The organism is Reichenbachiella versicolor, assembly GCF_003171675.1.
In the GTDB taxonomy this organism is placed as follows: domain Bacteria; phylum Bacteroidota; class Bacteroidia; order Cytophagales; family Cyclobacteriaceae; genus Reichenbachiella; species Reichenbachiella versicolor.
In genome coordinates, this window is the sequence record NZ_QFZQ01000012.1 from 1 (window position 1) to 115,343 (window position 115,343).

83 protein-coding genes and 1 tRNA gene (1 of these 84 running past the window's edge) are annotated in these 115,343 nt (G+C 36.9%); 45 read left to right on the forward strand and 39 right to left on the reverse strand.

The window, feature by feature from the left end; genetic code table 11:
• The 14 genes from DKG80_RS19305 to DKG80_RS19375 form a co-directional block, all read left to right on the forward strand.
• Window positions 1-9,665: Tc toxin subunit A-related protein (locus DKG80_RS19305; RefSeq protein ID WP_221409163.1), on the forward strand; the 9,665-nt coding region annotated here is incomplete at its 5' end.
• Between the two features lie 24 nt (window positions 9,666-9,689).
• Window positions 9,690-11,795 (forward strand): hypothetical protein, encoded by a 2,106-nt coding sequence (locus tag DKG80_RS19310; protein WP_109833029.1) that lies wholly within the window; start codon window positions 9,690-9,692, stop codon window positions 11,793-11,795.
• Window positions 11,796-11,801: 6 nt separating this feature from the next.
• Window positions 11,802-14,393 (forward strand): BspA family leucine-rich repeat surface protein, encoded by a 2,592-nt coding sequence (locus DKG80_RS19315; RefSeq protein WP_109833030.1) that lies wholly within the window; start codon window positions 11,802-11,804, stop codon window positions 14,391-14,393.
• A 60-nt stretch (window positions 14,394-14,453) separates the two neighbouring features.
• Window positions 14,454-14,789 carry a hypothetical protein gene (locus DKG80_RS19320; protein WP_221409164.1) on the forward strand — a complete coding sequence of 112 codons (336 nt, stop codon included), beginning with the start codon at window positions 14,454-14,456 and terminating at the stop codon, window positions 14,787-14,789.
• A gap of 97 nt (window positions 14,790-14,886) precedes the next feature.
• The gene (locus tag DKG80_RS19325; protein WP_162555999.1) at window positions 14,887-15,162 is read left to right on the forward strand and encodes a hypothetical protein; all 276 of its coding nucleotides are present in this window, start codon (window positions 14,887-14,889) and stop codon (window positions 15,160-15,162) included.
• Window positions 15,143-15,721 (forward strand): hypothetical protein, encoded by a 579-nt coding sequence (locus tag DKG80_RS19330; protein WP_109833033.1) that lies wholly within the window; start codon window positions 15,143-15,145, stop codon window positions 15,719-15,721. Before DKG80_RS19325 ends, DKG80_RS19330 begins: the two co-directional genes overlap by 20 nt.
• 439 nt (window positions 15,722-16,160) lie before the next feature.
• Complete coding sequence (locus DKG80_RS19340) at window positions 16,161-17,072, forward strand: sterol desaturase family protein (protein WP_109833035.1); 912 nt, start codon at window positions 16,161-16,163, stop codon at window positions 17,070-17,072.
• A gap of 157 nt (window positions 17,073-17,229) precedes the next feature.
• The gene (locus DKG80_RS19345) at window positions 17,230-18,747 is read left to right on the forward strand and encodes a pyridoxal phosphate-dependent decarboxylase family protein (protein WP_109833036.1); all 1,518 of its coding nucleotides are present in this window, start codon (window positions 17,230-17,232) and stop codon (window positions 18,745-18,747) included.
• 4 nt (window positions 18,748-18,751) lie between these two features.
• Window positions 18,752-20,086: a lysine N(6)-hydroxylase/L-ornithine N(5)-oxygenase family protein gene (locus DKG80_RS19350; protein WP_109833037.1), complete on the forward strand. Its 1,335-nt coding sequence runs from the start codon at window positions 18,752-18,754 to the stop codon at window positions 20,084-20,086.
• Window positions 20,086-21,270 carry an MFS transporter gene (locus DKG80_RS19355; protein WP_245907046.1) on the forward strand — a complete coding sequence of 395 codons (1,185 nt, stop codon included), beginning with the start codon at window positions 20,086-20,088 and terminating at the stop codon, window positions 21,268-21,270. Before DKG80_RS19350 ends, DKG80_RS19355 begins: the two co-directional genes overlap by 1 nt.
• A gap of 4 nt (window positions 21,271-21,274) precedes the next feature.
• Window positions 21,275-23,686: a GNAT family N-acetyltransferase gene (locus DKG80_RS19360; RefSeq protein ID WP_109833038.1), complete on the forward strand. Its 2,412-nt coding sequence runs from the start codon at window positions 21,275-21,277 to the stop codon at window positions 23,684-23,686.
• 3 nt (window positions 23,687-23,689) lie between these two features.
• Window positions 23,690-26,047: a GNAT family N-acetyltransferase gene (locus tag DKG80_RS19365; protein ID WP_109833039.1), complete on the forward strand. Its 2,358-nt coding sequence runs from the start codon at window positions 23,690-23,692 to the stop codon at window positions 26,045-26,047.
• A gap of 2 nt (window positions 26,048-26,049) precedes the next feature.
• Complete coding sequence (locus DKG80_RS19370; protein ID WP_109833040.1) at window positions 26,050-27,144, forward strand: heparan-alpha-glucosaminide N-acetyltransferase domain-containing protein; 1,095 nt, start codon at window positions 26,050-26,052, stop codon at window positions 27,142-27,144.
• A 1-nt stretch (window position 27,145) separates the two neighbouring features.
• Window positions 27,146-28,159, forward strand: a complete 1,014-nt coding sequence (locus DKG80_RS19375) for an alpha/beta hydrolase (RefSeq protein ID WP_109833041.1) — start codon at window positions 27,146-27,148, stop codon at window positions 28,157-28,159.
• Between the two features lie 67 nt (window positions 28,160-28,226).
• Here DKG80_RS19375 and DKG80_RS19380 read toward each other — a convergent pair whose 3' ends face one another.
• The 6 genes from DKG80_RS19380 to DKG80_RS19405 all read right to left on the reverse strand — a co-directional run bounded on the left by DKG80_RS19380 (window position 28,227) and on the right by DKG80_RS19405 (window position 36,563).
• Window positions 28,227-29,156 (reverse strand): helix-turn-helix domain-containing protein, encoded by a 930-nt coding sequence (locus tag DKG80_RS19380; protein ID WP_109833042.1) that lies wholly within the window; start codon window positions 29,154-29,156, stop codon window positions 28,227-28,229.
• 122 nt (window positions 29,157-29,278) lie between these two features.
• Window positions 29,279-30,526, reverse strand: coding sequence for a DUF4374 domain-containing protein (locus DKG80_RS19385; RefSeq protein WP_109833043.1), 1,248 nt, complete (start codon window positions 30,524-30,526; stop codon window positions 29,279-29,281).
• A gap of 13 nt (window positions 30,527-30,539) precedes the next feature.
• The gene (locus tag DKG80_RS19390; protein ID WP_109833044.1) at window positions 30,540-32,873 is read right to left on the reverse strand and encodes a TonB-dependent receptor; all 2,334 of its coding nucleotides are present in this window, start codon (window positions 32,871-32,873) and stop codon (window positions 30,540-30,542) included.
• Window positions 32,870-33,997, reverse strand: a complete 1,128-nt coding sequence (locus DKG80_RS19395) for a PepSY-associated TM helix domain-containing protein (RefSeq protein ID WP_109833045.1) — start codon at window positions 33,995-33,997, stop codon at window positions 32,870-32,872. Before DKG80_RS19395 ends, DKG80_RS19390 begins: the two co-directional genes overlap by 4 nt.
• 273 nt (window positions 33,998-34,270) lie before the next feature.
• Entirely contained in the window at window positions 34,271-34,618 is a 348-nt protein-coding gene (locus DKG80_RS21475) for a DUF6686 family protein (protein ID WP_394342257.1), read from the reverse strand.
• 1,009 nt (window positions 34,619-35,627) lie between these two features.
• On the reverse strand, window positions 35,628-36,563 hold the full coding sequence (locus DKG80_RS19405) for a LysR substrate-binding domain-containing protein (protein ID WP_109833047.1): 936 nt from the start codon (window positions 36,561-36,563) through the stop codon (window positions 35,628-35,630).
• A gap of 92 nt (window positions 36,564-36,655) precedes the next feature.
• Here DKG80_RS19405 and DKG80_RS19410 point away from each other — a divergent pair, with 92 nt between their 5' ends.
• From DKG80_RS19410 to DKG80_RS19420, 3 genes are read left to right on the forward strand one after another with little or no spacing between them, the layout of a single operon-like run.
• Window positions 36,656-36,922, forward strand: coding sequence for a hypothetical protein (locus tag DKG80_RS19410; protein WP_109833048.1), 267 nt, complete (start codon window positions 36,656-36,658; stop codon window positions 36,920-36,922).
• Between the two features lie 29 nt (window positions 36,923-36,951).
• The gene (locus tag DKG80_RS19415; protein ID WP_109833049.1) at window positions 36,952-37,254 is read left to right on the forward strand and encodes a hypothetical protein; all 303 of its coding nucleotides are present in this window, start codon (window positions 36,952-36,954) and stop codon (window positions 37,252-37,254) included.
• Window positions 37,255-37,263: 9 nt separating this feature from the next.
• The gene (locus DKG80_RS19420; protein WP_109833050.1) at window positions 37,264-37,752 is read left to right on the forward strand and encodes a Fic family protein; all 489 of its coding nucleotides are present in this window, start codon (window positions 37,264-37,266) and stop codon (window positions 37,750-37,752) included.
• A 23-nt stretch (window positions 37,753-37,775) separates the two neighbouring features.
• On the opposite strand, the gene DKG80_RS19425 is transcribed toward DKG80_RS19420, so the two are convergent.
• The 4 genes from DKG80_RS19425 to DKG80_RS19440 form a co-directional block, all read right to left on the reverse strand.
• Window positions 37,776-38,255, reverse strand: a complete 480-nt coding sequence (locus DKG80_RS19425; RefSeq protein ID WP_109833051.1) for a hypothetical protein — start codon at window positions 38,253-38,255, stop codon at window positions 37,776-37,778.
• A 233-nt stretch (window positions 38,256-38,488) separates the two neighbouring features.
• Window positions 38,489-39,664, reverse strand: a complete 1,176-nt coding sequence (locus DKG80_RS19430; protein ID WP_109833052.1) for a thiolase family protein — start codon at window positions 39,662-39,664, stop codon at window positions 38,489-38,491.
• A gap of 224 nt (window positions 39,665-39,888) precedes the next feature.
• Window positions 39,889-42,294, reverse strand: coding sequence for a 3-hydroxyacyl-CoA dehydrogenase/enoyl-CoA hydratase family protein (locus tag DKG80_RS19435; RefSeq protein ID WP_109833053.1), 2,406 nt, complete (start codon window positions 42,292-42,294; stop codon window positions 39,889-39,891).
• A complete protein-coding gene (locus DKG80_RS19440) occupies window positions 42,287-42,751 on the reverse strand; it encodes a MarR family winged helix-turn-helix transcriptional regulator (protein ID WP_109833054.1) in 465 nt (154 codons plus the stop codon). The genes DKG80_RS19435 and DKG80_RS19440 overlap by 8 nt, the downstream gene beginning before the upstream one ends.
• 303 nt (window positions 42,752-43,054) lie before the next feature.
• Between DKG80_RS19440 and DKG80_RS19445 the strand changes: the two genes are divergently transcribed.
• Window positions 43,055-43,438 (forward strand): hypothetical protein, encoded by a 384-nt coding sequence (locus DKG80_RS19445; RefSeq protein ID WP_109833055.1) that lies wholly within the window; start codon window positions 43,055-43,057, stop codon window positions 43,436-43,438.
• Window positions 43,439-43,681: 243 nt separating this feature from the next.
• On the opposite strand, the gene DKG80_RS19450 is transcribed toward DKG80_RS19445, so the two are convergent.
• The 9 genes from DKG80_RS19450 to DKG80_RS19490 form a co-directional block, all read right to left on the reverse strand.
• Window positions 43,682-45,508: a tetratricopeptide repeat protein gene (locus tag DKG80_RS19450; protein ID WP_109833056.1), complete on the reverse strand. Its 1,827-nt coding sequence runs from the start codon at window positions 45,506-45,508 to the stop codon at window positions 43,682-43,684.
• A 541-nt stretch (window positions 45,509-46,049) separates the two neighbouring features.
• Complete coding sequence (locus DKG80_RS19455; protein WP_109833057.1) at window positions 46,050-47,768, reverse strand: Ig-like domain-containing domain; 1,719 nt, start codon at window positions 47,766-47,768, stop codon at window positions 46,050-46,052.
• Window positions 47,765-48,643, reverse strand: coding sequence for a class I SAM-dependent methyltransferase (locus DKG80_RS19460; protein ID WP_109833058.1), 879 nt, complete (start codon window positions 48,641-48,643; stop codon window positions 47,765-47,767). Before DKG80_RS19460 ends, DKG80_RS19455 begins: the two co-directional genes overlap by 4 nt.
• 3 nt (window positions 48,644-48,646) lie before the next feature.
• The gene (gene mnmG, locus DKG80_RS19465) at window positions 48,647-50,509 is read right to left on the reverse strand and encodes a tRNA uridine-5-carboxymethylaminomethyl(34) synthesis enzyme MnmG (protein ID WP_109833124.1); all 1,863 of its coding nucleotides are present in this window, start codon (window positions 50,507-50,509) and stop codon (window positions 48,647-48,649) included.
• Between the two features lie 1,201 nt (window positions 50,510-51,710).
• The gene (gene ybeY, locus DKG80_RS19470) at window positions 51,711-52,154 is read right to left on the reverse strand and encodes an rRNA maturation RNase YbeY (RefSeq protein WP_109833059.1); all 444 of its coding nucleotides are present in this window, start codon (window positions 52,152-52,154) and stop codon (window positions 51,711-51,713) included.
• A complete protein-coding gene (locus DKG80_RS19475; protein ID WP_109833060.1) occupies window positions 52,154-52,555 on the reverse strand; it encodes an ATP-binding protein in 402 nt (133 codons plus the stop codon). The genes ybeY and DKG80_RS19475 overlap by 1 nt, the downstream gene beginning before the upstream one ends.
• 27 nt (window positions 52,556-52,582) lie before the next feature.
• The gene (locus DKG80_RS19480) at window positions 52,583-55,903 is read right to left on the reverse strand and encodes a DUF4175 family protein (protein WP_109833061.1); all 3,321 of its coding nucleotides are present in this window, start codon (window positions 55,901-55,903) and stop codon (window positions 52,583-52,585) included.
• Window positions 55,872-57,152 (reverse strand): hypothetical protein, encoded by a 1,281-nt coding sequence (locus tag DKG80_RS19485; protein ID WP_109833062.1) that lies wholly within the window; start codon window positions 57,150-57,152, stop codon window positions 55,872-55,874. Before DKG80_RS19485 ends, DKG80_RS19480 begins: the two co-directional genes overlap by 32 nt.
• On the reverse strand, window positions 57,153-57,506 hold the full coding sequence (locus tag DKG80_RS19490; RefSeq protein WP_109833063.1) for a hypothetical protein: 354 nt from the start codon (window positions 57,504-57,506) through the stop codon (window positions 57,153-57,155).
• A gap of 85 nt (window positions 57,507-57,591) precedes the next feature.
• Here DKG80_RS19490 and DKG80_RS19495 point away from each other — a divergent pair, with 85 nt between their 5' ends.
• The gene (locus DKG80_RS19495; RefSeq protein WP_109833064.1) at window positions 57,592-58,287 is read left to right on the forward strand and encodes a ComF family protein; all 696 of its coding nucleotides are present in this window, start codon (window positions 57,592-57,594) and stop codon (window positions 58,285-58,287) included.
• Between the two features lie 273 nt (window positions 58,288-58,560).
• Here DKG80_RS19495 and DKG80_RS19500 read toward each other — a convergent pair whose 3' ends face one another.
• From DKG80_RS19500 to DKG80_RS19520, 5 genes are all read right to left on the reverse strand, one after another.
• The gene (locus DKG80_RS19500) at window positions 58,561-59,418 is read right to left on the reverse strand and encodes a nucleoside phosphorylase (protein WP_109833065.1); all 858 of its coding nucleotides are present in this window, start codon (window positions 59,416-59,418) and stop codon (window positions 58,561-58,563) included.
• A 111-nt stretch (window positions 59,419-59,529) separates the two neighbouring features.
• A complete protein-coding gene (locus tag DKG80_RS19505; protein ID WP_109833066.1) occupies window positions 59,530-60,168 on the reverse strand; it encodes an acetyltransferase in 639 nt (212 codons plus the stop codon).
• A 12-nt stretch (window positions 60,169-60,180) separates the two neighbouring features.
• Window positions 60,181-61,419, reverse strand: coding sequence for a hypothetical protein (locus tag DKG80_RS19510; RefSeq protein ID WP_162556000.1), 1,239 nt, complete (start codon window positions 61,417-61,419; stop codon window positions 60,181-60,183).
• Window positions 61,420-61,421: 2 nt separating this feature from the next.
• Window positions 61,422-62,699, reverse strand: a complete 1,278-nt coding sequence (locus tag DKG80_RS19515; RefSeq protein WP_109833068.1) for a DUF2851 family protein — start codon at window positions 62,697-62,699, stop codon at window positions 61,422-61,424.
• A gap of 27 nt (window positions 62,700-62,726) precedes the next feature.
• Window positions 62,727-63,311 carry an LOG family protein gene (locus DKG80_RS19520; RefSeq protein ID WP_109833069.1) on the reverse strand — a complete coding sequence of 195 codons (585 nt, stop codon included), beginning with the start codon at window positions 63,309-63,311 and terminating at the stop codon, window positions 62,727-62,729.
• A 158-nt stretch (window positions 63,312-63,469) separates the two neighbouring features.
• On the opposite strand from DKG80_RS19520, the gene DKG80_RS19525 reads away from it, so the two are divergent.
• Complete coding sequence (locus tag DKG80_RS19525; RefSeq protein ID WP_109833070.1) at window positions 63,470-65,257, forward strand: ABC transporter ATP-binding protein; 1,788 nt, start codon at window positions 63,470-63,472, stop codon at window positions 65,255-65,257.
• Window positions 65,258-65,316: 59 nt separating this feature from the next.
• Here the strand turns inward: DKG80_RS19525 and DKG80_RS19530 are convergent, their stop codons facing one another.
• On the reverse strand, window positions 65,317-67,398 hold the full coding sequence (locus DKG80_RS19530; RefSeq protein ID WP_109833071.1) for a T9SS type A sorting domain-containing protein: 2,082 nt from the start codon (window positions 67,396-67,398) through the stop codon (window positions 65,317-65,319).
• Window positions 67,399-67,500: 102 nt separating this feature from the next.
• Here DKG80_RS19530 and DKG80_RS19535 point away from each other — a divergent pair, with 102 nt between their 5' ends.
• From DKG80_RS19535 to DKG80_RS19550, 4 genes are all read left to right on the forward strand, one after another.
• The gene (locus DKG80_RS19535) at window positions 67,501-68,775 is read left to right on the forward strand and encodes a UDP-N-acetylmuramoyl-tripeptide--D-alanyl-D-alanine ligase (protein WP_245907047.1); all 1,275 of its coding nucleotides are present in this window, start codon (window positions 67,501-67,503) and stop codon (window positions 68,773-68,775) included.
• Entirely contained in the window at window positions 68,766-69,422 is a 657-nt protein-coding gene (locus tag DKG80_RS19540; protein WP_109833073.1) for a DUF2461 domain-containing protein, read from the forward strand. The genes DKG80_RS19535 and DKG80_RS19540 overlap by 10 nt, the downstream gene beginning before the upstream one ends.
• Window positions 69,423-69,547: 125 nt before the next feature.
• Window positions 69,548-69,622: transfer RNA gene (locus DKG80_RS19545), tRNA-Val, on the forward strand.
• A 178-nt stretch (window positions 69,623-69,800) separates the two neighbouring features.
• Window positions 69,801-70,964 carry a serine hydrolase domain-containing protein gene (locus DKG80_RS19550; protein ID WP_109833074.1) on the forward strand — a complete coding sequence of 388 codons (1,164 nt, stop codon included), beginning with the start codon at window positions 69,801-69,803 and terminating at the stop codon, window positions 70,962-70,964.
• Window positions 70,965-70,971: 7 nt separating this feature from the next.
• On the opposite strand, the gene DKG80_RS19555 is transcribed toward DKG80_RS19550, so the two are convergent.
• The gene (locus DKG80_RS19555; RefSeq protein ID WP_109833075.1) at window positions 70,972-71,367 is read right to left on the reverse strand and encodes a tellurite resistance TerB family protein; all 396 of its coding nucleotides are present in this window, start codon (window positions 71,365-71,367) and stop codon (window positions 70,972-70,974) included.
• Window positions 71,368-71,464: 97 nt separating this feature from the next.
• Complete coding sequence (locus DKG80_RS19560) at window positions 71,465-71,884, reverse strand: hypothetical protein (protein ID WP_109833076.1); 420 nt, start codon at window positions 71,882-71,884, stop codon at window positions 71,465-71,467.
• A 177-nt stretch (window positions 71,885-72,061) separates the two neighbouring features.
• Here DKG80_RS19560 and carB point away from each other — a divergent pair, with 177 nt between their 5' ends.
• Both carB and DKG80_RS19570 read left to right on the forward strand, forming a co-directional pair.
• A complete protein-coding gene (gene carB, locus DKG80_RS19565; protein WP_109833077.1) occupies window positions 72,062-74,875 on the forward strand; it encodes a carbamoyl-phosphate synthase large subunit in 2,814 nt (937 codons plus the stop codon).
• Between the two features lie 13 nt (window positions 74,876-74,888).
• The gene (locus DKG80_RS19570) at window positions 74,889-75,170 is read left to right on the forward strand and encodes a DUF4834 family protein (RefSeq protein ID WP_109833078.1); all 282 of its coding nucleotides are present in this window, start codon (window positions 74,889-74,891) and stop codon (window positions 75,168-75,170) included.
• A gap of 100 nt (window positions 75,171-75,270) precedes the next feature.
• Here the strand turns inward: DKG80_RS19570 and DKG80_RS19575 are convergent, their stop codons facing one another.
• The 4 genes from DKG80_RS19575 to DKG80_RS19590 form a co-directional block, all read right to left on the reverse strand.
• Window positions 75,271-75,693, reverse strand: a complete 423-nt coding sequence (locus DKG80_RS19575) for a DUF1987 domain-containing protein (RefSeq protein WP_109833079.1) — start codon at window positions 75,691-75,693, stop codon at window positions 75,271-75,273.
• Window positions 75,694-75,902: 209 nt separating this feature from the next.
• Window positions 75,903-77,891, reverse strand: a complete 1,989-nt coding sequence (locus tag DKG80_RS19580) for an OmpA family protein (protein ID WP_109833080.1) — start codon at window positions 77,889-77,891, stop codon at window positions 75,903-75,905.
• 4 nt (window positions 77,892-77,895) lie between these two features.
• Entirely contained in the window at window positions 77,896-78,378 is a 483-nt protein-coding gene (locus DKG80_RS19585; protein WP_109833081.1) for a hypothetical protein, read from the reverse strand.
• Between the two features lie 105 nt (window positions 78,379-78,483).
• Window positions 78,484-79,329, reverse strand: a complete 846-nt coding sequence (locus tag DKG80_RS19590) for a DUF1571 domain-containing protein (protein ID WP_109833082.1) — start codon at window positions 79,327-79,329, stop codon at window positions 78,484-78,486.
• A gap of 778 nt (window positions 79,330-80,107) precedes the next feature.
• On the opposite strand from DKG80_RS19590, the gene DKG80_RS19595 reads away from it, so the two are divergent.
• Both DKG80_RS19595 and DKG80_RS19600 read left to right on the forward strand, forming a co-directional pair.
• Entirely contained in the window at window positions 80,108-81,259 is a 1,152-nt protein-coding gene (locus DKG80_RS19595; protein ID WP_109833083.1) for an aminotransferase class V-fold PLP-dependent enzyme, read from the forward strand.
• Between the two features lie 92 nt (window positions 81,260-81,351).
• On the forward strand, window positions 81,352-84,210 hold the full coding sequence (locus DKG80_RS19600) for a WD40 repeat domain-containing protein (RefSeq protein WP_162556001.1): 2,859 nt from the start codon (window positions 81,352-81,354) through the stop codon (window positions 84,208-84,210).
• Here DKG80_RS19600 and DKG80_RS19605 read toward each other — a convergent pair.
• Window positions 84,200-85,798, reverse strand: a complete 1,599-nt coding sequence (locus DKG80_RS19605; protein ID WP_109833085.1) for a SulP family inorganic anion transporter — start codon at window positions 85,796-85,798, stop codon at window positions 84,200-84,202. The two genes, DKG80_RS19600 and DKG80_RS19605, sit on opposite strands and share 11 nt — an antisense overlap.
• Window positions 85,799-85,961: 163 nt before the next feature.
• The gene (locus tag DKG80_RS19610; protein WP_109833086.1) at window positions 85,962-86,234 is read right to left on the reverse strand and encodes a hypothetical protein; all 273 of its coding nucleotides are present in this window, start codon (window positions 86,232-86,234) and stop codon (window positions 85,962-85,964) included.
• 210 nt (window positions 86,235-86,444) lie between these two features.
• Here DKG80_RS19610 and DKG80_RS19615 point away from each other — a divergent pair, with 210 nt between their 5' ends.
• From DKG80_RS19615 to DKG80_RS19625, 3 genes are all read left to right on the forward strand, one after another.
• Window positions 86,445-87,623, forward strand: coding sequence for an exo-beta-N-acetylmuramidase NamZ family protein (locus tag DKG80_RS19615; protein WP_109833087.1), 1,179 nt, complete (start codon window positions 86,445-86,447; stop codon window positions 87,621-87,623).
• A 66-nt stretch (window positions 87,624-87,689) separates the two neighbouring features.
• Window positions 87,690-89,879: a bifunctional alpha,alpha-trehalose-phosphate synthase (UDP-forming)/trehalose-phosphatase gene (locus DKG80_RS19620; protein ID WP_109833088.1), complete on the forward strand. Its 2,190-nt coding sequence runs from the start codon at window positions 87,690-87,692 to the stop codon at window positions 89,877-89,879.
• Window positions 89,880-89,938: 59 nt separating this feature from the next.
• Window positions 89,939-91,264 (forward strand): MFS transporter, encoded by a 1,326-nt coding sequence (locus tag DKG80_RS19625; RefSeq protein ID WP_109833089.1) that lies wholly within the window; start codon window positions 89,939-89,941, stop codon window positions 91,262-91,264.
• A 20-nt stretch (window positions 91,265-91,284) separates the two neighbouring features.
• Here the strand turns inward: DKG80_RS19625 and sov are convergent, their stop codons facing one another.
• From sov to DKG80_RS19650, 5 genes are all read right to left on the reverse strand, one after another.
• Entirely contained in the window at window positions 91,285-98,505 is a 7,221-nt protein-coding gene (sov, locus tag DKG80_RS19630; protein ID WP_162556003.1) for a T9SS outer membrane translocon Sov/SprA, read from the reverse strand.
• A 22-nt stretch (window positions 98,506-98,527) separates the two neighbouring features.
• Complete coding sequence (ruvA, locus tag DKG80_RS19635; RefSeq protein ID WP_109833091.1) at window positions 98,528-99,121, reverse strand: Holliday junction branch migration protein RuvA; 594 nt, start codon at window positions 99,119-99,121, stop codon at window positions 98,528-98,530.
• A 6-nt stretch (window positions 99,122-99,127) separates the two neighbouring features.
• A complete protein-coding gene (locus tag DKG80_RS19640; protein ID WP_109833092.1) occupies window positions 99,128-100,225 on the reverse strand; it encodes a DUF4837 family protein in 1,098 nt (365 codons plus the stop codon).
• Between the two features lie 524 nt (window positions 100,226-100,749).
• A complete protein-coding gene (locus DKG80_RS19645) occupies window positions 100,750-101,469 on the reverse strand; it encodes a LytR/AlgR family response regulator transcription factor (RefSeq protein WP_109833093.1) in 720 nt (239 codons plus the stop codon).
• Window positions 101,447-103,654 (reverse strand): tetratricopeptide repeat protein, encoded by a 2,208-nt coding sequence (locus tag DKG80_RS19650; protein WP_162556004.1) that lies wholly within the window; start codon window positions 103,652-103,654, stop codon window positions 101,447-101,449. The genes DKG80_RS19645 and DKG80_RS19650 overlap by 23 nt, the downstream gene beginning before the upstream one ends.
• Window positions 103,655-103,938: 284 nt before the next feature.
• On the opposite strand from DKG80_RS19650, the gene DKG80_RS19655 reads away from it, so the two are divergent.
• From DKG80_RS19655 to DKG80_RS19720, 14 genes are all read left to right on the forward strand, one after another.
• Window positions 103,939-104,361 carry a hypothetical protein gene (locus DKG80_RS19655; protein ID WP_109833095.1) on the forward strand — a complete coding sequence of 141 codons (423 nt, stop codon included), beginning with the start codon at window positions 103,939-103,941 and terminating at the stop codon, window positions 104,359-104,361.
• 95 nt (window positions 104,362-104,456) lie between these two features.
• Entirely contained in the window at window positions 104,457-104,813 is a 357-nt protein-coding gene (locus DKG80_RS19660) for a hypothetical protein (RefSeq protein WP_162556005.1), read from the forward strand.
• A complete protein-coding gene (locus DKG80_RS19665) occupies window positions 104,810-105,310 on the forward strand; it encodes a hypothetical protein (RefSeq protein ID WP_221409165.1) in 501 nt (166 codons plus the stop codon). The genes DKG80_RS19660 and DKG80_RS19665 overlap by 4 nt, the downstream gene beginning before the upstream one ends.
• A gap of 40 nt (window positions 105,311-105,350) precedes the next feature.
• Window positions 105,351-106,391: a DUF6438 domain-containing protein gene (locus tag DKG80_RS19670; protein WP_162556006.1), complete on the forward strand. Its 1,041-nt coding sequence runs from the start codon at window positions 105,351-105,353 to the stop codon at window positions 106,389-106,391.
• The gene (locus DKG80_RS19675; protein ID WP_109833099.1) at window positions 106,384-106,833 is read left to right on the forward strand and encodes a hypothetical protein; all 450 of its coding nucleotides are present in this window, start codon (window positions 106,384-106,386) and stop codon (window positions 106,831-106,833) included. The genes DKG80_RS19670 and DKG80_RS19675 overlap by 8 nt, the downstream gene beginning before the upstream one ends.
• A gap of 61 nt (window positions 106,834-106,894) precedes the next feature.
• A complete protein-coding gene (locus tag DKG80_RS19680) occupies window positions 106,895-107,308 on the forward strand; it encodes a DUF2262 domain-containing protein (protein WP_109833100.1) in 414 nt (137 codons plus the stop codon).
• 36 nt (window positions 107,309-107,344) lie between these two features.
• A complete protein-coding gene (locus tag DKG80_RS19685; RefSeq protein ID WP_109833101.1) occupies window positions 107,345-107,710 on the forward strand; it encodes a hypothetical protein in 366 nt (121 codons plus the stop codon).
• Window positions 107,710-108,450 carry a hypothetical protein gene (locus DKG80_RS19690; protein WP_109833102.1) on the forward strand — a complete coding sequence of 247 codons (741 nt, stop codon included), beginning with the start codon at window positions 107,710-107,712 and terminating at the stop codon, window positions 108,448-108,450. Before DKG80_RS19685 ends, DKG80_RS19690 begins: the two co-directional genes overlap by 1 nt.
• Before the next feature lie 4 nt (window positions 108,451-108,454).
• Window positions 108,455-110,059 (forward strand): hypothetical protein, encoded by a 1,605-nt coding sequence (locus DKG80_RS19695; RefSeq protein ID WP_162556007.1) that lies wholly within the window; start codon window positions 108,455-108,457, stop codon window positions 110,057-110,059.
• Between the two features lie 32 nt (window positions 110,060-110,091).
• On the forward strand, window positions 110,092-111,243 hold the full coding sequence (locus DKG80_RS19700; protein WP_109833104.1) for a leucine-rich repeat domain-containing protein: 1,152 nt from the start codon (window positions 110,092-110,094) through the stop codon (window positions 111,241-111,243).
• A 154-nt stretch (window positions 111,244-111,397) separates the two neighbouring features.
• Window positions 111,398-112,063, forward strand: a complete 666-nt coding sequence (locus tag DKG80_RS19705) for a hypothetical protein (protein ID WP_109833105.1) — start codon at window positions 111,398-111,400, stop codon at window positions 112,061-112,063.
• Window positions 112,064-112,072: 9 nt separating this feature from the next.
• Window positions 112,073-112,819: a PA3715 family protein gene (locus DKG80_RS19710; protein ID WP_162556008.1), complete on the forward strand. Its 747-nt coding sequence runs from the start codon at window positions 112,073-112,075 to the stop codon at window positions 112,817-112,819.
• Window positions 112,820-112,840: 21 nt separating this feature from the next.
• A complete protein-coding gene (locus tag DKG80_RS19715) occupies window positions 112,841-113,578 on the forward strand; it encodes a PA3715 family protein (RefSeq protein ID WP_109833107.1) in 738 nt (245 codons plus the stop codon).
• A 51-nt stretch (window positions 113,579-113,629) separates the two neighbouring features.
• Window positions 113,630-113,974 (forward strand): hypothetical protein, encoded by a 345-nt coding sequence (locus tag DKG80_RS19720; protein WP_109833108.1) that lies wholly within the window; start codon window positions 113,630-113,632, stop codon window positions 113,972-113,974.
• Between the two features lie 119 nt (window positions 113,975-114,093).
• Here DKG80_RS19720 and DKG80_RS19725 read toward each other — a convergent pair whose 3' ends face one another.
• Window positions 114,094-115,343: the 3' portion of a glutamate synthase subunit beta gene (locus DKG80_RS19725; protein ID WP_109833109.1), read on the reverse strand. Its footprint extends 163 nt past the window's final position; only the last 1,250 of its 1,413 coding nucleotides appear in the window; the start codon falls outside the window, past its right edge — the gene reads right to left on this strand; it ends in the stop codon at window positions 114,094-114,096.

Sequence of the window (115,343 nt, forward strand, 5' to 3'; positions counted from 1 at the left end):
CTGTCGAAGCTCGTGATTATGAAATCGATGGGTCTTCAACCGTTCTGGGAAATGCTAGCCCTAAACAAACAGTCACTAACGACAACGGAGAATACCTTATATACTACTCCGCTAGCCAACTAGTAGGTAATAAGAATCTAGCTGACCTTAAAATACATGCTTACAATATCAACCCGCCTGCTACTCCCCTAGATCCCGTTCCAGATGATACACTAGACTCTAACCTCGGTATACCTGTCGTTAGCTCAGCAATTTTGTACAATGCGCCTGAACACGCCGAGGTAAACCTTATCATATCTCCTAAGCGTTTTGTAGGAGAAACTGAATATTCTAGAATCACTGTAGCCATGACAGCTGCATTTGACAGTTCTAGTTTGTCTGTCAATTTGAATAACATTCAATCTGCAGATATTTCAAATATCCGTCGATTGTTATTGAATCAGGAGGGTATTCAAATGCTCTCAAACAAGACAGGTTTTGATAATCAGACCATTCGAAGGTTCCTAACAAGTATCATTCTTAACGAAGACTTAACAAAAGATCGACCCAACGGAGCACCTCCTTTTCTTACTGTATCGCTCGATCCTACGAACAGTGAACCAATTTATGATTTAACTGAAGTCATCTACGGTTTACTATTTTCTGAACTTCCAACAGATCTAAAAAGACTGGTAAGTTCAGCCACTGAAGAAGACACCACTTTGGAAAGCCTTCTCAATGCAATCAAGTACAACAAAATCGATGACGAAATAGTCATTCAGATAGAAGATGAATCTAGGCCAGTCGTAGATGCCCTAGTAGCAGACTTTACGAAGGCCTTGACTTCGCTAGGCCTTGTTGATTTGAATAGCAATGAAAACGGAGAACTAGAAGAAATAGCAACGCCTATCAAATCATTGATGGATCACGTAGGGCTTTCAAGTGCTAAGCAAGTTCCATTGCTTCAATTCTATGCAGATAATGCTAGTAACCCTTCATTAGACTTATGGACAGAAGCAGTAGACGAAGGAATATTATCCGCTACAGAGAGTGAAGATATGAGACGTATCTTTCAGTATTATGCTGTTAGTGGCAACCATATTCCTATTACCAAGTATTTCTACACCAACTATGACCAGCTTAGTGCTATGGATTTGCTGACCAAAGCAGAATTAGAATCAATTATTCGATTGGATCTAAGTATAGTAGATGGAGGAGATCCTGTAAACAAAGTCATCGGAGTCCCAGGTATTGAAACACCATCAGATGAAAATATTGCTGATTATGCCGCAGGTATAGAGCAAACGATAGATGGTTTATTTTCTACTTCTAGATTTGCTAACGCCATCAATCAAAGTACCCCTGATGAATTAGATCAAAAGATCTCGGACTTTCTATCTGCCAATACCTACAGTGATGCTCCTCAAAAAACCTTTGACCTTTCAAAAAGTGTCACCTCTTATCTGAAAGAATACCCCGAAGCGCTAGATGGTTTTGCAACTGAAGAAGAAAAAGGACTAGTCAGAAGTACACTTTACATGTACAAAAGCCTTTATCAATTGCTCTTGGGTGAAAGTGATTCCAAATTCTTACAAATAAAAGAACTGATTTCTTTGGGATATAGGTCAGGTGCCGATATTCTCAAAAAAAGTGAAGGCGCTTTCATCGCATCGATAGAGAGTTCTTTTGCACAGTTCAAAAGCCCTATAGATATTCTTCAAGAACAATACGCATTCACTAAAATAGTACCAATTATAGAAACTGTTTTAGTAACTGAGCCTCCAAAATACCCAGGAGACATTCCCTCTAGGAGATATGAACAAAAAAGAACTTATAAAAGAGAAAAAGCATTTTCGAAAATAATAGATGTAAAGGATTACGGAGCTTTCATCTACAAAAAGGGCACTGAAATAGTAGCTAAAGCTGTAAATCTACAGGCTATGCTGAATGACCAAGCTCTAGTCGGTGTAATTAAGAATAATCTACCAACCTCTCTGGAAGAAGTCAATGACAACCCAGAAGTCAAAGTACTTTTTGGATCTCAGGACTATTGCCAGTGTACACATTGCCAATCTTCTCAAAGTCCAGCAGCTTATCTGGTAGACGTATTAGAATTTATCAAAGAAGCTCAAAACAAAAACCAACATTCTAATGATACCGCATGGGACATCTTACAAACTAGACGCCCAGACTTAGCGAAACTAGATTTGTCTTGTGCCAATACCAATACTGTAATGCCATACATTGACCTAGTCAATGAAGTATTGGAGTACGCGTGTTATGCTCATCGATTGGATCAAGACAGTTCTATTTCTGACACAGAAAAAAACGAACTTTTACAAAAAGCTGCCGATCGGCAGACCACTAAAGATGCCTCCACTGTCCGAGTAGCACCAGAGCACATCGAAACTTCAGTCTATGAAGAAACACTAAGCAAAGCCATTTATCCTTGGGTAGTTCCCTTTCATCTTTGGAACCAAGAAGCGAAAGCTTATCTCGGAGCTATTGAAATGGATAGATCAGAGATCGTTCGTACCACGCAAGGTGACTCTGATGCTTTTGCTGGTATTTCTTTAGAAGAAGCCCTAATACAGCTAGGTATTTCTGAAAAGCAACAACAAATATTTGCTGACAATAGCTATACTGAATATTATGGAGGGGTTAGTAGTTATACTCAGTTACAAAACGTTGAGAACCTTCTCAAACGGTCAGCACTCAGTTTTGATGAATTCAATCAATTAATCGAAACGCAATATATCAATCCAGTAGGCCCTAGCTATCCTCTAAAGCATCAAGTACAGTTTGCCGTCGATCCTGAGACTAGTGTAGAGTCATGCAAAATTGAAGACGCCGCGATACTATTTACAAATGCAGATTACTTCAAGCGATTACATTGGTTTACTCGTCTACAACGAATCGTAGACTGGTCCATTGAAGATCTGGATGCCACTATTGAGGCATTTAGCATTGGAGAAGTAGGAACAATCAACAACGGCCTATTTGTCCATATCGCTGGAATCAACCAATTGAAAAATAGGTTTAGCAAACTTGAAATTCAAGATATTCTTACTTGGTATGGTTTCATGTCCGATAGATCCTATAAAGGAAAAGTTTCTGCTTTTACGAACATTTTTGCCAATACCAAGTCGCTTCAAGAAGCCTCTATCTACGAGGCCATTTTAGCTGCAAATAGCACGCCCATTCCCTTATTAGAAGGGGATACAGATGATCAATTAGTCGACTCAGAAATTGTATCAGCACTATTAGGAGTGTATAAGATAACTTCCAAAGAGCTAACTCAGTTGGCAATATCTGAAGGTATCATCAACGCCAATCAGTCCGATCTAGTAAAACTCTATGGTATCGTTTCATTTGCGAATGCTCTAGAATTGTCAATCAACGAATACTTATCATGGACTAAGTTCTTCCCAAGTAGTCAAGGAATCATTGGCAATGACCCCAATGATACGCTTACCTTTTTGGCAAAATATGATGAGATCATCAACTCAGGGTTATTGACCCAAGACTTAGATTATCTATTTGGCAACGTCTTTTCAGGAGCATATTCTGAGTATAGTGAAAAGCCAAGTCAAACTTTGATCGCTATCAAACAACTGTTGGTGGATCAGTTAGGTACTAAAAGCATCAATGTCACTAGAAGTAAGTCTGATTTAGTGGCACTATTCAGTATGTTCTTCACAGAGGACCTGATAGAATCGTTCATTGAATTAGTAGAAGATGGTATAGCTTCTATCCCTCACACTGATAATGTTCGGTTCCCAAATGGGAAGGTAGAAAATACGATCATTATTTCAGAATACTGGGAAGAGATCATAGGAAATGCTGCAAGTCAGCAGTTAGCTACGGATCTTCAAGCAGCTAGTGGTCTATCCAAAGAAGAAAAATACCAAAGTGTATTTAATAATTTCCACGGAGCGTTATCAAAATCACTGGACCTGAAAAACAAAGTAATAGGTCTTCTCTCTGATGACCTTGGTACATCTGCTGATATGGTTTCCACCTTGGCAGGTCAATACATTTTAGATCAGTCACAAACGCTAGTTGAGAGGCTTGCTAGTGCAGACTTTATCTACGATAGTACATCTATCGATGATCCGACATTCGATGGAGATAGAAGACAGCTAGATAAACTCAACAAACTAGCTTTAGCGATTGATTCGTTGAATATCAACATAAAGGACCTTCGTCTACTTTTCTCTCATAGTTTGGATACTGGATGGTTCAACCTATTGTCGGAACTACCTCTGACTGGTGAAGTGGCCATTTCTATACCTACTTCTTTCTTGTCTTTAGTCAAAGCACTAAGATACAATTCAGTCTATACAGTATCAGATTTTAGTTTCCTTGGTCTCATACAAGAGGTCATGGATGGTATATATGCTTCGCCGGAAGACATATACACTAAGCTAGGGGAACAAATGGAATGGTCTAAAGACGAACTCTTAGCTGCGGTGAATCTTTCTTCTGTGCAACTGCTAAGTATTAATGATTTCACATCTGAGCGATGGATGTCTCTATTGATACCTGTCATGGAGCTTTCACAAAAGATAGGAGTGTCTCCAGATAAATTAAACGAATGGGCTAGCCAAGATTTAGATTCTCAAAAGTCCAAAGCCATTATAGGAGCTGTAAAATCTAAGTTCAGCGACAAGGTATGGGATACGACAGGTGCAGAAATCAGAGATTTACTTAGAAAGCAACAAAGAGATGCTCTAGCTGACTACTTGATCGCAGTAGTAACTGACGACGATGCTGACAAGCAAAAATTCAAGGATAGAAACGCTCTCTATGCACACTATCTACTAGATATAGATATGGAGCCTTGTTTCATGATCTCTAGATTAAAACTAGCTATATCCACGGTACAACTTTGGGTACAGCGAATCAGAATGAATTTAGAACCTAATCTGGATTTCGCGGCAGAGGATATGTCTGAGTGGAGCTGGCGTAAAAACTACCGCGTGTGGGAAGCAGCTCGAAAAGTATTCATGTATCCAGAGAACTGGGCAGAGCCTGAGCTTAGGGATAATACATCGGTATTCTTTGATGAAATGCTTGATGAATTACTGCAAAATGAAGTGACAGATAAAGCAGTAGAGAAAGCCTATTTAGGCTACCTTGAGAAACTGCATAATGTGGCGCATCTAGAAGTTATGGCTACATTTACAGATAACGACTCTCTATCTAACGACACACATGTATGGGCAAGAACCAAAAATCAACCCCATATTTATTACTATAGAAAATGGATTAACAATACAGACTGGACTGGATGGGAACCCATGGGAATCGAAATAGAAGGAAATCATTTGATTCCTGTTAAGTATAATGGAAGAATAGTACTTTTTTGGGCTTCTATGACTTTAAGAAGTGATAGCGAAAACGAAAATTTACCAGATACTCTATCATCAAATACTAAAGGAACCAAACCAATACAGAAAATAAATATAAAACTGTACAAGACTGAATTGCATGACAAAGTATGGTCGGCAAAAAAACTGCTGAATGGTGAATGTGAATTAGATACTGAATTTTCAGAAATTGAAAATGTCCATTTTCATAGAGAAGAAAATGAAGAGGTTACTGGAATACAAATTGGAATCAATTATTTCAAGAAAATGATCCGTTCTTCTATAAAACAAGCAGGGTCACTAAACATCAATCATTATTTAAATAGTTTTTTATATAACGAAGATTTAAATCATTTTTTTAAACATGTACGTAGCGATGAAAAACTAAAAAACCAATCATCTTTAGTCGACCCTTTTATCGTTGTTAGAGCATCTGATAAGGTAAACGTTATCCCTTTTTTAAATGCGCCAAATCAAGATGAATTAAGGCTAGTTACGCATTTATCAACTAACCATCTAGATTATCCGACTTTGATAGAGGATGACTCTAGGTCATTTTTTACCAGAAAGTCGAGTGAAAAATTAAACATTATTGATTTTTATGCATACCACTTAAACGGAGGCAATGGACCAATAACTCTATTTCAACGGCGTCTTGGTTTAAATAGGGAATCCTTTACTACACTACAAATCGATAATACGGAATTTTATAAACTTCCTTCCTTTGACAAGATGCAGGGAGCATTTAATGATTTTTTGCTTTCTCACTTCGATTTAGAAAGAATACTTCAATTTTTTAAATTGGATCTTGATTTAGACTCCGCAAGTCAATTTGATCTATATAGAAACTATAAGCTTAGAGAAAACAGAAAAATAGAATTAACAGCCTACTTACCTTATATAAACAAAGAAGTTATCTTAAAAGCTTATAATTATACTGAAAGGTTATGGCTAGAATGGATTGACGAAATAGATTGGGAAAGTGATAATCGTAGAAAAGTTTTAGAAAACCACTACAGTACACAAGCCCTAAAAGAAGCATATAATAGACTTTTAACAGTAGATTTATCTACTCGTAGTCTATATCAAAATATAGAGGACTTGGTGTTAGTATCGTTCGAAGCTGCTCAGGATAAATTTGGCGACGGTTATTTATTAAGTGATGAAATCAATTTAAAACTAGTAGAATCTTACAAATATCATATTGTCCCCAATTATCACAGGTATACCAGTGATCTAATTGCTCAAATAAACAAGAATGGTATTAATGGTATTCTCTCTCCCAAGCTAAACACATCTCTTGGAAGACTAATATATAGACAACAAGGATCCGAAGAGGAAAATAAATATAGCTTCAAAGAAGTCTATAATCCAGAGCCCTCGCTATTTGCAACGAAATATGAAAGAGATTCTTCAACAGGAAAAATAGTTAAAGTACCGGATTATCCTGATGATGGGTTTGCATTTGGAAGCTACGCACCTTACGGCATTTACAATTGGGAACTGTTCTTTCATGTTCCTATGTTGATTGCTGATAAGCTTTCTCAGGATCAGAAATTTGAAGAAGCTCAGAAATGGTATCATACCATTTTCGACCCTACAGAAGTCGATGGCGAAGCTCCAAGTAGATATTGGAAACTCAAACCATTTTACGAGTACGTAGGTACTTTCGATGTGAATGATATCATGCTTAAGATGTCTCAGGGAGATCCTGAGTTTGCAGCACAAATTGATCAATGGTCAAGAAATCCATTCGAGCCTCATCGCGTAGCCAGATTGCGAACTTCTGCCTATATGAAAAATACGGTAATGAAGTATCTGGACAATTTGATTGCTTGGGGTGATCATTTGTTTACTCGCGATACCATCGAATCATTGAACGAAGCTACCCAGATTTATATTTTAGCTTCGGATATTCTGGGGCCAAAACCAGTGCAGACGGGTAAGAAAACCCGATCGGCACTTGCCGTAGAAGACGTAATTGGAGATGGTGGAGCTTTTAGCAATCCACTGGTGAAAATAGAAGCTGAAATTAATTCCTTCATAGAAGCAGAAGCTCTCAATAATGATGGAATCAATGTGCTAAGAACAGCACTCTACTTCTGTAACGCTCCTAATGACAAATTGCTCGGCTACTGGGATACCGTAGCAGATCGTTTATTCAAGATTCGTAATTGCCTGAATATAGAAGGTGTTTTCCGGTCACTGCCATTGTTTCAGCCTCCAATCGATCCAGCTTTATTGGTAAAAGCTTCCGCTGCTGGTATTAGTATAGGTGAAGTGCTTGACGGTATCTCAGGAGCTAACCTACCTCATTATCGATTCAGAGTATTGATTCAGAAGGCAATAGAACTATGCAATGACATGAAAGGGCTAGGACAAGGACTCTTGTCCGCACTAGAAAAGAAAGATGCCGAAGAGTTAGCACTACTTAGAGCTTCTCAGGAAGTAACCTTATTGAAAGCCACTAAGGAAATCAAGAAACAATCGATCAAGGAAAATGAACTTTCCCTAGAGGGACTAGAAGATGCTAAGGTTCTTGCTGAAAAACGTAAGAAGTATTATTCTTCTAGAAAATACATGAACCATCAAGAAAAGCAGCAGCTCAAGAAGATGGATAATGCAATGAAGCTGCAATTAGCTGGTCAAATAGCTGGAGGCTTAGCTAGTGCTTTAGCGTTAATACCAAATTTTGAAGCTGGTATTGCTGGAGCCTTTGGAAGCCCTTTTGTCACCGTAAACACAGGAGGAGCAGCGTTATTCAACTCATTGCAAGGGGCAAAACTAGTTTTAGATGCCCTAAGCCAAGTACAAAGCCACAAAGCAAGTGTGGCAGGGATCAAGGGAGGCTATGACAGACGTCGAGATGATTGGAAGTTCCAAGCAGATATGGCTATTACAGAGATACAGCAGTCGGAGAAGCAGATAGCTGCTGCTGAGATTAGGCTGGCACTGTCCGAGAGAGAGCTTGTGAACCATGAATTGCAAATCACTCAATCTGAAGAGGCTCAAGAATTCATGAAGTCTAAGTATACCAATCGCCAGCTGTATAGCTGGATGATCACTCAGACATCCAAGCTATACTTCCAGAGTTATCAGTTGGCGATGGACGTAGCTCGTATGGCAGAGCGAGCATATGCTAGAGAGTTAGGCGTTGACAACCCTGCTTTTGTTCAGTTCGGACACTGGGATAGTTTAAAGAAAGGCCTTTTGGCTGGAGAAAGACTGCAGGCTGACCTAAGGAAAATGGAGATCGCCTATCTAGAGCAAAACAAACGAGAATATGAGATCACAAAACATGTTCCTCTAAGTGTCTTATCTCCTATTCAGCTACTTCGACTGAGAGAAGAGGGAGTTGCCGATTTTCATGTGCCAGAAGCATTGTTTGATTTGGACTTCCCAGGTCAGTATAAGCGAAGAATCAAATCCGTTAGGTTGACAATACCTGCTGTAACAGGTCCATATACGAATGTTTCTGCAAAGCTTACTTTGTTGTCAAGTAGAACGAGAAAAAATACAGATCTCAATACGAACTCTCCTAAGTATAGCTTTGAAGGAAATAATGATACTAGGTTCGATCATGACTTGGGAGGTATACAATCTATTGCTACCAGTAGCGCTCAAAACGACGCAGGGCTTTTTGAGTTGAATTTCAACGACGAGCGCTATTTACCATTTGAGGGAGCAGGTGCTATCAGTAACTGGAGACTTGAACTTCCGACTGACATGCGAGCTTTTGACTATGATACGATCTCGGATGTGATTGTACATATCGGCTACACAGCCAAAGATGGAGGTGATAAGTTCAAAACTGAGGTAAAAAATGATATACAACTAGGACTAAATAACTACGCTGACTGGCTACAGTCTTCTGGTGAAGCACAGTCTGAAATAATAAGTCTGAAAACACAGTTTCCGAATGCACTGAATGATCTGTTGACAGAGGAAGATTCTTCCTCAACATCCATAGACATCACTCAGATGCAGTTTCCTCATTTCTTGTCAGAAAGGGATCTAAAAATGAACTATGCTGTTTTGATGGTGAAGTCTAAGGGAACACAAGATTTCACCACTATCAAAGCAGACATCATTATAGATGGAAAATCCATCGTAACTGGGTCTGTTGAAGAAAGCAGTTCTGAAACCGTATTGACTTCGGCTAGTGGTCCTTATCCTTTTGATTATCTAGAGGGACAAAATTTTAGCAATCTATCACCGGTTGACAATTGGAAAATCAAGATAGATAGCACTGCTCTAGATTTTACCAACACTGAGGTAGATGATATTCTACTATTAATCGATTACAAACTTTAAATATTAACCATAACAATAATAACAATGTCTAAATACATATATCCAACAGATTTCGAAGGTACATTTTGGTCCGCTCATGATGGAGACTTCTATGTGAGTACTATTGGTAATGATATTACTGGAACGGGAAGTCCTACCAATCCTTTTTTGACTGTCCATCGTGCCATGACAGAGGCCTCTGATAGTGATAAGATCATCATCGGTCCACAAGAATATGTTTTCGACAATGATGCAGAATCCTCATGCAAAGTGCTGATCTGTAGATTGGCCGCTGCGGATAATATAGCCATCAGTTTGGGAGGGTTACTATTAGTAGATGGTGTTCAAACTATTGAAGGAGACCGAGTTTTGGTATCACAGCAGCACGACCCCAAAGAAAATGGAATTTATGTAGCTAGAAATGGGGCATGGACTCGAGCTTTAGATTTTAGCAATTCTGATAATATGATTTCTGGAGCACTAGTATCTATTCTCGAAGGTACCACGCAAAGCCAATCTGTTTTCCAATATGCTGGTTCTCCTACCATCACTGTAGATAGTGACCCTGTTTCCTTCAAACGAACAGGTATTCCGGTCTGGGGACAAGTTCAAGGAAATGTAACAGACCAATCTGACCTAGTAACGATATTAGATGGCAAAGCCAACTTAACCGATATAGATAATCTGAAAGAAGGAGTTCCTACTGAAGGCGATACACTTAACAAATTGTACAATCTGATACAGAATATAATTGGTGTTAGCGCCTCCGCTACAGATATTAGTGATCGTGATGCACAAAAACCAACACTTGTAGATCAACAAAATATATATGTAACAGATGCTACAAGTGATCCAAGTGTAACTACGGGTTGGGCAATTTACAAGTATATCCAACCGACAGACTCTTTTGTAAAAATCATGGAACAAGAGAGTTTGGACGTTTCTATTTTAACTGAAGGAAATGGTATAACAATAGATGGAAACAATATTAATCTAGGTGGAGAGTTTACATCTGATATTTCTTTAAGTTCACAAGATGGTAAAGGTGTAAGCGTAGTATCCTCTGGTGGAATTAACTTGATATCTTACCAAGAAGGTGATTCTAAATTTGAAAAACATGGCAGTGGACAATTAAACATAGAATCTAGCACAGCTGATGATATGAATATATCAAAAAAAGGTGATGGTGCGCTCAATGTTAGTAGTGATGGAGGAATGAATATCTCTAATTATTCTCCAAAACCGTTAGATATTACCAGTGACGGTGAAATTAACATTACTAAAAACAGCATTCACCCTTTTAAGATTACTAGCAACGGAGGCGAATTTTCAATTACGCACCTTGGTAATCCAGCAGTTTTCAATTCACCATATGGTCTTAGGTACGGTTCAAACTATTCAGAAAATTTTGTGGATCGTTCATTAGTAGATAAAGCATATGTAGACAATATCACTCAGGCTACTACAGGAGGAAACGGCATAACAAAAAATGATAACGAATTTGACTTAGGTGGAACATTTTCTGAAAACATTAACCTCAATTCATCTAATGCCTCCCGACTATCCATTTCCAGTTATGATGGTACTACCTATGCAGGAAGTGTTGATATAGAAGAAGGTGCAATTAATCTTAGGGCCGAACGAGTAGTAGATCAACGGTCTCTAGCGACACTAAGCTTATATTCTTCTAGGGCTCGTTTATTCTCAGAGTGGAACAATAAAGAATCAGGTTATCAAATAGAATATGGAAGGTTAAAAATTATTGATAATGTCTATAATGAGGGAGTAACATTTGATAAAGATTACTCAGATAATTTCACAGACCGATCGTTAGTAGATAAAGCGTATGTAGATAAAAAAAGCACTAAAGACGAATTCATATCGCTTTCTGCAGATACAACATTAGATGATTCTTATTCGGGTAAAATTCTACTACTAACAGGTACGATTACAATCACTATGCCTGCATCACCATCTACTGGTTTCAATGTTGGGCTTAGAAACAAAGACGCCAATGTCAAGACCATTAACATGAATGGTAATCCACTTGAGTACAAAGGAAGTGGTAATCCTACCATGGTGGAACAACATGACATGGCAGCATTGACCTTTGATGGAACAGCTTTCCTAGGTACTGGAGAACTAACGTAAAACCCCATGAACAGAGTTAATCTATACGCTATCCTAAGTCAGGAGAAGAATTCACCATTTGTCTTCACTATAGACACTACCAAGCCTGGTAGTTCTTCTTCTGATACTTTTGTTTTTGCACAACGGGAAGGAACTAACCCTGATTATACTGTTGAGTGGGGAGACGGCACCCAAGATAACATCACAAGTGATACAGATTCATCTTTAACTCATGTATATGTCTCTGAGGGTGTTTATGAAATTAAAATCCAAGGAACAGACATTCAGCCTCACTTTAATAATAAAGGTGATGATACTAAGGTCCTAGAGATATCCAACATTGGAGGTGCTATCATAAATGATGGAGCATTCTTCGGTTGTAGTAATATGCAATGGAATGCTACTGATCGTCCTCATATTCTTTCTGCTAGACAGATGTTTAGAAACTGTTTAGGACTGTTAGGTAGCTCAGCTATGGATTCATGGGACGTCAGCACCGTCACTGATATGTCGGTAATGTTTAGAGATGCCATTTCTTTTAATGTTGCTCTCAATAGTTGGGACGTGAGTAATGTTATCAACATGTCAACGATGTTTGATAACAATGATGTATTCAACCAACCCTTGAACAACTGGAATGTAAGCCAAGTCGAGAATTTTGCTGGAATGTTTAGGGACTCTGTTCAATTCAATCAAAATCTTGGGGATTGGAATTTGAATCGTGCATCCAATTTATCAGAGATGCTGGATAACTGTGGTCTGTCTACGGCTAACTATAACCTCACACTACACGGATGGGTAAATGGAGGCTGGCCAATACCTACTGGGTTAACCTTAGGAGCTTCAAATCTTAAAGCAGACTCTACAAGTGGTGGAGTAAACGGCTTAGCAGCTAGAACCAAGTTAATTAACGATTACGGGTGGACCATTCAAGATGATACTTCAGAGCCATTTGTCTTCACCATTCAATCAGATAATACAGGTTCAAGCGAAAACGACCAGTTCACATTCCCGCAAAGAGCCGCAACAGCTCCTGATTTTACGATATCTGTTTTAGAAGAACCTGAAAATTCTTTAACTATAAATTCAGATGCTGACCCTACTACCATTACTTTCAACGGAGGAGCTGGTACCTACACCATTTTGATCCAAGGAACAGATATACAGCCTCAGTTTAACAATGTAGGAGACAAGGAAAAAATTCTAGAAGTTATTAAATGGGGAAGTTGTATAATTAATAACTCTGCGTTTAACGGCTGTTCCAACTTCAATTTTTCTGCAACGGACTTACCAAATGTTAAGGAACTTGGTGCTGCCTTCAATAAGTGCACATCTTTAGTAGGAAATGTTTCAATCAATAGTTGGGATACTTCAAGCGTTACTTCAATCAATAATTGCTTTGCTTTTACATCCTTTTCCCAGCCATTGGGAAACTGGGATACTTCCAATGTGACAAAGATGTACGCGACTTTTATGAATAGTTCCTTTAACCAAAATATAAGTGGTTGGACTACTTCTAAGGTCACCAATATGGAGAGAATGTTTCAATCTAATAGGAACTTCACACAAGACCTATCAAGCTGGGATGTATCTCAAGTAAGCAATTTCAAATTGATGCTGGCAGGTACCAAGATAGATTTTAACATAGGAAATTGGGACATTGGAAACGCAATAAACCTTCAAAATTTTCTTGACACAACTACTTCATTATCTGTAGATAATTATAACAAAACACTTAATGGTTGGTTAAATCAATTTTTAATACCGCATGGTCTGATTTTAGGAGCTTCTAACCTTAAAGCAGACTCTACAAGTGGTGGAGTAAATGGCTTAGCAGCTAGAACCAAGTTGATCAATGATTATGGTTGGAATATTCAAGATGCTACTTCAGAGCCATTTATCTTCACCATTCAATCTGATAATGAAGGTACAAGCGCAAACGACCAGTTCACATTCCCGCAAAGAGCCACAACAGCTCCTGATTTTACGATATCTATTTTAGAAGAACCTGAAAACTCCTTAACTGTTAATTCAGATACTGACCCTACTACCATTACTTTCAATGGAGGAGCTGGTACTTACACTATTCTGATTCAAGGAACAGATATTAGCCCTGTTTTTGGGAATTTAGGTGATAAAAAGAAGCTTATAAACATTCTGAAATGGGGTAATTGTGAAATAGGAAGTCGATCTTTCTTTGGGTGTATAAACTTAAAAGTATACGCGAAAGATCTACCGCAAATAGGCGGTTTACTTGAGACTTTCAAAGCATGCCAATCATTGGAAGGTAATAATTCTTGGAAGAATTGGGATGTTTCGGCTGGTGGCAGCTTTAACGATGCGTTTTGGAAAACATCTCTAAATATCCCTTTTACTAATTGGGACTTTACTAATGTGTCTGGATTATCCAGGTTTCTCAAAGAATCTAATCTGAGTTCTGAAAACTATAACTCGATACTTTCAAAACTTAGAGCAGATGCTGGTGATGGAAGCGGCATATTGAATGGTATGACCCTTGGCGCTGATGGACTGTTCGCAACAGGTTTAGGAATATTGGATAGAAAATGGTTGATACAAAATACCAATATGACCATTATTGATGCCACAGAAGACTTTTAAGAAGAAACTTATACTTGGATTCGTGGAATGACCAACCCAACTCCTATTCAAATTCAGGCTTTGAATAAATACATAGTGACTGAAAAAACAGTGCAGTCAGGTCAGATGGCGTCAAATCAATCACTTAAAGGTATAGAAAAAAATAAACTATACACTATTGCTAGAACCAATAATACGGAATCTACTTTGTATAAAGATGGAGTAAGTGTGTATACAAACGCACAAAACTCCATTTCTATGGAGAATAAAAACTTGTACATTTTAGCTGAAAATGGTGAAAGCGATTCCCCGTTATTGTTCGCTGATGATAAACTGTCGATTGTAGCATTGGGGGCAGCAGTAGGCTTCAATCATGCAGCTTTCAATACAGCTATTCAGACCTATTTTGGACTTTAAGTATATGAATCAAAAGCAAATAACTTCCTTTTTGGTAGCTCTACTGTTAATACTAGTAGGTTACATCATTTATTCATCTATGAATTCCAACAATAAAATGAAGAGATTGACAAATGAACTAAAAATCTCTTCAGATTCTTTGACCAGTACCAATCAAAAATATGAGACATTACTTACAAAATATGATTCTATTGAAGATAAACTGGAATCAACAAGCTATAATTTAAAAGGTCTCAAACTAAGTGTTGATTCTATTATGAGTAGTAACATTTCTAGTATTAAAGCTCTAAAAAATCAGCTAGATGATGTCATGGCACGTCAAAACTATGTGGATACACTAACTACTGGAGGAAATGAAGACATTAAATTTTAAATATCTTATTCTATTTTTTGGTTCTCTATTGTTTTTGAATCAAAATGGGTATTCCCAAAAGGTAATTTTTGGTAAGCACCAAGACTTAGTTAATCTAAAGAAAGGAGACATAGTAGAAATCAAAGCTGATACTGCTTATGTGATAAGTAGACGAAGGGCAAAGGTCCTCAATGAAAAAATAGATGAACTAGAAGAAGTAAAGGTTTTATACAACGGTCTAGCTGGTCAGTATAATGGATTGAATGTTGAATTAGAAAAGGTTCAAAGCTCATTGTCTGAAGTAGTTTCAAAAATGGAGTCAGACAGCCTTCAGCTGAGCGATCATTTTGTAGAAATCATTGGAGATCTAGACCAAAGCATCGAGAATTTAAAATCAAACAATAAGAGTTTAAAAACCAACAATTCTAAAATGCGCGATGAAATATCAAAACTCCATAAAGTAATTAAGGCCATGAAAAAAGAAACAAGACGTATCTGGTGGGATGGACTGACAGATAAAATTGTTGCTTTTGCGGGTGGTGCTGGAATCGGATTACTTATTGGGGTATTGCTGTTATAGAGGGGTTAATAAATTATTTAAACATATATAGGTTTTACTAACATACCTGTAAGTTTGATAATTGGAACTAGACTCACTGTTCTATCTTTCAAAAAACCACATCTAGATAGAGCTACAAGAATACCATATGTGCTATAAACCCCTTTCAAAAATACCCTTTTTAATCCCTCAAAACTTAGAATGGTATAACCGAAGCCTCCCCAAAAGCGAGGTGCAAAAGCACTCAGCATATCAAATCGGCATATAAAAAGATATTTGGTGTACTACTCAGTATTCTCGCATAATGACGTGATCTGGAATGTTTTTCAGTATCGCGACACTAGGTCGTACACCACCAAAAATTCATTCTAAAATTGTTGAATAGTGTCAAAGGTTCTTTTTAAACCCTAATTCTGAGACACTACATTAATAGTATTGTGATTAAATCAAATATTCCATTATGATTCTCACGAGCATCGAAAAGTACTCTGTACATCTACAACATATGAGTGCAATTGTACTTGCCCTAATGGTAATAGAGTGGGGCATCCTTTTGATTAATAATTATATAGAAAGCAAAAAAGAAGGCCTCGTTAGTCTAGCATCTTACTTGGTTCAAAGTATACCTTATTTTCTAGTCTCTAAAATAATGATAGTCGGCACTATGTTTTGGCTATATGAACATCGGTTCTTTCAGATCAGATATCAATGGTATTACTGGATTTTAGCTTTTTTACTTTATGATTTCACAGTGTACTTTATACATTTTCTTGGACATAAAGTTCGATTTCTGTGGTGTATACATGGAGTACATCATACTGCAGAAGAAATGAATCTGACAGTAGTTGCCAGAGGTTCTATTTTTGATGTGTTTTTTACTCCTTTTAATTTCATATGGCTTCCTATCATAGGATTTCATCCATATATGATTTTCGTAATAGAACCCATAGCTCGATTATACGCATCATATGTTCATATCAATGAAAAAGTATTAGGTAAACAACCATGGCTAGAAAAAATATTTATCACTCCTTCAGTACATAGAGTTCACCATGCTAAAAACCACATCTATTTGGACAGGAACTACGGAGAGACACTTAGTATATGGGATCGTATTTTTAAAACGTTTCAAACGCAATTGGATGACGTAAATATTAAATACGGCGTGATGCATGAACAATTAAACAGTGAAAGTTTTGGAGATGTACAATTCTTAATGTGGAAAGAATTGTGGCATGATGTCAAAAATGCGCCTACTCTACTAGTTGGTATCAAGTACTTTATTATGCCTCCTGGATGGAATCATATCGATGGAGGTAAAAGAGCTAGTGCCTACCGTAAAGAATCTATTGATCAGCATTTATTATCTTAATGACTCTAAACATTAAAAACAATGATCTTCTTCATTTGTAGAGTCATACCTTAATGTAGTTGTTTTTTAGATCAAGTCATTTTCATTCAACATCTCGTCATTTCAGATTCGAAGTAGAGAGCTAGTTTAGCGGCATTATTTAAATTCTTTCTAAATAATGAGCGAAATATCGAATCAATCCGTATTGAGTCCTGTACAGGACAAATCATATCTAATCGATTTCTTCGAACCTAGGGCTAAGGAGAAATTGGATCAATATATCCAAAGTACTACACAGTACATAAAGGGATTCCTTTCAAGAAAAAGTGTACACAGTGGTAAGTCTCCTGAGTACTTACGTCTTCTACATCAAGAAAGTATGCAACTTGGTTATCGGTCACGAAGTTTAACTCAAGCCTTGGCTGAACTAAAAGAATTATTTCTAGACAACACCGTTGCTTACCACCACCCTTCATATCTATCTCATCTCAACTGTCCGGTAGTACTTCCAGCAGTAATAGGAGATATTATAGCAAGTTCAGTAAACACAGCAATTGAAACTTGGGATCAAAGCACATCTGGTACACTCATGGAGCAAGAGATGATAGATTGGATTACCTCAAGAATCGGATTGTCTGATGATGCGGACGGAGTATTTACAACTGGTGGATCTCAATCAAATCTTATGGCCTTGTTACTTGCTAGAGATCATTATGCATTCGAGAACTATCAATTGAATATCAAGGAAAGTGGTATCAATGCAAACGCTCAAAATTTCAAAATCTTCTGCTCCGAAAAATCACACTTTAGCATTCAAAAAAGTGCAGCTCTAATTGGATTGGGTTACGAATCCGTGGTCACTGTAGCCACCGATGAACATATGTGCATGGATATAAAAGTACTCAAATCCATGCTAGATCAATCTATCCAAGCAGGAGATATCCCAATCGCTGTAGTAGCCACACTAGGCACTACTGACTATGGTAGTTTTGATCCACTCAATTCAATTGCAGAGTTGGCTAATGAATATGGGTTGTGGCTACATGTAGATGGTGCTTATGGTGGTTGCTTTGCTCTTACCGAAACGCATAAACGTTATTTTAAAGGAATAGAGCATATTAACTCTATGACCATTGACTTTCATAAGTCATTCTTTCAGCCCGTTTGTTCCAGTGTATTGTTAATCAATGACAAAGAACATTTTAGGTATATATCTCATCATGCAGATTATCTCAACCCGTTAGAAAATAAAAATGAGGATATGCCTGACCTGATAGAGAAATCAATTCAGACCACCCGAAGATTTGACGCTTTAAAACTCTGGATGACTCTCAGAGTAATTGGTGAGGAAAAGATGATATCCTATCTAGAAGATATATACGACCTGACTTTGGAAACTTATGAAAAGGCGAAGAATGATCAAGAACTGGAGTTTATACATGAACCAACTTTGACAACCTTAGTTTTCAGATACCTAACCCCAAATGTGTCAGATGAAACCATTCATGAACGTGTCAACAAATACATTAAAAATGTATTGTACGAAAGTGGCCAAGTCTCAATAGCCAGTACTAGACATGAAGGAAGGTTCTATCTGAAGTTTACACTTCTAGATCCTAACCTCAGTAGCAATCACCTGCTATCGGTACTTGACATCATCAAGGAAAAAGGCCAAGAATATCAACTCAAAAATTAGTTAAATGAATAATAAGATCGAAATACTGGATTATGCAGCGGTTGGATTGGGACCTTTTAATCTGGGTATGGCATGTCTATCTGAAAATATTGATTCGCTTAATGGTGTATACCTTGAAAGACAATCAAGTTTTGACTGGCATCCTGGAATGCTGCTTCAAGATACCACCTTACAGATTCCATTCATGGCTGACTTAGTAACGCTTGCCGACCCAACGAATCGATTCAGTTTTATGAATTATATCAAATCTCAGGGACGGATCTACTCTTTCTACATCAAAGAAGACTTTTATCTGTTGAGAAATGAATACAATCAGTATTGCCAATGGGCGATAAAACAGTTAGATAATATTCATTTTGATACAGAAGTAGTTAATATAGATTACCTGAACGATGAGGAAGTATACCTAATCACTTGTAAATCTGTCGAAGAGAATACTAGAATATTCTACAAGGCCAAAAAACTAGTTTTTGGAACAGGTACTACTCCTTCCGTTCCTTCCTGTGCCAAGCCCTTTAAAGATGAAATCAGTCATACTTCTCAGTATCTGTACAAGAAAAGTGACCTTCAAAAACAAAAATCTATCACAATAGTTGGTGGTGGTCAGAGTGCCGCCGAGATATTCTATGACTTATTGCAAGACATTGATCAATACAACTACCAATTAAACTGGATTACTCGGTCGCCTAGGTATTTCCCTTTGGAATATAGTAAACTGACGCTAGAGATGACCTCTCCAGAATATGTTGATTACTTCCATGCACTAGATGCCGATAAAAGAGATCAACTAATCGCAGATCAAAAGAATCTCTACAAAGGAATCAATCAAGATCTAATCAATGACATTTTCGATCTTTTGTATACAAAAAATTTGAAAGGGAATGTCAAAGCACAGCTAAGAACCAACTCTGAACTGAAGCAAATGAAGAAGCATGAAAGTGGCTCATTCGAACTGATTTTCCATCAAAATGAAGTAGATAAATACTTCCTACATAAAACTGAGGTTATAGTAATGGCCACAGGTTATAAATCTCAAATCCCAGAATTTCTTGATGGGATCAAAGACAGAATCAAATGGGATACTAAAGGACGGTTTGATGTAAATAGAAATTATAGCATTGACATAAATGGAAACGAAATTTTCGTTCAAAATGCAGAACTCCATACACATGGATTTGTCACTCCGGATTTGGGAATGGGTGCCTACCGAAACACTCACATTCTAAACTCTATTTTAGGTAAAGAACATTTCTGTTTAGAACAGCGAATTGCTTTTCAGCAATTTGAAGTGACAGCTGATGAGGAAGTATTTATTGAAAACCCTATGATCGCTGAATAATGTCACTAAAATATTTTCTCGTATTGATGACGTTCGTTGCTGTAGTTAGCGACTACATTTTACATCCGTTCTATCCACATTTCTTTGCAGATAGATTTGGTGTGAACTCTTCAGACCATGTTGGCTACTATTTCTCTTCGCTATGCTTGGTGATTATGATTGCTTTTCCTTTTTGGGCATATGTATCTAAAAAAATAGCTGAATTGAGGATTTTGATTTTGACTCAGATTATAGCAGGTACTCTAGCACTATGCTGTTATCAAATTCAATCCTACTTATGGTTTTGGATACTATCACTGGTAATGGTCATGTTCAAAGGCAGCTATTTACTAATCTATCCATATGCGCTAAAAGTATCAGGATCGCAAGACCATGCCAGCACAATAGGGCTACTATCTGTAGTTCTTCATCTGGGTGGGATTTTAGGTGCAGTACTCGGTGGAGTCGTACTTGATTTCATTACTCCGGAGTCTGCTTTTATTGTGATGGCCATAGGCGACTTTATTCAAATGGCCATGAGCGCTTACCTTCTCAAGAGCTCTCGATACGATACTTCTATGATCAAAGGAGAAAAGCAGAAAAGCCTGAAAAGAACATTTAGAGAAAGGTTCTTCATACTCAAAATTGGCTTAGTGACTTTGATACTTTATTTCAGCGACTTTATCATCAGACCTTTTTTCACCCGGTATTGGGAAATGGTTTCAAATATGGAAAGTACATTATTGACTGGTGTCATCTATGCCATTCCTGCTATAGTAGCACTTGTGACATTATGGTACAACTCACGAAATACTAGCCGATGGAGCTTTAACCGTAAAATTTCCATAGCACTCCTTGTTGGAATTCCTGGTTTATTCCTTCAGGGAATGCAAAATGAATACCTCATTATAATTGGAAGAATCTTATATGGCTGGGCCATATTTCAATCTGCTGTTCAATTTGATGTTCTGCTCTTTGAATCAAGCTCTCCAGAGAGCTACGCCACGGACTATAGCAAAGTACATTTCATGCAAAGTCTTGGTGTACTAATAGCCTCCACTGTTTCTGGATTAATAGTCTCAGACTTTGGTCTTCAAATTCCATTTCCTGTCTCACTAATCGGTTTTACTCTGACATTGATACTGTTTGTGATGTTCATTTTAAAATCTGAAAAACCTGTGACGGATAGTGTAGCCACAGCTTAAAACTATGAGTGTATTCAATCGGAACATAAGTCCATTCTCTGAACAATTGATTATCCGACAATTTAGGTTAGAAGAGGATTCTGAACTTCTTCACGAATGGGTAAATATGGATTATGCAGTTTTTTGGGGAATGAACGGTTCCACCCTCTTAGATGTAAAGGAGGAATATTCTAAACTAATATCACGCCACGGCTATGGTGTGCTTGTAGGTGAGGTAAATGGAAAAGTCAAATTTCTATTTGAATGCTATCAACCCGAATTCGACCTTATTTCTGACTATTACTCCGTACAAAAAGGAGATATAGGTGTTCATATAATCGTTTCGCCACCAAGTGATCTCAAAATACCCAATTTCACATGGCACGTGTTTTCAGAGATAATGAACCATCTATTTGAAAACAAAACAACAAATAGAATTCTAGTCGAGCCTGATATTCGAAACAAGAAGATGTTTGCACTATGTGAGCGAATAGGATTTGAAACCAATAAAGTGGTCGAGCTACCACACAAAACTGCTCAACTCGCTTTTCTCCAAAGGGAAAAGTTCCTAGCGATCCAGTCTTCTGGTATCATCCAAAAAAGAACTGAAATGAATAAAATTGATAATAGTGTATCACCACAACAAGCGGTGAGTCACCTCCAAAAAGATATCTGGTCTACTGCCAATAGATTATTAATTAAGAAAGCTCTAACAGAATTCAGCCATGAAGAGTTGATCATTCCTAAATCAATTGCTGCCGATGGCCAATGGAAAAAGTTTGAAGTGTTTACTGATAACACAGATGTCGTTTATCACTTCACTGCCAAACAGTTGTACCTCAATCATCTATTGATTAAACCTGATTCAATCAGAAAAACCAAATCTGGCCAACAACAAGAATTAGATGCTATTCACTTTATCCAAGAGTTTCAAAAACAGTTAGGGATTACTGATAAACTGATGCCTAATTACCTAGAAGAAATTATCAGTACTCTAAATGGTTCAGCCTACAAGCTTACCAAAGGAAACCCAAACTCTAAAGAACTTGTAGACGCTGACTTTCAGACTATTGAGCAGTCCATGACTGAAGGGCACCCTTGTTTCGTGGCTAACAATGGACGTATCGGCTTTGACAGTGGAGATTATCGTAGTTACGCTCCTGAAACGGGTAATTCATTTTCGCTAATGTGGTTGGCAGGACATAGAGACCATGCTAAGTACGAAGGGAAGGATTCGTTACCATATGATTTTACAATGAATCAGGAATTGGGTCAGGAACAGATCGGTCTATTTAATGAAAAGCTTAAAAACTTAGGACTAAACCCGAATGACTATATCTTCCTACCTGTACACCCATGGCAATGGTTCAATAAACTAGCTCAGGTTTTTGCTCCAGAGATCGCAAAGGGTAATCTTGTTTGCTTAGGCTACGGCACCGACCAATATTTAGCTCAACAGTCGGTCAGAACGATGTTCAACATCAGCCACCCCAAAAAATTCTATGTCAAATCTGCATTGTCAGTATTAAACATGGGTTTCATGAGAGGGCTGCCTTACTATTATCTAGGAACAGCACCAGTCATGGCCAACTGGCTAGAAGACTTATTGTATAATGACCCTTTCCTAGCAAACAATGGGTTCAGAATGCTCAGTGAAGTTGCCTCCGTTAGTTATATCAATTCCTACTTCGAAGAATTTGGGCCACATAATGATTACAATAAAATGCTGGCATCTCTATGGCGTGAGAGTCCTGCTGCTGTAATTAAGGAAGGTGAACAACTAATGACTATGGCGGCACTATTACATGTGGATCATGAACAAAACGCTTTTCTTCCTGAATTAATCAAAGCTTCGGGACTTGAAATCAATGATTGGTTAAGCAAATACTTTGAGGCGTATTTGATTCCTCTGTTGCACTGTTTCTACAAATATGACTTAGTGTTTATGCCTCATGGTGAAAACTTAATCATGGCATTAGAAAACAGTATACCGAAATACGCCTTTCTCAAGGATATCACAGAAGAAGCATGTATCCTAGACGAAAACATTGAATTACCAGAAGGACTTGAAAGATTAAGAGCCGACGTGCCTGAAGATGTAAAACTTCTTTCAATATTCATTGATGTATTTGATGACATCTTCCGTTTTATGGTTCACATTTTAGAAGAGCACGCGAACTATAATCAAGATAAATTTTGGAGTATTCTGGCTAAATGTATCCAAGAATATCAAGCAAAATTCCCTGAACTCAACGACAAGTTTGAACGATACGATCCATTCGCAGAATCTTTTCAGCTTTCGTGCTTAAACCGATTACAGATCAATAACCATAAACAAATGATTGATCTAGACGACCCTGTTGCATTACTACAATTCACCAGTAGACTAAACAACCCATTGGCCCAATACAAAACAGTAGCAGAACCCAGTATTTGAGTGATGATGAAATTAAAAACGAAGGCATCTTTTAGTCAACACATCGAAAGACTAGGGTCAATTGATCTTATACCGTTTGATCTGAATATACATGCTGAAAAAGTACACTCGTGGGTAATACAGCCCTATGCGGTATACTGGGGCATGATGGATAACACTCTTGAGCAATTTATTGATAACTATAAAGAGCTACTTGCTCCTGATTATTATGAAGCTTATGTCGGTGTATTAGATGGAGAGGTGATTTTCTTAGCGGAAATATACGATCCAAAATTTGATCAGATTTCCGAATACATTGAGATCAAAGGTGGAGATGTTGGAATGCATTTGTTGGTAGCACCTCCTAAAAAACGAATTACGAATTTTACCTGGCATGTATTCTCGACAGTAATGAATTTCCTGTTTACGAATTCAGATTGTCATCGCGTGGTAGTAGAACCAGATGTGCGAAATGGGAAAATCCATATCCTAAACAAAAAAGCTGGGTTCAAGTATCAAAAATTAATATCACTACCACATAAGAATGCTTGGCTAGCCACTTGTACAAAGCAGGATTTTATGACTGCCAAAAATAAAAATTCGCCTACTGAAACCGTTCCGTTCATAGACCCACAAATCTGGAAAGAGGTTAACAGTCGACTTATTGCAAAAGCAATCAGTGAGTTTTCGCACGAACTGATTCTAAAGCCAGATCATATAGAACATGATTTATACAAAATAGAAACCTCTGACAAAGAGACTAGTTATTTATTCGAGGCAAAATTGTTACCTCTTGATCATTGGGTGGTTGATATAGAGTCTGTTGAAAAAATAAGAAATGGTAAAATTTGTCAACAAAACTTGGTGGACTTTGTTCTAGAGTTTAGAGACCAGCTAAAGATTCCAGATGAGTTTCTAGCCACCTATTTGGAGGAAATATCCAGTACAATAAACAGTCTAGCGTATAAGTTTAAAAATCAAAAATTTACTTCCGCCGAACTAGTTCATTTAGACTTCCAAACTATAGAACATGCTATGACCGAAGGCCACCCTTGTTTTATTGCGAATAGTGGAAGAATAGGTTTCAACCAACAAGATTTTGAAAAATATGCTCCTGAAGCCGACCAGCACCTTGAGTTGATTTGGCTAGCTGGCCACAAATCTTTCACGGCTTTCACTTGTACTTCCGAACTAAGCTACCCGTCTGTCTTAGAACAGGAGCTTGGAAATGAGGTTATTCTAGAGTTTAATAATACGATCAAATCAAATGGAGCTTCTCCTTCAGACTATTTTTTTATTCCCGTGCACCCTTGGCAGTGGGAAAACAAAATCAGTTTGATTTTTATTAATGACTTAGCTTCTAAAAACCTTATCTATTTAGGTCAGGGAAAAAATAAATACTCGCCACAGCAATCAATTCGCACACTATTCAATAGCAGTAAACCAACATCCTATTATGTGAAAACTGCCTTATCAATTTTGAATATGGGATTTGTAAGAGGGCTCTCTGTAGAGTATATGAAAAGTACTCCACCAATTACTCAATGGATTGAAAATATACTTAGTAGCGACTCGGTTTTAAAAGATTTAGGGTTTGAAATGTTAGGAGAGGTCGCTACAGTAGGATTTAAAAACCAAGCTTACGCTTCATTAGGCTATCGACATACTAACAACAAAATGTTAGCCGCCCTTTGGCGTGAAAGCCCAATATCAAAACTGCACTCAGATGAGCAATGTATGACTATGGCAGCTCTACTACATGTAGATCGAGATGGCGAAGCATTGATAAAACATCTAATTGTACAATCTGAACTCAGTACGGAACAATGGGTTGATCGTTATCTAAAAGCTTACTTACTACCATTAATTCATTGCTTATATCAGCATAGACTGGTATTCATGCCACATGGTGAGAATATTATTCTTAAGATGAAAAACCATATCCCTGTAGGCATATTCATGAAAGACATTACTGAAGAGGTATTGGTATTCGACTCTCATGACCCTCTTCCCGAACATGCCAATAGATTACTGACAGAGACGCCTTTAGAAATGCAGGCACTTTGTATTCAGACTGACGTTTTTGATAGTTTCTTTCGGTTCTTATCTGCGATACTTCAAGAACAGATTGGTTATTCATCTAGCCTGTTCTGGAACCAAGTCAGTGAGTGTATACTAAGATACCAAAAGGAGCACCCTGAACTTGTAGCCATTTTTGAGAAGATTGATCTATTAGGTAAAGATTTTAAAAGATGCTGTTTAAACCGACTTCAGCTCTACAATACCAAACAAATGCTAAATCTATCAGACCCAATTAATACTTTGAAAATAGAAGGAGTACTTCAAAACCCAATTTCTATTACCGAAACCCAGCTGAACTAATCATGGAAAATAAGAAACGGATCAAAGCGATAGACATGGCCAGAGGTATCAGCGTTTTTATGATGATACCTGTGCATTCTATGATGATTTATTCTGATATAAATACTTGGGAAACTTCTTGGCTCGGGAAATTGATTCAAATAGCTGAAAGAGGCAGCCCCATGTTCTTAGTTATCATGGGAATTTCCTTTGCATTTTCTTCTAAGAGCGATTTCCTCAGCGCTTCTATCAGAGGATTGAAACTAGCTGCATTCGGATACATTCTGAATATTCTTCGATTTGTAATTCCCCTTTCTATGGGTCTATTTCCAGATAATTATTTGCAAGCCGGAGGATTTGAGAATGGAAGTTTCGAACTGTATAAACACTACTTTCTGCTTGGTGATATTTTACAGCTTGCCGGATTCACACTGATTCTCATTTCATTAATCCAGCTTCTTTCTAAAAACAAATATGTAATTCTAGGCCTAGCACTATTGATGGTTGTTGTTTCGAAAGAGTTGAGCGGATATAGACTTGGTATTGTAGGGCTAAACTATGTTACAGACATCCTCTGGGGTAATGAATTCAATGTATACTTTCCTATGTTTCCTTGGAGTGCATTTGTAATGATTGGTTTATTCTTCGGCATATGTTACCGAGAAGTAGGTAGTCCAGAAAAAATGTATGGGCAGATGTTGATTTACAGTGCCCTATTGGTCACAGTAGGAGGGTTTTTATATATAACTAACTACGACTACCATTTTGCGGATTATTATCACATGGGGCCTGGAGGGTTTTTATTGCTGATGGGTTTAAACATATTTCTAGTGTGGATCGGACATGTATTGGTGAAGTATATTCCGCACAACAGGCTTTATGATCTATTTTATTTTAATAGCCGAGAGGTAACAGGGTATTATTTCATTCAGTGGATACTTATCAATTGGGGGATGTACTTCTTTGGGTTTTCCTCACAAGGTACGACGGGCTGTCTAGCCATTATTATATGCCTAACTATTTGTACCATAGTAATTTTGAAGATTAAAAATTGGTTCAAGTCTAAAAGGTATCTGGCTTCAGGGGCTTCAACTGACATTAAACCCTCATATACCTGATATGAAACACCTGCTGATCTTCGTACTACTAATAAATGGGACGCTCTGTGGATATTCGCAATCCATTAGAAACATAGACCCTAAGGTGAAGATTCTTCTTGACGACCTTAACGCTTATGACGGCCCTCCTTTAGAAAAACTACCATTAGAGGTAGCTCGGCAGAGCTACGTTGACATGCAGTATGGATATGATTATGAATTCACAAGTACATTAAATACACAGTTTATCGAACAAAATGGTATCGAAGTCAAAATCAGTATTGTAAAACCAAAGAGGTCCAGCGAACCACTTCCAACATTTCTCTATTTCCATGGTGGTGGATGGGTACTTGGTGGGTTAGAAACACATGAAAGACTGGTCAGAAATATCTCAGAAAATGCCAATGTAGCTGTAGTTTTTGTTCATTATTCGCTAGCACCGGAATCCAAATACCCTGTTGCTATAGATGAAGGGTATGCTGTATTGAAGTGGATTCGGGAAAACGGTGCAAAAGAGGGGTTAGATATTACCAAGTTGGCGATTGGTGGAGATAGTGCTGGTGGAAATCTAGCTATTGCCATTTCATTTATGCTCGATAATAAGACTCATAAAGAACTATACTGTCAACTATTATTTTGTCCTATTACGGATACTACTACCTCCTCACAATCCTATCAAATGTTTGCCGACAAACACTATTTGACACGAAGCTCGATGGAGTGGTTCTTTGATTCGTATTTATCTACTAGCACACTATCCAAAAAATACATAGTGGCTCCTTTAAGAATAAAAAAGTCTAAACTACGAAAGATGCCTCCCACACTTGTAATCACGGTAGAATTGGATGTTCTGAGAGATGAAGGTGAAGCATTTGCTGAAAAGTTAAAAGATGCTGGTGTCGAAACAATATCAAAAAGATTCAATGGTACCGTTCATGACTTCATGGTACTCAATTGGTTGGCAGATACTCCAGCTTCGATTGAAGCGGTGGATTTAGCCTGCCGCACATTGCAAGACGCATTTTATAAGAACTAATTTATTAGCTAGTAAAACATTTCTATTAAGAAAATGAGAGGGTATGGAGAGACTCTGACTAGAAAACTCATTCTCTTTCTGATATAAAATCAACATAAGAATAGGATCTGTTTCTATATTCTCTCGGCGTACAAGATATGTAGCGTTTAAATGCTGCCGTAAAATGCGTAGCGTTTTTATATCCTATTTGATTAGCTATTTCGTAAATCGGTTTATCTGAAGTTTTTAGCAGACTCTTTGCCAATTCCATTTTGTGTTGAGTTGTATACTCGAATATTGTGAGTCCGTATGTAATCTTAAAGTCTTTTTGAAGAGTAGATTCATTTGTTCCCACAGTCTTAGCCAATTCAGCGATAGATAGAAAACTATCACTTTTAGATTCTATGGTTTCTTTGGCTTCGCTAGCAATGTCTTTTGAATTATTTGACTCTCGGTCTATTTGATATGCTAAAGATTGAACGTTCTTCAATGTGATCAATTCGAGAATTTTGGTTGTTAAAAACAACCTCTTCAAATGACCCTTTTTACTATCATGTAATATTTCAATGAGAAGCATGAATTCCTTTGGAGAGATCAGTCTGGGTATTCTATCAATCAGTGCATTCGTTTCTATTCCATACTTAACAAAAAATGCTTGCGATAAAAGAAGTCTTATTTCATGATATCTAACGTTTTTAGGCAGGTTTATATGCAACCCAAAGGCTTCCAACTCGATTTCTGCCACATGATGAGCCTCATGAAAAACTCTATTCTTTCCTACTGTATAGGACTGTTTACCTTCCAAAAGGAAAGAAAATAGAAACTGTTGTCTCTTAGGAATATACTGCTGTACGTCCGTTGACAGTAATAAATCACTGATACATACAACTCCCCATTCAAAGCTATAAGTTTCAACTTTTCCTGTACCAAATTCCAGTTTGATTTTTGAGAGTTCAATATTGACACTTTCCAGAAAAGTAGAATCAATTTTTTCTAAAGTTTGGTCAAGGTTCGTCATTGAAAATGCAAAAGTCTACCAATTTCTAGATGCTGGTCTTAGTATTTACTTTGGAGAAGGTTTATATGAGATAATATAGTATTTAAGAATTTGGGGCACTCATAATGAATACCCCAAAGCTCTTAATAAAGATCACAGAAACCTTTAATCGTTTTACCTTCGATTTTAGCTCCTCTAATTGCAGTGGCATTATTTATATCTACTTGATATACATACGCTTCATCCTCTGTTTCTATACTTACATAGGTCATCCCATCTTGAATTAATAATGGCGTAGTATATCGCTTAGCATTTAGCGGAACATCTGCTACTGGAGTAATAGTTTTTGCGTCTAGATCTATTACCACTAGCTTTTGATTGAATATACCTCTTCCAAAAGCACCCCAGTAAAAATCATAACCCGGATCAGTTGCAGGATCAACATCTTCTACTAATAATCTAGCTAAAGCCTTTCCTTCACCTGCATAATCCATCCAGAAAAGGATACCTCCGTTTTCTGCATTTTCTACATCAAAGAAATAATCTTCATCAAACTCAGATTCACCATTATTGATCTTTAAAATCCCTGATGGTTTCGTAGTAACTGGCAAAAACCCTCCTAAATAAGAACCTGAAGAATAAGAGAATAAATGACCTTCATCATTTTGAATCAAACCTGTACTCGTTCCATTTACACCGATGTTTGATGTTTTGTCACTTTCTATAATCTTAATAGGCTCAGATTCTACATTAGGATAAGAATATACCGCTACGTATGCTTTGTCCGGGTTGGGAGTAGTATAGCCTCCTGCATCATCCACAAGATAAAATGGTATAAAAAGTTTGTCTCCTACTACTTGAAGGGCAGTAGGCCATGCTGATACTCCTGCTCCGGCAGTTCCTGTATCCACGTCATAAATCGAAATGTCTTTGATACCGGTAATGAAACCAGTCGATGCATCAATGAAATATAACTTTCTCGCTGTATGACTTCCGTCTCTAGGAGCATCGATAGCAAGCATTGTTTCGTTATTGACATTTCCAAATACCTCTAAAGGTGTTTCCAATAGAAATTTTGCTATTTCGGCAACCTTGCCCTCAGCATCTACTTGATAAGCTTTAGCTTCAAAGTTTTCATATCCTAAGACAAACAAGGTTTTTCCTACAGTATATGAAAAATTCCAATCGAATGATTCAAAACCAACTCCTTCAGCTGACAGTGTTCCTGACATGATGTTTTCCTCAGTAACTACATATTCTGGCTCATCGCCACCAGTAGTTTTGATCAAGAAGGTAATTCCTCTATCAAAATTAAGATCATCTTCATCACAGCTAGGTAAGACAATAGATGCTAATATGGATAGCACCAATATATAAAGGGTGTTTTTCATGTTAATTGAATATTTATATGTTTAAGTAATATCTTGCTTTGATTGAAAAGGATCTACCAGGTTTCTGTATGTTGAAATTATCGTAGACCTGTGCATTCATTATATTGGCTACAGCAGCTGAGAGACTGTATTTCCCTTCAGAAAAAGAATAGCTGATATTGATTCCGTGAGTGAATTGAGTTGGTATTCTATTTTTTGAACCTTTGTAACCAAGGTTCTCCCAATAGAGAAAAAATTCATGAACGTATCTGGTGTTCCATGAAACGGTTACTTTATTGTCATTTAAGAAATAATTATAGGCAAACCCCAAGTTCCAAAAGAAGTAGGGGATGTTGGGAAGACGGTTTCCATAGTTGGAGTTTTCTAAACCTTCTACTCTAGGTGTCTGATCTCTTAGATCTTGATACGTAAGGTTGACATTGACAACGTAGTTTCGATTCAGTTTGTAAATGGTGGATGTTTCAAACCCTAAGATTTGAACATTTCCAACGTTATAGTTTTTGCCATATACTCCTTGATCATTGATGAATGCTATGAAATCCTTGACGGGACGATAAAATATATTGAGCTCGGAGTTAACACTTGAAGACCTTGCATTATTCGTAAAAACAATTCCTGTATTGATATTGTTTGAATTCTCTGGTCGTAAATCAGGGTTTGGAAGACCGAACTGTCCATTTCCCATTATCTCATCAGGCTCTGGCAGTCTATAAGCTTTTTCAAAAGACAGTTTACCACGTAATTTTTTAGAAAGAAGGTAGCTAAAAGCTACCCCGTATCCTTGATAAGAAGATTTTGCTCTAGTAGTCTTCAGTTCTCCACTCCCTAAAAAATCTTCCGCATTTATTTCTGCACTTAACCAGTATTTCTTAGCAAATAGACTTGATCCAAAATCCTTATTTGAGCTTTGATAGTCGTATGAGAAGCTTACTATAGACTTATTTAAATAATTAGGAGCTGTAAATGCTATATTGTTGGGGTTAATGTCGTCGCTTCCTTTTCGGTTTAGTACTTTATAATTAGCCGCTGTTACTATTTGATGCTCTTCATTGATTTGATATTTTAAAACTCCCAATCCATTGGAGAATTTATCTTCGACATTAAAAATTGATTTTTGATTGAATAGTTCACCGGAGTTGGATTCAAGCTCTTGATACTGACCATTCCATGAGTATCGTTTATTTAGTGTATCGTAAACCGTAGATCTACTTAATCCATATAGTGCATTTAATTGTATGTTTATTTTGTTGTGTTTCTTACGAAAATTAACGGAGCCAACATTAGAATTACCTTTAGTATGATATCCTCCGAATACTCTATTAACCGATACATCTGGATGCTGATATTCCTTTAAATTGTTTGCATGAATAATGTTTATTGAAATCTCATCGGCTAGTTTTTTATTGGTCAGACCTATTCTCCCACTTAAATAGGAAGATGAATAACTGTCATGAAACCTCCTTTCCTTTTGACCTCCTGTTACATTTCCAAATTCATCTACAACTGGAGTACCATCCATCCAATAGTTATTATCAGAATAATTATAGAATGACGATATTCTAGCAAAAAGACCTTTTGAAGTGCTGTATTGTCCAAATAAAGAAGCTCTATGTGTATTAAACGAACCTACAGAGTAGGAAGCATCAATAAATTGCTCATTTAGATTAGGGGTTTTGATATTGATAACCCCTCCAAGAGCATCACTTGAAAGCTCGATCGGAGCTACTCCTTTATAAACTTCTATATTTCTAATAAGATTAGAAGGAAAGTTGTTGAGCGTCAATGATGAACCGAAGTTTTCCATTGGAACACCATCCATAAAATATCTAATTTGCTTTCCAGACAGGCCATTGAGAGACAAATCAAAATTGGAACCTAGACCGCCTGATTCTCGAACCATAATACCATTGGACATAGATAGAATCTGATTGATATCAAGATTGACATCCTGTAGTAGTTCTACACTGATGGCTTCTACATTGAAACCTAAAGTTTTTTTGAGTGCGACTTCAGTATCAGCTGTGATGACGACATCATTCAGTTCTAGCGTGTTTTCCTCAAGGGTAATTGCGATAGATACACCTTCTGCTAAATCAAACCAGTCTGTGAGAGTTGTATATCCGACAGAACCAACTTTCAGTTGTATTTTTTCTGAAGTGGAATTAGATAAAATGAAAAACCCTTTGGTATCCGTAATTACCCCAGAACCAGTTTTTAAATCCTGAACAGTTGCACCAATTATTGGGTTTCCTTCATTATCAATCACTCTTCCTCTTATTCCTTGTGCCAATGACCACATAGGCGTTATGAGAATAGTACAAATTATTAGGTAATAGATTTTGATCATTGGTTAGTTTTTTTCTTGGACTTGAACTTCCTGCCATACCAAAGTAAAAACCCGCTAACAGGCAATGATGCTATGGTCAGACTAACAAAAAACGCGATGATTTTTCCGGCTAATCCACCGATAGCACCAACATGGATGTCATAATTCATTCTTATGACTTTGTCGGCTATTGATGCATTTTGATATTTACCATAGATACTGGTCGTTTCGATTTCTTCACCTGTGTATTGATCGAAAAATCGATAATCCGAATCATAGTAAGTTCCTTTACTAGTATTGATTTCTATATAGATAGAAGCTGTATCAGAAGCTGGATAATGAAGTTCTATGTATTCATAGTCAACATATTCAGCTGCCAGTTTAGGAACAAGTGAATCAATTGGCTCAGGCTTATTATCAAAAGCTGTTGAAGTAGAATTGTTTGGAATTATAAACTGCGGAGCATTTTGTCCACCCCAGCTTTTATAGGTGATATAGTACACCCAATTAAATGCCATGATCAGACCAGAGAAAGCTATTATTATAGCTAAAAACGAAACATAGAAACCAAGAATACTATGAATATCAAAGTTTTTTCTTTTCCATCCGGTAGTGGGTTTCCATTTGAATTTGAATCGCTGTCCTCGGTTTTTTTTCTTCTTTGGCCACCACAGTACTATGCCTGTTACTAGAATAATGGTAAAGATTAAAGTGGAATATTGGACTATAGAAGAGCCTAGTTCCCTTCCCATCCACAAAAACATATGACCTTTCAGGACAAATGCGAAAAAACCAGAAGTATGATCCTTAGTAGTAACAATCTGGCCATTGACTGGATCTAAATAAACGGATTGATAAAAAAGCGGATCTGCATCATAAAATATCACTTCCACTGGTTGGTTAGGCTTTCCGTACTTCGTGCCATGTATGGTTTGATTTGGAATAGCGGTTTTAGCCATTGATGCTGCTTGAGATGGTGTGACAGAATGAAGATGATCCATCGAATCGTAGATATGAGAATCTTCCCTTGTAAACTCTTCTTGAAATACCCACAAACAGCCAGTGACCGCTACTATAAAAACCACTATGCCAGTAATAAGGCCCAAATACATATGAATGTACCTTAGCGTCTTTTTGATACTCATGTTATTCTTACTCGTTATGCTTTATGCTTATTTAGACTAATTCTACTTAGAGCCGCAAGGCTAGTCACTGAAATGCATAAAATCAAATTTATTCAGTCTAAATAAGTTTAGTTTTTCAGATTACTAAGTGATGTGATATAGCCCCTAATCTTTTCCTTCAGATAAGGACAGTTAGAATCTTGAATAGCCTTGTTAACTATTTGATTAGCCTTTTCTGGTGAACGCTTCACTTCACGAGATAGATCTATGAGGAAATTATCAAACTCTGAAAACCTATTCATCGCTGACAGAATTAGGTGAGTAGATTATTTCAAATAGCTCAGACAGGGTTAAGGCCTTTCTTATTCCATTAAGTAATTCTTGTTTTTCGACTTCTGTTATAAATATGCCTATTGCAGTCTTGGCGTTTCGAATGAGTACATGTCTATTCCCATTTTTTGAAAATTTATAGTCCGTATGTTTTAATTCTTCCAAGGTGGATTTGAAGTGTTTTAATTCTTCTGAGTTAAAAGTTGCAAAGCTACTCTTGTGTATAAGCGTATATGATTGACATTTTTTGCACCAACTTATTTGAATGTCTTTGGATTCACTTAAAATGATATTTTCATTGATCACACACATGTTTTTCGATTTTGGTTTTGTGCCTCCTGAAACCACACTGTTCGCATGGTCTCGGAGGTCTTCAAATCGTTCAATTCAAATAACAAGCATTCATTACATGAGCCTAACCAAGTAATTGAGAGAATAGAATTGAACTCTTTTTGTTTAGAATTATTCTAAATAGTTGTGCAATTCTACGTAACTGAAATCAAGTATCCAAGTTTTATATAGAATTATTCTAAATAATGTCTTACCGAGATTGTATTCCTAGACCGTAGTATACAGCCCCTCTTAATTCAGCCGTGATCAGACAAAAGGCTGCATAAAAAGTTTCAACTGTTTCCTGCACTTGACAGTAACAGGTCTCTTATTGGGTTTTGTTTCTCAAATGATATCCTCAAACTCTTTTTTGTGTAGAGTCTGTAGATATAAGTTCATCAACGGTTTTTTTTATTCAACCAAGTATAGCCTAACTGGACGAATTGAAACTTTTAACAACATCTGGTTTGATTGACACGACCTGCGTGGATAACCGCAAGGTGTCTTCCTGGATCTGGCTTGGTGTATGGTGTTAGTTTCTAACTACTAAAATTCGTTTTGATTTTTCTACCAAAAACGACTTCCGTTCCAAACTACTTACAATTTATGAATCAACATTTCTGCCTTTAATGAACGCTGCTAAACTCTAATAAGACTGGCTTTTCTTATTCCAATACATTAAAGCGTAAATTCCATTTATCATCTGATAAAAGTTCAATTCATTCTAATCAAATTATAATTCTATATAATCATATTTACATTAGATATTGGAATATTATAATTCATACTGATCAGATTCACATTCTGTATAAGTAAAGTCTAATTATGTCCTGTCTTACTACAATTTCTCATAGTATTAATACAATTCTTAGGTTTCGAACGGTCTTTCTTGGTTGAAAAAGCCATAATTAGCAATTCAAAAGCATAAGGGTGAAGATGGTTCTCTACTTAAAATATGATGATTTCAATATTATTGGCTAGGGGTTTCTAATTAGTGAAAATCTTGTTCGGTCCATGTAAAGTACTTTTCAATCACATCATCTTTATGTTGATTGACATAGTCTTCAAAGGCGTGTGCTGCTGGTGATAGTTTTTTGCCTTTCAAATAAATCAATGTCCATTCTGTGACTACAGGAAGATCTTTTGCTGATACGATTTTCATCTCTCCAGATAGTAATTCATGTCTTAATCCAATAAGCGGCATAATCGAAAAACCTAGTCCGGCATTAACGGCTTGCTTCACTGCTTCATTCGACATCAATTCCAATCGCGGTTTTGGGTGTATGTCATGAGAATTAAGATAATCTTCCATAGCTCGTCGTGTGGCGGAACCTTGTTCTCGAAATATTAATGGTAGTTTTTCAATATCCTTTTTAGTCAACTTCCGGTCTGGCAATTCCTTGTATAGGTCTGAATTACACACTAGCTGCAATCTGTTTTCCATTAATTCGATTTGATTCACTTTGAGATCTTCTGGAGGTACAGACACTAGGGCAAAATCAGTTTCATTATTCGTGAGACTCTCAAGCACTGCAGATCTGTTGGTCACATTCATGCTGATTTCAACTTTGGGGTGATCTTTTAAAAATTTGTTTAGAAAATACGGCATTACGTACTTGCCCGTGGACACTACCGACACAGTTATTTTTCCAGATAAAAAGCCTTTGAATTGATCCACCATTGAATTGATCTTCGATGATTCATCTAAAATTCTATTGGCGACTTCCGCGATCTCTCTACCAAATTCCGTGACAAAAAGTTGACGTCCGATGACCTCTGTTAGTGGAATATCAAACTGATCTTGAAGTTTTTTCAACTGTATCGATACTGCTGGTTGAGTTAAAAATAGTTCTTCACTTGCTTTTGTAATACTCTGATATTTAACTACATAAGTAAATATTTTGAGTTGGTGCAGCGTGTAATGCATAACATTGTATTTATATTTTAGATAATAAAGTTAAATATTTTTTAATGAATCAAACTGATAATATTTGCGTGATTAGGTAAAAAAGTAAGGACATGAAAATTTCTATAAGCAATCAAGTAACGAATGAAAATCCCTCCAGACGAAATAGTTTTCAAGAGTCAATTGAAATGAAGAAGCTATTTAAAGAGATCATGAAGGAGAAAGGCGAAATTGACGAAGCGAAGTTCAATTGGGTAAATGGTGAAACAGTAGAACTTAAAGGTGTATCTCCTATATCTGTTCATAGTTTTCTCGAGCAAGCAGAAGCTTTAGGTAAGAGAGTAAAATATACCAGTACTACTACAATTGATATTGGATAAAGCTACTTTCAATTCTTAACGATCATTCGATGGAACTACTTAATCCAAATAGCGTTTTGTTCTCTTCAAGTAAATATCAGGAACTGAGAAATTCGGTAGACGAGATATACAGAAGAATGACGTTTTGCAACTCATCACATTCAGAACGTGTACTGTCTCAGTTTGTAATTCAGTATAATGAACTGAAGCAAGTTCTTGCTTACCAAAACGCTATTTTTGAATCTCCTGGTAGTCCAACTACTTTACACTTTAGACTCCAAAGTTGTATACATTTCATTACGAGTGAAATCAAGCATAGTCACCTTTTGGAGAGTGAAATGCAACTCATTTAAATACACAAAATGCTCGAGCCGGAGTTGTATCAATCTGAACTATCTCCTTACCGTGAGTTTTCCGAAAGCGAATTTGAAGGTCATCCGCCTCCTTGCAGCATTGAAAATCTTGTTCCTTTGCTATTTGAAGAATTGCGTCATATCAATAATCCTGTAATGAAAGCATTTTACTTTCATCATGAGATTTTGAGAATAAAACCATTTTCAAACAGTAATGATCTGATCGCACGAATGGGTAAAAACTGGATTCTAATGTTTTATCTATTTCCTCCGATTTTTATCCATGACATCAATGATTACGAATCGTATCTAAGGTCAAAATATCTGAGCTTTATTCATTTGACGAAGAATCAAAACAGACTGGCGTTCGCTACTCAACATTTCTTTGATCTTGAATGGAGACGTCTTGAGTTTAGTGTTGGGAAATTGACTCGGTCTATTCACGATCTGGTAGAAAACCCCGTGTCCAAAGCTGTTGGTCTATCACAAGTACTATGAATTTATAAAATATAAATTCATAGTTATTTCATTTCTTCTAATCTCTCTAATTCTATTCCATAGTCATATTGCAAATCTTCATGGAGCGAAGCGACGATTTTTCGCAGTGCTATGATCTGACGATCGTAGATATTTTCCAGTGTATAATTCGAAAGCGGTGCGTGTCTCTCGAGTAGTTGTTCACAAAAGTATTTGAGCAGTTCAAACTCAGTTGTTTTCTTCTTGGAGTAACGAATGAACTTTTTGGCTAACCGTAGTATTTTGCGCATAGACTTGTTCACGTAGTAATAGCTTGATGAATTTACTTGATCAAAAAGTTCATCCATTTCTATTTTCACACTTTCTATATATGCTTCCTCATCTTGTGCCTCATACAGCAGGTAAGTAAGCAGTTCCTTAGAGTCTTTTTTGAACTTTGCCATTTGAAGACATAGTTCTACCAACTCCTTTTTGGTTTTGGTATTGAGTTCAATTTTAAGATCTCGTATGGATGCTGCTTTCATATTCGGGAAGTGACTTTCAAGTAGAATTCAACAAACATTGATAAAAATTGATACTTTGACAAAACTGATAGACCAATAAAACAACAGGCGACCGTTGCGGATCGCCTGTTTTTGGGTTGTTGGTAATTACAATTCTGCAATTACTGAAAGAGTCCTCCTGCTCTATCGAACAGGATTGTTTGTTGTTCGAAAGTATTGCTTTTCGACGAACCGTTTATAAAAAAATCAAAAAATTAATTTAAAAATTCATAAATACCGGCTACTCCTTGACCACCACCTACACAAGCTGTTACTATTCCATATTTTTGGCTGCGACGGCGCATTTCATTGATTAACTGAATGGATAATTTTGCACCTGTGCACCCTAGTGGATGACCCAGAGCAACTGCTCCTCCGTTTACATTAACAATATCTGGATTGAGGCCTCCTTCTTTGATGACTGCCAAGGCTTGTGTGGCGAAAGCTTCGTTTAATTCTATCTGCTCGATTTGATCCAATTTCATTCCGGCTTGACTTAGAGCTTTTGGTATCGCTGCTACTGGACCGATTCCCATAATTCTCGGGTTGACTCCTGCTGCTGCATACGTTACCAGTTTTGCGATTGGGTCAAGTTTCAATTCTTTCATCATCTTCTCAGACATCACGATAACGAATGCGGCTCCATCTGAAGTTTGTGAAGAATTCCCTGCAGTGACCATACCCCCATTTTTGAACGCTGGTCTTAACTTGGATAATCCATCCATAGATGTTCCTGGTCTTGGTCCTTCATCAGTATCTACTATGTATTTTCGAGTTTCCTTTTTGCCTTTTGCATTGACAAAAGTTTCTTCGACTGTGATCGGAACAATTTCTTCTTTGAATTTTCCGTCTTTGATTGCGGCAAGTGCTTTGTCATGAGAACTTACAGCGAACTCATCGGCTTGCTCTCTTGTAATTCCATAGTCCTTAGCTATTTCTTCCGCTGTAATACCCATTGATAGATAGTACTCCGGATTTTTTTCTGCAATCTTCCAGTTGAGAGCCGTTTTATATCCTAGCATGGGTACCAATGACATGGATTCGGTACCTCCTGCAATAATACAATCTGCCATTCCTGCTTTTATTTTTGCGGTAGCCATAGCGATTGTTTCTAATCCTGATCCGCAGTAGCGATTTACTGTTACTCCGGGAACTTCCATTGGTAATGACATCAAGGAAATCATTCTACCCATTTGCATTCCTTGTTCTGCTTCAGGAATTGCATTTCCAACTATCAAATCATCAATCCGTGTTGGATCAAGCTCAGGTACACTTGCTACCAAGTGTGTAATCACATCAGCTGCTAGATCATCTGGTCTGGTAAATCGAAATCCACCTTTTTTTGATTTTCCTACTGCCGTTCTATATCCTTTAATAATGTATGCTTCCATAATATTGATATTAAATATTCAGATAAAAGAACAATGACTCATCTTCCTAACTCTTGGAGAATGCGAATATCATTTTTGTCGTTCAGTTTTTCGTGCTTCAATAATTTTCAATTGATAAGACTCTATAAATCTAATTGTTAAGCCAAGTCATTTGATTTTTTCGAAATCATTAACTGTCTAACATTATGCCTTATAGTAAGTTCTTAAATCTTTATTCTTAAGGTCTAATTTCTCAAAGGCTTCCCTTTGAACAAAATGCTATGAATTCTCTCTAGTGTTTTTGGTTCTGCACATAGACTTAGAAATGCTTCACGCTCTAGATCTAGTAAATACTGCTCTGATACTTTAGTAGACTGTGTGAGGTCCCCACCGGCCATTACATAAGCAAGCTTTCTTGCAATCTTAGCGTCGTGTTCTGAAATGTATTGTCCGTAGAGCATTCCAGCGATACCTGCTTCGAACATTGCCATTGCAGTTCTACCATGAACTTTAATATCTGTTCTCTCGGTGGGTTTGGTATAACCTGACTCTGCAAGACTGATTGCCTTTGCTTTTGCGTCAGCCAAAAGTCGAGATCTGTTCAAAGTCACCTGATCTTGCGGTCTCAAAATATTCATAGCTCGAGCTTCTGCTGCTGATGTAGCGACTCTAGCGGTTGCTATGTTCATAAAATATTTCTGAAGCGTATTTAATTCTGGATCTCCTTCACCATATTCATCCGAAGCTCGCAATACAAACTCTTTGGTTCCTCCACCTCCGGGTATTACACCTACTCCAAATTCAACTAAACCAATGTATGTTTCTGCATGTGCTTGTATCGCATCACAATGTAATGACATCTCACAACCACCACCTAATGCCAAGCCTGATGGAGCTGCCACCACTGGTACGTTTGAGAATCTCATTCTCATCATAGTCTTTTGAAAATGAGCAATCATAAGATCCACTTCGTCCCATTCTTGATCCGAGGAATACATAAAAAGCATTGCAAGATTGGCTCCAGCAGAAAACTGTTGTGACTCATTTCCGATTACCACTCCACGAAAATTTTCTTCTGCTTTTGTAATAGCTGTATTCAAACCCTCTATGACATCACCACTTATAGAATTCATCTTCGTGTGGAACTCGACATTGAGAATGCCATCACCAATATCATATACCGTACTGCCCGGATTTTGATAGACAATATTATTTTGTTTGAAAGCATCGAGTATCACGAAACCTTCTGTTCCTGGTACAACTTTATATTCTTTGGATGGAATGTCGTAATAATACTTCTTACCGTTTTCGAATTTATAAAAACTGTCGTGTCCAGCTGCTAACATTTCAGTGACCCAATCAGCTGGTTTCATACCAGCTTGCTGCATTTTTTCTGTAATTTCTTTTACTCCCAGTGTATCCCAAGTTTCAAAGGGTCCCATTTCCCAGGCGAAGCCTGCCGAAACAGCTTGATCGATTCTATACAGTTCATCAGATATTTCAGGAATTCTGAAAGAACAGTATTTGAAGAGATCAAAGAATGTTGCCCTATAAAACTCTCCTGCTCTATCGTCATAATTGACAAGAATTTTGATTCTCTCTTTTAGGTTTTCATTGTCTTTAGCTTCTCCTAATGAATCAAAAAGTGTTTTTGATTTTGGACCATATTCGAAAGTATTTAGATCTAATTCTAAGATCTCTTTTTTACCTCCTTCATGAACGACTTTCTTATAATACCCTTGTTTGGTTTTATCTCCCCACCATTTTCGATCATACAATTCTTGAACTATTCTTGGAAGTTTGAAAGAATCTCTTGATTCATCACTTGGCAATCCTTGGTACAATCCGTTAGCCACATGAACGGAAGTGTCCAATCCTACGACATCCATCGTACGGAATGTTGCAGATTTTGCTCTACCAATAATTGGGCCGGTGAGTTTATCGACTTCACCGACTTTCATTCCCATTTTCTCAATGGTATGCATAGCTGACATGATTGCGTAGATTCCAATCCTGTTGGCAATAAATGCAGGGGTGTCTTTGCACAATACGGTTTCTTTTCCAAGAAATAAATCGCCATAATTCATCAAAAAATCAATGACTTTTTGGTCCGTATCTGGTGTGGGAATAATCTCAAGTAACCTTAAGTACCTCGGTGGATTGAAAAAGTGAGTACCACAGAAATGCTTTTTAAAATCTTCACTTCGTCCTTCAGCCATTAGGTGAATAGGAATTCCCGAGGTATTGGAAGTAATGAGTGTACCTGGTTTGCGATATTTTTCTACCTGCTCGTAGACTATTTTCTTAATGTCTAATCTCTCGACTACTACCTCCATTATCCAATCGACTTCGGAGATTTTAGACATGTCATCTTCCATATTGCCAAGTGTGATCAAGGCTGCTTTGGAAGAATCGTAAAGTGAAGCGGGTTTAGCTTTCAATGTACTTTGAAAAGCATCATTGACAATTCGGTTTCTAACGGATTTATCGTCCAACGATAAACCTTTATTTTGTTCAGCTTCGGTGAGCTCTTTGGGTACAATGTCTAATAACAAGACATTGACACCGATGTTGGCGAAATGGCAAGCTATCCTCGAACCCATTATCCCGGAACCGAGGATGGCTACTTTCCTAATCGATCTGTTACTCATTGTCAGTTAATATTGTTTTGGTATCGAAATTTTTATTGGTATCAATCACTTTTTCTATCGATCGCATGACTTTGAAAAATGATTCAAGATCATGTTCAGATATCTGCTCTCGAACTGCTTCGTTGAAAAGGATAACAGCTTTCTTAGAGAAAGCACGTTTTTCTTTTCCTTGTTCTGTCAGGCGAATTCTGACCGACCGTCGATCCTCTGGATCCTGCACTCTGGTGATCAGACCTGACTCTTCCATATTTTTGAGTAGCCGTGTGAGACTACGAGCTTCCATTCCTAATGCGGGTGCTATTTTAGTAGCTGGTGTACCATCATACTTATCAATATTCAATAAGACAAAACCTGTCGAAGCACTGACTCCTTCTTTAGCTCCTCCTTGATTGTACATTCTGGATATTCCGTGCCATGCTGCCTTGATGTGATAATCTACCGTCTCTTCCTTCTTCATATACCAGTTATTTAATCATGGGGCGTTTGCCCTTGGAATATAATTCCTTGACTTCTTAGTCGAACTTTAATAAGATTCTAAAGATTCCAACCAAAGAACCTCTATTCAATTATTCAACAGCAACTTATTCGATAATGAGAATTATTTGCATAATTTTCTTACCGCCTCTATCAAATATACCAAAAATTATTCTGCATGCATAACATTTTACTGCTATAGATGAAAAAGGTTATGATCTAGATGTTTGAATAGTTTTCGAAAGGATATTAGTTTTCCTAGAACATACATATCGATAGTAGATAAATGAGTAAGACTGGAAAAATTATTGAAATAGAATACAAAGGGGTTAAAATTATTCATACTGATCTTTCGAAACTCAGTTCTGAAGATGCGATTGCGGTGTTAGAAGATACGTTGATTGAAATTCCTAAATATGGTGAAAAATCGGTGCTTTCTCTACTCAGTGTAAAACACCTTGAGTTTAGCACAAGCCTCATGAAAGTATTCAACAAAGTAGGTGTAGAAAACAAACGTTATGTATTGGGAACAGCAGTTTGCGGCCTTTCTTCCATGACTCGGCTTCTTGCTAAAGGGGTAATTACAGCATCTGGTAGAAAAGCTGATATTTTTAATACCCAAGAAGAAGCATTGGAATGGCTATACCTGGTTCACAAAGGAGAAAAGTAATTTGTCTAATAAAACTTAATCACAACAAGATTTACCCAAATACGGTTTTAAATCTAATTGAAGACACAAGATAATCGCTTCTTAAATGAAGTTATGAGACGCAAGGAATTGAGGAATTAGACTCTTTGCGCTAGACCTTGTGAATGAAGCTCCCCGACCCAAGGGTACGGGGTATCTTTGGGATTTTATTTCTACTCGACCCAAGGATCGGGGAATTAAACCCAAAAGGCTATCGCCCTGCGATTAAATCTGATCTCCTCTCATTTTTCTGAACCTTTTACGTGCATCACTAACATAGACGCTTCCTGGATAAGTCGTCAAGAACTCTCGATACATTTCCATTGCAGCATCTTTATTTCCTAATTGATTTTCATTGATATCAGCCATTAGAAACAATGCATCATCTCCTAGAATATCCTGACCATGTTGTTTGTAGATTATTTGTAGATGATTAATGGCATTTTGAAAATTTCCTTGTTTCAATTCTAAATTCGCTATCTGCCAATGAATTTCATCTACTATAGAATGACCGGTATATTTTACTAGCATCTCCTCATATGCATTCTTAGCTTCATCATTCTTATTTTGAAATTGGAGTAATTCAATAGCTGCATACTCTTTCATTACATATTCTGACGAATCCATCATGGTGTTATCTTTTATCAATAGACTTAAGAAGATAGCATCATTAGCAATTTCTTTTGTTGTGGCCTGCTTTAATATGTCCAAATGACCTTTTGCAAGGTCGAAATTACCAGTGTAGTAATTCAACTTAGCATTTCTAAGCTTAGCCTCGTATCCGATAGTAGAAGATTTGTTTTCCTTCTCTACTTGTGAATAAAGTAGTGTCGATTCCCACGGTTCATCTATCAGCAGGTAGATATCACCTAGATCCAGTTTTGACTTAGCTTTTGTTTTTCTGTCGACTCTTGGTCTTTTCGCTAGGTTTTGTAAGATGTTAATGGCCGAATCATATTCATACAAGTAGAAGGCATGGAGTATAGCTTTACCTCGATATGCGTCGTATGTGGAATTGTTTAGACCTAATTCTTTTATAAGATTTTGATAATCCAGCGTAAGCTGGTGAATTGCATTTTTATCTATTGGAAATTCAGTTTTGATTTTTGACTCTCTTGCTTGAATTATCTTTCTTTTAGATGTTGAGTAAACATTTCCTACAGTATATTTTTCGATAATATATGAGAATATAGAAATAGCATCATCATACAATTTGTTCTCCATCGCGAGATCTCCTATTTGCATTAAACGAAACCCGTCTTCCTTAAAACGTTTATCAAGAGCCTTGGCTTGAATGAAGGCTGCATAAAAATCTTTTCTTTGAATATTAACCCAAACTAACAGGTCACCATACATGGATATATTTGGATTCTTTTGAATTTTTTCAATTAAGATAGCTTGAAATGCTTCCATATATTCTTGATCCTGGAGCACGGTTTGAAGAATATTTTTTACATATCGAAGATTGCCTGGTCTAAGCGAAGCAAAGTTCAAATACTCACCAATCATATTATCTTTCTGATCAAGCTGTCTATAAACATTTGCCATTTCCAAAGCGTACTTAGTTTCGTCTTTTACAGCGGCCCTACTCGCCTTATACATTTTAATAGCCTCTTGACTCATTTGTTTGCTGAGCATGTGTTTAGTACCCAATCTCACTTGATACTCACTGCTTTTGAATCTTTCAATCAAATCATTTACATACTTTGTATAGAGATTCATATCTCCCATACTTTGATATAGCCTAGCTCTATCTATTTTGTAATAGATATCCATTGGGAAAGCTTTTTCTGCTTTTTTTAGATATTTATCTACAGCTTTAAAGTCTTTCTGTTGGATTAATAGCTCAAAGTAGTTGTTGTGGATATCTAAATAGTTTTTTGGATCTTTTGCCAATTGGTCATAAATGTCCCGAGCCTTTAGAATATCACCATTTTGGTAATACTCATTTGCCAATTGTACTTGAGTGGAATTTTGCGCCACGATGGTGAACGCATTTATTATTATGAGTACAATGAATGATATTCTCTTTTCCACAGATTTCTTCAACATGATATATTAAATAAGATATAAATAAAACTATTATTATTTATTAGCACTGTGGATTTGTGGATATTTCAATTTGGATTTAAGATATGTTTCTTGTTGGTGAATAAAGGAAATGTTAGCTACAGTTTATCCACAGATTAAGTTCCTTGTATTTCAATGAGTTATTGATTTACTAACATTATTTATCTTGATGTTGAAACGTGTTATTCACTACAATGTTGATTGGTATGTTTTGTGGAGAAATATGAGTTTATCAGAGTTATCCCTAGGGTATATCAAAATATTGGTGTGAGTAAGTATAACTTGGATACTTATAGACATCGGTTGTTAATGATTTATACACGTTATCCACAGTTATTAACATGGTTTGCTTAGGTTGATAAAGTCTGATTATTGGATTGAACTTTAGATTTACTGTGTACACGAAATTGAATCTGTGCTAGTGGGTTTCACCAGTAGAGTCTCTATTATGAGTGTGTTTATGTTGCTAGGACTTAGACTGACTCAGTTTTTGTTTGCTAGAAGTAGATAGAATGAGTTCTACTTAGAATTGAATGTTGACATTTTCAAGTTCCCAGTTGGCTCTGACGTCAAATACTTCTGGATAGAAATAGATAGATTCTGGTTCGATATCTTCGATGATATTACCGGAAGACCATTCGCCGTCTGCGTTGTCGTCTATTAGAATCCTAAATGTGTATTTACCTGGTTCGATATCTTTGAACTTATAGGTGGTTTTAGAATCCGTAGATTGAATAATTTTATATGAAGGGTCTACGAGCTGTAATGTGAAGTTTGATGAAGTAGATGTGATTGTTCCAGAGATGATTCCTGAAGCTGTTGAATTTTTAAATAGGTAGCCTCGAGTAATAGCTTTTGTCGTATCGTTTTCAACGGATACAAATGCTGCAGCAGGTATGTTGAAATTAATGAGAGAAGTATCTACGTTCATCAGGTAGCTTTTTTCTGTAAAGAAAATAGAATCAGTATTGGTGGTATCTTGGTAGTTAAGAAGAAGACTATCTATTAAATCTGGAAAAACATTTTTATTCACTGGGGTTTTCACATGAAACTTCGTGAAATCTTGATTCCAAGAAAATACTTCTTCTGTTAGATATTCTATGAGTAATGTGTCGTAGTTTAAGCTGATAGAATCGGTGCTATATGACGTGATAGGTTTTGTGAAATCGATTGTAATTTTTAGTGAGTCTTCTAAACGATATGAAGCTGCTGGTACCATTGTATATTCGAATGTTGCTGGCTTTCTTTTGGATTCTTTGAATTTAACATAGAGTGTATCTTGTCTATTGTTCTCCAATGAATCGAATACTTGTATGATAAGACCTAAACTATCTCGTTCGTATTTGAATTTATTGGGTTTATAGAACCTAATTGTTTGATTTTCAGATATTAAGTTGGTTTTAGGTAGTGGTAATGGTTTGTTTTCGAGAGGTTTTATTAGGTATTTTGATAGGAACTTGTTGTATAGTACATCAAAGTATCTTCCTGTGCTTTTACCTCTTGATAGTTTGAGCTCTCTAGAGTCTATAATCTGTACTGGAATTTTAATTTCATCAACGCTTTGGTTTAGATCTATGTATCCAGATTTGAATCCATGAAGTTCATCTGAGGGTTCGATTTTCATGTTGTTATTAGCATCCATGAATGCGTAAAGTTTGTACTTGCCGTTTTTGATATTTTCGATCGTAAACAGACCTTCTTCATCCGTTTTTGTAAAGTATCTTGGTTTACCTGTGAATGCATCAATAGTGTCTTCTTCTGAGTATAGAGACACTAGTGCTTCTTTAATTGGTGCATTGGTGTATAGATCGTGAACGTAACCTTTGAGGTATATAGAATCTAGAATCGGTCCTGTAGAGAAGGCAAGTTTTAAATTGACTGGAGGATTTTTTTCTGTGATGTCACCTATACCTTCCGCAAAATTCAAGGTGTATGTGGTGGCAGAATCAAAGGGTTCTTCAAATTGGAGTATTACCGTGTTTTTCTTGACTTTGAATTTGTAAGGGTTTTCGATGTATGGGGTAATGATCAGATTCTGTTTGATTCGGTCGGCAGAGACCCTTTCATCGAAGGTTAAAGTAAAATCTTGTCCAGTGTAGTTTACGGTTTTGTGAAGAGGTTTCGAATGAATGAGAGTTGGTGGTATAGTGTCCTTAGGACCTCCAGTAGGACTACTTTGATTGGCGCAGGACATTGCAAATGCGAAAACTAATAGTAGTACTGCTGGAAGTAAATGTTTCATGATCGTTTGAATACGTAAATGAGACTGGAGTAATTGTTATTTTGTTTGGCGAATTTATTAGAAATTAATCCTCGAATAAATGCCTTGAGGTAATTTGATTTTCCAGTTGCTATTTTTTCACTTAGAAGACTAACGTAGTAGGCATCTAGTTTCATAGGTATGGTCTTTTTAAGTTTGAATTTATGGGCTTTTAAAAGTTCCGTTATTGTATCTGGTGTGAAGTGATATAGATGGCGTGGGACATCGTATGCAGCCCAGTTTTCTTTGTAGTATTCACGGTCATGAGAATTATGATTGGGTACAGCTATTAGAAGAGTTCCTTTTCGTTTAAGTACTTCTGTTAGTTTTTTTAGAGTGGAATTGAGATCATGGACATGTTCAAGTACATGCCAGAGAGTGACGATATCAAATTTTTTCGTATTGAGATCTTCATGACTTTTAAGGATAGTAAGATCTGTTTCTTCAATAATTTTCTGTCTAGTTTCGTCATCGGGTTCGATGCCTGTTGTTTTCCACCCTTGTTTATTAAGGTGTTCAAGTAGTGTTCCTGCACCACATCCATAATCGAGTATCTTTCGGCCTTCGCTTAGTGATGCGAGTAGTTTAGTTTTCCGTCTAAGGGTAAACCAGCGGGCTACTTTATATATTCTATTAGTTAAGTTGTTCCCTTTGTTTTTGTGTGATATGTATTCTTCGGATTGGTAGTATTTACCTATTGATTGTTTATTGGGTCTTGGACTTGTTAGTAAAAGATTACAGTTGATACATTGCATAATAGCAAAGCTCTCTTGACTAACGGTGTGGTCATCTGCAATACAGAAACTCTTAAATTGTTTGCTATTACAAGATGGACAGATTTCTATTTTTTCGTACATAATTTATCTAGACATGTAGACCATCAATACTGAAATATCGGCTGGATTTACTCCACTGATTCTTGATGCTTGTCCGAGATTGGTTGGCATAATGTTACTTAGTTTTTCTTTAGCTTCTGCTGATAGTGCAGAGATTTGTCTATAATCAAATCCGTCTGGAATTAACTTATTATCCAAGTTAGACATTTGCTCCGCTAAGTTTTGTTCCTTCTCAATGTAAGTTTCGTATTTTGTTTGAATAGAAGCTTGTTGGAGAACATCATCAGATATGGAGTTGGTATATGTTTTTAGTTCTTCACTCAGTTCTATTACATCTTCGATATTTAGTTCAGGTCTTCTTAGGAAATTAATCATTGGAGATTTTTCTCTAATCTTAGAAGATTGAATAGCTTCTAGTTTGGCATTTACTTCTTCAGGTTTAACCTTAATAGTTTGAAGCTTCTTTATGGTCTCCTCCGTTTGGTTGATTTTTTTATTAACGGTGGTGAGTCTTTCTTCACTCGCTAAGCCTAAATCATATCCTAGTTGTGTTAGTCTTATATCTGCATTGTCTTGCCTTAGTAGTATTCTGAATTCGGCTCTGGAGGTAAACATGCGGTAGGGCTCATTGGTCCCTTTATTGATAAGATCATCTATCAGTACACCTATGTAAGCTTCAGATCTACCAAGTATAAAAGGTGATTTATTATGTACTTTGTTGTGGGCATTAATGCCTGCCATGAGTCCTTGACTGGCTGCTTCTTCATATCCAGTTGTACCATTGATTTGGCCAGCGAAATATAAGTTATCTATGAGTTTGGTTTCTAGAGTATGTTTTAGTTGAGTGGGTGGAAAGTAGTCATATTCTATTGCGTATCCAGGTCTAAACATTTTAACTTTTTCGAAGCCTGGGATCTTGGTTATGGCTTTGTATTGTACGTCTTCTGGTAGACTGGTTGAGAATCCATTAACATATATTTCAACAGTATTCCATCCCTCTGGTTCGACGAAAATCTGGTGTCTTTCTCTTTCTGCAAATCGGTTGATTTTGTCTTCAATGGATGGACAATATCTTGGACCTAGACCTTTGATTCTGCCAGTGAACATAGGGGATTGTTCGAATCCGGTTTTTAGAATATCGTGTACTTGAGCGTTAGTATAGGTGATGTGACATGGTGTTTGTTTGGTCAGAGGTTTGGTATTGGTAAATGAAAATTTACCTGGGTTCTCATCACCAGGCTGTTCTTCCATGATGTCCCAGTTGAGTGAACGACCATCTACTCTGGGAGGAGTACCAGTTTTCATTCTTCCTGATTCAAATCCTAGTTCGACTAGTTGTTCGGTTATACCGGTTGCAGCTTTTTCTCCTGTTCTACCACCACCGAATTTTTTTTCACCGATATGGATTAGACCATTAAGGAAGGTGCCATTTGTAAGAACTACACTTTTAGCATTAATCTCAAGACCCATACCTGTTCGGACTCCTACTACTCTGTTGTCTTTGATAACCAATCCTGATACCATTTCTTGCCAGAAATCTACATTAGGTGTTTTCTCTAGTTGTAGTCGCCATTCTTCAGCGAATCGCATTCTGTCGTTTTGTGTTCTGGGACTCCACATGGCAGGTCCTTTTGATTGGTTAAGCATTCTGAACTGAATCATAGACTTATCAGAAATGATTCCTGAGTAGCCACCTAATGCATCAATCTCTCGCACTATTTGTCCTTTTGCTACTCCACCCATGGCTGGGTTACATGACATCTGTGCGATGGTGTTCATGTTCATAGTGACCAACATTACTTTTGATCCCATATTTGCAGCAGCTGCAGCAGCTTCACATCCTGCGTGTCCTGCGCCTACTACGATAACGTCGTAATCCTGAAACATACTTTTATGATTATGTTCCACGTGAAACATTTATACTCTAAAACCTATTAATGTTTCACGTGGAACTATAGTCTTCAATTTGAAAGCCGCAAAGATAAGTAAGGTGTTTATTTTTTCTAGTTGTACCGTGATGGCTGATATTGATTGTCGTGTTTAATATGTTCCACGTGGAACAGGATAGTTCTACTCTTTAGTCTATTTGGTGTTTCACGTGAAACAGTATTTAATGTTTTTCGAGTTTATCTTATACTGTTTGTATCTAAAGTGTTCGGTACTCACTGAATGATAGGTAGAGTATGTAGATGTTTAACTGGTGATATGTTAAGTTGGAATTTCATTAACAGAAGGTGTTTAAGTGGCTTTTAAAAGATGTTCGTAATGAGTTTTTATGTAGGATGAGTTGGGTTTTACCTTTCTATTAGAATATGATTACTCATGCTATGTCGCGTATGAATTTTTAAGGGAATGAAAAAGTTTGGAATGTTGTGAAGGGTATTGTGGATTTTTTGTGAGTTAAATTATTTGCTAGGAGATTACCTGTTAGTTTTATTTCTAGGATTATACGTGAGTATTAAAACAGAATTCGGATTGTGCTCAGTGCTTTTAGGATTTAAATAGTTGATGTGTTTCACGTGGAACACGTGTTGTTTTGTGTTGAGTTTGTTTTATCGATTCCAATTTAGAGTGAGCTTTTTTAAACTATGACTGTTTCTTGTCTACACTTTTGGTTCGTGAATAAGCCTATGGAGTTTGATAACATGATCATGAAGAGTTATTAGGTTGAAGACTTTATAGTCCTCCAAGTTTGATCCAATAGTATTTGAGGTTTAGTCGGTATTGCTTTTTATCGGGTAAACCTATTTGCAATAGGTTGTCAGGTGTTGGATTGTTGGTAGATTTTAGGATTGGAACTTTTATAGTGTTTAGTGATTATATACAGGTTTAGTATCATTGATCTCAATGATGTTTCAAGTTCCTTTTTATTTAATGGATTTGATAGCTGTCGTTCCAGGTGTTCTGGCAAGCGTATAGATTATGTACGGGTATAAGTATAGCTCCTATGATCTATATTTCATTGTCTAGAAGAGCTGGGATTGCTTATTTGATTAAGTTATTGTTAGATAATGGGAATCTCTAAAGGAAGGTATTATGTTCCACGTGGAACATTAAAACTATGAGATAACCCCTAAACAAGTTATTGTTACTGAGGATTGTTTACTAATGGATTTTTAGATAGATAGAAATTTTCTTTCTCAGTCATTTCTGACTGTTCGTTTTCTGTTTTGTCATTGTAACCTAAGAGGTGTAATAGACCATGTATTATTACTCTATTAAGTTCGGTGAGATATGTAATGTTAAGGGATGTAGCATTGTCTGTGATTCTCTCTAGGCTTATGAATAGATCTCCCTCTATTTTACCTGATTGTTCTGAGTTATCAAAGGTGATGATATCGGTGTAATAGTCGTGGTCTAAATATTCTACGTTGATTTTGTGTAGATATTCATCTGAACAAAATATATAGTTAAGATGGATCAGTGAGTATCCTTCGTTTTGTATTGTTGATTTGATCCAAGCACTAGTTTGTTCAAGGTTGAGATTGGGTTGGTTTATATCTTCAAAGAAGTATTCAATAAGGTTTGACATCAGGAGAGATAGAAACTTAGTTCAACTTTCTTTCCTTCGTCTTCGAATTTTACTTCATCGCAAAGATTCTTCATTAAAAAGATTCCTCGGCCGCTTGGTTTCTCGAGGTTTTCTGGAGCTGTAGGGTCTGGGAGGTCATCGAATTGAAATCCTGTTCCTTCATCTTGGATAGTGAACTTTACTTCGTTTTCTTGAAGACTTAGCGATAGAGTTACGTTTTTGCTCTTATCAGATTTGTTTCCATGTACAATGGCGTTGTTGACAGACTCTGTAACGGCTATCATTATGTTTCCATATATATCATCGTTGAAGTTGTATTTGTCACGAGCGTTGTCAATGAAACTTTCTACGATTCTGATATTTTCTGAAAGTGATGGTATTTGTATGTTGATGGCTTCCATGTTCAATTACTTAGGATCACAAATATATTATTGTTCATTTAACCTTTGGAAATATTTATTTACTTCTTCCTTATAGTACGGGTTTAGTTGTGTAGGTACTGCGTGAAGTAGTTCTAATTCCTTTTCTTTTTGCTTTAGGTATTCGGCTATTGAAGGTGGGACTTGTTTTGAGATCTCCTTTGCTTCTTCTCCTTTTCGTTGTTGGTCTAGTTCTTTTTCTCTCATTGCTTTTTCAGCCTTTAACATCCTTGTTAGTATATCTTGCTGGCGTCTGATAGTTTGACGTGTGATACGCTTGTTGACGAGATCAGTTTCAGTTTGTTCCATTTTCTTTACAGCATCGTTTAGGCCGCTTTTTAAGCCATCCTTTCCGTCTTCGCCATTTTGAAGCTTCTCTCCCATTTGTTGTAATTGGTTTCTGAGAGCCTCTTGTTCTGCTGCTAGTTTGGCTAGTTCTTGTGAAAGTTGACGGCCTGACTTCCCACTTTTCTGTAAGTCCTGTATTTTTTGATTAAGTTCTTTTTGTAGCTGTGATAGACTGGGAGCATTTTTAGGTTTTCCTTTTTTACCCTTTTGTGGTTTACCCATTGCTTCAGCCATTTGGGCCATCATTTGTTTAAGCACATCATCAAGTAATAGAGCTAGATTGTTTATTGATGTCATCGCATATTGTTGGCTTACTACAGCTTTAGATTGATGGCGTTCGCGAAGCATTTGTAGACTCTCATTGATGTGTTTATTCATATCAGAGAGTTCTCTAGTCACAAAGCTTTGAATTTGGAAAACTCTTTTGGATAAAGCCAAAAGGCTGTCCTCTATAATCTTTGCGTCATCTTTGAGCTTTAATTGTTGTTGTGATAGTGTAACAAAACGAGGATCACTTTGATTTACACCTCTGAAATCTTTCAGTATTTGTTCTTGATCGAATGATAGTTTTACGAGATTTTCTACAATAGCTCTCAGGTTTTCTAAATTTTCTGACATCTGTTGCATCTCCATACTTTGCTGCATGTCTTGCATTTTTTTAGACATTTGCTGCATCTGTTGGGCAGCGTTCTGTTGTGATTGAGAGGATTTCTTCTTTTTGTTGTCTTCAAGTTGCTCACTGCTTTCCTTTAAGCTTTCGTTGATACTTTGTTCTTCTTGATCAAAGTTTTCAAGTTCTTTGGGGTTTTCAAGCTCCTTATTAAGCTCATCAAGTTTGTCCATTTCTTGAGCTATTTCTTCAAACTCCTTATTTATACTGTCTTGCTTCTCTTTGAGTTCTTCTTTGCTTTTGTTTCCTTCTTGTGTGTCTTTAGCGTTCTGTTCTTGCTCTTGTGCAAGCTTCTCTAAGTCATCAATGACTTCTTCCATTTTGAAGTCAAATTGCATTCGCTTGTACATCTCTATTGCTCGTTCTAATTCTTTCTCCATATTTTCTTCTTTTTGTTGAAGTTGTTCAACAACGTTTTCAAGCTTATCAGGAGAAGTGTTTTCTTGTAGAAGTTTTTGTAATTCTTCGTATAGTTTTTTTGTTTCTTCATCTAATACTTGATCCATCAGCTTTTGGAGTTGAGCGGCTTTTTCCTGGAGCTTTTCATTAGGTTCATTGAATTGCTGTCTTTGTTGATTAGACTGTTTGTTTTGCTGATTAAGTTCTTTTAATTCTTCTTCTAGTTTCTTTTTAGACTCTATTAGATTATCGAGCTTCTTTTTATCCTGCCAATCGAGCTTATTCTTACTTTTTAATTCGTTCTGTATTTGTTTGAGCTCGTTATTTATCCTTTTAGACTCTTCTATTTTCCGTTCAAGATCGGACTTAGTTTTTTCCGCTTTTTGGTCAATTTTGTCGTTGATTTCTCCCTTACTAGGTATTTTAAATGAGTATTTGGCTGATCTACTTGATTTTGCTCCATTGACTCCGTCATTGTCCCATACTTTTAAATAGTACTCGAAGTTTCCAGCTTTTAAGTCCTTGATACTATCTAATTGCAACTGATAGAAGAAGTTTTGAGAGGTTAAAGAACGATCAATTCTGATAGGAATCACTTTCTGTCCATTTGAAGATTCATATATCAAATGGAGTTTTGAGAGCCCGTAATCGTCTTTAATCAATCCGTTCATAATAATGTATGAATGCATTATCGTGTCTTGTAAAATATTCGCACTAATACTTGGGTGTTGGTCCTTGATTACGTCTACCAAAAATGAAATAGAGTCCTTGTTCAGACTATATTGGTTTTGTAACTGAATGCTATAGTTCTCGGTTTCTAGAAACCTATAATTGAATGTAAAGTAGTCTTCAGCTGTTTTTTTCATTTCTGAAGTTGCTTTTCCTATCTGAATACTAGCGTTTTCAGTAGACGACGTTTTGAGCTGCCATTGCACTTCAGTCCCTTCTGGTAAGGTTAGATTTCCGACATTAGATAGTAGTTCATTTTCTCTTTTTATATGTTGCGGGTAGATAAGGTTTGCTTGGAGATTTCGAATGTCTGGGCGGTTAATTAAAGTTAATTTATAGCTAGGGCTAATATAATCAGCAGCTATCAACTTAAATTCGGTGCTAGTCTGTACATTATGAAAAGTATGTTGATAATTATTACTGATGTTTCTAGAAACCTTGAACTTTCGACCATTCTCTTCTAAAAAAACTTCGTTAGGTAGAGTTTTTCCATTAACCTCAATGTTTAGCACGAAATCTTCATTTCGGTAAGCTTCTAGATTGGTATTATTGATTTGAATTTCAAATAATCTTTCAGGCTCAAATTCTTGATTGTATTTGATGATTCTTTCTGTGCTTTCAGTGAAGAATTGAGGTATCAATACAAGAATTCCAATAAATACTACGATCGGAACAGCTAAATATTTGCCAAGTTTTTTGTTATCGTCTTTTTTTATGGATTTGGTAAACTTGAAAACTGAAATCTCATGTGATCTTTGTTCTATGGCTGCATTAACAAGAGAATCATTATGATTTTGGCTATCCAGTTGTAACGTATTTAATAGTTTATCATCTAGATCGGGAAAAAAATCACCAATCTGACGAGCTGCTTCGATGTCTGATAGATTTTCATCGGATTTTAGCCAGTGATAGAATGGTATAGCTACCCAATTGATCAAAGCAAAGCCAAAACCGGTCAGAAGAGCATAAAATAGAATAGTTCTTAAGCTTGAATCTAATCTTAATGAAAACTCTAAAGTCGTAGCTAATAAAAAGACTGTAAGAACGACTCCTAAAAAAATGATTGAATTCTTAATTAGCTGATTGAAGAAGTACTTCTTCTTATATTCTGCTAGGTTTTTCTTGATTATGTTGAATGAATTGCTCAATTCTCTAATATTTCTTGACAGTTTTAAACTTGACATTATGAACAACGTCTTTCCAGCTCATGAAATCATCTAACCCGCTGATATTTCTTTGAGCAATGAAGTAAAACGGTGTTTTCTCTAAAGTAATGTATTTCTTCCCTTTTAATTCTTCTGATATGAAATCAACTCCATTACTTGTCTTGACTTCTACAGTTTTTAGTAGAATATGGTTGTGTTCAGTGTCTTTTTGAATTATAGGTTGATAGTTAAAAGCAGAATTCACATTGAGAATAGAAGTATCACCAGTAACCGTGATTTTGGCCAGATCTATACTGTCCTGTTGACTTTTACTTATTAGTTCTTTTACACGTTCGTTAGTTCTACTATTCAAGATACGATGAGTGTAAAAGAATTCTAAAGAATCAAAATTTCCTTTTAGAATTGCTACGTTTAATAAGGTTTTATTTGACTTAAATACTTGATATTCAGGATATTTATTTGATATTTCTTTATCAAGAAACTTTTTGTGAACGGTTGCATTTGTAAGTTTAGGATGATACTCGATTACATCGAATCCACCATTTAAAAATTCAGAGATTTTATAGTCTTCATTTTTTACAAACCTTATGATTACGTTGTTCCACGTGGAATCTTTTCCTGTTAGGTTACATAATATATCATCGTTAAGCTCTTTTATCCTGTGTGAACCGGTGCCATATATGCTATCAGAGATGATAAGATTAAACTGGGACAGTTTCTGAATCAATAAACTATCTTTTTTACGCATTGAGAATCGTATGGTCAATGAATCTGGGGTGGTAATACCTGTTGGAAAAACACTGTAGTCGTTCTTATTGGTTCTGTACCAATTACTTAATGGGAGCCCGTCAATGTTCATAAATGTATTTTGAACTAAACTGTTATTTAGCTCTTTATCTTCCCATACTTTTCTTAATAGACCAATCACATTATCTGCACTCACCTTTTTGCCAGAGTGTAAATACCTGTTTTTAAGTATAATATCTGTGTATTGATCATTGGTTTTTATTTTGTCTATGAAAGAACTTTGGAAGTGAGCATTACTATCAGCTTTTTGAATGAATTGTTCAAATACTAAATCTACTATTAGTTGTTCCGATTCGTTTGAAACTTTAAGTGGATTGATTGAATGGATATTGTCATAGAAACTGATTCGTAGAGTCCCTATTTGCTCATCTGATTTGTTGTTAGGATGGTCGGATCTATTATTATCTGTGCAGGAATTGAGGATAATTAGAAAAATAAGGTATAACCAAGTCGCTTTCATTTAAATACCAATTTCGTTTTCAAAGTATTCTATTACATTGATTTTCAATAGCTTTTCTTGCTCTACAATATCGAGATGCGGTAGATTTTTAACTAATTTCCAATGAGGCCAACCTTCTTTATCATGTCCGTTTAATTCATAGTACCCGTCCAAACTTAGTACCTTACATATTCCAAGATGAATAAGATCTTGCTTTTCCTCCTTTGAAAACACTTGGTTTCCTCGTCCCAGTTCTTGAACTCCAATAAGAAATAGAACACCATTCAAGTCTCCTGGTTTCTTTCCAATCACTTCTTTAAGGTTTTGAAGTAGGACTTGCCATTTTCTACTTAGATCTAGATCCTTTTTTATCATGCTTATTGTTTGCTGATATCAAATGTGTAATTTGATCAAATATATTTCAGCATTTTGAGATGGTGGTCTACCTAATCGTATATTCATGAAAAAGTACTTCTTTTCTCTTTTTTCTCTAGTTTTTCCAGTCTTATGTGAGTGTTGTGGACGTGTATTACTTCAGCATGAACAGACGTTATGTTTACACTGCTTGAAGGACTTACCGAAAACGAATTATCATTTAGTCGTAAACAACCCTTTAATACTACAACTTAAGTTGGCAGCTAAGATTGATTCGGCCAATGCTTTCCTACATTTTACAAAGAATGGTGTGGCACAGAAGTTATTGCATCGGCTGAAATATAAAGACCAGATAGCTGTGGGAACTGTATTGGGACGTTGGTTTGCTGAAGATATTAAAGATTATGTTTCACGTGAAAACATAGAAATAATAGTGCCTATTCCCCTACATCCATCTAGACGTTTGAAACGTGGCTATAATCAGGCAGAAGTTATTGCAAAAGGCATGAAAGAAATATTAAATCTACCTATTAACAATTTTAGCCTTAGAAGACGTCGAAAATCTCAATCTCAGACTAAAAAGGATAGAGTTCATCGCTGGAAGAACACGAATGACTTGTATTTTCTAGTGAAAGAAGAGTCATTAATAGGAAAGAGAGTCTTGTTGGTGGATGATGTGATTACTACTGGTTCTACAATTACAGGAGCTGTCGAGTTATTAAAATCTGTAGGTACATCTTACGTTTCAATTGCATGTATAGCGACGGGAAAAGGGTTTTAAAAAATATACTTACTAATACATAAGATATTGAAAATACAATTAAAACACTGAAAATAAATTACTTATAACAGTTTTTTGGAAGAGATGTTTATACTTGAGTATTTGCAAGCTTCTAAATCAGATGTTTCATTTATTATTATTCCTGATTCTTTTGATTACTCTATAGGTATTTAATCACTGGGCGATAGCTCTATTGGTTTATTTCCCCAACCTCTGTGTCGAGTAGAAATAAATCCTGAAGATATCCTATACTCTTTGATCAAGGTCCTTGATTCAGAGTCTGTCGAGGACTTTTTTAATCAATCCATCTACGATTTTATTGGGGTCTTTTGAAAACCTATTTCTAGGTCTATTTGCTATGATAGCATTAAGGCTAATCATCTCATGCCCCATCATTTTAGCTAATGCATAGTATCCGGCAGTTTCCATGTCAAAGTTGGTTAGCCAGAAATCATCATGATGAAAACTGAGCATATCATCCATCAAATGACTATTTCTAATGTCTAGTCGAATTTTGCGGCCTTGCGGTGCATAAAAACCAGGGCAGGTTACAGTGTTGCCTTTGTACATATCTTGAGCATACTTGTTTTGAAGACTACGTGACCCTTCTACTATATAAGGCTTTAGAGGTAAATCAAGATATGCTCTGAGTTTATCACCAATAACATTTTCAGCGCCGGATTGACGGAGATTATAAAAAGTCATTAGCGAGTCTAGTCCAACACCATATTCAGATACTAGATGTGTGCCAAGTCGAATATCTTCCTGTAAACTGCCAGAAGTACCGATTCGAATAAGATTGAGTTTTTTTAGTTTTTCTTTGGGCAATCTTGTTTTGAAATCGATGTTAGCCAAAGCATCCAGCTCCGTCATAAAGATCTCTACATTATCTGTCCCCATACCAGAACTCATGACAGTAACTTTTTTGCCTTTGTACTTACCTGAATGCGTGATGAATTCACGTCTATTCATTTCAAAATCGATGGTATCGAAATGTTGACTAACTCTAAATACTCTGCTGGGATCGCCAACGGTAATAATTGTGTCTGCTATATTTTCTGGTTTCAGATTGAGGTGATAGACACTTCCATCTTTGTTAATTATCAGATCTGTTTCAGAAATTGTTGGCATATCAAGTACTGTATTGATCTAAGTTAATCAACTTGATATAAAAAAACCTCGAAGGTTGATCTGTTACTAGATAAACTCAACTTCGAGGTTCTTAAAATGAAATGTTTTGTTCTATTTTTCTACAACAGTGGCTGGGTTACCGAATACAGTTTTACCTTTTTCTACATCAGCAATCACTACAGAACCAGCACCGATGCGAGCATTCTTACCTATTTTCACTCCAGGAATGATCGATACCCCTGTTCCTATGAATGCACCTTCTCCGATTTCCACATTAGCGCTAATGGATGCACCAGCACCTATTTGAACGAAATCTTCAAGTTTGCAATTGTGATCTACTGTCGCCCCACTATGTAGTATGCAGTGATTTCCAATTTCCACACCTGCGCCTACAGTACTTCCCCCATTGAAGAAGTTGCCATGTCCAAGATTAGCAGACTTTGCTACTGATGCTGAAGAATGAAAACCATTGACAGGCATAACTTTACGCTTTTCCTTCAGCATTTTTGCAAGAGATTTTTTCAGTTTATTATCATCACTTGCTACAAAAGCTTCGCATTTCTTGCCGATTAGTTTTATGAATTCATTGTCATCGGTTCTACCAAGTACAGGTATATTATCTATCTCGGTACCAAGTAAACTCTTGTCGTCGTCTAGAAAACCGTATACTATATTACCGTTTGATTCAAAAATTTCAAGTGCAGCTCGTCCGAGTCCGCCTGTTCCAAAAATTAACACTGGGTTGTCCATTCTGCAAAGAAATTAAAGACGCTTCAAGAAATCAAACTTGTTCCAAAGTGGATGATCAATAAGGATGACCACCATCAAAAAAGGCATGTAGTAAACTTTGAATCTAGCCAGAGCTCCTAGATTTGGAATGGAGAATGCTAGAAAGAACGCCATAGAGACTATTAGTATGGTAATTGCAATGAGATCCGCATTGTATCTTACTTTTGTAGATGAAATAAACCTCCAACCAATAATCACTATTAGTAGTAAGTTTTCAATTGCACTCATGATATTTGGAAACCTAAAAACCTCAGGAAATATTGGTCTGAAAACACCGGCTATAGTGAAGTGTATGAAATTCAGGACGTAATTCATGAATTCATTTGATGTATCTACAATAGGAACTTTATTCCAAATTGGTGTACGACTAAGAATGTAATGGTGTGTATTTTGGATTGAGCTCCAGAAATATTCAATAGTCAGATTATAATTTAACCAATACAACATGCCAATAGTAGGTGCTACTAGCATAGCTAAAATAAATGCTGTCTTTCTCCACAAACTATTTTTCAAAAAATCTAATTGTTCTAGACGACGAAATATCAATAGGTAGGCTAGAAGAGGAAGAATAACCGCAAGAATGTAGTACTTCAAATAGACTAAAATTAAAAAAGATAAAAAGTACCATAAGAATTCGTACCATAAGAATTTCTTGTTGGCCCGTAGTTTTATGTAGCCACCCATCAGTACCATTACTGCACCGAAAGCCAAACTTTCCTTTAATATTCCCGATGACCAAAACACTATTGACGGGTAGAAGAGAAAACTAAAAATAGCAGCTTTACTCCAGTCAGGTCTCCATTCAATTACTTGTCTGACTAAATAAGCTGAGCAAATAAAACTGAAGTATGAAAAATAGAAACTAGCCATCCAATAGTCAGTTTTACCGAGGAACAAAATCACTGCTAGTACTCTGTCTAGATATTCGCGCCTTGCATGAAAAGTAGAGTCAACTGATGAAAACATCAGACTCCAAAAGTCACCCCAACCAAATTCGGCAATTCTAGACGCACGCTCATAATAGCCAAAAGTATCTCCCCCATCATATAGCCAGATGTAAAGTAGACCAAGAAGAACCCCACAAATTAATTTGAAGGCCAGTGCTGACATGAAATACACCTTCCATTTCGACTGTTTGATCAATCGATAGAAAAGATATGACAAGTATGAAAGCACTACTGTATTTAAACAGTAGATGAACAGGTGTTTCAAGATTAACGATTGATCAATGAGACCCCAATTTTACAGGAAAGGCACTTCTTTTTCAAGCAAAAATCGTTTTTCAGGCTTATTAGAGATTGACTTTCAAAAGCATTTTGGGCTTTTAGGCCTAGACTGTTCCAGCTATCAATGATATTATTTTTTTCTGGCTTGATACTTTCTAATAATTCAATGGATTTATCCATATATACAGATAGACCAGTTTTTTGTGAATATGCAGCTAAAAGTGGCGCTACTGTATTGATTATTAAGTTGTTTATGCTTGAGGAACCGATACCATGGTTTGATTTTGATGAGAATCGGTCAATGTCATAGTGTGTTTGCCAATAGATCGAAGGTTTTGATTCAAACATTTCTTTAACCTCATCTATCGTATTGAAATTTATAAATTGATCAAAGAATTTGCTATTGTGAATAAAGAATGAGGCAATTTGTGATAGACGAATTGTTGGAAAATTAGCTGGTCGCATACGCATGAATTTCCATTCTACTTTTAACATACCGTAATCCACTAAATTGTACTTCTTAGATAGAAATTGGTATTCATGAATTAGTTCACTAATATATTCGTTATCAGATTCTTTAGGTAAAAATCCAGCTATACCAAAAAGTAATGCTTCAATGTCCCTTTGAGAGGATCTATGTTTTACTAAGATTTTATGAGGAAGTATTTTACTCAGTTTATGAAACGGTTCAGAATTAGTCTTAAAGCCAAAGTTCTTAGCCAAAAGCTGATATGCCGTTTCTTCCCAGGAACCTCTATTCTTTTCAAGTTCATCAAGAATTAAGGTAGATTTTTTTTCAAGTCTAAAAATTCCCGTCTGCTCCATCATAGAAATAATTTCCAACTGACGAATATTTTCTAGTTGATCTTGACAAGGAATAGGTTCAGGGCTTTTAATCAGTTGATTGCATTTATCTAATAGATCACTTTTAACCCTATTTTTTAGTTCAATGACTGGAATCTTCTCACCATTTTGTCTGCTGACATCTAAATCGTGCTCCCACACAATATGCATGATTACGTTATTATACGCTTCATCGTGATGATGTCGATGTCTTTTCCAATCAGATGATCTTAAATGAATTTCTACATGTCCATACCAAGTGATATCATCCACTAATAGTTTGGCATTTAAAAAATCGGGACCAGAGTTTCTATTATACTGACCAAGGGAATATACCTCGACAGACTTGCCTTCTGAAGTACTTAGATTTAGTGGGTCGTATTTCTGAAATTGCCAGATGAAGTGTAGGAAAGATTCTCTCAAGGGTACTGTTTTACTTTGGGCTAAAAGTTATGTTAATTCTACAATTGGTAACTGATGACTTCGGCTTTTATCAATATTAAGCATTTGTTCAAGAAGACCTTCTACTTTCTGATCATCAACAAATAACTCAAGATGTTCTTTTCGCAGTAAACCTTTGCTATTCATGTTTTTAAACATTTCGAAAAGGCAATCATAGTAGCCTTCGACATTCAAGAAACCAATAGGAGCATTTACCAGTCCGAGTTGTGCCCATGTCAGAATTTCTGATATTTCTTCGAGTGTTCCCATTCCTCCTGGTAATGCTATAAACGCATCAGAATTTTGTGCCATTATGGTCTTACGCTCATGCATAGACTTAGTAATGATAAGTTCAGTAGCATGTTCGTTAGAAATTTCTATTTCATCTAAAAATTCAGGAATCACTCCCAAAACTTCTCCATTGTTGTCCAAACAACCTTTGGCAACTGCTCCCATTACTCCAGTTTTGGCCCCACCATATACTAGTCGAATTTTACGCGAAGCCAAGGCATTCCCTAATTCAATACCCAATTTTTCAAAAATTGGGTCATTTCCCAATGAAGAGCCACAATAGACACAAATGCTTTTTATCATAGTGTTGAAGTTCAAAATTATTCATGAGTTCTTCAACTATTGAGAGTGAATAAATGACTTAGCTAACTGAAATTTTTTAATTCTAATGAATCGAACAACAGTGAATTGGTGGAGTCCAATGATAAGAATAACTTTGCGGTTGCAATTTTCAGATTATCATGGCGAGAACGCAACTAAAGGAAGAGGAGAAAAGAAGACTTAACAAAGAAAATTTCACAAAGCTATATGGCATATTCAAATACCTATTGCCTTATAAGGGTCTCTTCATATCTGGCCTTGTTTGTTTAGTAATTGGAAGTTTTTTGTTGTTAGCTTTTCCTTATGTAGCTGGGAAACTTATTGATGTAGCTAGTGGTAAAAGTGATTGGTTCATAAAGGACATTAATTCTGTTGCTCTTGGTTTAGTAGTAATTCTATTTCTTCAGAGTATTATTTCTTTTTTAAGAGTTTATCTTTTTGCTCAAGTGAGTGAACGAGCTATGTCAGACGTAAGGTCTCAGCTCTATGAAAAATTGATACATCTTCCAACTGCTTTTTTTGACAAGTATCGAACAGGTGATTTAATGAGTCGTGTATCTTCCGATGTATCTCTATTACAGACTACCTTTTCAACAACTTTAGCTGAGGTAATACGACAGGTAGTAACATTAATTGTTGGAATAGCTGTGATTTTTGCCACCACTCCTTCCTTGAGTGTCTTCATGCTTGCAACATTCCCAATTCTGGTAATTTTCGCAATGGTATTCGGTAAGAGAATCAGGAAATTGTCTCGTGCCTCTCAGGATGAGTTAGCTAAGTCCTCAACTATCGTAGAGGAAACCCTTCAGTCTATTCTTGCAGTGAAGACTTTTACGAATGAAATTTTTGAAAAGGATAGATATAAATCAGCTCTGGATAAAACAGTTGATCTGGCAATCAAAGCTGCGACATTTAGAGCATTTTTCATTTCGTTTATCATTTTTGGAATGTTTGGTGGTATTGTAGCCATCATGTGGTACGGAGCTTATCTATTACAGACAGGTGAAATGTCAGTAGGTGATTTAATATCATTTGTTCTTTATACTACTTTCATTGGTGGTTCGATTGCTGGATTGGGAGATTTATTTGGCCAACTTCAGCGAGCTATTGGTGCGTCTGAGAGAATTTTAGAAGTACATGACGAAGTAATAGAAAATAATTCAGGTGATAGACCAATGACTTCTGACCTTTCTGCAAGTATTGCTTTTAAAGATTTGAACTTTGCATATCCAGGAAGAAAGGAAATTAGTGTACTCAAAAACTTGAATCTTGAAATAAAAGCGGGAGAAAAAGTAGCATTGATTGGTAAAAGCGGTGCTGGTAAATCTACTATTTCTCAACTTCTGATGAGATTGTATGATGGATACACTGGAGAGATTACTATAGATGGTCAAGAGGTTTCTAGTTATAATTTGAAATCTTATCGACAAAATATTGGTGTCGTACCTCAGGAAATTATTCTATTTGGAGGATCGATTAGAGAAAATATCGTTTATGGTAAACCAGATGCTACAGAAGAAGAGGTTAGAGAGGCAGCTAAGCAATCTAACGCCCTTGAATTTATAGAGTCTTTCCCAGAAGGCTTTGATACGCTAGTCGGAGAAAGAGGGGTAAAACTATCCGGTGGTCAACGTCAGCGAATAGCGATTGCAAGAACAATATTGAAGAATCCGACGATCTTAATTTTAGACGAGGCTACTAGTTCTCTTGATGCTGAGTCTGAAAGCCTAGTTCAAGAAGCTCTGAATGAGTTGATGAAAAATAGAACCACTTTGGTCATTGCTCACAGGTTAGCAACAATTAAGGAAGTAGATCGAATATTTGTATTGGAAAATGGACAAGTTGTGGAGTCTGGGTCACATCAAGAGCTTTTGGCATTAGATAATAGCAAGTACACTCATATGGTGAATCTACAGTTGGTAAGCTAGATTTTTTATTCATCAACTTACTTATCTCATGGAACTGAGATCAGGCTCCCCATTAAGATCTATCTAATTACAAATTTTATTCTCTCAGTCTGTTTAAGAAAACTAACTCTTGCAACATACATTCCTATTTGAAGATTTTGAACATCGATAGATGTTAAGAGATTTTCTGTTTGTAATGAGCTTAGCATGTTTCCAGACATATCAATTATTTCGATTTGAATTCCTTCTTTGTTCGATTCAATTGTAAGAATTCCATTGTCGATTGGGTTTGGAAAAAGCCTAACAGCTAGATCACTTTCCACAGATTTATTGATTTTTAAATAGTGAATACCTCCAGTAATATTTCCAATGCCAATGTAAGTCTCGCCATCTTTTTTAAATGTTGACGGAAAAGATTTCATTCCAAAGTACGGTGAGTATTTTTCTTTCTTTTCACTAGTACTTTTTATTTCAAATACAGTTGAGTTCTCCAGGTTATTTTTAAAATCATAGTAAACAGAAAGTTTCCCTGTCTGTCTTGTTTCTATGAGGTCATCTTTGAAATCACCATTCACATCACCTATTGCAATTGAGGCTCCAAAGTATTCTAGCTCTGTAGGTGTTTGTAGGATATTCAATTTATCTTGAATAAAACTCATAGATTCATTTGTACCAGTATTTCTAAAAAAGTTGATTTCTCCAAAACGATTGACATGAAGTACATCAAGCTTTCCATTTTGATCATAATCGTAGAGAATTGCTTGGTCCATGTCCTCCAAATCGATTTTAACATTTAAAGTGTTATTGATATCTAGTTTTCCCGATTCGTTGATTATAATAGATAATTCATTGTTAGCGCCATTCTTTGATGTAAACACCAGATCTATCAGTCCATCACTGTTTATGTCAATGAATTGAGGTCGAATATTTAGTCTATTTGATTTTGAAAAATCAAGGTAATCATCGGTCACATATTCAAAATCAGTTCCTCTATTTCTATATAAAGTGAGTGAAGATTTAAAAGCTCCTTCTATCATCGACCCATAGTTTCCTAAGACTAAATCTATATTTCCATCATTATCTATGTCTACCCATGATGGATAAGAGTATTCTCCGACATCTATCATTTCATTTTGGAGGAAAGGATTAAGTTTTCCGTTTCTATATACTATTGATGAATTCTTAAAGTCTATGCTTTCTTTACTTTCTGGTTCATTTATCGAGATTACGATGTCTTTTACACCATCAAAATCTGTGTCTAGATTATATGCAGCAGGAAAGGATGTCAAATTCAAAAGAGATTTGAAGCTTGGAAAAGAGCTATCATAGCTATTGAATAAAGGAACCAGATTCGTTCCTTTATTTTCTAGGAAACTAAGGCTTTTACAGCCTTCCTGACTAATGACTAAGTCCATATCTCCGTCATCGTCATGGTCAAAAGCCATCATAGTTTTCCCTAGAACATGCAATACTCTTGTACTATTATGACAAGTCGTGCCTTCGAACGCAAATTCCTCGCATTCACAAGCATCAATTTGACCGTATTGCTGACTGATTCTTTCTAAATCCATTCCACATCCAGTTGATTTGTTTTCATGGTATTGAATAAAGTCTCCTTTTGCAAAGTCAAAGAATAACATATCTAGGTCACCATCTCCATCCATATCTTCAATGACTGGTACATCAGTTGGGTTAAAAAAAACATTAATTGTTGTTTTAAAGCCTTGAGTTTTAATAGGGTCTAAAACTGACTCATAGGTAAGTTTGCCATTTTCAGTAATGGCTTCCAATAAGCGAACACCTGAATTTGTGTAAGTGAAAATGTCTTTGTGACCGTCACAATTATAATCTCTCATTACTACCCAGTGCTCGATATTTGGAAAATTAGCGGAGAGGAAGGGATTTAATACGTATTGGTCTTCGATATTCTCAAAAGTTATAATTGAGTAAGATGATCTATCAAATACTACTAGGTCGAGGTCTCCATCTAAATCAAGGTCTGCAGTATTAAATTGCCCGCTGTTTATTCCTCCAGCCCAAGCATGAGAGAGAGATTTAGAGTTTTTTATCACACTAGGAAAAATAAACTCCCCCGTCAGTTGAGCTGACAAATGAAAGATTAAGCCTTGAACTATTGAAAGGGTAAAGAATAACTTTCTCATCTTTTTATCAACATCTTCATCTCGCCAATCTATACATTTCGATATCGAAAACTTGGGCTAATCCATATATTTGCGAATCTCTGACAATAAAAAGCTAGTATTTTGAAACTATCTATTGCTGAACTATATAATTCTTTCATGGAAAGTACAGGTGTATGCACAGATACCCGAAGTCTCCAACATGGACAGATTTTCTTTGCGTTGAAAGGTCCTAACTTTAATGGTAACGCATATGCTGAGAAAGCCGTGAGTGAAGGTGCTTTGCTAGCAGTGATAGATGAAGTTAATTTTGAAAGTAGTGATCGTTTTGTTTTAGTAGATAATGTTCTTGAAACACTTCAATTATTAGCAAATTATCACCGAAAGCAGTTTAGTATCCCATTTTTTGGAATAACAGGATCTAATGGTAAAACAACAACCAAGGAGATTACTGCTCGAGTACTTTCTAAAAAATATAAGGTTCATTACACCCAAGGAAATCTCAATAACCATATAGGTGTTCCATTGACGTTGCTAAGTATACCAGAAGATACTGAGTTTGCGATTATTGAAATGGGAGCCAACCATGTTGGTGATATAGCTGAACTTTGTTCTATTGCTGAGCCAACTCATGGGTTGATTACCAATATTGGTGATGCGCATATTGGTGAGTTTGGAGGTAAAGAGAATTTAATTCGTGGTAAAAGCGAACTTTTTGATTTTTTGCGTCTCAATGATGGTATCCCTTTCATTAATACAGAAGATACTGTTCTCAATAATATGTCAAAGAGGTTTGCCAATAGTATCAGCTACCCAAATGCTAATAGTACTTTTAAGAGTGCAGTTCCTTTTGTTCATTACCGTGATATAAATGGAAAGGAACATAGGACTGAAATGATTGGTGCTTACAATTTCTTAAATATTGCAGCGGCAGCGACTATTGGAAATTATTTTGGTGTAGACTATCCATATGATGAGATAGATAAATACCTGCCTGACAATAATCGCTCTCAAGTAATTGATTTAGGAAGCAATAAAATAGTTCTAGATGCATATAATGCGAATCCATCTTCGATGATTGCAGCACTTGAAAACCTTGAAACAATGTCAGGTGTTACCAAAATAGCTCTCCTCGGAGAAATGAAAGAGCTTGGTGAATATACCGCTCTTGAACATCGCAAGATTGTAGAATTAGCCCATGAAAAAGGTATTGATGCATATTGGGTAGGTCGAAATTATGCTGATATAGTAGATGAAAATGGAAAAAGTTTTGAAAAGGTAGAAAAGTTGATTGCTCACTTTGAAGAAAACCCGTTAAAAGAAGCTACCGTACTGATTAAAGGTTCGCGAAGTACCAAAATGGAAAAACTCACTCAATCAAAACAAATATGGATTTAAACACTCCAATCCAGTTCCTAAAACATCTAAAAGTTAACAACAATAAAGATTGGTTTGAAGAAAATCGGAAGACCTATGAAACTTCAAGGAAGATATTTCTAGAGCTTTCACAAAGTCTTATTGACGGAATTTCAAAATTCGATCCAGAGCTTGAAGGAATAGAATCAAAAAAGTGTATTTATAGAATCAATAGGGATATCCGTTTTAGTAAAGACAAAACCCCATACAAGACCAATTTTGGTTCGCATTTTGGCCGTGATGCTAAGAAAACAGTTGGTACTGGGTATTATATACACATTTCACCAGGAGAAAACTTTATTGGTGGGGGGATATATATGCCACAGCCTGAAATGTTGGCAGCTATTCGCCAAGAGATAGATTACAATCCTGATCAGCTTATAAGGCTTATTGAATCTTCTGACTTCAAAAATAATTTTGGAGAAGTTCGAGGAGAAGCGTTGAAAACTGCACCAAAAGGATATCCAAAAGATCACCCAAATATAGAGTTGTTGAGGTTAAAGAGTTTTTATGTTTTGAAATCATTTACAGATGAAGAACTAGTAGACGATAGTTTTATAGATACAGCAGTTGCAATTTATCAAGAGGTCAAAAAGTTTAATGATTATCTTCAGATGGCAATCGACTAACTTTCAGAGCCTTGACAGATAAAGTAAAAATTATTTCAAAATATTAGCTCAAAGGTGTTGCAATTGCATTTTCAATTTCTATTTTTGCAATCCCAAAACAAACAAACGCCTCGGCAGATGTTTAAGGGCTCTTAGCTCAGCTGGTTCAGAGCACCTGCCTTACAAGCAGGGGGTCACTGGTTCGAATCCAGTAGGGCCCACAAAAGACAGTCAGAAATGACTGTCTTTTTTTTTGATTTAGTTTAGAATCGACATTTTAGATGCTCGATTCAACAGCCGAATAATTCAACCTAAAGAGCTATCGCACTGCGAAAAATTAATTCGGCTTTTCTAATTAGTAGCCTGTTCAGTTTTGAGAAAATATAATTCGAAGTTCTAATGAAGCTTTGCGATCTGTTAACCTTAAGAAACTCCATAAAATTTTCACTAGTAGTTGTGCTTTCCATTCTTTCACATGAAAAGTTGTGTACAGCCGAAAGTTTGATTTATGATCCAATACTGGATGATAACTTGCTCTATGAACCCGATGAACAAGCTTGTCTTTTCAGAGAGCAAATCTTTGAAATAGAAGATGAGTTATTGAATATGACCAAAACGTATCGATTCAACGGTACCGTTTTAATTGGGTATAAAAACAAGGTGGTTTTCGAAAAGACATATGGCTATGCTAACCCGATCAATAAATCCAAACTTACTTTAGACCACAGGTTTGAATTAGCATCAGTTAGTAAACAGTTTACAGCTGTTGCTGTCTTGAATTTGGTACAGCAGGGTCTCGTTCATCTTGACTCATCAGTTTCAAAATATATTTCCGGTTTTAGGTTTGAAAATATTACAGTCAGGCATCTGCTGAATCACCGTTCAGGCTTGTGGAATTATATGTATTTGGTTGAGAAATATTGGTCGGATAGTATTCCTCCTACAAACAAGGATGTGATTGATTTAATTAATCAATATGAAAATAGATTGAACTTCTCACCTGGAACAAGATTTAACTATAGTAATACAGGGTATGCGGTTTTAGCTAGTTTAGTTGAGTCCGTGTCTTGCCAGACTTTTGAAGGTTATTTCAAACATGAAGTATTATATCCACTTGGTCTTACGAATGTTCGAACCTTTAAAGATCTCAGAGATTCCTTAGACCTTTCTGGTTATCAACCTTATCGATATACTTATTTAGCGATTCCGCCGAGTCAATTCAATCGGGTATTAGGAGATAAGGGAGTTTATTCTACCGCTGATGATTTGTTTGAATGGCTCATAGCTATTCAAAATTATTCGTTGTTGAATGAAGATATTAGTGTTAAGCTTTTGAATGCGGATAACGGAAAATATGCAATGGGCTTTAGAAATTCATACGTAAATGAATATCTCAAAGTTTATCATAATGGTCTTTGGGATGGGTTTAGAAATGGCGTAAGCTATTTTCCTGATTTGGGTCTTTCTATTATTGTTTTAAGTCATACACAGTGTAAAGGAAAAACCAGAATTCAGAATTTTATTCAAAATAGATTGGTTCAGTCATTTTTAGGAGAGAGTTGACAATTGACTACCCTTTCAAAAAAATCCTAACCTTCTTTCTGAGGCTGTCTTTTTCCCTTTTAATGACCAAGTTTTTGTGGACATGAGGATACATTTCCATTACAGCACCCATACCATAGCCTAACTTGACTGCAATTTGATTGCAGTAGTCGATTTCAGCATTGAATATTTCGTCATCAGCTTTCATCAATTGAATTACACTGAATAGAAATTCAAATTTTTCGTCTTCAGATAAGGAATTCAAATCCCCTATTGAACCAGGGTGATCTATGATTTCTTGAATTTCTTTGTCATCCAAATGATTAGCTCGACCAACACGAAAAATAACGTTGAGTTCAGCCTCATCGATTTTATCATCACTCTTTGCGAGTTGTGCCAGTGCGGATAGTTGTTGTCGAACCATACAAGTAAGTTAGTAGCCTATTGACTCTTTTAAAAGCGACGCGAAGTTAAATTCTATTTTCAGTTTGACCTATAAACTACAGTTGAAGTAGATTTTCTCACAACTTGGTGAGAAATAGGAAAACATCTTCTACTAGCTGTAGCTTTACTTTTTCATTACTGATTTCACGGATGATGTAAGGGATTCCAAACTCGTCACCGTCATTAACTATGCTTAATGTGTCACCTTGTACTTTCCAATTGATACTGTGACTAAGTGTATCTGAACCAAAAATACATCCTTCATATCCATAAGCATTGATCGTCAATTTTTCTTCATTGAAAATCATTTTGCCATTCATAGTATAATTAATTGAAGGGTCTACTGACTGTCCTTTTTCAGGCTTTGTTACCCACTGGACGTTCCACTCACCCAATAAATCTTGTCTTTCTAGGTTTTCTAGAGTTACCTCTTTTTTGGACTGACAGCTTATGATAGTAAATACCAAGAGAATGATAGCGATTGAATTTGTTTTCATGGGTTTGAATTTTTGAACAGCCTAAAATAATAGCTTCTTTACTTTTAGCAAAAGCTTAATGCGATGCTTCGAAAATTAATTGAAGACTAAAGTCTGCCTATTCTTTTTATTACGGGTGCATGCTTCTAACTTTGCGCAATTTTGAACATTCGGTAAAAGAAAAAATTATCACCCCTCATGCCAAAAGATAATAGCATAAAATCAGTCCTAATCATCGGTAGTGGTCCTATCGTTATTGGTCAAGCATGTGAATTTGACTACTCAGGTTCACAAGCAGCGAGATCTTTGAGAGAAGAAGGGATCGAAGTGACTTTGATCAATTCCAATCCAGCCACAATCATGACCGACGAAGTCACAGCAGACAATATTTACTTGAAGCCGTTGACTAAACAGTCGATCAGAGAAATTCTCGAGAAGCACGATATTGACGCTGTACTACCTACCATGGGTGGTCAAACTGCATTGAATCTTGCGATGGATTGTGACAAAGCGGGAATCTGGAAAAAGCATAACGTCAGAGTCATCGGGTCAAATTTTGACGCAATAGAAACCACTGAGGACCGTGAGAAGTTTAGACAAAAAATGCTTGAAATCGGAGTTGGTGTTTGTAAAGGACGTACAGCTACTTCGTTTCTTGAGGGTAAAGAGATAGCACAGGAAATAGGTTTTCCATTGATCATTAGATCATCATATACACTTGGTGGAGCAGGTGGTGGATTCGTAGAGAATCCAGAAGACTTTGATAAGGCCTTGAATGCTGGTCTTCATGCTTCTCCAGTTCATGAAGTTTTGATTGAGCAAAGTATTCTTGGGTGGAAAGAGTACGAGCTAGAAATCATGAGAGATAGTATAGGAAACTTCATCGTGATTTGTTCGATAGAAAACTTCGACCCGATGGGGGTTCACACAGGGGATTCTATTACCGTTGCTCCAGCAATGACACTTCCAGATACGGTTTATCAGGAAATGAGAAACCAAGCGATCAAGATGATTAGCAGTATTGGAGAATTTGCCGGAGGGTGTAATGTTCAATTTTCTGTTCATCCGTCAACGGATGAAATTATTGGCATTGAGATTAACCCTAGAGTGTCACGTTCTTCAGCACTTGCTTCAAAAGCTACTGGATATCCAATCGCTAAAATCGCTGCTAAGCTGGCAATCGGCTATAACCTAGATGAGTTAAGTAACCAAATTACCAAAAATACTTCTGCATTCTTTGAGCCTACAATTGACTACGTAATCGTAAAGGTTCCAAGATGGAATTTTGACAAATTCAAGGGAGCTGATAAGCACCTTGGTTTATCTATGAAGGCTGTAGGTGAGGCAATGGGTATTGGTAGAAACTTCCAAGAAGCTCTCCAAAAAGCATGTCAGTCTCTTGAAATTAAGAGAAATGGCTTGGGAGCCGATGGAAGAGAGTTAAAAAGCCATGATGAATTGACCTACAGTTTGAAGCACCCAAGTTGGGATAGATTATTCCATGTATATGATGCCTTCAAATTAGGAATTCCATTTAAAACAATTCACAATCTTACTAAAATAGACCCTTGGTTTTTACACCAAATTGAGGAGCTCATTCTTTTAGAGAAAGAATTCAATAAGTATACTTTAGATAATTTCCCTAAAGATCTGATGCTGAAAGCTAAGAAGAAGGGATATTGTGATAGACAAATAGCCCATCTATTGGGTTGTTTAGAAAGTCAAGTATTTGCGAAAAGGCAAGAACTCGGTGTCAATAGAGTATATAAACTAGTAGATACGTGTGCTGCTGAATTTGAAGCGAAAACACCTTACTACTATTCTTGTTTCGAAGACGAAAATGAATCAGTAGTATCTGAAAAGAAAAAAATTATTGTTCTCGGATCAGGCCCAAACAGAATTGGACAAGGTATTGAATTTGACTATTCATGTGTACATGGAATCTTAGCAGCTAAAGAAGCTGGTTATGAAACCATCATGATCAACTGTAATCCTGAGACTGTTTCTACTGATTTTGATGTAGCGGATAAGCTTTATTTCGAGCCAGTATTCTGGGAGCACATTTATGAAATCATCCTTCATGAAAAACCAGAAGGCGTGATCGTTCAGCTTGGTGGTCAAACTGCATTGAAGTTGGCTGAGAAACTGGAGAAGTATGGAATCAACATAATAGGAACTAGCTTCAAAGCACTTGATTTGGCAGAGGATAGAGGTTCATTTTCTACACTATTGAAAGACAATGACATTCCTTATCCTAAGTTTGGTGTGATTGAATCTGCTGATGAGGCATTAGATTTAGCAAAAGAGCTTGGTTTCCCATTGTTGGTAAGACCTTCTTACGTATTAGGAGGTCAAGGAATGAAAATAGTGATCAATGAAGATGAACTAGAAGCGCATGTTGTAGAACTGTTCAATGCTATACCTGGCAATAGAGTAATGCTTGATCATTTCCTAGAAGGTGCTTTGGAAGCGGAAGCAGATGCAATATGTGATGGTGAAAATGTTCAAATCATAGGTATCATGCAGCATATCGAGCCAGCTGGAATTCACTCTGGAGATTCATATGCAGTACTTCCTCCTTACAACCTTGGAGATTTAGTTATCAAAAAAATAGAGGCTTATACTAAGAAGATTGCTATAGCTCTTGAGACTAAAGGCTTGATTAATATCCAGTTCGCAGTGAAAGGTGATAATGTTTACATCATTGAAGCGAACCCTAGAGCGTCACGAACAGTTCCGTTTATATGTAAAGCTTACCAGCAACCATATGTAAACTGGGCTACTAAGGTGATGCTTGGTGATAAAAAAGTAACGGATTTCAAATATGATCCTAAGAAAGGTGGTTATGCTATCAAGGAGCCAGTATTCTCATTCAACAAATTCCCGAAAGTAAATAAAGAACTCGGACCAGAAATGAAGTCAACAGGCGAATCTATTTACTTCATTGATGATCTGTTAGATGATTACTTCTTGAAGTTATATGAAGAGCGTAACCTTTACTTGAGTAGATAAGTAAATACAGTTCATGTACGCACTATTAAAGTTTATATTGATTTTCTTCTGCATACTTTGGTTGATTTCCAAAGTATTCGGATTTGCAGCGAGAGTTTTCTTAGGTAAAGTAGCTAAGCAAAATGGTGGAAGAGGTTTCTCTTATCAAAAGACTTACCAGTATGGTGGGAATAGAAGTGAGGCTGCTAAACCAAAAGAAGGAAATGTTCATATAGACTACGTACCCAAGGAGTCGAAAGGCAAAGGAGATAATTTCAAAGGTGGTGATTATGTGGACTATGAAGAAGTAAAATAAAATTGGAGAAACTTGAAGTGATCACTTGAGTTTTATTCCATTCAATTAAAAAAAGGTTAGTCAAACGGCTAACCTTTTTAATTTCCTATCTTGATGAAGTTTAAGAGTCTTCAGATTCCTTCATTTTTCCAAGGACGGTGATTTCTGGGATTTCTTTATAGTTGAATTCGAAATTGAAGAATGAGCTTAGATCTTCTCCGGCCTCTTGCATATCTTCATCTTCCTCTTCAAAGTACCAATTGACTACAACTTCTTTGCCGTTCTCAACATGTAAGTCATGAACCTTTTTGAAGATGATATAAATACATTTGGAAGAACTCGTATTGAAATATTCGTAAGCACAGTTCACAACTAGCCTTTTGTGCTCAGTCGTACCGAATTTATCTAGACTCTCGTTTAAGTGCTTATAAAAAGCTACGGGATTTTCGGGGCTTGACTTGCCTCTAATGTCCAATAAACCCTTTTCAGGATTGAAATAGATCGAAGGGGTGATCTTTGTAGCTCTTATAAAAAATCCTTCCATATGTTGTAGTGGTTATTAGTGCTTTTACACTTTTCAAATATGCTGAATCAGCGGCATATATGAAATACGGTAAACTCTTAAAGTTATATATAGCTTAATTAACTTCTATAAAAATAAGGATAACTCATAACTGTGCAGGTTTTTGCTAGAAACTTAATATAAAAACAATCAAGCAATGATCTTCATCAGCACAGAAATAAGAGTTTTTCTTATTCGTCATCAAATTCGTTTGAGTCGGAGAAAAATCTGTCCGTTTCGTCAAAACCTTCCTCTTTTACCTGTTCGTGAATTTCTTTGTCATATTTCGTGACCTTGAATTCAGTACGACGGTTAATCTGATGTTCCTCTTCTGTTTGAGCATTTTGAATAACCAATTGGGTTTCTCCATAACCTCGAGCTACTATTCTACGACGATCTACGCCATGAGCGATAATATAGTCAACGGCTGATTGTGCACGGCGCTGGGATAGGTTCATGTTATAATCATGGCTGGCACGAACATCTGTATGAGAACTAAGTTCAATACTAATCTCTGGATTGTCCTTTAGCACTACAACTAACTTGTCCAATTCTTGAGCGGCTTGGGGTTTTATATTTGCTTTGTTGAAATCGTAATAAATATTGTTCATTACAATAGGCTTCTCTATTACGATTTGATCTAGCTCCAGATCTTTATTGAATTCGACTTTGTTGACTTGCTTAGTAAGTGTGGATTTATCTACTAATTTTCCCTTTGTAGAGAATTCATCTCTTGTAGAAAAATACTGATCTTTTTGACCTAAAAGGTAATAATGCTCTTCTGGATATACTCGGAACCTATATTTTCCATCCTCTCCTGTAAAGACTTCATCAACCATCTCATTTTTATCATCTAGAAGAATGACTTTGGTATTAGGTAATACCACCAAGCTATCATTTTCATCAGGTGTATAAGTGGTACCGGATAAATAGTAATTGACGATTTTAAGATTAGGGTCGTCGTTTACAAATGTGTATATGTCATCATCGCCTTTGCCACCTGCTCTATTTGAAGAAAAGAAACCTCTGGAAATGTTATAGAGGAATATTCCAAAGTCATCTGCATTTGAGTTGAAAGGCGCACCTAAATTCTCTACGTTCATTTTACCACCAGCACGTGTAGCCTTGAATATGTCAAGAGCGCCGAATCCAGCTAATCCGTCAGAAGAAAAGTAAAAATCACCGGTAGAGGCTGCGTATGGGAAGAGTTCATTGCCAGGCGTATTGATTTCGGGACCCATATTCTGAATATCTACCCACTGTCCCCTACGGTTCATTTTGGCTCTATAAATATCTAAACCGCCATAGCCTCCATCTCGGTTGGATGAGAAATATAATGTTTTACCATCTGGGCTCAAGCAAGGAGTAGAATCCCAAGAATCTGGTTCATTGCAAGATGCTGGTCTCGGGTCGCTCCATTCACCTTTACGATATCTAGCATAGTAAATATTGACATCATCAGTTCCTTTAGATTTTCCATTGTTCGCTTTGGCAAAAATCATGGTAGTTCCTTTTTTGGACAGCGTTACTGAGCCTTCGTTGATATTAGGATCATTGATGACAGATGGCATTTTACGCACTGTCTCTATATTAACATTTGCGCCTTTGGTCTGGACTCTATAGATATCTGTGAAAGGTGTTCCTGTTCCTGTGTAAGTTTTTCCGCCATTGCGGTTGGAAGTGAAGTAAAGCCAAGCATTATTATATACTGGAGAATACTCGGCAAAAGGAGTATTGATGTCTTCTAAGTTCTTGACTCGATAATAGTTCTTAGTTTTTTTGAGTTCCTCGAGTTTGTCCAAGTTCTCTAGTTCACGTTTTGCCCAAATAATCACATTACCATTGATACCTCCTTGATCAAGATAGTTGTTCAGTATGATTTTGGCAGAGTCAGTTTTTCCATTGATTTTGAGAGCTTGAGCATAAAAGAAATAGGCCTTGTCACTTACCCCACCTATTTCAATCGCCTTTTTGTAGAATGGCTCTGCTTTACTAAGTTGGTTTGAACTGCGATAGGCTTCTGCAAGTTGATAGTAGGCATAAGAATCTTCATCGTTCAATGCCTTTTCGTAAAGGTAGATTGCACCACTATAGTCGCCATTTTCAAAGCTCTTGTCTGCTTTTTTAAGAGTGCTACATGAAACGGCTGAAATTGTCAGCAGGATGAGAATTAAACGCATGATGCTAAAAATAGCGTTTTATCCAGCTCTCTTTGGCAGGAACAACCCAGTTATTTTTAAACTCCTGAATATTTTGAACCAGATTATTGAATGTCAGAGTAGAGTCTTCGATTTGGCCATCAGCTATCAGAGATTTAAGTTCAGTCATTGGGGCACCGAATACTTCATTGTCTTTGAGGAAGCAGATTTTGGTGCGATCAAAGAAGTCAATGCTAAATTCAGATTGAAGATCTCTGATCAATCCTACAGAAGAATCAATAGAACAGCCCGATGCTGCATTGAACCCTTCATCTACACTAATCACCAAAAATTGATCATGTAAAATCTGAAATGAGCTTTTGAGTGGAGCACCATGAGCAGCCCATTGCTCAAGAAACTGTGATGATTTAATATCAATAGAAGATTGTTCTTCTTTGGTCAGTTTTCTATTGGCTTGGTAAACCCAAACTCTAGCGGTTTCTGGCAATTCTTCAAAAGCTACTAGCATATTCTTTTTATTTCTGCTTTACGAAAAAACGGGCTAAAGGATAATTCAAAAACTGTTAGATCAATATAACCCTTAGTCCAGTTGGTAAAATTGCGTTAGTTTAATTTAAAACTGAAACCCTTCGAATTGACTTTGGAAGCTTTTTGTATTTAAGTCGTTATTGATCACTATGTTTTTGAATTCGTATGACTCAAATAGACCTGATTCATCATAGACTTTCATCAGTATAGGAATATTGCGATCGCGATCAATGTACAAAGTAACTTTTCGTGCATATTCAGTTGGGAGTTTAAGTATAGTACCGGCTTTGAGTTCTTTCAGAATATTAATGTCTCTATTTTTCTCCGATATCAAAAAAGCATTTAAATAATGCTCTTTGGCTATTTTACTAATTGTCTCGCCTTCTCTGACTGTATAGTCAGTATAGTCAAAGTCATGGTTTTCAAAAGTGATACTATGGCACTCTATTCCATCCCAGTTGTAATACCCTCTATGACGAACCATGCTATAAATTTCACCTTGGTGCTTTTCAAAAGTTTTTTCCATTATGGAAATCATATAATCATATCCTCCTGCATGTACAGTGTGATGTTGGTCTTTTCTCATCAACTCCCCCCAAGGGTCAAGCTTTAAATTCATCCAAGGAAAACCATTAGGGTTTATGAGTGCATGAGCGGTGGATTCGGGATGAGGGTATAATACTTCAAGACCTTGAATAGGAGTTATGCCTTTAAGGTAAATCTTATATGGGTTTCGTTCTACAGAAACAAAAGACTCTGAGTCCTTTAATTCTCCATCTATTCGCTCTCGACTGTAAAAGTCGAATGAAATAGTTTTAATTTCTTTAACCGAGCTAAATACATCATGCATGATCTCTACTGTTTCAACCCTGTCAGGGACAGTAAAACTGCACAAGAGGATTATCAAACCTACAAAGAATGTGTTTCTCATTATTCGGTTATTTAAAAAGTACTGGGGAGGTTCATTTATTAGACAACCGAAAAATTGATTTCCCTTATTTGAACGAGGGAAAAAGAATTTTTCCTAATTCATCAATACTATTAATGACAGATGATATGAGGCTGTTCTTCAAGGAAACGTATACCTCAAGCAGGACTAAATCCTAGCGTGTCTATTGTACATAGGATTAAATAGACCCTTGTAAAGTACAATTAGGATTAATGAGTAACATTGTAAACTCATATCAGTATTAATGTAAAACCTGTCAACTTATTTCAGGACTCCTTATATAGCCTGCAGGAGACATTCAAGGCTAACCAGAATCCTTGCTGCAGCTTGAATCATACAATCAAGGAGTTCCCGAAATGCTCCTGCAGCTTGCAGCACCCCGTCGGGAAGACCCGAAAGCTTCCTGCAGCTTGCAGCACCCCGTCGGGAAGATCCGAAAGCTTCCTGCAGCTTGCAGCGCCTCGTCGGGAAGACCAGAAACTTTCCTGCAGCTTGCAGCGCCTTGTCGGGAAGACCCGAAACTTTCCTGCAACTTGCAGCACCTCGTCGGGTAGACGGGAAAGCTTCCTGCAGCCTGCAGCACCCCGTCGGGTAGACCCGAGTGTCTATTCAGTAAAGTGTGTCATGTTTTAATTATTAAACCGGGTATTCCAATTTTAGATTTTGAATCATAAATCATACAGAGTAGGTCTAACGATTCATTCATAACATATCTTTGAATCGGTTCGTATTATCGGCTTGACTCAAAACCCATTATCTGATGAACAATCAACGAAAAAAATTCGAAATCTCCCGAAAAGTAGCTTATCTCAATTGTGCCAATATGAGCCCACTTATGAAAAAGGTTGCTAATGCTGGTAAAAAAGGGATTGCTAAAAAGTTCAAACCATATAACCTCACAGGCGACGATTATTTTAATGATCCACATACAGCTAAGAAGTTATTTGCTCAGTTGATCAATTGTCCTGATTGGAAGCGGATAGCAACAGTAGGATCGGCAGCATACGGAATAGCCGCCGCTGCAAAAAATGTTCCGCTAAAAAAGGGAGAAAAGATATTGGTAACGGACGAGCAGTTTCCTAGTAATTACTATGTCTGGAAGCAACTGGCTAAAGAGAAGGAAGCAGAAATCGTAGTAGCAGCGGCGCCTGACACTACAGAGAGAAGGGGAGAAAAGTGGAATGAGATCATATTGAATTCCATAGATAGCCAAACAAAAGTGGTGACTATGGGACAAGTTCACTGGGCGGATGGTACTTTGTTTGACTTAGTGAAAGTTCGTGAGAAATGTGACGAAGTGGGGGCTGCGCTGATAGTCGATGGTACACAAACGGTAGGAGCTTATCCTTTTGATGTACAACAGATCAGACCAGATGCCTTGATTGTGCCAGCTTATAAATGGCTCATGGGTCCATACTCAATTGGTTTAGCATATTATGGAGAAATGTTTGACAATGGTCAGCCACTAGAGTACCCATGGGTCACAGCCAAAGATGCGGATAAGTTTTCTATGGGAATGGAATATGTCGATGGGTTTAGACCTGGATCGCTTAGATATGATATGGGGCAAATGAGCAATTTTATTCTCAACCCGATGCTCATACAATCTCTGAAGCAAGTCAACCAATGGACGACAAACTTTATTCAAACACATTGCAGTGATATTACCCATGAACCGATCCTTAGACTTAAGGAATTGGGAATGTATATTGAAGATGAAGATAGTCGTGGGCACCATATTTTTGGTGTAAAATATCCAGAAGGTACTTTGGATCAACTACAAAAGGCACTGAAAAAACATAGGGTTTTTGTATCGTTCAGAGGGAAATTTGTAAGAGTGGCGCCGCATGTATATAATGATACTCGAGATATGAATAAGCTGATCAGGGCTTTTGAGGAGGTTTATAGTTAATGAAAAGGCTAGTAACGTTTTATCGTATGGAGTGGAAAGCCCTATTTCTACTCTTTTTCAAAACACCTCGTAGTAAGAAGAATCGTTACTCTATGTATATAAAACTGCCTTTAGCTCTACTTTTTATATTCCTTACTACACTTACAAAGGCACAACTTCCCACCAGTATTACTTCCACTCTGCCACCTTCTATCAAATGGCAACAGATCAATAGCCCGCATTTCAAGGTTCTTTACACTCAAGGTAATGAGCATCAAGCTCAAAAAGTGACCAATATATTGGAATGTATCTATGAGCCAGCCTCAAGATCACTAGGTGCCAAACCAAGAAAATTTCCCATTGTCATACAAAACGAACGCTCCGAGTCCAATGGATTTGTGACTGTAGGGCCATTCAGATCCGAGCTATATTCTACAGCACCTCAGAATTATCTCAGAGTAGGAAATGATGAATGGCTTGAGCGACTTATAGTCCATGAGTATCGACATATAGTTCAGTTTCAAAAAGCAGTGACTCCATTTAATAAAACAGCTTTCTTTTTGACAGGAGAATTCGGTGCAGCGTTTTTTGCTGGTATAGCAGCACCTAGTTGGTTTTGGGAAGGTGATGCCGTAGGTATCGAAACGGCTATGGGTAGAACTGGACGAGGAGTGATTCCGTCCTTCCTGATGGCTTACAAAGCTAACTTGATTGAGAAAGGAGGTTTTAATTACTATAAGCAACACTTAGGTTCATTTAGAGATTTCGTACCAAACCATTATGTCACCGGATATCTCATGACCACTCATATGAAAAATGAGTATGGTCAAGATGTATGGGACAAAATCGTCGGTAGAGCATTTCGATATCCTTATATCCCAGGTGTATTTTCATCATCCATCAAAAAAGCTACAGGTAATTACCTCATTCCAGCTTATAAAGAAATGATGGCGTATCAACGTCAGATATATGAAGACCAACTCAGTAAAATAGAACCAACGGAATTTGAATTAGTTTCTACTAAGAGGAAAAAAACATTCACAAATTATCAATATCCACAGGCCGTTTCAGGTAAAATCATAGCGCTAAAGTCTGGTCTAGGAGACATTCGTCAAATAGTCTCTATCGATAATGATGGAATGGAAGAAAAGCTTGTTGAGCTAGGTGCATATAATGATATCGGCTTCTTGAGTGCCAATGATAAATATATTGTCTGGACAGAGTTTGAATTTGACCCAAGATGGAGAAGTAGAAATTACTTAACTATTCGCAAATACAATTTGCAGACGGGTGAACTGATTCGATTAGGCAAAAAGAAAAGATATACCTCTGTATCCCTTTCTCCCGATAGCGAAAAGTTGATCGTGACAGAGCAGGATATCTACGGAAGCTCTTCTTTGAAAATTTTGGATGCAGAAACTGGAGAAGTAATCATTGATTTTGAGAATGAGAATAATTACTTCTATTCCATGCCTTCATTTGATTCGACGGGAGAGAACATTATTTGTCTAATCAGTAAAGAAGACGGTAAGTCAATTATCAAAAAATCTATCAGCTCAGGTATCGAAGAAGAGATATTTTATTCTGATAAAGAGAATATTGGAGTGCCGATACAATCAGGCGAGTTTGTATACTTCAATACCAACTATAACGGCATTGACAATATCTTCAGAGTGAATATGCAGTCAAAAAACGTTGAGCAAGTCAGTCATTCTAGATTTGGTGCTTTCAATGCCAATATTGACAATGATACACTCTACTATAGTGATTATACTGCTGATGGGTTTGAAGTCGTATCTGTTGATCTTTCAGAAATAAAATACACACCAAGAATTCAGGTGAAAAATCTCGTTGTTCCTTTTGCTCAGAAAATGATTGAGCAAGAGCACATCCACGATATCCTTTATCAATCAGATTCTGTGAAGTATGACTCTGAAAAGTACAATCGCTTATTACATAGTGTAAGACCTGTTTCTTGGGGTATTGTTGCGACTGATTTTGCCAATACCGTTTCCCTAGGAGTATCTTCTAGAGATATATTAGGAACGTCTGTTATTTCAGCAGGAACAACTTATAACTATAGCGAGGATACTTGGAGAGGATATGCCAATTACAGCTATCAAGCTTTATATCCATTGATCAACTTTAGAAGTTCCTGGGGAAAAAGGTCGTTTGAAAATGACTCGATATCTAGAGTCGAATGGAAACAAAGTGGTGTGAGTTTAGGCTTGAGTCTTCCTTTGATTCTTACTAAATCAAGGATGTCAAGCTCAGCAAGTATTCGGGTTTCTTCAGGAATTAATAACATATCAGGAATGCCAGAACGAGTCTTTCCATTTAATACTCGAAGAAATGGTTATCTCAATGTGCTATCTACCTCTGCTTCATATAGTAGAATTAAAAGACGAAGTAAACTAGACGTACAATCGAGATGGGGTCAGACTATTGCTGTACATGCAAGACTTACCCCATATGGTGGAGACTATCACAGTACACTTTGGGCGGCAGAATCAAACTTGTACTTGCCAGGTGTTTTCAAACATCACGCTCTGAGCTTGAAAGGAGGCTATCAATATGAGAATAAGGATAATTATTATTTCTCTATGCCTATTACTTACACCCGAGGCTATAATTATTTTCCTTTTGATCATTTTACCAATTATCAAATTAACTATGGTCTTCCTCTCGCACACATGGATTGGCATATTGGACCATTTTTCAATTTGCAAAGAGTCCGAACCAACTTGTTTTATGATCATGGCTATGGTCGTGTCAATCAAGGAACAGTTGAATACTTTGATAATAGAATACGAAAAGGAACTGTTGAATTGGAATCATTTGGTACAGAGCTGTTATTTAGTTTCAATATGTTCAGATACCTTCTACAGTTCGATGCTGGGATCAGGTATACCTATTTGAGGAATACCAATACGTCAGAGATATCCCTCGTATTGGGTGGTATTAGTTTTTAATCACTAAGTCAGATAAAGAGTCCAATGACCCTTTTTGATGAAGTCTATCCAAACCCGGTATTTCAACTTGAATATTGCGCTTTGGAGCTTGCAAATTTTTAAAGTCATCAAGCATCTCAATTACATCTGGGTGAATTGTTTTAGTCTTGGTCGTGTCGATGATCACATGTGAACCACTCTTGAATAAATTTAGCGTATTCAATATTCCAGCTTTGTTTAAAAAACTGACGTTTTCTGATAATTGAATGTGAATAGGTTCTCCTGATTTTTGACTATCAGGGTCATAGTGATATGGAGTTTTGAAATTGATCCATAGAATTTGTACAAATGCGATGATCATACCTAGTCCTATTCCAGTCAATAAATCCGTGAAAACAATACCAATGATAGTAATCAAGTAAGGGATTAATTGAGATAATCCCTTGTTGTAAATTTCTTTAAAGATCGATGGTTTGGCCAACTTGTATCCTATTACCAACAGTACTGTTGCCAAACTTGCTAGAGGTATCATATTCAAAATATGAGGGATAATAATCGCACACCCCATTAATAAAACACCATGTACAATGGCTGAAAGTTTAGACTTTGCCCCTATTTGAATATTGGCAGAACTACGGACAATTACCTGAGTAATAGGTAAGCCTCCAATCAAGCCTGAAACTATATTTCCACAGCCTTGAGCTATTAGCTCTTGATTCGTCGGAGTGACTCTCTTTTCAGGGTCCAGTTTATCTGTGGCCTCTACACTTAGCAGTGTTTCTAAACTTGCCACCACAGCAATTGTAAATGCAACTACATATAAATGGAGATTGCCAAGTTGAGAAAAATCAGGGGTCGTAAACTGATCCAAAAACTTTGGAACTGATTTGGCTACTGGAATACTAACAAGATGTTCTTCAGTAATGTCGAGACTAGGGATACCGTCAAAAAACCATTCCAATACTACTCCTGCTATCACCGCTACTAACGGACCTGGAATCAACTTTGCAAAAGATAGTTTCTTGATGAAAGGTTGTTCCCATATTATCAGGATAGTCATACAAATAGCTGTCACGATCATTACCCCAGGAGTGACTGAATCAAGCATGTATGCCAATTCACTAAAAGTAGTATGACCATCGGGTTGGATAAAAGACATGTCTCCTTCAGGATCTTTGTCATAGCCTAGCGCATGAGGAATTTGTTTAAGAATAATAATTATTCCAATACCTGATAGCATCCCTTTTATGACGGCGTTGGGGAAGTAATAACCTATAACCCCTGCTTTCAGAATTCCGAGTAAAACTTGAAATGCGCCAGCTATCACTACAGCTAAGATAAAAATGTCAAATGACCCTAAATCTTCTATAGCACTTAAAACAATGGCAGCGAGTCCAGCTGCTGGACCACTTACTCCCAGTGATGATCCGCTAATCGATCCGACAATAATACCGCCGATTACCCCAGCAATAATTCCTGAGAACAGTGGCGCTCCTGACGCCAGTGCAATACCTAAACATAAAGGCAAAGCCACTAAGAATACCACCAAACTCGCTGGTATATCGTATTTCAGATTGTCAAATAATCCTGTTTTATCGTTTACATCCATTTTGTGTAATTGAGTTAATTAGGCAAGAGAGCCTTGTGTGCGGACATCGTATATTGATGTATATTATTATATATTGTTTTACAGCGGATGGTAAGTATAGAAGCACACTTACTTATCAGTCAGAATATGATATTCTCTACAGTTAATCCTATTGAACGTTTATTTATGACTCTGGAGGAGGGGTAGGAATTTCGAGAGTATGGATATGATCTATAAAAGCAACATTGGTTTGTATTAGGAGAGGGTCGTTTCTATCAAATAGAAAATTAGATACAGAGTTTACGATTTTGTCTGATTCACTTTCCTCCGTCTCTTTTTTTTCTTCTTCAGTCTCTTTTTCCCAATTTTCAGATAGCTCTATATCGTCAATTGGAAAATACTCGCATAATCCATTTAGCACTTTGGTTGATAATAAAACAGCTACTAACAAAGTCATACAAACTATACTTTGTAGCACTGCACGAACGAAATAGACGGTATTGAGATTTTTCTTTTTCAACTTCTAAAGTGTACACTTTGAATAGCTCAAACTGGACAATTGACATAATCAGTAATATATAATATTCCTATCTAATCCAAAATAGAGATTTGACGTTCTGAAGTAATGTGAAATGAATAAATTGCGGAGTAACTCCCTAAAAAATCTATGCGAAGAGTACGTACTGGACTGAATCAACTGAAGGATTTCGCCCATATGATCAAAGGTAATGTCGGATACCTCTGTCATGCAGCCTCAATAGATCATGACTACTCACATGGTATCGAAAAAGTTAAGGCCATATTCGGTTCTCGCCTCAAAAAGCTCTATTCTCCCCAACATGGCATTTTTGCTGACGTGCAGGATAACATGATTGAATCAAATCATTTTCACCATGATTTCTACGATCTACCCGTCTATAGCCTCTACTCAGAGACTAGAAAGCCTACTTCTGAAATGCTTGAGGGCATTGATCATATCATTATTGATTTACAAGATGTAGGTACTCGGGTATACACCTACATCTATACTATGATCTACATGATGGAAGCTTGTAGTGAAATGGGAATCCAGGTCGTCGTTTTAGATCGTCCTAACCCAGTTGGAGGAAAAAGAGTCGCAGGAAATATTCTTGATCCTAAATTCAGATCGTTTGTAGGCAGATATCCTTTGCCGATGCGACATGGTCTGACTGTAGGAGAGATCGCATTAATGGCTAAAATGCACTGGGGCGTGGAATGCGATCTCAAAGTTATCAAAATGAAAGGTTGGAATCGCAGTCAAAATTTTTGGGACACAAAACTTCCTTGGATACTTCCTTCACCCAACTTGGCTAATGTGGAGACAGCTTATACATTCGTAGCCACTGTACTTTTTGAAGGAACTAATGTTTCTGAAGGTCGTGGCTCTACCAAAAGTCTCGAAATAGTAGGTCATCCTAAAATCAAGCATTTAGAATTGGTGAATGAGCTTAACCAAGAATTTCAAAATGATGGATTAAAAGGGTTTGTGCTTCGACCACTATCTTTTCAGCCTACGTTTCAAAAACATACAGGTGTTACTTGTCATGGTTATCAAATTCATGTAACGGATTATAAAGAATTTAAACCGTGGTTTGTAGGACAGGTTTTAATGCAAAAGCTTTATTATCATCTTGGAGATGAATTTAGTTGGAAACTACCACCTTATGAATATGAAGAAGAATTGCTTCCAATAGATATAATTAATGGTACCGACAAAATCAGAAAATGGATAGAGTCAGATGGTTCGTATGGTGAATTATTGGCCATAGAAAAAGAAGGCATGAATGAGTATCTCATCAATAGAAAGGAAATCATGATATACTAAAACCGGACTATTCAGGAATTCTTAAGTTTGTACCCAAAGCCCCCTTATTTAAAATAAAATCAAAACATGTCAGAAAAAACTAACTCTAAAACAATCATCGTATCTAACCGACTACCTGTAAGGGTTGTAAAAGATGGAGACAGTTTGAGTTTTCAAGCAACTGAAGGCGGGCTGGCCACAGGTCTTGGATCTATATACAAGGAGGGTAACAATCTCTGGATAGGCTGGCCAGGTGCTACTTTGACTACCGATGAAGAAAAGGCGACAACTACTAAGGAACTAGTAGAACAAAATATGAGTCCTGTTTTCTTGACTGAGGAGGACATGGAGCTATTCTACGAAGGTTTCTCAAACGAGACGCTTTGGCCAAATTTTCATTACTTCAATCAGTATTCGATATTCAGAGAAGAAACTTGGGAATCATACAAGGCAGTCAATCAAAAGTTTGCAGATGCGATTTTAGAAAAAACCAACGAGGAGGACACTGTTTGGGTACATGATTACCAGTTACTATTGGTTCCAGACCTATTAAGACAGAAGAACCCTGATTTGAAAATAGGTCTTTTCCTTCACATCCCATTTCCATCATATGAGTCATTCAGACTGATTCCTTGGAGAAGGGAATTACTGCTAGGAATGTTGGGTGCTGACTTCATTGGTTTTCATACTTATGATGATACAAGACACTTTTTGTCTTCAGTCAATAGATTGGCAGGTATTGGCAATGACCATGGAATCATTAAGCATGGGAATAGAAAGATCATGGCGGATGCCCTTCCAATGGGAATTGACTATGAAAAATATGAAAAAGAAGCTGCTTCTCCGGACACACTTAAGAAGGAAGTAAGCTATAGAACAGCCATTGGTTCCGCTAGAATGATGCTTTCTATTGATAGATTGGACTATTCCAAAGGAATTCCTCAAAGGTTGCGTGCCTTCGAGAAGTTCTTGGAGTTGTTTCCTCAGTATCGAGAAAAAGTTTCTTTGGTGATGATAGTGGTACCTTCTAGATACAATGTAGGTCGCTATATCGAGCTCAAGGAAGAAATTGACCTACTAGTAGGTCGTATCAATGGACAGTTTGGTAGGTTAAGTTGGACTCCTGTTCACTATTTCTATAGATCATACCCACTACATGCGCTTTCGGCATTTTATAGAATGGCAGATGTAGGAATTATTTCTCCATTGAGAGATGGTATGAACTTAGTATGTAAGGAATACATTGCTTCAAAACTTGATCAAAAAGGAGTTTTGATTCTCAGTGAGATGGCTGGAGCATCTAAGGAGCTGTCTGATGCTATTTTGGTAAACCCGAATAATCAAGCACAGCTGATTGAGGCAATGAAAGATGCGCTAGAAATGCCAGAGGAAGAGCAAGTGAAACGTATGACTGTAATGCAGAATACACTGAGAAGATATAATATATATCATTGGGTGAAGCTGTTTATGAACAGACTGGATCATGTGAAGGAAGAACAGGCTGCTCTGAAAACTAAGATCATTGATGAAAAATCAGTGAAGGCAATTACTAAGGAATTCAAGAAAGGTAAAGAGAGATTGATTTTCTTAGATTATGATGGAACATTGACAGGTTTCCATCCCGATCCTCAAGCTGCTGTTCCTAATGAAGAATTACATGATATTTTGAGAAAGCTAAGCGCTGATGAAAATACACATGTGGTAATCATCTCAGGAAGAGATAAAGACACTCTTCAAATGTGGTTTGATGATCATAGAATGGACTTGATCGGAGAGCATGGTGTATGGTTGAGACAGCAAGGGAGTGAGTGGGAGACTGTGACTACTTTGACTGATGAGTGGATGCCAGATATCAAAAAAGTATTAGAAAGCTATGTCAGTAGAACTCCTGGGTCTTTCATTGAAGAAAAGGACTATTCACTAGTATGGCACTACAGAAAAGTAGAGACAGGACTAGGTGAATTGAGAACAAGAGAGCTAACGAGTCATCTCAAATATTTGGCGACTAACAAGAACCTTCAGGTATTGGAAGGAGACATGGTTGTTGAGTTCAAAAGTTCGGAGGTCAATAAAGGTAGAGCAGCAAAGAGTTGGCTTCAAAGATACAACCCTGACTATGTTATGGCAATTGGTGATGATTGGACGGATGAAGATACTTTTATTGCTATGCCAGAGGGTGCGACCACAATCAAAGTGGGTAGTAGTCAATCAGCTGCTAAGTATAGTATAGAGGGGCCAGATCAAGTTCGCCAACTTTTGAAAACAATTTGTAGCTGATGCATAATAGTCCAACCTATGTCTATTTATTCCGTTATGCTTAGCTAGACATTTCAATATTGAATAAGAATAAACTTTCAAACTGGCCATTTCACCCGCAGAAATGGCCTTTTTTTTATGGTTGGGTAATTATTTTTAGTGGTACTGCCGGTATTCTGATGAGTATTCCTGGTCAGACCATGGGTGTATCTACATTCACAGATAGCCTTATTAGTAGCGTTGATATTTCTAGAGATAATCTCACTACCGCCTACTTGTGGGGAACAATTACTAGCGCGATGCTATTGACCTGGGTGGGTAAAAAGTATGATCAGTATGGCGCTAGACCTATTGCTGTTATATCAACATTGATCATGGGTATGATACTTCTATATCTTAGTCAATCGGATAAGATCATTGAGTTCGTTTTAGGTACAGGTGCTAGTTGGCTAGGCAAGGTAGTATTCATGTTCTTTGGTTTCTTTATTCTTCGGTTTTCCGGACAGGGGGCGTTGACTATGGTCTCTCGAAATATGATGATGAAGTGGTTTGAAAAACGTCGAGGCACTGCTCTTGGGTTTAGCAATGTGGCTACCTCACTAGGGTTTTCATCTGCACCAGTCTTTTTCGAGTTTTTGATCCAAAGTTATAGTTGGAGAATGGCTTGGGTCGTTTTGGCTGCCATAGTTGGGATAGGGTTTACACTGTATATAGTAATATTTTATAGAGATAATCCAGAGGCAAGTGGATTGAAAATGGATGGTGATTATGTCATCTCTGAAAAACAGAAAAAGAATCTATTTCCTGTAATTAAAGAATTTACCCTTCCTGAAGCGAGACGAACATTTTCTTTTTGGGTTTTTACGATTATGCTATCTGTACAAGCCATGTATGTGACTGGTTTGACTTTTAATATTACCTCGATATTTGAAACTGTTGGTTTAACTAGGTCTGACGCTGTACAGCTGTTCTTACCGTCGTCGGTAGTTGCGGTGTTGATCACCCTATCAGTCAGTAGACTCAGTGATTATATTCGTCTCAAATACTTACTCTACATAAAAGGCCTTGGAGCCATTATCGCTTTGGTTGGGCTGATTACACTTGGTGAAGTATGGATTGCAAAATATCTACTGATTTTTGGAAATGGTATTTTGATGGGGCTTTACAGTGTAGTACTTTCTGTGACTTGGCCTCGATATTTTGGTAAGCTTCACTTAGGAGCAATTAGCGGTCATGCTGTAACATACATTGTATTGGCTAGTGCCATAGGCCCTAAGCTTTTCAGTTGGTCGTTATCATATCAAGGTAGCTATGGTCTTGCAGGGTGGATATGTATTGGAATTTTTACAATAATGACTACCCTTTCATTTTGGGCTAATAATCCTCAAGAGAAATATCGAAACTAAAGCCGCTTTAAAATCGAATATCAATTTGATAAGTTGAAGCGAACTTGTACTCCAAAGTCAGAACTGATACGAGGGAAAGAGTTTGAAAGCTTAGGCTCGTTGATAGTCTTTTGGAAATACATCATCATGCTTAATCGTTGATTTATCACATAATTCAATGTAGGGCGGAGGTTATAGTTAAGATTTCCTTCAGTAAGTTCAGCTAGTTCTTCTAGTTTCCTTTGAAAGGTTTCAGTGTTTCGTACAGTTACTGCCATTCTAAATTGAATTTCATTTTTTACTGTCGTTACTCGCCCTTTGATTCTAAAAGGAAACTTCCAGTTGCTTTTGGTCCAGCCAAAATCGAAAGTATAATCTTTACTTCGTTGCTCAGTTACTTGTTTATTTGATGTTAAATCGAGTAATAAGTTTCTTTCTCTACTGTGATCTATTCTGAAAGTTATACCTCCTCGAGTACGTAAGTTGATTCCAATTAGCGGAGCAAAACGTTCAGAAACCCTTACTTGACTAATAGTATAAACAGGAACAAGAAATTCGGTATCACCTTCTCTTTCCGAAATAGTCGCTTTAGGATAATTTTGAATGTCATTATTGACACTAAGTATATCATCATACTCACCTTCAACACTATATTGAGAAGCATTAGCATAGTTTGAGATACTAAAAGTAGAAGTATATGCATGTGTAATACTGACACTTGAGAATACTTCTTTGAGAGAAGGAATTTTGCTTAATCCTGCATAGTCTAATCTCCAGTTAGGCATAGGAGTTTTTGGAATCGGGTTTACTGAAACATCATTTACACTCTTGCCAGTATAGGCAGCAATGAATGCTGGTATTAGAACATCTTGAGAATTAATTCCATATTCAGCACCTCGAACGGTTGAATTAAGGCGTTGTTGAATAATTCCTCTATTGGTTTCAAATGTACTGAATGGTTTAGACGAATTATTAGATCCATCTTTTCCAAAATGAGTTCTTATTGGAAGAAATGTAATCGTATAACTTCCCGTTCTTGTTGGTGATATGGTGTTGAAAACTCCGGTGCTATCTGCCCTGTAGATTTCTGCATAGTTAGCCGTATTATTTTTACGCATATCCAACTGAATCTTAAAGTCTTTGAAGGGCTCTATAGTTGATCTAAGTGTAAACTCTTTCGTCAAACTTTGCCCAAAAGGAATCGTCAAATTCGTGTTCGTAGTTAGCCAGCCATTATCTGATGCCATATGTCGAATTCCAATGTCCTGACTTCCGAATATGAAAGCAGCACCAGGAGCTTTAAAAGCTTCGTCTAGACCCAGCATATACGGTGAAGGCTCAAAACCTGGAAGATTGGTACTCTCTCTCTTACTCCACGTGAAATTTACCGACTTCACCATCATCATGAATCTGAGTAAATTTTTAGTTCCCTTGCTCATTTGCTTGGTTGTGTCAGTTCTACTTCTTCTAGACCTTCTTGGTGGGCGGTTGATTTTTCGCAGCATTTCACTCTTATTATATAGCTTGTTGAAATCAAGCTTTCCCGAGATATCCTGTGTTCGATTATTGCTGATTTCGTTACCATACGGAGCAAATATTCTGTTCGTTTCTGCTTCTAGTTGTGTATTACCGCCAGCCCAGTTGTAGTCAACAGAATATCTATAGTCACCGCTGATCCAATCCGTCAATGGAATTTTATCAAGAGGTAATCTGTAATTGCCACTCACTGTCTGGTTATAGTTTTTGACACGCCCCATTTTCCAAAAATTATCCCACATGTAATCTTCTAACTGTGATTGGGTATAAAATGGATTGCCATCAGCATTTTTTAATGATTCGTCATATTCGTCCACGATGGCGTTAACATTAGCATTGTAGCTGAGGGCAAGGTTTTGGAAAATATTCCATCTAAGCGTATAAACCCTGTCCATGTAAAATGTTTTCAAATAAATAGGGTCATTAAAATTGGTGGTAAACACTCCGTTTTGGAACTGCTGGAGTTGTCTACGATTGTAGTCCCTGTTTGCAGATGCTCTGACACTGAAATTATTTGGCAGTGGATTTAAATTGATATCCTTGATAAGTTGTAAGTATGGGCTTGAAAAAGCTCCACTCTCTTGAAAAGGTTGTATGGCTGGTACTTTTGGGCTGAACTGATAAGATATACTACCGAAGTATGATTTTGTAATATCGTGATCTACATTGTAGTCTGTGAATTTGCTGTCTGAGTAGGAATAGCTGAAAGCAAAATTTTCAATGTCATACACTCTTGATTTAGCCTCAGGGTTTACTTTCTCCTTTCGGACATTCATAAAGTTGATACTTCTATTTCTTTCTTGCTGAATAACCTCGTTTCTATAATTCTCCCGTTCACTTTTGGTTTCTCTAGAATTGATTACGTCTTGAAGAGGAATATCTGTATTGAATGGGTCAAACAAAGGAGTCACTTTTCTCTTTCCATGACTGACAAACATAGGTACTTTGATACCGGTTTTGCCTGGGATCATTTTATCCAATTCTACTTGGGCAGAGACATCGTATTGGAAAGTTTCTTCTTTGGTTCTTTCCCCTACTCTGTCTTGAACCCCTCCAAAACCAGCTGAAACATATTGAGTAGATCCATTGAGTTGAGCGAAGTCAGCCAGGCCTACTCCAAGGTTTGCTCTTGCAGCCCACCCTTTAATATTATCTACATCACTCGATCTTAGTTCATTGGCCCATATGCATACTGATTTATCAAGCCCATCTGTTGACCTCAAGTTTCTTACTCCAATCATCATCCTACCGATTTCGCTAAGAAGAGGATTACCCTTGATTTTTAGTCTGTAGCGAGAGTTCCTTTCGGATATTTTTTCATAGGTCTGAATAATATCAATGCCACCTAAATTTCTCTCCGCCTTGAGTTCATATAGTTCACTCAGTGCAATGTCAATTTCGTTTTCAGCAGGCCAAACTAATCTAGCTAATTCACCGCCTTGGGCATTTAAATTATCAGGAGTGACTTTTAATGGAAGTTCTATTTCATAATAGTTTTCTTCGTCGAGACCAAGTCTTAAGAAAGCAGCAACTTCATCATCTAAAAGCGAAACATCATCTCTTACTCTTTCTGCGTGAAAGAACATTTTCAATCGTTGGAAGTTTACAAGGCTAAGGCCAAGAGTATTTTTAAAAACAGCTCTGGCATCACCATCTTCTAAATTTTCTACACACAGTCTTAGAGACTGTTCATTGACTCGTCTAGTAACAGCGGTAGAATTGTCTAAATCTCTATTTATCCCGGGAGGAACGACGTATGGAGGTTTTCCATTTAATGAAGAGCCATTTTGCTCTACATTGACTGTAGAAACATCAAAGTCACCAGCACTTGGTTCTGGAACTACTCCTGCGCCAGGATTCAATAGATTGCCGGCAAATTTTCTCCATTGAGAACCGACCAATTGGAAATTGGCCATTCTCAAGATGACAGGTCTAGTCCATCCCGTCATATAAAGTCTAATAAACTGCATGTTCGTTATTGACGGACTACCGTGTGATCCTGTAGGACTTTGAATAGGAATTCTGAATTGATACCATTCAACTCCAACGCTTCTATCGATGGTTCGATCCACAATGTAAGGGTGTGAAATATCTAAATCCGTAGGTCGAATATTGATTTCGTATTCAAAGTAATCTTCACTGGTGATGAAGTTGGCGTTTTCATCCAAATCTTCTCGATCGGGTTTGTTGGTGGCAGAGGAAGCAAAACCGTCATTATTTGAAGCTACTGGAGAATTATTCTCCATATTGTTGAAGTTCTTGTATCTCTCTACAATCTTGGCATTATTCTCATCATATTCAGGGTCGAGATAGAAGGTAAAATCATCTTGTGATGGATCACCAGAAACATAACTAAATAAATCTCCTAAATGATCCTGAAACTTACTGGCCTCTTCTTCTTCATTTAATCCATCAAATCCAAGGTCCTGATTGGTTCTAGAAGACCCATTGGCATCGAAGAAATCAGAAAGAGGAACATCATTATTTACTTTACCCCAGATAGTATTTTGGGTACCAGCAGTGCTCCCATCAGTTGGCAGTCCATTTTCAGCCCCTGGAACGCCATCAGGTATCAGGTCTTCAGATATTTGACCAAGGTGAAAAATAAGCCTACCATTTAAGTCTCTGTTTATCTCATTGTAATTACCATCTAGAATTTGATAGTTTAAATCATCGCTCGGATCATCAGGGTCCTCAAATGGATCCATTAACCAAAATTCGATGTACTCGATATTTTGCTCTTTGGTAAAATCAGGGTCTTGAGTAGGAAGTGCCCGAGCAATAGCTCCGAAGTTACTTTCAGCTACTCCATCATTGAAGAACCCCGCAAACTCTTCATCCTCTCTAAATTCCGCTCTACGATTGTTATAGTTGTAAGGCCCTCTTTCTGTCGGGAAATAAGCTACTTCAAAAACTGGCTCGTTTACATTGACCACATTGGGGTCGATGTTGAAGAGGTCTTGAGGATAAATTGGTTTTACGAAATAGTTTTCTAAATCTTCATCTTCAATATTCCCAGGTCTCTGGCCTCCAGAGATATAGAAACTACGATCGATGGTATACCATGCCATTTTCGCACGACGGTAATTATAGGCTAGTGGATCTGAATCTTCTCCATCTCTAAATCCTCTCCCTTCAGGTGTAGAACCTAGTTTCCATCCTAAATTTCCGCCACCTAGTTGATATGGTGTTGTAGTATTTTCAAAGTCATCTAAGTAGGCTGTGCCTGCTCCATTTACTTTGTTGGAAGTACCCGGAAGTAACTGTGCGAATTCACCGTTGAAAGTAACTGTAGATTTTTCTTTCGTACTGATCAACGGAAGAGCGTCGACTGCTTTGGTTAGAAATCTAGAGTCATCTGTGAAATTGACATCAAATCCATACTGTGTGTTTTTTACAGGTTCATTGCCTATAGTAAATCGGCTAACCCCTCCAGTCCTTTCACTTAAGTGTAATACAGTAGCACCGATATTGAAATTTTCATTGAATTGATAATCAAGTCGTGCACCTGTCAACCATTTAGAACTAAATGTGAAAACGTCTGTTTCTTCATAGTCTATTTGAATTTCATCTCCAGAGTTGGCCCATTGTTCATTCAGTCGAACGACTGCGGTTCCATTAGAGTATTGTACAGTATAGTCAGTACCTTCGGATAGTACTTGGCTACCACTTTTCACAATTACAGAGCCTTCAGCGATATTGAAGCCTTCTAAATAAAACTCGTTTGATACTTGGTTTTCGTATTCTGGAACTAACTGGAATCGATCCTTATTGGTAAGTTGTCGCGCGTTGTTTTTAGTTTGTTCGTACAATTCGTTGAAGACATATTTCTGTCGGATTGTTTCGCTGTCGTTGGCTAAAGAATCTTGTAGTGTCTTGCCGAATGGTTCTAGGACTGGAAAAATTACTGCACCATTTTCTACATCAAATGTCACGTCTTCGATAAAGTCAAACTTACCATCACCCCCACGACCATTGTCACCAGTAGCATTTAATTGATCCAAACCTAATATTCTTACCCATGTCTTACCATTGTTCTCCCCTTCTTGCATGAACTCGTTCTTGGTGTTTGTATTTGGGTCTTTGTATCTGATTTTAAGTTTGAAGTTGGATTCGTTCAGTCCGGAAGCGTTCGCTAGTGTATAGACATTTTTCATAGCCAAGTCCCAAATAGGTTTGTCTAAGTTTTGCTGGGGAGATTTCAAAAGCTTCATGATGATAGGTTCATCGGTACTGCCAGTTTGATTACTACTTGGTACTTCTCCGACTTGGTATCTCTGTGTTCCTTGTACATATTCGAACGAAACCGCCAATGCCTCTCCTTCATTCAGAGGTGATCGAAGAGTAATGTATCCCAACTGCTCTTTCAGGTCGTACTGTGTAGGATCAAGGATCGTTACATTTCTACCCAAAGTATAATCCACATTTTCTGCAAGACCGTATGCTTTCAAGCCCTCGCCTGCTAGGTTGACATCTCTAATGTTTGGAATGCCTTGTACTCCACTGAAAAGGTCATTGGCAGCGTTATCGGTCTCGGATTGATTGCCTGCACTAGGATTTACAGCATCTTCATTACCAATTCTAACCTTCTCTCCAAGGTCAGTTAATGCAATCACATTTTGTAGTCCACTCGTCTGTCCTGTACTTGAGTTTGTTATTTTATAAACCTGAATGTTTTGAATGATCAGTCCAGACTGGACGTTAGGTAATTCTGACAGCCATTTTTCATAGTTATCACGGAAATAATGTCCGAGGAAAAAGTGTTTGTATTCATCGTACCGAGTAGCATTGAAGGCGAACCGATCTTCTGCATCTGCTCCAGTAGCACCGCTTTCATTGAAGACCTCTGACTTGGCGGTACCTTGTTGTCTAGAAGCTAAGGCGGTTACATAGAGTTTACCAAATTGCAACTGTGTTTTGATACCAAATAGACTTTCACTTCCTGACATGAGGGAGTTGGTAACTGGCATACTTACATTACCAATTTCGATTTTCTTGATGATGTCCTCTTCGTAGCCAGTGTATTCGATCTTTAAGTTGTTTTGAAAGTCGAAGGTGTTGTTGTTATCAAAATTGGCCGTGATTTGGAGTTTTTCACCGACTTTACCTACAACATTCATAGAGATCTGTTGATCATACTGGAATCCGCCATTTCGCTGTTGATTAATGGGAACGGATGGGTTCTGTACCTTTTGCCATTGTCCACCAAAGTCCATCGTGACAAAACCTGTAGGTTCGATGTCTACATAATTACCTCCAAATATTCTGTCAAATACAGGACTGATATAAAGTTTGGGGATCAGCCTTCTCGCACTAACAGCACTCTCTCCGTCTAAGCCAGCGGCCTTGGCTTTCATAAAGTCTCTATTTGATCTACTTTCTTGATACTCCTGATATTCATCAAATGACATTGTAGTTTTAGGACGGTAGGGAACCTCTCCCAGCTTCTCCTGAATCGTATAGTTCATTGATGTATCAATCTCCACATCCATCGTCAGCCCAGATGGATCTCCAAACAACAATGGTGAGGAACTCTGTCGCGTAGAAAATGGATCGCCGTATCTGTCGGTTTGATTGATATTAGGTCGCGTGGAGGGAACGTATCCTTTAGGAGTTTCTTTTACTGTAGTAGAATCAGAAGGTACTGATTCTTGAGCATACAGGGTCGCGGAACTTCCTAACAGAAGACACAGTAATATCGTTATTTGGGTATTTAAAGTGGTCAATGCTCAGTATGAACAGTTAAGTTTAGGCTCGTTTGAGGGCGAATTTAATTAAATCTTCAAGACTAATCTCTGGTCCATTTTGCTTAATAATCTGATCGATAGACTTTTCAGCAGTAGCTTTGGCGATTCCCAATGTAGTCAATGCAGCTAACGCTTCTGTTTTCAAAGTATTGTTTGCTACTAGAGAGATTATTGGGTTGCCTGCTTCCAGTTCCTCCTTGCTCATCTTGTCTTTCAATTCCAGAATTATACGCTGAGCTGTCTTTTGCCCTATACCTTTCACAGAACTAATGGTCTTTACGTCACTATTGATGATGGCCGAGTGTATTTCTTCTGGTGTCAATGAACTCAATATCATGATTCCTGTTGACGGACCCACTCCAGAGATGGAGGTTAATTGACGGAAACGCTTTCTTTCACTTTCTTCGAAAAATCCGTACAGCGTGTGCGCATCTTCTTTGACGTGGAAGTGTGTATACAGTCTTCCTTCCTTTAGCTCTTTGACTTGACCATAAGTGATCAACGAAATATTCACATGATATCCCACACCATTCACGTCTATAATGACGTGTGTTGGATCCATCGCCTCAAACTTCCCTGCTAAATATGATATCATAACTTCTTAAGAATTCGTTTTGAGTTCATCTCCAGATTTGAAACTCTGAAGAATCAATTCCATTTCTTGCATCGGTAGACGCTTGTCTTCTCCTGGGCTATAAACATAGCCTTCTATATAATAAAGTCTTCTTTGAGATTCATCTACAAAAACATAACTGACAAATGGCCCTCCGGCAGATATATCACTCAATTTCCAAAGTGCTCGGCATTCTTTAGCGTATTTGCCATGAAAGCTGATTTCTTTGATAGAAGCTTTGTATGGCTGCGTAGTCATGTAGATTTCAGGTTTCTGCACATCTCGCATATACGCAGATGTGATTTCTTCTCTGAATGCCATCACATCTTCGAATGGATCCATCGAGTCGTAGGTCTTGTAGTGTATGATGATATTTTTCTCATATTCAGCATCTAGTTGTCTCACCCAGTAGAAGTCGGGTAAAGCTTTGGCTAAGTCGTAGCCATATGGGATGCTCATTCTGAAACCGTTTTCCTCCATTTTCTTTTCAATGCCTTTTTCTCTGACCTTGAACAACGAACTTTCCAGCCTCTTTCTTTCTACTTCGATGTAGTGACCTCTTAGTTTAGCCTTATTCTGTTTGAGGTGATTGATCAATTGTTCGTCGTTTTGACCAAACAGGTGTAGCATTTCTTGACCATTAGCATATACATTTTGCTTTTTCATCAAGAACAACGAGGAATCTTTTTGAATGGCTTTCAATGATTCGTCGGTGAAAAACTCTCTCATTTTACGAGCCATTCTTCCTTTTCTATCCAGCGTCGATACCATGATGATGTTGGTAGCTGTTTTTAGAACATTGGCAAACTTCAGAGGGTTGACATTACGAACTTTAAAGTAAGGTTCGTCTTGGGGAAGACCAGGGACATACTCGCTGTAGATATCGCGGATGGCATCACCAACAGGGCCATTCCATTGCGTGGTGTCCATTACCACTAATATAGCATTGGCCTCTCCAGCAGCTTTTGGTAGGTATGACTTTTCATTGCTGCTACTGCTATTAGAAGATTTGGACTGATCGCCACATGCTGCAGTGATCAGTAGACTCAGGCATACTAGAGTATGCACAGTTATTTTCTTTAACATATAAATGGTTGTTTTGATCTGATGATCAAGATTAAAAGCCTAGTTCAATAACGAATGGTAGAAGTATAATCTATAGCGGACTGTTTAATGGTGAGCGTCCTAGGACTACTCGATAACTTTTAATCTTTCCCATTGACAGAAGTCAATTCTGAAAAAGTTCGAAAATTTAAAAAAAACTAAGGAGACGAAGACGTGTTTGAACCAAATATCTAGTGGTTTTAGGTTGAAACATGTGTGTTTTTATGTCCCCCGAAGTTGGGGGAAGCTAAAACATGCATGAATTAGCCTTCTGTAAACTCGGGGGAAGGAGAAACATACATGTTTCTTGTATCCCCGAGTTAGGGGTTTTGAAAAACATGTATGTTTCTATAATCCCCGAAGTCGGGGCATGATGAAACACGCATGTTTCATTATTTTCATATATTATCTTATTTGGAATCTGAGGCGTCCTGAAAAAGTTTTAAGTACGAATTGATTAGAAGTAAAAAATTCAAGTTGTGTAATTAGAAGGATTATACCTTTTTCTACCCATTTAAGAACCTCTCAAGAAACTCGTCTTTTTTACGTGTGGAAACGGGGATTTTTTGACCACTTTTCATGATAATGTGTCCGTTATTTTTATCATATCGATCTACGTAATTCATATTGACAAAATAGGACTGATGTGGTCTGACAAACATTTCTTGTAATAGCCGGTCTTCAAATTCCTTCAATGGTTTAGAAGCAATCACTGGTTTTCCATTAATAGGGTAAAAGGTAGTATAACCTTTGTCAGACATACAGTATACCAACTCTTGAAGGTCAATGGCTTGAAAACTATCTTGCAAGCTAAGTATCAATTTATTGTTCCCCTTCTTTTTAGGTGCTGGTTTTATATTGTCTGAGGCCAGTGAAGCTAGTGCTTTGTCTACGGCTGTTTCGAGCTCTTCAATATCCACGGGCTTTAGGATATAGTCGATAGCTCCTTTTTTTAGAGCTTTTAGCGCATATTTCTCATGAGCAGTTGTGAAAATAATTCGGTGACTCATTTGATTCGTCTTTTCAATGAAATCAAAAGCATCTCCATCTGGAAGATTGATATCAAGGAAAATCAAATCGGGTTTAGAAGCATTAGTTACTACTATGGCTTCATTGACAGAGCCACACTCTCCTATGATCACAAGGTCTTTGTCAAGTAATTCTATCAGTTCGATTAAACCTTTGCGGATATATGGTTCATCTTCAACTATTAATACTCGAGTCATCTGTATTAGTTTTTTTGTAAGGTAATATGAGTGTGACAATGGTTCCTCTCTCGCCTTCAAGAGATCTATCCTTAATGGATACATCAGCAGGGACCTTGAACTCTTTGGTCATTATTTGCAACCTTTCCTTGGTAATGCTGGTAGAAAGTGATTCTTTTTCACGGGTTCTTTTTTGGTCATGAGCGTCAATACCCACTCCATTGTCTTGAATCGTACAGACTAATTTGACGCCTTCAAATTGAATGTTCACATCAATCTTTTTATTCTCTATACTTTCTGTGAATCCATGTTCTATAGAGTTCTCGATGAAGGGCTGAATCATCATCGGTGGGATTAGAATACTCTTTTGATCGATGTCACTATCCATTATGATATGATAATCATATTCGTTTTTGGCCCCCATGTTTTGAATGTTCAAGTAGTTTTCGATTGCGCTGATTTCTTTCTCGAGTAAGACTGTTTTGTCTCTGGAGTTTTCTAAGATCAATCGTAGCAGTCTAGAGAACTTGGAGAGGTAAACGATTGACTTCTTATATTCTTTATTGAGAATGATGCCTTGTAAGACTGACATGGCATTGAATATAAAATGAGGAGTCATCTGCGAGCGCAATAACTTTTGCTCTATTAAAATGCTTTGGTTTATTGACTGTATGTTTCTAAGACGAAGTGAAAGAATAATAATGCCAAGCATCATAACCACGATAAAAAATATGGTGATAGCTACAAGTGTTTGCCTTTGAGATTCTTCTAAACTTTCGTCTTTGGTTTTTACCTCATCGACCAATATCAGTTCTCGTTTTTTGGCAGAGTCGAGTCTGGCCTTATATATATAGTCATATTCCAGTTTTGAAATCTTTTTAATAGTTTCATGATTGTTAAGGCTGTCATCTAAGACTTTAAAAAGTAGATAGCTTTCATATGCTTTTTCAAAGTCACCCATTTGCTCATATATTTTTGCGAGTAACTGTGCAAAATTCCGCTTAGGGGGTAGTAGATCCATTTCATCTACCATTTGTTGACTTTTGAGTGCATACTCAAGTGCTTCTTCATACTGTTCTCTAGAATAGAGAATCAAAGCAATTCCTATATAGTTTTTGAACAGCTCTTTTTTGTAGCCAATTGTTTCATTGATGGCTTGTGCTTTTTTATACTTTTTTAAGGCTTGTTCATAATCTTTCGTCAGCACTTCTACGCCAGCTATATTATTTAGAACCCTGCTTATCTTTGACTTATCATTGATTTGTTTTGCAATTTTCAATGCTTCATTGTAATACCCTAATGCTTTATCATAATTTGATTGAGCATTGTGTACGTTACCAATATTGCTTAGATAGGATGCAATTTCTTTTTTCATACCTTGTGCCACACACATTTCTAGCCCCTTGTTGAAATAGTATAGGGCTTTATCATACTCCTTGTATTCTTTATACAACACTCCAAGGCTTTCTAATAGGATAAATGATCTATAGGTGTTTCCGGGTTTTTCATAAATAGCGACAGCCTTGTTAAAGAACTCGAGCGCCTTTGGGAAATCACCCATTTCAGTATAAGTCACTCCAATATTGATCAAGTTCCTCGCTTCTCTATATTCATTTTTTAAGTCCTTTTGGATCTCAAGTGACTTGAGGTAATATTCTAGTGCTTCCTTTTGTTTGCCTTGTTCAGCGTAGATGTTGGCTATATTAGTAAGAGAACCTGCTATGCCAACTGGATCGTTAAGTAACAGGTCCGTTTTGTAAGATTTTTTATAATATTCAATGGCCTTATTGAAGTCTCCTTGAGCGTAGTAAACATTGCCAATACCATTTAGTGTATAAGAAATTCCCCTTGCCTGACCTAGAGAATCATAGGTGCTCAGGGACTGGTTGAAATACAATAGGGCAGCAGAATAGTTGGCTTTTTTCTTTTCCAAATACGCTTTGTAATAAAGTGTTTCTGCTTTGTTAACTACAAGGTTCAATTTGTCTTCTAGTTCTAAAGCAACTTGGACCAAACTATCAGCTCTGAATGTATCTATTTCATATATTTCATAGATAATAGCATTCAATAGATCGACTTTATCGCGGTCTTCGTTTTGATACTTGGACAATTTATATTCCATCCTCTCTAGTGTTGAACCTTGTGCTAGTGCAGCAAAAGAAATGATTGAAAAAGCTATGATTAGATTAACCTTTTTCGAATTCATTGTGAGTCTATTTATTAGAATATTGTTTGCAGTCATTTCGTAATTTGAATCAATAAATCCATGGTTAGCATCCGGTATCAGTTCCGCTGAGGCGAATATTTATTGGTTCCCAGCGAATATAAAGCCGATGTTTTAACATTTCTCTGTCTAGTATAATTTCACTTCAAGTTTTAGCTATACATCTTGGAACTAAGCATATAGGTGTTGCACAAATATTTAATCATTGGATTATTGAATGGTTACAATAAAGAATTATACTAGTGGTTTACAATTAATATTTAATCATGGCTCAGAAAGTAATTCACTCAGAGGAGGTCGCCCCAGGGGAACATAAAGAGATGTTCAAATTTTTGATTAAAGAATCAGGGTTCTTTAAAACAAGATTTTACTTTTTTCATAAGCACGTTGAGACTGGAGAAAGACCTCAATTTGGAGTAAGGTATTTCGAAAGACAATACTTACCACAACTATTAGAATTCTTTGAAAAAGAAGATTTTGAAGGAATATTATCATTACCAGTAGGGGAATACGGTAAATGTGCTACCCAATTTATTACTCGGTATGTTAATTCAGGAAAAGTAGTTGGTTTTCAGCTAGAACAATCTACATCTCAAGCAACCGACTACTTGACACCTTCTAAAGTTTTTTTAGATGCCACTCCTCAATTAGTAGAAATAGCACAAAGAGTAGATCAGGAAATGGACTAATCGCAGGGCGATAGCCTTTTGGGTTTAATTCCCCGTGCTTTGGGTCGGGGAGTTTCATTAACAGGTTGATTGTATATCACAAAAACATTATCGAAATGAAAATGCAATTATTGAAAGAGTATGACTCACTGGAAAAAATCATGGAGTACCTCAAGGGTCAGATGGATTATGATATATCTATCGAAGCAGACCAATGGATCACCGATGGATCATTGATGCTGACTATTGGTAAAAAGTGTATTATCGTGAAAAAATCAGCTACAGCTGGAGCAAAAATTGAATTGCTAGAATCCTCTATCATTGACATTCATCCAGTTACGCCTCACAAGTTTCTGGATAGAGCACTTATGAGAGGAATATTGGCTATGATAGTAAATAGTATCATCTCTAGCTCTCAAGTAGCCGTAGCTCAAGAGGTGAATAACTTATTGACAGAAATTGAGGTGAAATGATGGAGCAAAATACATTTAGATATCATAGTGTCAGTAGTTTTTCTTTTCAGACATTCATACCAGCAATAGCTTCTTTTGGTTTGTCGTATTACTGCTATGAGTACCAGGCAGGAATTCGATATAGGTCTTTGCGGGTTTTAGAATATCCCACAAGCTACTATGTCACTACCTTGATAGGGGTTGTAATTTTGGTCTATGCTCTATATCAGCTTATTCAGCACGGTACTAGTAGTGGAGGTGATATCAGGTTGAGTCACGATTACTTTACTTTTCCGAAAAAGAGAGAATCGATCAAGGTAAAATATGATGACATCAATCAATATGAATTCAAAGATGACTCAGACGATGGTGAATCTGTTGTGATTTATACTAGGACGGATAAAAAGAAGTATCAGTTTTTCCATGATTATTTTGAATCGACAAAGGATTATCTGGCTTTCAAAAGAGGAATACAACAGGCTCGTTCTAAAGAAGACTCTGATTCATCTCAAGTCTGAATATACGGAATGCATAAGATAATGACACAAAACAGTACGTTTGAACAGCTCAGCAATAGATTTTGGTTGGTCTCTTAAACGAGCTTTATACAAGTGTATGCTCTACCCTAGAAAAACTAAGAAATCTGCGCTATGCTTTACTTGGCTACTGTTATTCATAGGGATAAGTTTATCGGCTTGCCAAGATCAAAAGCCCATAAGTGGAAATGGTTTGGAACACTATACTATTATTGATTCGATTAATACTGTAAAGGACGTGCAAATACTAATTGATAGTATTGGGGGTAAAAGTTTTAAAGCTAGTAGAATTCAGGATCTACAGTTTTATCATCATGGAGGTGAAGATTGTGTCAATATAGCAGATTCATTGGGTATTGATCAGTCATTCTATAAAACAGATTTTGACCAAAATGGCTTTTTGGATTTATTGGTAATTGGAATGGGTCAGCAGTTTGGTGTAATAGCAGTTATGAGCTACCCGAATGATTCATTAGAATTACATTCCCTTACTAAAAATGGAGCTTTTCAAGACTGTGTGTTTCCAATGGTGACAGATCAGGGCTACATAAACTTATATTATCAGCAATATCATCCAGATAATTCTGAACAGTTAGGATTGTCCAATGTCAAGCTGATTTACCAGTATGGTGGATTTATTGAATACAATGCAAAACCTACTGGCTATTCAATTAGGAAAATAGAATTTAGAACTGATTACTGTGCTGAATTATGCCCCGTTTTTTCTTTAAGCTTAGAAAAAGAAACTAAGTCAATGTTTCGGGCTGTCGCTTACAATTTTAAAGATGAGGATGATTCGACAGTGTTTCAAATGCTGTTGCCAGCAGAGATATGGGAAGAGTATTCAAATCTTTTGAACTATATGGACTTCCCAAGTTTGCAGGATTCCTACAGTGTGGACTGGACAGATGACCAAGAAGGATTGTTGACTATATACTACGGTGAGAATAAGATAAAAACTATCAGTGACTATGGTTTACAGGGTACCTATGGTTTGAAGTTGCTCTACGATAGATTATTCAACCTAAGAGAACATCATAACTGGATAAAAGAATATGAGTAAGCAAAAAAGACTACCTACAGGGATGCCATTGCATTCTATAGAGCGCGTCTTCAAGCAAGAATTGGATAGATACTCCAATCAATTGATTTTGGAAGTCAAATCGGTACTAAATAGAAAGTTTGAAGAAAGTATTTCGAATGCTGTTGTAGAGATATTTCCAGATGAATTTGGGGATGGCTTTTTGTCTATGGGAATACATCTGGAGGGAAGTGTTATCACTTATATTCCTTTGGTAGAAGAGGCTCGAGATATGCCTTTGATTGATGTTCAGGCTTATGAAGGAGAAATGGACTTAGTGGATAAAATAGTGGACTGGACTAAACAATGGTGTGCCGAATGCTGGTGGAAGGCAGGAGGCTGGGACTGGGCTGTTCCCACATCATTGCAAGGACATTCTGGATTTGGCAACGGGGATGCCATACAGCTAACAAGTAAAGTTTAATCTCAGCGATAGTTTTTGGTTTAATTCCTCCTTAAGGTATGGGGCTTTATTCGGTAGATATATGCGTATAAGATTAGAAGATTTAAAACAGAAGAATTTAGGAAGTAGCTATAAAACTCAAGTTGTCATAAAAGGAAAGTCTATAGATATTGATATAGATCCGGATGATTTAGAGATAGGTGAGACACTAGAGATAGTCAATAAAATATTGGCCGGTTTTGAGGAGTATGAAGCAGAAGCCAAACAGGTTTTAGCTGATAACTTTCTTGAAACCTACAATGACAATTGGAGGGAGGATAATGAACCGATCTTAACAGCAAAAGAGTTTATTCAGAATTTGACTTTGGATGGGATTAATTTCTTGTCAAATACTGTCGATATTTTCTATACAGACAATGATATGTTTGATGGGCATTCTTTAATAGCCCAATCATTGGATGGAGAAAAATTTGATAGCGCTATGATGTATGGTTAAAGGTTAGTTGAGTCGTTTTACATTCAATTTCGGTAGATGAAAAAAACTATACTCGCCATACTATTTCTATCAATGTTGTTTGTAGCAGGATTTCTCTTAATTTTTGAAAGAGGTGAAATAGATGGAGGAAAGTCCCCAGATGGGCAGTTTTCTGTTTATGCTGTGAAACATTTCTATACTATTTTCTTACCGGTGATGCCTGGTCAGAGTAGTGATCTGCCGGGAAGAATTTATCTAAGAGACAATGTTCAAGAAAGAGTAATCAAGAGTACTAATACACCAAGGGTCTCTAAAATATGGGATGCAGAATGGTACGACAATCGAGTGGAATTTGGTAGAGGTGATGAATCCTTCGAGATACTTCTTCCTAGAAAAATTGATAATGCAAAATTGAACAAATAATGCAAAAGGACTATCACAAAGATTATAATGAGTTTTCTAATGAATTTAGAAGATCAGACGCGTCTAGAGACAGCGTGGAGAAGTTATACGACTTACTCTATGAACTACAAGAGATAGATAAAACTCAGAGCGAAAGCCTGATTCTTTCTAATATCTATAGCCTTCTTGGCTTTCATCAATCGGCCTATGATGTATTTGCAGCCACGGCTGATTTGAGTATCCGTAAAAACAAAGCAAAGTTCCAAGTCATGAAAGACAAAGCCTCTTCTCATAAAGACACTTTTGTGATTAAAGACATCAGAAAACTCAAAGAAAAATTGATACCTATTGAAGTGTCTATAGAGGATTTTATCTTGTCAAGTCAATCTAGTAATAGCTTTAAACTTATTGAAAAAGAAGTCATCATATTCAATAAGAAACTTGGTCACCAGAGGTTAGAAATCCAAACCCCTAATGACAAACTGGAGAAGCACTTTGATGCTGTTTTGACTCAATTACGTTGGCTTGCTGATTGTAAGGAAGATTTGATCCGCTATTACAATAGCCATTTGAGTGAACAAGTTCAAGGAAAGGCAGATGAGGACTGGTACTATACTTTAGAGGTATATAGAGTTAAGATTACTGTAGGTGATGGTGGTAATGTGTATTCTGATATTACCTGTGCTGATATAAATGAGGATCATATATTGGATATTGAAACTGATGGTGAAACAATATATTCAATGAGTTTTGATGGTTAGGGTGATGAAGAAGTTTCGGATTTACTTCTTCTATTCAGTCTTAATATTTTATGGTGGACTTGTTCACGCACAGAAAATTGACTCCATTTTTATTGATGAATCTATTTATCTCAGAATTGTCACCGACAGTACTAGTTTTTATAAGCAGATAATTCTTAACAATGGAAAGGTTCAAGTCGATACTTTTCCAGCTACAGAGTATTTTGATACTTGGCGAAATGAACGTAAATGGAGTTCTTGTGCATATAATCGATTCAAAAGAAATGCGGATTGCTTAACTGATTTGCTAGATAAAAAACTCAGACTCCCTTTTTATTACAGTGATGAGCCTAAACATCGAGATTTTATTTTTTTTGAAGAAGATCGAATGGCTTTGGTCAGGTACGGTTGGCAATGGAATAATACATCTAATTCAACTATTACAGTTAACCATATTAGCAATTATGCTTGGAAAGAATATCAAGTTGATGAGTTGACATTTGTAGCTATTTTCGAGGTTGATTCTCAAGACGGTCCATTGACGGAGATTAGGCCGACTCACTTCGTTTTTCCATTGGTTGACCAAGGTCAATATCTAGTCGCTCCAAAAAGTGTAAGAAGTTATGAAAAAGATTCGATCATGACTCCATCCCCTCATGATTTCACTACCGACTCTTTGTTATTCTCACGTCAAACGATGGAAGATACTGATAGCATAAAAATTGATGGGAAATATGGGTTGTTTACTAGGTTCAAGCGAGAGATTATCCCAGCTATTTACGATTCTTTAAAGCTTGATGAGAAAATAGTTAGAGCCTACTCTTATGATACTATTTCATTGTTTGATTATCAAGGTCAATCTATTGCTCATCAATTGAAAGTAGCTGTTCCCTGTGGTGATCAAATGCAAGTGATTGATAAAAAGAACGAAATGTATTTTATTGACTGGAAGGGAAATAGACAGAAATCTTGGTCTTTTAGTCGTCTCATCTGTGGATATACCCATAGATTATTACCTTATGATATAATGATTATTCCTCCGGTGGATAAGAAGGGAAATGGATATTACAAGTCGAATCAATACGCATTTGTTGAATTTGATTACTCTGATAATCTGGTTCGAGATCTATCGGATAGAAATCTAAAAATGTTACTTGATCCTGGACATTTTTACATTGATACAATTGAATACTATGGGTTTGACAATTTAGAGTTTAATGTCTGGAATTATGCAGATGATTGGGGAAGAACCAAGTTGGATATCTTTCATTTTGACACCGAGTTCTCAGACGCTAAGCTGATCAATAATCAGACAAGATATAATAGAAGTGATTTTGAAGTAGATGCTCTTGATCCATATTGGGTTATTGCTAAGCAAAAGGGGAAGTACGGAGTATTGCATGGTATGTTTGAAGATATTATTCTTCCTTTCGAATACAATAAGATTATTGGGCAAACTTCACTTTTGTTACTGGAAAGAAAGGGTTTGAAGTGTTATTACCCGATCAGTAAAACACCACGATATAAAGTACTGGAACCTTTTAATCAGCATTTTGCTCGATTTAAATTGCCTGATGGTCGATGGGGATGGTTGGCCAAAAATGGAGAGGAATATTTTGATGTTGAGTGACTTAAACAAAAGAGATTTTTATATTATTCATTATGAACGAGTTCATTAAGAAGTTGAATGCAGATTTCAAAATAGAAATTCATGAATCATCTACTTACGATCATATTGGTAGTTTTTATATTGAAGATGAGCGCGGTTTAGTTACTGACTTACATTTATGTGATGTAAACCTCAAGAGTCTAGATACTCTGATCCCAATAGCAAGTTCTTTAACGCATCTATCTTTAGAAAACTGTAAAGTCAGTTCTATTGAGCAATTGGGAGTATTTGAAAATCTTATAGAATTGGAAATAGATAATAATCCAATCTCAAACTTCAAGGATTTAGAATTATTGAACAACTTAAAAAAGCTAGTACTTGTTTGTTTGGATATTGATTCGACAATACACTTACCAGTGATTACCTCCTTAACTGATTTAAGTTTAGCCAGTAATTTTGGGTTTACTCGGATTGAAGGTTTAGAAAACCTTCCTCACTTAGAATATCTAGACTTGAGTGGAAATGATGATATTATTCTAGATAATATTCCGACAAATTACTCGGTTAAAACACTAAAGCTTGATACGTGTAAACTTGATAGAATTCAAGGTTTAGAAAAATTTAGAAACCTTGAATTCTTGAGCCTATACTGTAATTCAATACAAAAGATCGAAGGCTTAGATAGCCTGACGAGCTTAAAAAAGCTCTCTCTGCACAATAATGAGATAAGAAAAATTGAAGGGTTGGAGAAGTTAGAATTGCTAGAGGAATTAGACCTTTCATATACAGAAGTTGAAAAGATAGAAGGCCTCGAAAAATTGCATCAATTGAAAGAACTGGGTCTTGCTGTTACCAATGTTAGAACCATCGAGGGACTAGATCATTTAAAAAACCTTAAAGTGTTAATGTTGGATGGAAATGGCCTATCGCAGGTCAACGAGCTACCACTACAAAACTTGAAGATATTGTACTTATCAAAAAATCAGATTTGCGATATTCCATCAAATTGGATTAAGATGGAAGAGATTCATCTCAATGGAAATTGCATCAACGATGTAGATCCAAAATGGATGTCAAATATTGTTAATAAGTGCTATATCGATTTGACTCATAATCCTATCAAAAAAATAGAGGGCAAAATACCAGATCATATCACAGTGGATTTTAATTCTCGATACGGAGGCGTACCCACTGTTCTACTGTAAGGAGCATAAGTGTTTCTTTCAGTCAGATGGAGTTTAACTACGAATATTTATTGATACTTAACGAATATTAATTGACATACCGTAATACACTATTAGAACATTTACTTTGATGAGAGAGAATTCTGATAGGGTATCAGCTTTAAAGAAATCATAAATGAATAAGGAAAAATTATCTGCATTGGCTCAAACGCCAAGAGACATACCAAAGGAGAAAGCAAAAGAGTTTTTAAAGAACGATGGAGAATTAGGCAAATGGCTAGTTATTGTCCTGTTGGGAGGTATCGTATTGAGTTTCATTTCATTACTTCTTTTTTTCTTTTTGCCAGTACCAATTTGGGTATGTATAGTATTTGGATCTCTTGCGCTTCTAGCCTACTTAGTGATGGAAAAACTATCACCTTCTGTTGGTCAACTGAACGAATACCCACTGGCGGTGGGATATGTACTCATGGCTAATAATGCACTTTATAATAAAGATGCGGAAACGCAGGCTGGATCTATGATGATATTCACTAATGATGAACAGTATCGATTGGATGAGAAGTGGGTTAGTGAATTAGGAGAGCAAATAAGGAATATGGAGATAGAGGGCTTAGACTTTTTGTATGAAATGATGGATGACTTTGGAAGTGGAAGTTCGTTTTTCTCTATAGATATACCCAGTGTATTGACCGGTAATGTTAAGATCTACTGTAGTTACGTGATTCTAGATAGTGATTACTTACCCAATAGGGTGATTCCTGAAAATAGAATTATTCCTTGTTTTATAGATGAAAACAATAGAGGCATGGCTGTGCCGGCAAGCTTTTATATGAATTAATTCATGGATATGTCTATCAAATTAATAAAACAGTTGCCATTCATCATAGCCCTACTAATAATAGGGCTTAATCTTCGTGCGCAGCAAAAAAGCCAATTGGATAAAGTCTTGGCACAGCTTGCGTTAGATGAGTCAAAATGTCGTATGGATTTGGCAGTTACGAAAGTAAAACCAAATGACCCGACTGAGACCATTGCTGTTATCCTTGAAACTACGGAGGATAGTCAAGAAGAAGGCTTGACTTATTTCAACTGTCATGTGGTAGTAATTGATACGGAAACAGCTGAAATCAAGTACAGTTATTTTGAAGATGCTAGCACTCATGAGTGGGTTTCTGATGCTGTAGAATTAAGAAAAATCACCATAGATACAGCTCCTTATATGGTAGCTAATGATAATAGAGCTTTTGGAATCAGAGTATTCTATTATGGAAGTTCACAGGTCAACCCTTACAGTCAGAAAACAATTACACTATTTGTGAAGGATCAATCTTCTTTACGCCCTGTATTGAAACAATTTCCAGTAGAAGAATATGGAGGAGAATGGGATGGATATTGTGAAGGAGAGTTTGTGTCAGAAAAGAAGATACTGATCATGTCGAGTCATAAGACTAATGATTTTTACGACATCATTGCTAAGAATACTATAACAGCCTCCAAGATGATTACCGATGGCAGTGGAGATTGTGATACCAAACCAATGACCACGACAAAAAAAACGAAGGTATTGGTTTTTAAAGACGGTTTATATCAATGAGTTCCATTAACTACGCATATCATGCGAATTCAAAGTAAAAACAATGGACTCATATTGGTTCTGTTTTTAATTATATTCAGTGCGCATGCTCAAAATGAACAAATTGATCAGGTACTGCTACAGCTTGATATACCACTATCTAGATGTAAGGAAGAATTGGTTGCTATCAAGAAAACCCCTAACCATCCAGATGAAACCATAATGGTTATCCCAGAAATAATTAGTGTAGATGAATATCATTATGAGTTAAGTGGTCATGTAGTTATAGTTGACACCGAGACTTCAAAAATTAAGTATCGTAACGTAGAAAGTGATATTACCTATACATGGGATTCGGATGCTGTAGAACTAAATAGTATCTCAATTGATACTGCACCTTATATGATTACTAATGAGGTAAGAGCATTTGGGATAAGACTGGGGTATTATGCACATTCAAGAGCTAATCCTTATAGTAAGCAGACATTAACGCTGTTTGTGAAAGATAAGGAATCATCCCTGAGGCGGATATTGAATGAGTTGCTTATTTCAGAGAGCGAAGGAGAATATGATGGGAGATGTGCTAGTAGATACTCAGATACATCCAAGATTCTGATCATGTCTGAAAATACAACGAATGGGTACAACGATATTATATCTCAAAGTACTAAAGTAGACTCTAAGACATACGAGACGCAAACTGGAGATTGTGAAGAAAAAACTATTTCCAAAACCAAAGACAAACAAGTGCTGAAGTATGAACATGGACACTATCATTAGAATAAATATGATTCTTGGTTTATCAAAAGCCGTAAGAAAGACAACTAGAGTATGAGGATTGTTAAACACATTTCGACTTATATCGCATGTCTGATCATTGGTACTGCCAGCTTTTATGGTTACATGTTTATGCTTTTTGGGCACGAATTGACTGCTCCAGAAAGCGTCTTCATGAAAATAATGAAACTTATTTATGACATTGGTTTAATGTATATCGCCCCTGCTGCTGGAGGTATTATGACATTAGTGTACGGTACTTTAGATATATTCTATTTGACTAAAAGAGTCAGGAATAGCAACCGGCCGTTTTTAATTCGTTTTCTAGCTATCTTCATAATTGCATTCAGTTTTGTATTACTTCATTACTTGCTTGAAGTTGTATTTGATGTGATCTAATGCGAGCTTAATATGTTAAGTATGGAAAATACTTTTCTTAGTAATTGCCAACCCCTGAAATGAAAAAACCCTTTGATGAAAATCACCAAAGGGTTCTTAATATCAATAACCTAGCTCTACTATAGAGTCTTCAAATACTTATTTACTGAGTAGGCAGCTTTTCTGCCTTCACTGATAGCCCATACTACAAGAGATTGACCTCTACGACAGTCTCCCGCTGCAAAGATGTTCTCCTTACTAGTCTGGTACATATTGTCTTTCACATTTGATCTATCAGTAGTCTCTACACCAAGTTGCTCAAGAATTCCTTGTTCTGGTCCTAAGAAACCAATTGCTAGATAAGCTCTTTCGCAAGGCACAACTCTTTCCGAACCTTCGATTTCATTGAATTGGAATTTAGACTTATCTGTCCATTCCACATCAACCAATCTCAATCCCGTTAGCTTACCGTTTTCACCGATGAATTCTTTTGTCAAGATTGACCAGCTTCTTTCAACACCTTCTTTTTGAGAAGTAGATGTTCTCAAAATCATTGGCCATTCTGGCCAAGGGTTGGTAGTCTCTCTAGATTCGGATGGCTTATCTAAAAGTTCTATTTGAGTGATGCTTTTAGCGCCATGTCTATTAGAAGTACCGACGCAGTCAGATCCAGTATCACCACCTCCGATTACAACCACATTGCATCCACCAGCGTGTAACTCAGCAGGAACTTCGTCAGCCTCGCCTTGTACTACACTAGAGTTGGCCTTAAGGAACTTCATAGCTGGATATATACCTTCTAATTCTCTACCAGGAATTGGAAGATCTCTAGCCTTAGTAGCTCCAGTAGTCAATACAAGAGCATCGAATTTATCTTCAAGCTCGGTAGCTTGAATGTCTTTTCCAATCTCTACTCCTAGTTCAAACTTTATACCAGACTCTTTCATTTGGTCGATTCTTCTTTGAACAACTTTTTTGTCCAATTTGAAATCAGGAATACCAAATCTTAAAAGTCCACCAGCTTGTACATCTCTTTCGTAAACAGTCACATCGTGACCTTGTTTACAAAGTTGATCTGCTACAGCCAATCCGGCAGGTCCAGAACCAACTACAGCTACAGTTTTGCCTGTTTTGACTTTGATATCATGAGGCTGTTCCCAACCCTCAGCCCAAGCAGTCTCAGCAATAGTTTTTTCAACATGCTCGATTGATACTGGGTCATTATTGATCCCTAATACACAAGAACCTTCGCAAGGTGCAGGACAAATTCTGCCTGTGAACTCTGGGAAGTTGTTTGTACTTTTTAGAATTCCCCAAGCTTCTTTGAACTCACCTCTATATACAGCGTCGTTGAAATCAGGAATTTTATTCCCTAATGGACAACCACTGT

What these genes read in the sequence shown, in the direction of transcription:
- DKG80_RS19310 (WP_109833029.1), top strand. Translation starts at nt 9,690, where the DNA reads ATGTCTAAATACATATATCCAACAGATTTCGAAGGTACATTTTGGTCC.
- DKG80_RS19315 (WP_109833030.1), top strand. Translation starts at nt 11,802, where the DNA reads ATGAACAGAGTTAATCTATACGCTATCCTAAGTCAGGAGAAGAATTCA.
- DKG80_RS19325 (WP_162555999.1), top strand. Translation starts at nt 14,887, where the DNA reads ATGAAGAGATTGACAAATGAACTAAAAATCTCTTCAGATTCTTTGACC.
- DKG80_RS19330 (WP_109833033.1), top strand. Translation starts at nt 15,143, where the DNA reads ATGAAGACATTAAATTTTAAATATCTTATTCTATTTTTTGGTTCTCTA.
- DKG80_RS19340 (WP_109833035.1), top strand. Translation starts at nt 16,161, where the DNA reads ATGATTCTCACGAGCATCGAAAAGTACTCTGTACATCTACAACATATG.
- DKG80_RS19345 (WP_109833036.1), top strand. Translation starts at nt 17,230, where the DNA reads ATGAGCGAAATATCGAATCAATCCGTATTGAGTCCTGTACAGGACAAA.
- DKG80_RS19350 (WP_109833037.1), top strand. Translation starts at nt 18,752, where the DNA reads ATGAATAATAAGATCGAAATACTGGATTATGCAGCGGTTGGATTGGGA.
- DKG80_RS19355 (WP_245907046.1), top strand. Translation starts at nt 20,086, where the DNA reads ATGTCACTAAAATATTTTCTCGTATTGATGACGTTCGTTGCTGTAGTT.
- DKG80_RS19360 (WP_109833038.1), top strand. Translation starts at nt 21,275, where the DNA reads ATGAGTGTATTCAATCGGAACATAAGTCCATTCTCTGAACAATTGATT.
- DKG80_RS19365 (WP_109833039.1), top strand. Translation starts at nt 23,690, where the DNA reads ATGATGAAATTAAAAACGAAGGCATCTTTTAGTCAACACATCGAAAGA.
- DKG80_RS19370 (WP_109833040.1), top strand. Translation starts at nt 26,050, where the DNA reads ATGGAAAATAAGAAACGGATCAAAGCGATAGACATGGCCAGAGGTATC.
- DKG80_RS19375 (WP_109833041.1), top strand. Translation starts at nt 27,146, where the DNA reads ATGAAACACCTGCTGATCTTCGTACTACTAATAAATGGGACGCTCTGT.
- DKG80_RS19380 (WP_109833042.1), bottom strand. Translation starts at nt 29,156, where the DNA reads ATGACGAACCTTGACCAAACTTTAGAAAAAATTGATTCTACTTTTCTG.
- DKG80_RS19385 (WP_109833043.1), bottom strand. Translation starts at nt 30,526, where the DNA reads ATGAAAAACACCCTTTATATATTGGTGCTATCCATATTAGCATCTATT.
- DKG80_RS19390 (WP_109833044.1), bottom strand. Translation starts at nt 32,873, where the DNA reads ATGATCAAAATCTATTACCTAATAATTTGTACTATTCTCATAACGCCT.
- DKG80_RS19395 (WP_109833045.1), bottom strand. Translation starts at nt 33,997, where the DNA reads ATGAGTATCAAAAAGACGCTAAGGTACATTCATATGTATTTGGGCCTT.
- DKG80_RS21475 (WP_394342257.1), bottom strand. Translation starts at nt 34,618, where the DNA reads ATGTGTGTGATCAATGAAAATATCATTTTAAGTGAATCCAAAGACATT.
- DKG80_RS19405 (WP_109833047.1), bottom strand. Translation starts at nt 36,563, where the DNA reads ATGCATTACACGCTGCACCAACTCAAAATATTTACTTATGTAGTTAAA.
- DKG80_RS19410 (WP_109833048.1), top strand. Translation starts at nt 36,656, where the DNA reads ATGAAAATTTCTATAAGCAATCAAGTAACGAATGAAAATCCCTCCAGA.
- DKG80_RS19415 (WP_109833049.1), top strand. Translation starts at nt 36,952, where the DNA reads ATGGAACTACTTAATCCAAATAGCGTTTTGTTCTCTTCAAGTAAATAT.
- DKG80_RS19420 (WP_109833050.1), top strand. Translation starts at nt 37,264, where the DNA reads ATGCTCGAGCCGGAGTTGTATCAATCTGAACTATCTCCTTACCGTGAG.
- DKG80_RS19425 (WP_109833051.1), bottom strand. Translation starts at nt 38,255, where the DNA reads ATGAAAGCAGCATCCATACGAGATCTTAAAATTGAACTCAATACCAAA.
- DKG80_RS19430 (WP_109833052.1), bottom strand. Translation starts at nt 39,664, where the DNA reads ATGGAAGCATACATTATTAAAGGATATAGAACGGCAGTAGGAAAATCA.
- DKG80_RS19435 (WP_109833053.1), bottom strand. Translation starts at nt 42,294, where the DNA reads ATGAGTAACAGATCGATTAGGAAAGTAGCCATCCTCGGTTCCGGGATA.
- DKG80_RS19440 (WP_109833054.1), bottom strand. Translation starts at nt 42,751, where the DNA reads ATGAAGAAGGAAGAGACGGTAGATTATCACATCAAGGCAGCATGGCAC.
- DKG80_RS19445 (WP_109833055.1), top strand. Translation starts at nt 43,055, where the DNA reads ATGAGTAAGACTGGAAAAATTATTGAAATAGAATACAAAGGGGTTAAA.
- DKG80_RS19450 (WP_109833056.1), bottom strand. Translation starts at nt 45,508, where the DNA reads ATGTTGAAGAAATCTGTGGAAAAGAGAATATCATTCATTGTACTCATA.
- DKG80_RS19455 (WP_109833057.1), bottom strand. Translation starts at nt 47,768, where the DNA reads ATGAAACATTTACTTCCAGCAGTACTACTATTAGTTTTCGCATTTGCA.
- DKG80_RS19460 (WP_109833058.1), bottom strand. Translation starts at nt 48,643, where the DNA reads ATGTACGAAAAAATAGAAATCTGTCCATCTTGTAATAGCAAACAATTT.
- mnmG (WP_109833124.1), bottom strand. Translation starts at nt 50,509, where the DNA reads ATGTTTCAGGATTACGACGTTATCGTAGTAGGCGCAGGACACGCAGGA.
- ybeY (WP_109833059.1), bottom strand. Translation starts at nt 52,154, where the DNA reads ATGTCAAACCTTATTGAATACTTCTTTGAAGATATAAACCAACCCAAT.
- DKG80_RS19475 (WP_109833060.1), bottom strand. Translation starts at nt 52,555, where the DNA reads ATGGAAGCCATCAACATACAAATACCATCACTTTCAGAAAATATCAGA.
- DKG80_RS19480 (WP_109833061.1), bottom strand. Translation starts at nt 55,903, where the DNA reads ATGTCAAGTTTAAAACTGTCAAGAAATATTAGAGAATTGAGCAATTCA.
- DKG80_RS19485 (WP_109833062.1), bottom strand. Translation starts at nt 57,152, where the DNA reads ATGAAAGCGACTTGGTTATACCTTATTTTTCTAATTATCCTCAATTCC.
- DKG80_RS19490 (WP_109833063.1), bottom strand. Translation starts at nt 57,506, where the DNA reads ATGATAAAAAAGGATCTAGATCTAAGTAGAAAATGGCAAGTCCTACTT.
- DKG80_RS19495 (WP_109833064.1), top strand. Translation starts at nt 57,592, where the DNA reads ATGAAAAAGTACTTCTTTTCTCTTTTTTCTCTAGTTTTTCCAGTCTTA.
- DKG80_RS19500 (WP_109833065.1), bottom strand. Translation starts at nt 59,418, where the DNA reads ATGCCAACAATTTCTGAAACAGATCTGATAATTAACAAAGATGGAAGT.
- DKG80_RS19505 (WP_109833066.1), bottom strand. Translation starts at nt 60,168, where the DNA reads ATGGACAACCCAGTGTTAATTTTTGGAACAGGCGGACTCGGACGAGCT.
- DKG80_RS19520 (WP_109833069.1), bottom strand. Translation starts at nt 63,311, where the DNA reads ATGATAAAAAGCATTTGTGTCTATTGTGGCTCTTCATTGGGAAATGAC.
- DKG80_RS19525 (WP_109833070.1), top strand. Translation starts at nt 63,470, where the DNA reads ATGGCGAGAACGCAACTAAAGGAAGAGGAGAAAAGAAGACTTAACAAA.
- DKG80_RS19530 (WP_109833071.1), bottom strand. Translation starts at nt 67,398, where the DNA reads ATGAGAAAGTTATTCTTTACCCTTTCAATAGTTCAAGGCTTAATCTTT.
- DKG80_RS19540 (WP_109833073.1), top strand. Translation starts at nt 68,766, where the DNA reads ATGGATTTAAACACTCCAATCCAGTTCCTAAAACATCTAAAAGTTAAC.
- DKG80_RS19550 (WP_109833074.1), top strand. Translation starts at nt 69,801, where the DNA reads ATGAAGCTTTGCGATCTGTTAACCTTAAGAAACTCCATAAAATTTTCA.
- DKG80_RS19555 (WP_109833075.1), bottom strand. Translation starts at nt 71,367, where the DNA reads ATGGTTCGACAACAACTATCCGCACTGGCACAACTCGCAAAGAGTGAT.
- DKG80_RS19560 (WP_109833076.1), bottom strand. Translation starts at nt 71,884, where the DNA reads ATGAAAACAAATTCAATCGCTATCATTCTCTTGGTATTTACTATCATA.
- carB (WP_109833077.1), top strand. Translation starts at nt 72,062, where the DNA reads ATGCCAAAAGATAATAGCATAAAATCAGTCCTAATCATCGGTAGTGGT.
- DKG80_RS19570 (WP_109833078.1), top strand. Translation starts at nt 74,889, where the DNA reads ATGTACGCACTATTAAAGTTTATATTGATTTTCTTCTGCATACTTTGG.
- DKG80_RS19575 (WP_109833079.1), bottom strand. Translation starts at nt 75,693, where the DNA reads ATGGAAGGATTTTTTATAAGAGCTACAAAGATCACCCCTTCGATCTAT.
- DKG80_RS19580 (WP_109833080.1), bottom strand. Translation starts at nt 77,891, where the DNA reads ATGCGTTTAATTCTCATCCTGCTGACAATTTCAGCCGTTTCATGTAGC.
- DKG80_RS19585 (WP_109833081.1), bottom strand. Translation starts at nt 78,378, where the DNA reads ATGCTAGTAGCTTTTGAAGAATTGCCAGAAACCGCTAGAGTTTGGGTT.
- DKG80_RS19590 (WP_109833082.1), bottom strand. Translation starts at nt 79,329, where the DNA reads ATGAGAAACACATTCTTTGTAGGTTTGATAATCCTCTTGTGCAGTTTT.
- DKG80_RS19595 (WP_109833083.1), top strand. Translation starts at nt 80,108, where the DNA reads ATGAACAATCAACGAAAAAAATTCGAAATCTCCCGAAAAGTAGCTTAT.
- DKG80_RS19600 (WP_162556001.1), top strand. Translation starts at nt 81,352, where the DNA reads ATGTATATAAAACTGCCTTTAGCTCTACTTTTTATATTCCTTACTACA.
- DKG80_RS19605 (WP_109833085.1), bottom strand. Translation starts at nt 85,798, where the DNA reads ATGGATGTAAACGATAAAACAGGATTATTTGACAATCTGAAATACGAT.
- DKG80_RS19610 (WP_109833086.1), bottom strand. Translation starts at nt 86,234, where the DNA reads ATGACTTTGTTAGTAGCTGTTTTATTATCAACCAAAGTGCTAAATGGA.
- DKG80_RS19615 (WP_109833087.1), top strand. Translation starts at nt 86,445, where the DNA reads ATGCGAAGAGTACGTACTGGACTGAATCAACTGAAGGATTTCGCCCAT.
- DKG80_RS19620 (WP_109833088.1), top strand. Translation starts at nt 87,690, where the DNA reads ATGTCAGAAAAAACTAACTCTAAAACAATCATCGTATCTAACCGACTA.
- ruvA (WP_109833091.1), bottom strand. Translation starts at nt 99,121, where the DNA reads ATGATATCATATTTAGCAGGGAAGTTTGAGGCGATGGATCCAACACAC.
- DKG80_RS19640 (WP_109833092.1), bottom strand. Translation starts at nt 100,225, where the DNA reads ATGTTAAAGAAAATAACTGTGCATACTCTAGTATGCCTGAGTCTACTG.
- DKG80_RS19645 (WP_109833093.1), bottom strand. Translation starts at nt 101,469, where the DNA reads ATGACTCGAGTATTAATAGTTGAAGATGAACCATATATCCGCAAAGGT.
- DKG80_RS19650 (WP_162556004.1), bottom strand. Translation starts at nt 103,654, where the DNA reads ATGAATTCGAAAAAGGTTAATCTAATCATAGCTTTTTCAATCATTTCT.
- DKG80_RS19655 (WP_109833095.1), top strand. Translation starts at nt 103,939, where the DNA reads ATGGCTCAGAAAGTAATTCACTCAGAGGAGGTCGCCCCAGGGGAACAT.
- DKG80_RS19660 (WP_162556005.1), top strand. Translation starts at nt 104,457, where the DNA reads ATGAAAATGCAATTATTGAAAGAGTATGACTCACTGGAAAAAATCATG.
- DKG80_RS19665 (WP_221409165.1), top strand. Translation starts at nt 104,810, where the DNA reads ATGATGGAGCAAAATACATTTAGATATCATAGTGTCAGTAGTTTTTCT.
- DKG80_RS19675 (WP_109833099.1), top strand. Translation starts at nt 106,384, where the DNA reads ATGAGTAAGCAAAAAAGACTACCTACAGGGATGCCATTGCATTCTATA.
- DKG80_RS19680 (WP_109833100.1), top strand. Translation starts at nt 106,895, where the DNA reads ATGCGTATAAGATTAGAAGATTTAAAACAGAAGAATTTAGGAAGTAGC.
- DKG80_RS19685 (WP_109833101.1), top strand. Translation starts at nt 107,345, where the DNA reads ATGAAAAAAACTATACTCGCCATACTATTTCTATCAATGTTGTTTGTA.
- DKG80_RS19690 (WP_109833102.1), top strand. Translation starts at nt 107,710, where the DNA reads ATGCAAAAGGACTATCACAAAGATTATAATGAGTTTTCTAATGAATTT.
- DKG80_RS19695 (WP_162556007.1), top strand. Translation starts at nt 108,455, where the DNA reads ATGAAGAAGTTTCGGATTTACTTCTTCTATTCAGTCTTAATATTTTAT.
- DKG80_RS19700 (WP_109833104.1), top strand. Translation starts at nt 110,092, where the DNA reads ATGAACGAGTTCATTAAGAAGTTGAATGCAGATTTCAAAATAGAAATT.
- DKG80_RS19705 (WP_109833105.1), top strand. Translation starts at nt 111,398, where the DNA reads ATGAATAAGGAAAAATTATCTGCATTGGCTCAAACGCCAAGAGACATA.
- DKG80_RS19710 (WP_162556008.1), top strand. Translation starts at nt 112,073, where the DNA reads ATGTCTATCAAATTAATAAAACAGTTGCCATTCATCATAGCCCTACTA.
- DKG80_RS19715 (WP_109833107.1), top strand. Translation starts at nt 112,841, where the DNA reads ATGCGAATTCAAAGTAAAAACAATGGACTCATATTGGTTCTGTTTTTA.
- DKG80_RS19720 (WP_109833108.1), top strand. Translation starts at nt 113,630, where the DNA reads ATGAGGATTGTTAAACACATTTCGACTTATATCGCATGTCTGATCATT.